Annotated in this window: 69 protein-coding genes, 4 tRNA genes and 1 pseudogene; 54 read left to right on the top strand and 20 right to left on the bottom strand. The window is 39.9% G+C overall.

Annotated elements, in window-relative coordinates; all coding sequences use genetic code 11:
• Window positions 1-441: 441 nt before the first annotated feature.
• The 7 genes from gyrA to dnaA form a co-directional block, all read right to left on the bottom strand.
• Complete coding sequence (gyrA, locus tag PH210_RS16760) at window positions 442-2997, bottom strand: DNA gyrase subunit A (protein ID WP_289987097.1); 2556 nt, start codon at window positions 2995-2997, stop codon at window positions 442-444.
• A 78-nt stretch (window positions 2998-3075) separates the two neighbouring features.
• Entirely contained in the window at window positions 3076-4998 is a 1923-nt protein-coding gene (gyrB, locus tag PH210_RS16755; RefSeq protein ID WP_289987105.1) for a DNA topoisomerase (ATP-hydrolyzing) subunit B, read from the bottom strand.
• A gap of 78 nt (window positions 4999-5076) precedes the next feature.
• Complete coding sequence (gene remB, locus PH210_RS16750) at window positions 5077-5325, bottom strand: extracellular matrix regulator RemB (RefSeq protein WP_289987096.1); 249 nt, start codon at window positions 5323-5325, stop codon at window positions 5077-5079.
• Between the two features lie 8 nt (window positions 5326-5333).
• The gene (gene recF, locus PH210_RS16745) at window positions 5334-6452 is read right to left on the bottom strand and encodes a DNA replication/repair protein RecF (protein ID WP_289987095.1); all 1119 of its coding nucleotides are present in this window, start codon (window positions 6450-6452) and stop codon (window positions 5334-5336) included.
• A 167-nt stretch (window positions 6453-6619) separates the two neighbouring features.
• Complete coding sequence (gene yaaA / locus PH210_RS16740) at window positions 6620-6832, bottom strand: S4 domain-containing protein YaaA (RefSeq protein WP_289987094.1); 213 nt, start codon at window positions 6830-6832, stop codon at window positions 6620-6622.
• A 148-nt stretch (window positions 6833-6980) separates the two neighbouring features.
• Entirely contained in the window at window positions 6981-8117 is a 1137-nt protein-coding gene (dnaN, locus tag PH210_RS16735) for a DNA polymerase III subunit beta (RefSeq protein WP_289987092.1), read from the bottom strand.
• A gap of 184 nt (window positions 8118-8301) precedes the next feature.
• Window positions 8302-9648: a chromosomal replication initiator protein DnaA gene (gene dnaA, locus PH210_RS16730; protein WP_289987090.1), complete on the bottom strand. Its 1347-nt coding sequence runs from the start codon at window positions 9646-9648 to the stop codon at window positions 8302-8304.
• Between the two features lie 692 nt (window positions 9649-10340).
• Here dnaA and rpmH point away from each other — a divergent pair.
• From rpmH to PH210_RS16675, 11 genes are all read left to right on the top strand, one after another.
• Window positions 10341-10475, top strand: a complete 135-nt coding sequence (gene rpmH, locus PH210_RS16725; protein ID WP_223595391.1) for a 50S ribosomal protein L34 — start codon at window positions 10341-10343, stop codon at window positions 10473-10475.
• A gap of 144 nt (window positions 10476-10619) precedes the next feature.
• Complete coding sequence (gene rnpA, locus PH210_RS16720; protein ID WP_289987089.1) at window positions 10620-10967, top strand: ribonuclease P protein component; 348 nt, start codon at window positions 10620-10622, stop codon at window positions 10965-10967.
• A 139-nt stretch (window positions 10968-11106) separates the two neighbouring features.
• A complete protein-coding gene (spoIIIJ, locus tag PH210_RS16715) occupies window positions 11107-11880 on the top strand; it encodes a YidC family membrane integrase SpoIIIJ (protein WP_289987088.1) in 774 nt (257 codons plus the stop codon).
• The gene (gene jag / locus PH210_RS16710; protein ID WP_223595387.1) at window positions 11877-12500 is read left to right on the top strand and encodes an RNA-binding cell elongation regulator Jag/EloR; all 624 of its coding nucleotides are present in this window, start codon (window positions 11877-11879) and stop codon (window positions 12498-12500) included. The genes spoIIIJ and jag overlap by 4 nt, the downstream gene beginning before the upstream one ends.
• 598 nt (window positions 12501-13098) lie before the next feature.
• Window positions 13099-14484 (top strand): tRNA uridine-5-carboxymethylaminomethyl(34) synthesis GTPase MnmE, encoded by a 1386-nt coding sequence (gene mnmE, locus PH210_RS16705; protein WP_289987087.1) that lies wholly within the window; start codon window positions 13099-13101, stop codon window positions 14482-14484.
• 79 nt (window positions 14485-14563) lie between these two features.
• Window positions 14564-16453 carry a tRNA uridine-5-carboxymethylaminomethyl(34) synthesis enzyme MnmG gene (gene mnmG, locus PH210_RS16700; RefSeq protein WP_289987086.1) on the top strand — a complete coding sequence of 630 codons (1890 nt, stop codon included), beginning with the start codon at window positions 14564-14566 and terminating at the stop codon, window positions 16451-16453.
• A 139-nt stretch (window positions 16454-16592) separates the two neighbouring features.
• Window positions 16593-17309, top strand: coding sequence for a 16S rRNA (guanine(527)-N(7))-methyltransferase RsmG (gene rsmG, locus PH210_RS16695; protein ID WP_289987085.1), 717 nt, complete (start codon window positions 16593-16595; stop codon window positions 17307-17309).
• A gap of 101 nt (window positions 17310-17410) precedes the next feature.
• A complete protein-coding gene (gene noc / locus PH210_RS16690) occupies window positions 17411-18292 on the top strand; it encodes a nucleoid occlusion protein (protein ID WP_289987084.1) in 882 nt (293 codons plus the stop codon).
• A 213-nt stretch (window positions 18293-18505) separates the two neighbouring features.
• Window positions 18506-19267, top strand: a complete 762-nt coding sequence (locus tag PH210_RS16685) for a ParA family protein (protein ID WP_289987083.1) — start codon at window positions 18506-18508, stop codon at window positions 19265-19267.
• The gene (locus tag PH210_RS16680; RefSeq protein WP_289987082.1) at window positions 19260-20108 is read left to right on the top strand and encodes a ParB/RepB/Spo0J family partition protein; all 849 of its coding nucleotides are present in this window, start codon (window positions 19260-19262) and stop codon (window positions 20106-20108) included. The genes PH210_RS16685 and PH210_RS16680 overlap by 8 nt, the downstream gene beginning before the upstream one ends.
• A gap of 90 nt (window positions 20109-20198) precedes the next feature.
• Window positions 20199-20915 (top strand): DUF554 domain-containing protein, encoded by a 717-nt coding sequence (locus tag PH210_RS16675; RefSeq protein ID WP_289987081.1) that lies wholly within the window; start codon window positions 20199-20201, stop codon window positions 20913-20915.
• A 34-nt stretch (window positions 20916-20949) separates the two neighbouring features.
• Here the strand turns inward: PH210_RS16675 and yyaC are convergent, their stop codons facing one another.
• Entirely contained in the window at window positions 20950-21564 is a 615-nt protein-coding gene (gene yyaC / locus PH210_RS16670; RefSeq protein WP_289987080.1) for a spore protease YyaC, read from the bottom strand.
• 152 nt (window positions 21565-21716) lie between these two features.
• Between yyaC and PH210_RS16665 the strand changes: the two genes are divergently transcribed.
• The 25 genes from PH210_RS16665 to rlmH all read left to right on the top strand — a co-directional run bounded on the left by PH210_RS16665 (window position 21717) and on the right by rlmH (window position 44991).
• The gene (locus PH210_RS16665) at window positions 21717-22601 is read left to right on the top strand and encodes a mechanosensitive ion channel family protein (RefSeq protein ID WP_289987079.1); all 885 of its coding nucleotides are present in this window, start codon (window positions 21717-21719) and stop codon (window positions 22599-22601) included.
• Between the two features lie 15 nt (window positions 22602-22616).
• Window positions 22617-22814: a DUF951 domain-containing protein gene (locus tag PH210_RS16660; protein ID WP_223595370.1), complete on the top strand. Its 198-nt coding sequence runs from the start codon at window positions 22617-22619 to the stop codon at window positions 22812-22814.
• A gap of 239 nt (window positions 22815-23053) precedes the next feature.
• The gene (locus PH210_RS16655) at window positions 23054-25051 is read left to right on the top strand and encodes a molybdopterin-dependent oxidoreductase (protein WP_289987077.1); all 1998 of its coding nucleotides are present in this window, start codon (window positions 23054-23056) and stop codon (window positions 25049-25051) included.
• A gap of 126 nt (window positions 25052-25177) precedes the next feature.
• Window positions 25178-26278: a redox-regulated ATPase YchF gene (ychF, locus tag PH210_RS16650; protein WP_289987074.1), complete on the top strand. Its 1101-nt coding sequence runs from the start codon at window positions 25178-25180 to the stop codon at window positions 26276-26278.
• 400 nt (window positions 26279-26678) lie between these two features.
• Window positions 26679-26966: a 30S ribosomal protein S6 gene (rpsF, locus tag PH210_RS16645; protein WP_289987072.1), complete on the top strand. Its 288-nt coding sequence runs from the start codon at window positions 26679-26681 to the stop codon at window positions 26964-26966.
• Between the two features lie 71 nt (window positions 26967-27037).
• On the top strand, window positions 27038-27568 hold the full coding sequence (gene ssb / locus PH210_RS16640) for a single-stranded DNA-binding protein (protein WP_289987070.1): 531 nt from the start codon (window positions 27038-27040) through the stop codon (window positions 27566-27568).
• 50 nt (window positions 27569-27618) lie between these two features.
• Window positions 27619-27858 (top strand): 30S ribosomal protein S18, encoded by a 240-nt coding sequence (gene rpsR, locus PH210_RS16635; RefSeq protein ID WP_024030263.1) that lies wholly within the window; start codon window positions 27619-27621, stop codon window positions 27856-27858.
• A gap of 116 nt (window positions 27859-27974) precedes the next feature.
• Window positions 27975-28907, top strand: coding sequence for a YybS family protein (locus PH210_RS16630; protein WP_289987066.1), 933 nt, complete (start codon window positions 27975-27977; stop codon window positions 28905-28907).
• Window positions 28908-28931: 24 nt separating this feature from the next.
• Entirely contained in the window at window positions 28932-30905 is a 1974-nt protein-coding gene (locus tag PH210_RS16625) for a DHH family phosphoesterase (protein WP_289987065.1), read from the top strand.
• Window positions 30902-31351, top strand: a complete 450-nt coding sequence (rplI, locus tag PH210_RS16620) for a 50S ribosomal protein L9 (protein ID WP_289987062.1) — start codon at window positions 30902-30904, stop codon at window positions 31349-31351. The genes PH210_RS16625 and rplI overlap by 4 nt, the downstream gene beginning before the upstream one ends.
• 172 nt (window positions 31352-31523) lie before the next feature.
• A complete protein-coding gene (gene dnaB / locus PH210_RS16615) occupies window positions 31524-32882 on the top strand; it encodes a replicative DNA helicase (protein WP_289987061.1) in 1359 nt (452 codons plus the stop codon).
• 226 nt (window positions 32883-33108) lie between these two features.
• Window positions 33109-34401, top strand: a complete 1293-nt coding sequence (locus PH210_RS16610) for an adenylosuccinate synthase (RefSeq protein ID WP_289987060.1) — start codon at window positions 33109-33111, stop codon at window positions 34399-34401.
• 144 nt (window positions 34402-34545) lie between these two features.
• Window positions 34546-34621, top strand: a tRNA-Lys gene (locus tag PH210_RS16605).
• 38 nt (window positions 34622-34659) lie between these two features.
• Window positions 34660-34731, top strand: a tRNA-Glu gene (locus PH210_RS16600).
• 69 nt (window positions 34732-34800) lie between these two features.
• Window positions 34801-34877: transfer RNA gene (locus tag PH210_RS16595), tRNA-Asp, on the top strand.
• A 6-nt stretch (window positions 34878-34883) separates the two neighbouring features.
• Window positions 34884-34956, top strand: a tRNA-Phe gene (locus PH210_RS16590).
• 654 nt (window positions 34957-35610) lie between these two features.
• Entirely contained in the window at window positions 35611-37056 is a 1446-nt protein-coding gene (locus PH210_RS16585; protein WP_289987058.1) for a peptidoglycan DD-metalloendopeptidase family protein, read from the top strand.
• Window positions 37057-37241: 185 nt separating this feature from the next.
• Window positions 37242-37952, top strand: coding sequence for a response regulator YycF (yycF, locus tag PH210_RS16580; protein ID WP_289987057.1), 711 nt, complete (start codon window positions 37242-37244; stop codon window positions 37950-37952).
• Between the two features lie 7 nt (window positions 37953-37959).
• A complete protein-coding gene (gene walK / locus PH210_RS16575; RefSeq protein WP_289987056.1) occupies window positions 37960-39786 on the top strand; it encodes a cell wall metabolism sensor histidine kinase WalK in 1827 nt (608 codons plus the stop codon).
• Window positions 39783-41105, top strand: a complete 1323-nt coding sequence (locus PH210_RS16570) for a YycH family regulatory protein (RefSeq protein ID WP_289987054.1) — start codon at window positions 39783-39785, stop codon at window positions 41103-41105. Before walK ends, PH210_RS16570 begins: the two co-directional genes overlap by 4 nt.
• Window positions 41092-41889, top strand: a complete 798-nt coding sequence (locus tag PH210_RS16565; protein WP_289987051.1) for a two-component system regulatory protein YycI — start codon at window positions 41092-41094, stop codon at window positions 41887-41889. Before PH210_RS16570 ends, PH210_RS16565 begins: the two co-directional genes overlap by 14 nt.
• A 6-nt stretch (window positions 41890-41895) precedes the next feature.
• Window positions 41896-42690, top strand: coding sequence for an exodeoxyribonuclease YycJ (gene yycJ, locus PH210_RS16560; protein ID WP_289987050.1), 795 nt, complete (start codon window positions 41896-41898; stop codon window positions 42688-42690).
• Window positions 42691-42877: 187 nt separating this feature from the next.
• Window positions 42878-44128 carry a S1C family serine protease gene (locus PH210_RS16555; protein ID WP_289987048.1) on the top strand — a complete coding sequence of 417 codons (1251 nt, stop codon included), beginning with the start codon at window positions 42878-42880 and terminating at the stop codon, window positions 44126-44128.
• A 123-nt stretch (window positions 44129-44251) separates the two neighbouring features.
• The gene (locus tag PH210_RS16550; protein WP_289987047.1) at window positions 44252-44410 is read left to right on the top strand and encodes a CxxH/CxxC protein; all 159 of its coding nucleotides are present in this window, start codon (window positions 44252-44254) and stop codon (window positions 44408-44410) included.
• Between the two features lie 101 nt (window positions 44411-44511).
• Window positions 44512-44991 (top strand): 23S rRNA (pseudouridine(1915)-N(3))-methyltransferase RlmH, encoded by a 480-nt coding sequence (gene rlmH / locus PH210_RS16545; RefSeq protein ID WP_289987045.1) that lies wholly within the window; start codon window positions 44512-44514, stop codon window positions 44989-44991.
• Window positions 44992-45193: 202 nt separating this feature from the next.
• On the opposite strand, the gene rluF is transcribed toward rlmH, so the two are convergent.
• A complete protein-coding gene (gene rluF / locus PH210_RS16540; protein ID WP_289987103.1) occupies window positions 45194-45910 on the bottom strand; it encodes a 23S rRNA pseudouridine(2604) synthase RluF in 717 nt (238 codons plus the stop codon).
• 98 nt (window positions 45911-46008) lie between these two features.
• A complete protein-coding gene (locus PH210_RS16535) occupies window positions 46009-47070 on the bottom strand; it encodes a sensor histidine kinase (RefSeq protein WP_289987044.1) in 1062 nt (353 codons plus the stop codon).
• A 143-nt stretch (window positions 47071-47213) separates the two neighbouring features.
• Between PH210_RS16535 and PH210_RS16530 the strand changes: the two genes are divergently transcribed.
• Complete coding sequence (locus PH210_RS16530) at window positions 47214-48233, top strand: ATP-binding cassette domain-containing protein (RefSeq protein WP_289987042.1); 1020 nt, start codon at window positions 47214-47216, stop codon at window positions 48231-48233.
• Window positions 48230-49033: an ABC transporter permease gene (locus PH210_RS16525; protein ID WP_289987040.1), complete on the top strand. Its 804-nt coding sequence runs from the start codon at window positions 48230-48232 to the stop codon at window positions 49031-49033. Before PH210_RS16530 ends, PH210_RS16525 begins: the two co-directional genes overlap by 4 nt.
• Window positions 49034-49234: 201 nt before the next feature.
• Here the strand turns inward: PH210_RS16525 and PH210_RS16520 are convergent, their stop codons facing one another.
• Window positions 49235-50440, bottom strand: coding sequence for an MFS transporter (locus PH210_RS16520; RefSeq protein WP_289987039.1), 1206 nt, complete (start codon window positions 50438-50440; stop codon window positions 49235-49237).
• Between the two features lie 259 nt (window positions 50441-50699).
• Between PH210_RS16520 and PH210_RS16515 the strand changes: the two are divergent.
• From PH210_RS16515 to PH210_RS16490, 6 genes and pseudogenes are all read left to right on the top strand, one after another.
• Window positions 50700-51886 (top strand): annotated as a pseudogene (locus PH210_RS16515) (amidohydrolase).
• 242 nt (window positions 51887-52128) lie between these two features.
• Entirely contained in the window at window positions 52129-52362 is a 234-nt protein-coding gene (locus tag PH210_RS16510; protein ID WP_289987038.1) for a dTDP-4-dehydrorhamnose 3,5-epimerase family protein, read from the top strand.
• A 127-nt stretch (window positions 52363-52489) separates the two neighbouring features.
• Window positions 52490-53653, top strand: coding sequence for a DegT/DnrJ/EryC1/StrS family aminotransferase (locus PH210_RS16505; RefSeq protein WP_289987037.1), 1164 nt, complete (start codon window positions 52490-52492; stop codon window positions 53651-53653).
• On the top strand, window positions 53653-54579 hold the full coding sequence (locus tag PH210_RS16500) for a GDP-L-fucose synthase family protein (RefSeq protein ID WP_289987101.1): 927 nt from the start codon (window positions 53653-53655) through the stop codon (window positions 54577-54579). Before PH210_RS16505 ends, PH210_RS16500 begins: the two co-directional genes overlap by 1 nt.
• Window positions 54580-54893: 314 nt before the next feature.
• The gene (locus PH210_RS16495) at window positions 54894-55277 is read left to right on the top strand and encodes a hypothetical protein (RefSeq protein ID WP_289987036.1); all 384 of its coding nucleotides are present in this window, start codon (window positions 54894-54896) and stop codon (window positions 55275-55277) included.
• A 62-nt stretch (window positions 55278-55339) separates the two neighbouring features.
• Complete coding sequence (locus PH210_RS16490; protein ID WP_289987035.1) at window positions 55340-55675, top strand: hypothetical protein; 336 nt, start codon at window positions 55340-55342, stop codon at window positions 55673-55675.
• Between the two features lie 212 nt (window positions 55676-55887).
• Here the strand turns inward: PH210_RS16490 and PH210_RS16485 are convergent, their stop codons facing one another.
• The 5 genes from PH210_RS16485 to PH210_RS16465 all read right to left on the bottom strand — a co-directional run bounded on the left by PH210_RS16485 (window position 55888) and on the right by PH210_RS16465 (window position 61501).
• Window positions 55888-57291 carry a sugar phosphate nucleotidyltransferase gene (locus PH210_RS16485; protein ID WP_289987034.1) on the bottom strand — a complete coding sequence of 468 codons (1404 nt, stop codon included), beginning with the start codon at window positions 57289-57291 and terminating at the stop codon, window positions 55888-55890.
• 49 nt (window positions 57292-57340) lie between these two features.
• Window positions 57341-58456: a GDP-mannose 4,6-dehydratase gene (gene gmd, locus PH210_RS16480; RefSeq protein ID WP_289987033.1), complete on the bottom strand. Its 1116-nt coding sequence runs from the start codon at window positions 58454-58456 to the stop codon at window positions 57341-57343.
• A 229-nt stretch (window positions 58457-58685) separates the two neighbouring features.
• Complete coding sequence (locus PH210_RS16475) at window positions 58686-59546, bottom strand: glycosyltransferase family 10 domain-containing protein (protein WP_289987032.1); 861 nt, start codon at window positions 59544-59546, stop codon at window positions 58686-58688.
• 132 nt (window positions 59547-59678) lie between these two features.
• Window positions 59679-60380 (bottom strand): galactosyltransferase-related protein, encoded by a 702-nt coding sequence (locus PH210_RS16470; RefSeq protein ID WP_289987031.1) that lies wholly within the window; start codon window positions 60378-60380, stop codon window positions 59679-59681.
• A 278-nt stretch (window positions 60381-60658) separates the two neighbouring features.
• A complete protein-coding gene (locus PH210_RS16465; protein WP_289987030.1) occupies window positions 60659-61501 on the bottom strand; it encodes an alpha-1,2-fucosyltransferase in 843 nt (280 codons plus the stop codon).
• A gap of 337 nt (window positions 61502-61838) precedes the next feature.
• On the opposite strand from PH210_RS16465, the gene PH210_RS16460 reads away from it, so the two are divergent.
• Window positions 61839-62552: a glycosyltransferase family 2 protein gene (locus PH210_RS16460; protein ID WP_289987027.1), complete on the top strand. Its 714-nt coding sequence runs from the start codon at window positions 61839-61841 to the stop codon at window positions 62550-62552.
• A gap of 190 nt (window positions 62553-62742) precedes the next feature.
• On the opposite strand, the gene PH210_RS16455 is transcribed toward PH210_RS16460, so the two are convergent.
• The gene (locus PH210_RS16455; RefSeq protein WP_289987025.1) at window positions 62743-64194 is read right to left on the bottom strand and encodes an aminotransferase-like domain-containing protein; all 1452 of its coding nucleotides are present in this window, start codon (window positions 64192-64194) and stop codon (window positions 62743-62745) included.
• Window positions 64195-64568: 374 nt separating this feature from the next.
• Between PH210_RS16455 and PH210_RS16450 the strand changes: the two genes are divergently transcribed.
• From PH210_RS16450 to PH210_RS16435, 4 genes are all read left to right on the top strand, one after another.
• On the top strand, window positions 64569-65189 hold the full coding sequence (locus PH210_RS16450; protein WP_289987023.1) for a LysE/ArgO family amino acid transporter: 621 nt from the start codon (window positions 64569-64571) through the stop codon (window positions 65187-65189).
• A gap of 237 nt (window positions 65190-65426) precedes the next feature.
• On the top strand, window positions 65427-66977 hold the full coding sequence (locus tag PH210_RS16445; protein WP_289987021.1) for a flavin monoamine oxidase family protein: 1551 nt from the start codon (window positions 65427-65429) through the stop codon (window positions 66975-66977).
• A 138-nt stretch (window positions 66978-67115) separates the two neighbouring features.
• Window positions 67116-68165 carry an LLM class flavin-dependent oxidoreductase gene (locus PH210_RS16440; protein WP_289987018.1) on the top strand — a complete coding sequence of 350 codons (1050 nt, stop codon included), beginning with the start codon at window positions 67116-67118 and terminating at the stop codon, window positions 68163-68165.
• 153 nt (window positions 68166-68318) lie between these two features.
• On the top strand, window positions 68319-69950 hold the full coding sequence (locus tag PH210_RS16435) for an ATP-binding protein (RefSeq protein WP_289987017.1): 1632 nt from the start codon (window positions 68319-68321) through the stop codon (window positions 69948-69950).
• A gap of 42 nt (window positions 69951-69992) precedes the next feature.
• On the opposite strand, the gene PH210_RS16430 is transcribed toward PH210_RS16435, so the two are convergent.
• A complete protein-coding gene (locus tag PH210_RS16430) occupies window positions 69993-71330 on the bottom strand; it encodes an Ig-like domain-containing protein (protein WP_289987011.1) in 1338 nt (445 codons plus the stop codon).
• A 279-nt stretch (window positions 71331-71609) separates the two neighbouring features.
• On the opposite strand from PH210_RS16430, the gene PH210_RS16425 reads away from it, so the two are divergent.
• The 3 genes from PH210_RS16425 to PH210_RS16415 all read left to right on the top strand — a co-directional run bounded on the left by PH210_RS16425 (window position 71610) and on the right by PH210_RS16415 (window position 77290).
• The gene (locus PH210_RS16425; protein ID WP_289987009.1) at window positions 71610-73364 is read left to right on the top strand and encodes a L,D-transpeptidase family protein; all 1755 of its coding nucleotides are present in this window, start codon (window positions 71610-71612) and stop codon (window positions 73362-73364) included.
• Between the two features lie 2131 nt (window positions 73365-75495).
• The gene (locus tag PH210_RS16420) at window positions 75496-76674 is read left to right on the top strand and encodes a ParM/StbA family protein (RefSeq protein ID WP_289987008.1); all 1179 of its coding nucleotides are present in this window, start codon (window positions 75496-75498) and stop codon (window positions 76672-76674) included.
• A gap of 13 nt (window positions 76675-76687) precedes the next feature.
• Window positions 76688-77290 (top strand): hypothetical protein, encoded by a 603-nt coding sequence (locus PH210_RS16415; RefSeq protein ID WP_289987007.1) that lies wholly within the window; start codon window positions 76688-76690, stop codon window positions 77288-77290.
• A 41-nt stretch (window positions 77291-77331) separates the two neighbouring features.
• Here PH210_RS16415 and PH210_RS16410 read toward each other — a convergent pair whose 3' ends face one another.
• Window positions 77332-77460: a DUF4023 domain-containing protein gene (locus PH210_RS16410; protein ID WP_289987006.1), complete on the bottom strand. Its 129-nt coding sequence runs from the start codon at window positions 77458-77460 to the stop codon at window positions 77332-77334.
• 143 nt (window positions 77461-77603) lie between these two features.
• Here PH210_RS16410 and PH210_RS16405 point away from each other — a divergent pair, with 143 nt between their 5' ends.
• Both PH210_RS16405 and PH210_RS16400 read left to right on the top strand, forming a co-directional pair.
• On the top strand, window positions 77604-79181 hold the full coding sequence (locus PH210_RS16405) for an FMN-binding glutamate synthase family protein (RefSeq protein WP_289987005.1): 1578 nt from the start codon (window positions 77604-77606) through the stop codon (window positions 79179-79181).
• A gap of 88 nt (window positions 79182-79269) precedes the next feature.
• Window positions 79270-80223 carry a phosphotransferase gene (locus PH210_RS16400; RefSeq protein ID WP_289987004.1) on the top strand — a complete coding sequence of 318 codons (954 nt, stop codon included), beginning with the start codon at window positions 79270-79272 and terminating at the stop codon, window positions 80221-80223.
• A gap of 22 nt (window positions 80224-80245) precedes the next feature.
• On the opposite strand, the gene pepT is transcribed toward PH210_RS16400, so the two are convergent.
• Entirely contained in the window at window positions 80246-81478 is a 1233-nt protein-coding gene (pepT, locus tag PH210_RS16395) for a peptidase T (RefSeq protein ID WP_289987003.1), read from the bottom strand.
• Between the last annotated feature and the right edge of the window lie 327 nt (window positions 81479-81805).

The following is an 81805-nucleotide window of genomic DNA, read 5'->3' as shown; positions in this document are numbered from 1 at the left end:
ATTAGGCACGCCGCCAGCGTTCGTCCTGAGCCAGGATCAAACTCTCCAAGAAAGTTGATTAGCTCATAAAATAAAACGTTGGCTTCGTTTCAAATGAAACGAATATTATTGTTTGTTGACGTTTTTGTTTGTTTAGTTTTCAAAGATCAATTTTTTTCAATCGCTCGTAAGCGACTTAATAAATATATCATCTGTAATAATTTAAGTCAACGGTTTTTTAAAACTTTTTATAAAAGGCTATTTTCGCAAAGATTGTTGTTTTACGTATAAGTTCATCAACCCGTATAAAAGGATTCTTCGTGGCAACTTTTCGTAAGAACATTTGCGGATATTGCCTGGAAACTTTGTAAATGACTCTTAATTAATACCAGAGCAACAAAGTTTACGAAAAGAGCCTTATATAAAGAAAGGGAACATACCCTGTATGCTCCCTTTGGCTTCTTATTCTTCATCACCCTCAGGGGCAATTTCTTCAGAAGAGATTGTCTCTTCCTGGCTGTTTTCTTCATTCACAGAAGGGGTTTCTTCACCCTCAGTGCCGCTTTCATTCTCAACAGCTTCTTCCTCTTTCTCTACTTTAGCAACTGTGGCCACAAACTCATTTTCATTTTCTTTTATGCTAATGAGTTTGACACCTTGAGTATTCCGGCCTATTCTTGCAATACCAGCTACATCAATGCGAATAAGGACGCCGCCAGTTGTAATCAACATAAGATCTTCTTCCCCTGTTACGGCTCTCATGGAAACAAGATTTCCATTCTTCTCGGTTACGTGGCAAGTTTTGATACCTTTACCGCCTCGACCTTGAATTCGGTATTCAGCAGCAGGTGTACGTTTTCCGTAACCATTTTGGGTCACGATTAGAACATCATTGTCCTCTTCTAAAACTTCCATTCCGACCACTTCATCGCCTTGATCCAAAGTAATCCCTTTTACTCCGGTGGCAGTCCGCCCCATTGATCGGACATCTGTTTCCGGGAAACGGATTAACATACCGTTCTTTGTACCAATAATCATATCCTTTGATCCATCTGTCATGCGGACAGAGATCAGTTCATCACCTTCACGGAGACTCAATGCAATGAGACCATTGTTACGGATGTGCGCAAACGATGATAATGGTGAACGTTTTGAGATTCCTTCCTTGGTTGTAAAGAACAAGAACCAATCGTCCACGAATTCTTCCACCGGAATAATAGCGTTTACCCATTCTCCTTTTTCAATGCCAAGAAGGTTAATAATCGGAATTCCTTTTGCTGTTCGGCTATATTCTGGGATTTCATATCCCTTTGAGCGATATACTTTACCCTTATTGGTAAAGAACAGAATCGTATCATGGGTGGAAGTGGTGATTAAATGTTCAACGAAATCATCTTCATTCGTGCCCATTCCTTGAATGCCTCGTCCGCCGCGTTTTTGTGCACGGTATGTAGACACCGGCAGACGTTTAACATAACCGTTATGGGTTAGGGTAATGACAATATTTTCACGTGGAATTAAATCCTCATCCTCAATATTTTCAATACCGCCTGCTTGGATTTCTGTTCGGCGCTTATCATTGAAGCGTTCTTTAATTTCCAGTAATTCTTCGCGGATGATTTCAAGAATCTTTTCTTCATCAGCTAAGATTGCTTTTAATTCCGCAATAAGCTTCATAAGGCTTTGATATTCATCTTCAATCTTTTCTCTTTCTAAACCTGTTAAACGCTGTAGACGCATATCAAGGATTGCCTGGGCTTGTTTTTCAGAAAGATTAAATTCCCTCATTAAACCTTCGCGGGCAATATCAGTTGTTTGCGAGTTTCGAATAAGGGTAATCACGGCATCTAAATTGTCCAGCGCAATTCTTAAACCCTCTAAAATATGAGCACGTGCTTCCGCTTTACGAAGTTCAAATTCTGTTCTCCGGCGGATAACTACTCTTTGATGATCTAAGTAATAGACCAAGCATTGTTTTAGACTTAGCACCTTCGGCTGACCGTTCACAAGGGCCAGCGTATTAATTCCGAAGCTAGTTTGCAGGGCCGTCTGCTTATATAAGTTATTTAAGAGGACATTAGCATTAGCATCTTTACGGACCTCAATTACAATTCTCATTCCTCTGCGGTCAGATTCATCTCTAAGGTCAGTTATGCCATCAATTTTTTTATCACGTGCTAATTCCGCAATTTTTTCAATTAATTTTGCTTTATTTACTTGATATGGCAATTCATTTACGATAATGACTTCCTTGCCATTCGATTTTTGTTCAATCTCTACTTTAGCTCGGATAGTTATCGACCCTCGACCTGTTTCGTAGGCCTTACGAATACCACTCCGGCCAAGAATGATTCCTCCAGTCGGGAAATCCGGACCCGGAATTATCTCCATCAACTCTTGAGTAGTAACTTCAGGGTCATGACTGACCGCCAATACACCGTCAATGACTTCACCAAGCTGGTGGGGCGGGATATTGGTAGCCATACCGACCGCAATACCTGTAGTTCCGTTAACTAGCAGGTTTGGAAATCTTGCCGGCAGAACAACAGGTTCTTTTTCTTCACCATCATAGTTATCTTGGTAATCAATTGTGTCCTTGTTGATATCTCTTAATAATTCCATTGAGATTTTGGACATTCTCGATTCGGTATACCGCATCGCTGCTGCGGCATCTCCATCTACGGAACCAAAGTTCCCGTGTCCATCAACAAGCATATAACGATAGTTGAAGTCCTGCGCCATCCGAACCATCGTTTCATAAACGGCGGAATCGCCATGCGGGTGATATTTACCGATAACGTCACCGACGATACGAGCAGATTTTTTATATGGTTTGTCCGCATGGATTCCAAGATCATGCATAGCATATAAAATACGGCGATGTACGGGCTTTAAACCATCCCGAACATCTGGAAGGGCACGTGAAACGATAACACTCATTGCATAGTCAAGAAAGGAAGATTTCATTTCCTGACTGATATTAATCTCTTTTATTTGAGAATTTGGTGTTTCAGCCATATTTGGTACCTCCTATAATGATCACCTGGCCACCCAGGTAAAAGAAAAGGAGGATAGTGGTTAAACCTCTACCCTGATTTATATATCTAAGTTCTTAACATATTGTGCGTTAGCTTCAATGAAGTTCCGGCGTGGTTCTACTTTTTCACCCATAAGCATTTCAAACGTTTCATCTGCTTCGATCGCATCCTCAAGACTAACCTGAAGCATGCTTCGTTTTTCAGGATCCATCGTTGTTTCCCATAATTGTTCAGGATTCATTTCTCCCAAACCTTTATACCGCTGGATATTCGGCTTTGGCTGGCTTGGAAGCTCAGCGAAAATCCGTTCAAGCTCTTTATCGTTATACGCATACTCAATCCGTTTTCCTTGCTGCACTTTATAGAGCGGAGGCTGGGCAATATAAATATAACCTGCTTCTAATATTTTTCTCATGTAGCGATAGAAGAAAGTTAAAATCAGTGTTCGAATGTGAGCACCATCTACATCGGCATCCGTCATAATGACAATTTTATGATAACGCGCCTTCGAAATTTCAAAATCCTCGCCAATTCCTGTTCCAATGGCGGTAATCATTGCTCGAACTTCGTTGTTAGAAAGAATTTTATCTAAACGTGCTTTCTCAACATTAAGGATTTTCCCTTTTAACGGTAGAATCGCTTGGAAATGGCGATCACGGCCTTGTTTTGCAGAGCCGCCCGCAGAATCACCCTCAACGATATACAATTCGCTTTCATAGGGATCCTTAGAAGAACAATCCGCTAATTTACCCGGTAAACTGGAAACCTCTAACGCGCTTTTCCGGCGGGTTAATTCTCTGGCTTTCTTTGCAGCAAGCCTTGCTCTCGCAGCCATTAAGCCTTTATCGATAATTTTCCTGGCAACTGTCGGATTTTCCAGCATGAATTTTTCAAAATGACTAGCAAAGACAGTATCGGTTATCGCTCTTACTTCAGAGTTTCCGAGTTTTGTTTTTGTTTGTCCTTCAAATTGTGGATCAGGGTGTTTGACCGAAACAATAGCAGTTAATCCTTCACGAACATCCTCTCCAGAAAGGTTCGTATCATTTTCTTTAATCAAACCATTTTTTCGGGCGTAGTCATTAATGACCCTAGTTAAGGCTGTTTTAAAGCCTGATTCATGCGTTCCGCCTTCATAGGTATGGATATTATTAGCGAAGGAGTAAATGTTATCAGTATAGCCTTCGTTATATTGAAGAGCGACCTCCACACTAATGCCATCGCGCTCGCCATCAATATAGATTGGTTCTTCATGAATAACTTCCTTTGTACGGTTTAAATGCTCTACATAGGATTTAATACCGCCTTCGTAGTAATATTCATTATGTTTATTTTCAACTCTCTTATCTTCAATCGTGATTTTGATTCCTCGGTTAAGGAAGGCAAGCTCACGAAGACGAGTGGCTAGAATGTCATATTCATATACCAGGGTTTCAGTGAAAATTTCACCATCTGGTTTAAAGTGTGTAATGGTACCTGTTTTATCGGTAGTTCCAATTACCTCAAGTTCTTGGACAACCGCTCCGCGTTCAAATTTAATTAAGTGAATTTTACCTTCGCGGTGGACATAAACCTCAAGATCAGTGGAGAGGGCATTAACAACCGATGCACCAACCCCATGAAGTCCCCCAGAAACCTTGTAGCCTCCGCCGCCAAACTTACCGCCGGCATGGAGAACCGTCATTATGACCTCAACGGCGGGTCTGCCCATTTTCTCTTGAATATCAACCGGAATACCACGGCCGTTATCCTTTACTGTGATGCTATTGTCTTCCTCAATGAAAACATTGATTTCATTACAGAAGCCGGCCAGCGCCTCGTCAATACTGTTATCAACGATTTCCCAAACAAGATGATGGAGGCCTTTGCCGCTTGTTGAACCGATATACATACCAGGCCTTTTTCTTACTGCCTCAAGTCCTTCTAGAACCTGAATCTGTTCCGCACCGTAGGATTGTTCTTCTAAAGCTTTTTGTTCCATAGTCATACCTGTTCACCTGCACCTTCATACAAAAATATAGCTATATTTTCGTTATAAAAACAATAAGAATATGATGTATTAAAATTCCTGGATATTCAATTGGCTGGAACGTTTCTTTAACGTTCCAGAAGCAATTGGGGATAAATAAACTTTGTCATAGGTAATAATAATCGACTTAAAGGGGTTTTTGGATAAATTCATAACTTTCTCTTTATGGCGGCTCAAGAACTCCTCCACGAGCTCCGATTGGTTGGCACTTTCTTTATCCAGGATGGTAATAATATCCTTGGCCCGGATATTGTGGTCTTCCCCGATATGAATATACATGCTCCACCTCAGTTGACTTTCTTTATAGAGCCAGAATCCACAACATATGTGGAGGCTTCCTTCAATGTTTGATGGTCAATCCCCTCTACACTTGTGGTCGTCACAAAGGTTTGAACCTTGCCTTGGATGGTATTGAGCAGATGAGATTGTCTATAATCATCTAACTCTGATAACACATCGTCTAGAAGGAGAATCGGATATTCCCCAATTTCGGCATAGATTAGTTCAATTTCCGCAAGCTTTACAGACAATGCTGTTGTCCGCTGCTGACCTTGTGATCCAAAGGTTTGAACATCTCTTCCATTTACAAAAAACATCAAATCATCGCGATGAGGGCCAAACATGGTTGTTCCGCGTTCAATTTCCCTTGCGCGCACCTTCTCGAACTTTTCTTCAAAGCATGCTACCATTTTCGACAAATCTTGTCCTTCTAATACCTCTACGGAAGGTTTATAGTTTATTTCAAGCGATTCAAGCCCCCGGGATATCCCTTGGTGAATTGGTTTTGCCCAATTCTCAAGCAGCTTTAGGAACTCAAATCTTTTAGTGACAATTTTCACGGCAATTTGAATAAACTGTTCGGTTAAAATTTCAAGCATTGTCTGATCGGTTTGCTTTTTTATCTGCATCATTTTTAAATAATGATTACGCTGCTGGAGTATTTTTTGATATTGACTCATATCATGTAAGTAAATTGGCGAAACTTGCCCAATTTCCATATCAATAAACCGTCTTCGCACCTGCGGACTGCCCTTTACTAAGTTAAGGTCCTCTGGTGCAAACATGACTACATTCAAATTCCCCACATACTGGCTTAATTTTTGTTGTTCAATATGGTTAAGCCTTGCTTTTTTGCCTTTTTTGGAAATAACCAATTGCAGCGGAAGCGAGCTGTGTTGTTTTTGAACCCTGCCTTCTATTTTAGCATAATCTTGATCCCAGCGAATAAGATCTTTATCGTTTGATGTTCGGTGGGATTTAGCCATCGCTAACACATAAATGGATTCCATTACATTGGTTTTACCTTGAGCATTTTCTCCCAAGATTACATTTACTTTATTTTCAAATTCAATAAATAACTCATCATAATTGCGATAGTCTTTTAACGCTAATTTTTCAATATACATGCGCAGGACATCCTTAATAGAAATGCGGAAGCGCCTTGATCAGGGGCGACAAGCATAAGACAAGCCGTCGGGAAGGTTGCTTTTTAACCTTCTCGACGGATTGGCTGTAGACCTGCGAGCCCCTAGGCGCTGTAGCTAGACATTTCTCAAAGATTAACTTAATTTTTTTATTTAATGACAAATTCCCCAACACCGGCAATTTGAACCTTGTCACCTGCCCGAAGCTTTCTTCCTCTTCTTTGGTCTTGTTCACCATTGATAAATACCTCGTGTTCACTTAAAAACCATTTTGCCATTCCGCCAGATTGGATCACATCAGCTGCTTTTAAAAATTGTCCTAATGTAATAAATTCTGTGCTCAGCTTTATTTCTCCAGGCACACAAGTCACCCTCATTCCTAAAATGGTCTCAATACTTTATTTTACTAAATTTTCGCCTTAGATACAAAGGATTCTCAAAAGTTATCTCACAATAGTAAATATAGCCGCCAATGGTGTGGCGGCTATATACACTAGGTTGTATAAATATTTAGTACGTTCTTACAGGTAAAATCAGCTGCAAAATGGTTTCGTCATGAAGGGGACGAATCAGGAACGGGCGCATGGCTCCAGTAAAGCTTACTCTGATATCGGTTCCTTCTAATGCTTTTAGGGCATCCATCATATATTTTGCACTAAAGGAAATTTTTAAATCTTCTCCCTCGATCGCACCGCTTTGAATTTCTTCTACAACCTTACCGATCTCTGGTGTATTTGAAGAAATTTCGATAATTCCATCCTCAATTGTTGAAAATTTAACGACATTGTTTCTTCCTTCACGCGCAAGCAGAGAAGCACGATCAATCGCCTGCAAAAATTCCTTCGTATTGACTGTCACATCTGTTTTACTTTCACCTGGAATTAATCTTGATGTATCCGGATAGTTGCCTTCTAACAATCTTGAGAAAAATAATAAATGCTTGGCTTTAAATAAAATTTGATTTTCCGTAATCACGATATCGATTAATTCATTTGTGTCATCAATAATTTTACTTAATTCATTTAAGCTTTTTCCTGGAATAACGACATTATAGGTTTCGTTATTTGCCGTTTCAATTTTCGCTTTCCTTAATGCAAGTCTGTGGCTATCTGTTGCAATACAGGTTAACTCGCCATTTTCAATTCTCCAGTTTACACCTGTCAAGATTGGACGTGTTTCTGAGGTGGACACAGCAAAATGCGTTTGGCGAATCATCGCTTTTAACAAATCGGTCGCAATATGAAATTTATTATTTTCTTCTACTTGCGGCAGGTGAGGGTACTCTTCTGCATCAAGGCCGTTAAGGTTGAATTCTGATTTTCCGGAGCGGATAACGGTTTGCAGCGATCCAAGTACTTCAATTTCAACGGAATCAGTCGGTAATTTTTTTACGATTTCGCTAAAAAACTTAGCTTGTAAAACAATTGCTCCTGATTGTTTTATCTCTACAATTTCATCCCCAGACTCTTCTTTAGGAATAAAGGATTCAATGGAAACATCAGAATCACTTCCTGTTAAAGTAACTCCATCTGTTGTAGCAGCAATTTTAATTCCCGTAAGAATAGGTATGGTGGTTCTTGTTGTAACAGCCTTCATAACATCTTGAACACTTTGAACAAGACGATCGCGCTGGATAATAAATTTCATAATTAAATCCTCCCTGTAAGCATATTTTTAATGCGTAAGCATATAATATTATTTTTTAAAAAATATAGAAGAAGTACTAGTAGGCCCTGTTAGTATGTGGATAACTAGGAATTTCAATAGAAACACAGCCTATCCACATGTGGACAGACTGTGTGCAAGTCTTAGGGAGTTATTCACAATTAAGTTATATTTTCAACAGCTCATTCAATTCCTTCATTTGCTTCTGCAGCGTTGAATCGGATTGGAGGAGCTTGGATATTTTTTCATGAGCATGGATTACAGTCGTATGATCCCGGCCGCCGAACTCTTCTCCTATTTTAGGCAAAGAGTAATCGGTTAATTCACGTGATAAATACATCGCAATCTGCCGTGGGAAAGCAACAGACTTTGTCCGCTTTTTGGCTTTAAAGTCTTCAAGTTTGACACTATAGTGTTCCCCGACGACCCTTTGAATATCAAGAATCGTGATGACCTTTGGCTTCGAGCTTGGAATGATATCCTTCAATGCTTCCGAAGCTAAATCTGCATTGATATCTTTATTAATTAAAGATGAATAGGCAACGACACGAATTAAGGCACCCTCTAGTTCCCTAATGTTTGTATCGATTTGATTCGCAATATAGAGCATGACTTCGTTTGGTATATCAAGTCCTTCGGCTTTGGCCTTTTTACGAAGGATGGCAATTCTCGTTTCTAAATCAGGCGGAGTAATATCGGTAATTAAACCCCACTCAAAGCGGGAACGCAGGCGATCTTCCAATGTCGGAATTTCCCTTGGGGGTCTGTCACTTGAGATAACGATTTGTTTGCTTTCCTCATGGAGAGCATTAAAGGTATGGAAAAATTCTTCCTGAGTTGATTCTTTTCCAGCCAAAAACTGAATATCATCAATCAGAAGGACATCCACATTTCGATATTTATTGCGGAAGCTTTCCGCTTTATTGTCACGAATCGAGTTAATAAATTCGTTGGTAAATTTTTCAGACGATAAATAAACCACTTTTGCCGAAGGTTTATGATCTAGAACATAATGGCCTATCGCATGCATTAAGTGGGTTTTTCCTAATCCTACACCCCCATAAATAAAGAGAGGATTGTAGGCCTTTGCCGGTGCTTCAGCTACAGCAAGTGAGGCAGCATGGGCAAATCTATTGCCGGAACCAATAACAAACGTATCAAATAAGTACTTTGGATTTAATATGTTTGGAGAAAATTCCGTGTGATCATCATCCTTTTTCGCCTTTTTTGGAGGCGTTGGCAGATCGAGTTCTTCCTCTTTTTGATTTTGCGGAATAATAAACTTGGCCGATAATTCTTCTCCCGTTATTTCATAAAGAATTCCTGCAATTAACTGAGAATAGCGTTCTTCCAGCCAATCGCGGGCAAATTCATTTGGAGCTGTCACGACAAGCAGATTGCCTTGAAGGGAATGAGCCTTTGTCGACTTTAGCCAAGTATCAAAGCTGGGTTTGCTTATTTTCTTTTCTATATTGGCTAGAGCTGCATTCCAAAGATCCGCAATATTTTCCAACTAGTTTCCCTCCTTTTTTCTGATTTTTTATATTTAAATGCATTTCGCTGCTGTCTAACTCCGAAAAAAATTATTTGTATATGGAGTATTCTTTTCTCAACCAGGTATCCTATTCGACAAAGTTTAAGTGAAAATCGTTTGTCAATTTAGGAGTACAATCTATGAATTTAGCAATATACGAAACATTGGTTGTGGAAAACATATAATAAGGAAATAAAGTGGAGTTTCGACAATATCCACCCCTTGTGGACAAGTTTTTACAGAGACCTAGAATAACATGTCCACATGTTATCCACAATTTGTGGATAAGCATTTTTGGGGATGAAGTTATTCAGAGTGAAAACACAAATATAATATCAAATAATAGCAAGGTGTGCAATGGTTTTTCGAAGTTTATCCACAACTGTAACATTGTGTGTATAATAATTGTCCACAAGAATTGATTTTGTGAAAAAGCTGTCAATATCTTGTGTGGATAATGCGAAATGTGTCGATTTTTTATCCACAGGCACGAAAAAACGGATTTGAGATGAAATTTTTTTTCATGCCGTTCTTCTTAACGAAAGTATGTAAAAAAATTTGGAAATAGGAAACAATAGCTGGAGAGTGGTTGACAATTTGGGATGGACATCTTTATAATAATTAAGACTGTCATTTGTAATTGAGAGTTATTCCTCGGGGAGGTGTCATATATGAAAAGAACGTACCAACCAAATACACGTAAACACAGCAAAGTTCACGGATTCCGCAGTCGTATGAGCTCAGCAAACGGACGTAAGGTTCTTGCTCGTCGCCGTCGTAAAGGAAGAAAAGTATTATCAGCTTAGACCACTGAAACGTCTCAGTGGTCTTTTTTCTAATTATAAGCGGAAGCGCCTTGATCAGGGAAAAAGCAGTTCACCTTTCCCTAGGCGCTGGAGCTGGAAAGCTATCAAAGTTCAAAGAACGTTATTAAATGAAGGAGTTTTTTTATGAAAAAAGAATTCCGAATTAAAAAGAATAAAGAATTTCAATCAGCCTTCCAGAAAGGCCGTTCATTTGCGAATCGACAATTTGTTGTCTATGCCTTATCAAAAGAAGAACAGGCTCATTTTCGAATTGGACTATCTGTCAGCAAAAAGATTGGAAATGCTGTTACAAGGAATCGGATTAAAAGATACCTCAGACAATCTGTTTTCGAGCTTAAAGATCAGCTGGCTGTGGGAAATGATTTCGTGATCATTGCAAGAAAGCCTGCAGCTGAAATGGATTTTTTCGAGGTCAAAAAGAGTCTGACCCATGTACTAAAGGTCGGCAAGGTTTTGAAGAAAAACTTTTAGGGCGATAATTGTAAAGCAATGAAGACAATTCATTTAAATAAATGATAAAATACCTATGATATATCCTAATGGAAATATATACATAAAAAGTTTACCTACACACTTTTTCACTATATATGTTGCAAGGAGGAAAAATTGGTTGAAAAAAAGAATATTTCTTTCATTCGGCCTTCTTTCTGTTTTTCTGTTCCTCACAGGGTGCAGTGAAATAAAGAAGCCAATTACTGCCGAAAGTACGGGCTTTTGGAATGAATACATTGTCTATCCTTTGTCCTGGCTGATTAAAGAAGGTGCTCATTTACTTGGGGGCAGCTTTGGTTTATCGCTTATTGTCGTAACGATCTTAATCAGGCTGGCTATCCTGCCGTTAATGATTAAGCAGACAAGAAGCTCAAAAGCGATGCAGGCTTTGCAGCCGGAAATGAAGGCTCTTCGTGAAAAATATAGCTCGAAGGATCAAAAGACACAGCAAAAGCTGCAGCAGGAAACGATGGCGCTTTTTCAAAAGCATGGCGTAAATCCTATGGCTGGATGCTTTCCTTTAATTGTGCAAATGCCAATCCTGATTGGTTTTTATCATGCCATTTCAAGAACAAGGGAAATTGCCCAAGACAGCTTCCTGTGGTTTGACCTTGGTGAAAAGGATCCGTACTACATTTTACCAATCGTTGCAGGTATCACAACATTTATTCAGCAAAAATTGATGATGGCTGGACAGGAGCAGAATCCGCAAATGGCGATGATGCTTTGGATGATGCCGATTATGATTGTCGTTTTTGCTTTTAATTTCCCAGCAGCTCTGTCCTTGTACTGGGTTGTCGGAAATATCTTTATGATTGTTCAAACCTATTTTATTAAAGGGCCGGATCTGAGGGCACAGGCCACCGGCAAAGCGGGAGGAGCAAAAAAGTGAAACAAGTAACTGCTACAGGACAAACAGTCGAAGAAGCAGTAGAATCAGCTTTAGCTCAATTAAAGACAACAAAAGACCGCACAGATGTTGACATTATTGACGAAGGAAAAAAAGGGATTTTCGGTATTTTTGGTTCACGTCCAGCTGTTGTAAAGGTAACCGTCATTATCGATCCGCTAGAGGAAGCGAAGAAATTTTTAACTCAAGTTAGTGAACAAATGGGTGCCCCTGCGGAAATTGAGATTAAGCGGGACGGCAAGCAGGTTCAGTTCATCATGACTGGGGAAAAGATTGCGCTTTTGATTGGAAAAAGGGGCCAAACTTTAAATTCACTTCAATATTTGACGCAATTAGTGATTAACCGCTTCTCCAATCAGTATTTAACTGTTATATTGGACGCTGAAGATTACCGAAACAGACGAAATGAAACCCTTATTCAACTTGCACATCGTCTTGCTGAGAAAGCAGTCAAGACTGGGAAAGATGTTGCATTAGAGCCGATGCCTTCCTATGAGCGTAAAGTTATTCATTCCGCTTTATCTGAAAATAAACGCGTGAAAACTTTTTCCGATGGATCGGAGCCTCATCGATTTATTGTCATATCACCAGTAAGAAGATAAATAATACTAAAGCACCCTATCGAATTTCGATAGGGTGTTTTTTTATAAGCTAAGGGGAAATCCGCTTGCAATGTGCTTGTTAGGGACACGAATTACGGAAAACGACGGTCCGAGTCCGCAATAAGAGCTATTGAGGACATGGGAGTCGAAAAATCAAGGAGCCGAGTCCACTATAAGGGCTATAGAGGACACTGGAGACGAAAAATCAGGGAATCAAGTCTGCAATTAAGCTTATAGAGGAATCGTAATTCAGAATAACAACCGTCCGAGTCCGTAATCCGAAACATTTTTTTTGGGACTCTTTGTTTACACTCTAAACCAATCAATTTCCCCAAAATTTGTTTTTGATTTTTGCAAAAACGTAATTTCTAGGATCTTTATAAAAAAATTTTCAACTTTACAAACAATGTTCCCTTATTTTTGTTTTATTGTTATTCACATGTGGATAAGTTAAAATAATAAATGGACAATACTGTACTGTGGATAATTTTTAACGAAGTGGTTTGCTTTTTTAACAGAAATTGATGTGGTATTCTAGTGTTTTGGATAAAAAAATAATTTTCATATATAAATATGGTTTTTAAGTGAGGTGAAGTAGATGGAGTTTGATACAATTGCAGCGATCTCGACGCCAATGGGTGAGGGAGCCATCGCCATCGTCCGATTGAGCGGGGATGATGCGATAAAAATAACTGATAAGCTTTTTAAAGGGATTGGCGGGAAGAAGCTGTCTGAGCAACCGACCCATACAATTCACTATGGCCATCTAATCGATGCAAAGAGCGACGAAGTGGTTGAAGAGGTAATGGTTTCTGTGATGAAGGGGCCAAAAACCTTTACAAAAGAGGATGTAGTGGAAATTAACTGCCACGGCGGAATCGTGTCAGTTAATCGAGTCCTCCAGCATGTTTTAAAAAACGGAGCAAGATTAGCAGAGCCGGGTGAATTTACAAAACGGGCATTTTTAAATGGACGGATTGATTTATCGCAGGCAGAGGCAGTCATGGATTTAATTAGAGCGAAAACAGACCGGGCCATGAATGTCGCCCTTGGGCAGATGGAAGGGCGCCTATCGAAGCTGATTAAACGACTGCGTCAGGAAATTCTAGAAATCCTGGCCCATATTGAAGTGAATATTGATTATCCGGAATATGACGATGTTGAAGAGATGACTCATACTATGCTGCTGCCAAAAGCTCACATTGTAAGAGAGGAAATTACCAAGCTTTTGCAAACATCTCAGCAAGGAAAAATTTTAAGAGAAGGCCTTTCCACTGTTATTGTTGGCCGGCCGAATGTTGGAAAATCCTCTTTATTAAACAGTCTGGTGCAAGAAAACAAGGCGATTGTCACTGATATACCAGGGACTACCCGCGATGTGATAGAAGAGTATGTCAATGTACGGGGTGTACCGCTTCGACTTTTGGATACAGCGGGAATCAGGGAAACAGAGGATATCGTTGAACGGATTGGTGTCGAGCGTTCGCGACAGGTATTAAAAGAGGCAGATTTAATTTTGCTCGTGTTGAATTACTCGGACAAGCTGACAAAAGAGGATGAAAATCTATTCGAAGCCGTTAAGGGAATGGATGTCATCGTCATTGTCAATAAAACAGATTTGCCGCAGCAAATTGATTTAGACCGGGTGAAAGAATTAGCGAAGGAGTATAAGCTAGTAACGACTTCACTATTAGAAGACCAAGGAGTAGATGAACTGGAAGAGGCGATTTCCTCTTTATTCTTTGCTGGTTCACTTGAAGCTGGTGATATGACCTATGTTTCAAACAGCCGTCATATTGCGTTATTGAATCAAAGTTTGAACTCAATCGAAGAAGCTATTGAAGGTGTAGAATTGGGCACTCCGATTGATATTGTACAAATAGATTTAACAAGAACCTGGGAATTGCTTGGGGAAATCATCGGCGACAGCGTCCATGAAAGCCTCATTGATCAGTTATTCTCACAGTTTTGTTTAGGAAAGTAGAAAAGCAGAAGCGCCTTAGGCGCCGGAGCGAGACAATTAGTAGGTAGGTTTCCGTTTTTAACGGAAAAGGAGGATCAACATGCAATACGAAGCAGGCAGTTACGACGTTATTGTCGTCGGTGCCGGTCATGCTGGCTGTGAGGCAGGCCTCGCGGCGGCAAGACTTGGTGCCAAAACATTAATGATTACTATCAATCTCGATATGGTTGCCTTTATGCCATGTAACCCATCGGTAGGTGGTCCTGCCAAGGGCATTGTCGTACGGGAAATCGATGCATTAGGCGGAGAAATGGGCAAAAACATCGATAAAACCCATATTCAAATGAGAATGCTGAACACAGGCAAAGGGCCAGCTGTACGAGCATTAAGAGCACAGGCGGATAAATTTGCCTATCAGCATGAAATGAAAAAAACAATTGAAGATGAACCGAATATGACGTTAATCCAAGGCATGGTCGAGCGGTTAATTGTCGAAGACGGAAATTGCAAGGGTGTAATTACCAAAACAGGCGCCGTCTATCGTTCAAAAACGGTTGTCATTACGACGGGGACCTTCCTGCGCGGGGAAATCATCCTGGGTGAATTAAAATATTCGAGCGGTCCGAATAATCAGCAGCCATCCATTAAGCTGTCTGAGCACTTAGAAGAGCTTGGATTTGATTTAGTCCGATTTAAAACTGGAACGCCGCCAAGAGTAAACAGCCATACGATTGATTATAGCAAAACGGAAATTCAGCCTGGTGATGAAACGCCAAGGGCCTTTTCCTATGAAACAACGAAATATATTACCGATCAGCTCCCATGCTGGTTAACCTATACCAATGAACATACACATCAGTTAATTGATAATAACCTGCACCGCTCCCCGATGTATTCCGGGATGATTAAAGGAACAGGACCGCGTTACTGCCCATCGATTGAAGATAAAGTCGTACGTTTTAATGATAAGCCGCGCCACCAAATTTTCCTTGAGCCAGAGGGCCGAAATACGCAGGAAGTATATGTTCAAGGTTTATCAACAAGTCTTCCTGAAGACGTGCAGCAGCAAATTCTTAAAACCATTCCAGGTCTTGAAAACGTACAAATGATGCGATCCGGTTATGCAATTGAGTATGATGCGATTGTCCCTACACAATTATGGCCAACCCTTGAAACAAAGGTCGTGCAAAACTTGTATACGGCGGGGCAGATTAATGGTACGTCTGGATACGAGGAAGCGGCAGGACAGGGCTTAATGGCCGGAATTAATGCAGGGCTTAATGCACTTGGTCGGGAACAGTTAGTGTTAAGTCGTTCCGATGCCTATATCGGAGTATTAATCGATGATTTGATTACAAAAGGAACAAATGAGCCTTACCGATTACTAACGTCAAGAGCGGAATACCGCTTGCTGCTGCGTCATGATAATGCCGATTTGCGTTTAACTGAAACCGGTCATGAAATTGGCTTAATTACCGATGAACGCTATCAGAAATTTTTAACCAAAAAAGACGCGATTGAGACAGAAAAGGAACGTTTACTCTCCATTATTTTAAAGCCTTCTGCTGAGGTGCAAGAACTAATAAGAAGCATCGGCGGCAGTGAATTAAAGGATGGAATCCGTGCCTCTGATTTGTTAAAAAGACCAGAAATGACGTATTCATTGCTGGAAACTCTAACTAAATCTGATGCTCCGCTTGATGATGAAACAAAGGAACAGGTGGAAATTCAAATTAAGTATGAGGGATATATTGAAAAATCTCTGCAGCAAGTCGATCGCTTAAAGAAAATGGAGAATAAGAAAATCCCTGAAAACATCGATTATGATGCGATAACAGGACTGGCAACAGAAGCAAGACAAAAACTAAAGCAGATCAAGCCATTATCTCTTGCTCAGGCCTCTAGAATTTCCGGGGTAAACCCTGCGGATATCTCCATTCTTCTTGTATACTTAGAACAAGGCCGGGTTGCGAGAATATCAAATGAATAACCAGAAGAGCGGAAGCGCCTTGATCAGCCCCCGCAAGCATAAGACAAGCCGGTGAGAAGGTTGCCCTTAAACCTTCTTGCCGGATGGGCTTAGACCAAAGAGGGGCTAGGCGCTTGAGCTGGACAGCGAGGATTTTTAAATGAATATTGAACAATTTAAAGAGAGTCTTCAGGAACAGGGCATTACCCTTACGGACAGGCAGCTTAACCAGTTTGAAAAATATTATGAGACTTTGGTTGAATGGAATGAAAAAATGAATTTAACAGCCATCACCGATAAGGATGATGTCTATTTAAAGCACTTTTATGATTCCATTACGGCAGCATTTTATTTTGATTTTACTAAACCTTTTCATCTCTGTGATGTCGGGGCAGGTGCGGGATTTCCGAGCATCCCGCTAAAAATAGTTTTCCCGGAAATAGAAGTAACGATTGTGGATTCATTGAATAAGCGAATTTCCTTTTTAAACCATCTTGCAAACGTTTTGGAATTAGAGAATGTTCATTTTGTCCATGACCGGGCGGAAACCTTTGGGGTAAATCCGGAATATCGCGAAAATTTTGATGTTGTGACAGCAAGGGCCGTTGCAAGGATGTCGGTTCTCAGTGAATTCTGTCTTCCGCTTGTCAAAGTCGGCGGGGACTTTATTGCCATGAAGGCCGCATCAGCCAAAGAAGAATTGGCAGTGGGTCAAAAAGCAATAACCACACTCGGCGGCAAGCTGGATAAAATGTTTACTTTTACATTGCCATTTGAAGAAAGCGAAAGAAGTATTTTAATTATTAATAAGGAAAAACAGACGCCGAAGAAATATCCGCGAAAACCAGGGACACCAGGTAAAGCACCAATCGAGTAACGGAAGGCTCGCAAATTTTGTGAAAATTACCTCGTTAGGCAGGAAGATATTATTCGTTTATAGAATTAGTAATAGGGAGTTTCGTAAAGGTGGTGTTGGGGATGAAAAATTCATTTACACGCTTTTTTGGCTTTGGTGAAAAAGGAGAACAAGAGGCTGCGGTTGGTCTTGAGGAAGAAATAGAAATAGAAATTGAAGTGGAAAGAAATGAAGAAATTAAAAAAATTCCAATTGACCAGATAGTGCCTAACCGTTTTCAGCCGCGAACAGTATTTGATGAAGATAAGATTGAAGAATTATCACGAACGATACACATACATGGTATCATTCAACCGATTGTAGTTAGAGAATTTGCAATTGGCAAATATGAGATCATCGCCGGTGAGCGCCGCTGGCGGGCCATGAAAAAACTAGACTGGACAGAAGTGCCAGCGATTGTAAAAAATTTATCAGATACCGAAACGGCTTCTGTGGCATTGATTGAAAATTTGCAGCGGGAAGAGCTATCGCCGATTGAAGAAGCGATTGCGTACGGAAAACTGCTCGAACTGCACAACCTCACGCAAGAGGCACTAGCACAGCGGCTTGGCAAAGGCCAATCGACTGTCGCCAATAAATTGCGGCTTTTAAAATTACCGCAGCCGGTACAGGAAGCCTTATTAAATAAAATCATTACTGAGCGGCATGCACGTGCCTTGATTCCACTTAAGGATCCAGAAAAACAGGTGGTCCTCATGGCTGAGGTTATTGAAAGGAATTTGAATGTTAAGCAGACCGAGGATCGCGTTGTCAGGATGCTTGAACAAAAAAATGAAAAACCCAAGCCGAAACGCAAAGCATTTAGCAAGGATATGAGAATCGCCGTCAATACCATTCGTCAATCGTTGACAATGGTAACCGACAGCGGGATTAATCTTGACGCTGAGGAAGAAGAATTTGACGAATTTTACCAATTTACAATTCGGATTCCAAAGAAAAAATAATTTACGTTTTAGAAGAACCATACAATCATACTTGTTTGGTTCTATTTTTTTGGAAAAATTAACTGATTGGAATATTTTTAGAAAAAAAACAAAAACCTATCAATTTCATGTTAAAATATAGGAATGAAATTTTACTTTCTTTCTTTTATGGAGGATAATTTTTAATAGATTCCTAGAATAAAATTTTTCAAGATATAAAGGGTAGGTGACATCGTGGGCAAAGTTCTTGCGATCGCGAATCAAAAAGGTGGAGTCGGCAAAACGACTACCTCTGTCAACCTAGGCGCCTGCTTAGCACACATAGGGAAACGTGTCTTATTGGTAGACATTGACCCGCAGGGAAATGCAACAAGCGGGATTGGAATTGAAAAGGCAGAAGTTGAACAGTGTATCTATGATGTTTTAGTAGACGATGTCGAAGTAAATGAAGTTATTAAACCATCATCTGTTGAAAATTTATACGCACTTCCAGCAACCATCCAGCTGGCTGGAGCAGAAATTGAACTCGTTCCGACGATTTCCAGAGAGGTCCGTTTAAAACGCGCCCTCGGAGAGGTTAAGGATCAATTTGACTATATTATTATTGATTGTCCGCCATCCTTAGGTTTATTAACCATCAATGCTTTAACAGCTTCCGATGCCGTTTTAATCCCAGTACAATGTGAATATTATGCGCTTGAAGGACTAAGTCAGCTCTTGAATACCGTAAGACTGGTGCAAAAGCATTTAAATCAAGAATTAAAAATTGAAGGAGTATTACTAACAATGCTTGATGCAAGGACTAATCTTGGCATTCAAGTCATTGAAGAAGTAAAAAAATACTTCCAAGACAAGGTTTATAAAACAATTATTCCTAGAAATGTGCGTCTAAGTGAAGCTCCAAGTCATGGGGAACCGATCATTACCTATGATGCAAAATCCCGCGGAGCAGAAGTCTATTTAGATTTAGCGAAGGAAGTGGTCTCAAATGGCTAAAGGATTAGGAAAAGGCCTTAATGCATTTTTTGCGGATGTCGGCAAAGAAGAAACAGTCCAAGAAATTAAACTTAAGGAGCTGCGGCCGAATCCCTACCAGCCACGTAAAACCTTCCACCAAGATACAATCGATGAATTAAAAGAGTCGATTTTAGAACATGGAATCCTACAGCCGCTCGTTGTTAGAAAAACAATCAAGGGCTATGAAATTGTTGTCGGTGAACGCCGTTTCCGGGCTGCTAAAGAAGCGAAGCTTGAAACAGTCCCAGCGGTCGTTCGCGAGCTTTCTGAACAGCAAATGATGGAATTGGCTGTCCTCGAAAATCTTCAACGGGAAGATTTGAATCCGATTGAAGAGGGACTTGCCTACCAAACATTAATGGAAAAGCTGAAGCTGACACAAGAGGAAGTAGCGAAACGCTTAGGCAAAAGCCGGCCGCATATCGCTAATCATATTAGGCTGCTTTCCCTTCCTCCCCATATTCAAGAGTTAATTTCAGCAGGAAAAATATCAATGGGTCACGGCCGTGCCTTATTAGGACTAAGACAAAAAGCTAAGTTGCCTGTTTTAATCGAAAAAATTATCAATGAAGCGTTAAACGTCCGCCAGTTGGAAAAATTAATTCAACTATTAAATGAAGATGTTTCACGTGAAACAAAAAAGCCTGAGAAGAAAAAGGATGTTTTCATTCAGGAACGTGAGCATTCGTTGCGTGAGCGTTTTGGCACGACAGTGAATATTAAGCAAAATAACAATAAGGGGAAAATAGAAATTGAATTTTTCTCGCAGGAAGATCTGGAACGGATTCTTGAAATGCTTGGCCAGGAAGAGTCATTTTAAAACCATCCAAAGGGATGGTTTATTTTTTTATCTTAATATGATAGTTTAGTAATATTAATTATTTCGAAAGGCTAAATAAGGTGAAACATCATGTTTTTACTAGGAACAATAGTTAACGGACTATTAATAGTGATTGGTACTCTTCTCGGTAAGCTGTTAAACCGAATTCCAGAGGGAATGAAAGTCACGGTCATGTATGCCATTGGCTTGTCCGTTATGGTTTTAGGATTGCAAATGGGCTTCAAAAGCGAAAATTTCCTAATTGTCATTATAAGTCTAGTAGTTGGTGCGGTAGTCGGTGAGCTGTTAAAACTCGAGGATAAATTAAATGATTTGGGCGGCTGGCTGGAAAAAAGGGTCGGTTCCAATGGAAAAGGCAGTATTTCAGAGGGGTTTGTCACGGCCACTTTAATCTTTGTGATTGGTGCCATGGCAATTATCGGAGCCCTTGACAGCGGTATTCGCGGCGATCATGATGTATTGTATACGAAATCTTTGATTGACGGATTCACTGCATTGATTTTAACGACCACACTTGGAATTGGTGTCATTTTTTCAGCGATTCCTGTTGTACTTTATGAAGGTTTGATTGCCTTATTTGCCACACAAATTGACCGTTTTGTCCCCCAAGCCTTGATGGATCAATTCATCGTTGAAATGACAGCAACAGGCGGTATTATGATTTTTGCCATTGGTCTTAATCTTACCGGAATGGTGAAAATAAGGGTCGCAAACCTTCTCCCTGGCATTGTAATCACGGGAATCATTGTCACCGGTATGTATTTTTATCATACTTTCTTACAATAAATGGAATCACAAAAAGAGCACCCCTGTGCTCTTTTTAATTTGTTTTTTCTTCATCTAACCATTTTAAATCGTTCCAGCGCTGCTTTGGATACAAGAGGCTGGCTTCGTAAATTCCGCCGGCGATCGTTTTCGCCATTTTCATCACTAGATTTAACCGTGTATTTTGTAATACAAAGAATTCCATAAACCCGCTGACATTGACAATCCCAGTGATATGGATATCGCCAACAGCTGGAAGCTCCTTGTTTACCCCGGCGCCTGGCTTGACTGGACCATGCCCAAGTTGAATGACACCGACATTTTTCATCCTTCCCAGACAGGCATCGATTCCGATAATAAACGGGTCTACATGCTTAATATGAATTTCCTTTAGCTTTTCTGCTAAATTCACTGCATGGATCGGCTCATCTAATGTTCCATATACATAAAAGGATTTCAGTTCTTTTTCTTCAAGCAATGTTCCGACAAGTGGTCCTAATGAATCTCCGGTGGAGCGGTCTGTACCAATACAAACAAATACGATCGGGCGGCTAGTCACTTTTGGAATGGCGGCCAGCAATTCCTCCGCTAAATTTTCGGATGCCTGATCATCATCATGAATGATGCGAGTCTTGCTCCTCCTGTCAAAAAAGTTCGTTTTTAGATTCATTAATCCCACTCCCTACTCTAAGTTTTATTAGTATACGGAAAATTCAGTAAATCTATACATGAAGTGGATAGAAAATGAAAAAATCATAATGCTACAATGTAAGAAAGAAAATTGTTAAAATAGATGTGGTTTAGATAAAGGAAGGTGGATGTATGAGTCTAACTGAAAAAGGCATGGAAAAATTGATTAATAAATTTCAAAATGAAGATACGTGGTTAAACTTGGGCGAAGGGCTATTAAAGATTATCGCCATTCTTGTCATTGCCAATATATTAATCCGCATTGGAAAATTGGCCATTCATAACATATTTAAAATTAGAAACCTCTCTCCGCTCAGTACTTCCGAACGACGCGAAGAGACCCTCTCAAAACTTTTAGATAATATCCTTTCTTATGTGGTTTATTTTATTGCTTTTATGATGATTCTTTCCGTATTAGGAATCGATGTAAAGGCCCTTCTTGCCGGTGCCGGGATTGTCGGCTTGGCTGTAGGTTTTGGCGCCCAAAGTTTGGTTAAAGATGTGATTACAGGATTTTTTATCATTTTTGAAGACCAATTTTCGGTCGGTGACCATGTCCGCATCGGACAGTTTGAGGGAACGGTTCAGACAATAGGCTTACGGACGACCAAATTAAAAAGCTGGACTGGGGAAGTCCATATTCTTCCAAATGGCAGTATTATGGAAGTAACCAACTTTTCCCTTAATAATAGCATTGCAATAATTGATGTCGGAATTGCTTATGAGGAAGATATTGATAAGGCTGAGACAGTCATTAAAGATTTACTTGAAAAAATGCCGGAACAATATGAGGAATTAGTAAAAGCTCCGGAGTATTTGGGCATTCAAAATTTTGGACCATCAGAAGTAATAATTAGAATTATTGCTGAAACATTGCCAATGAAGCATGCTGCAGTTACGAGGAAAATAAGAAAAGATATCAAAATTGAACTAGATGCCCATGGAATTGAAATTCCATATCCACGCATGGTGATGTTCTCGAAGGATTCAAGTAATGTAAAAGAACCAAGTGTTTAAAGGATGGTGAGTCGGGTGGAGGAAAAAGAGTTTGCTTTAAACGATGTGGTTGAAATGAAGAAACAGCATCCGTGCGGGACGAATCGCTGGAAGATTATCCGCATGGGGATGGATGTCCGCATTAAATGTGAAGGCTGCGGCCATAGTGTTCTCATTCCAAGGAGAGAGTTTTCAAGAAAAATGAAGAAAATTTTGGTTAAGCATGAAGAATAATTTTCATGCTTCTTTTTTTGGGATGCTGTATTATTTTTATTAGATAAGGCTCTTTTCGTAAACTTTGTTACTTTTGGAACTTATTAAGGGTCATTTACAAAGTTTCTAGGCAATTTTCGCAAATGCTCTTACGAAAAGATGGCACGAAGAATCTAAATATTCGGGTTGATGAACTTATACGACAAACAACAATCTTTGCGAAAATAGCCATAGATATAAAAAGATTTGGGGGGAGAGCTGTGGCAAAGATTATACAGTCGGCTTGTCCGTTAAATTGCTGGGATAGCTGCGGTTTAAATGTAACAGTAGAAAATAATAAAGTAATAAAAGTCGACGGCGATCCATCCCATCCGATTACAAAGGGGAAAATTTGCGGCCGAGGCCGTCAATTGGAAACAAGAACAAACTCATCAAAACGGTTATTGCACCCCTTAAAAAAGATAAACGGTCAATTCGAACCAATAACTTGGGATCAGGCCCTTGGTGAAATCGCTGCGAAATTAGTAGAAATTAAAAAACAAAACGGTACAACAGCGGTTCTTCACAGCCACGATTATGCCAATAACGGGATATTAAAAAATTTGGATCAGCGCTTCTTTAATGCCTATGGCGGAGTAACAGAACTGTATGGCTCCCTATGCTGGGGAGCGGGGATTGAAGCGCAGAAATGGGATTTTGGCAGTGCTTACGGCCATGGACCGGATGATATTTTTAATAGCAAAAACATCATTGTTTGGGGAAGAAATGTGGCTAGGACAAATATGCATTTCTACGAAAAGCTATTAGAGGTGAAAAAGCGGGGCGCAAACCTTTATGTTATTGACCCCCTGTTCAATGCAACAGCCAAAATTGCCGATCAGCATATCACGATTAAACCTGGAATGGATGGATTGCTGGCTGCTGGCATTATGAAAGAAATACTCCGCTTAGGTTTAGAGGATCAATCCTTTATTAAACAGCATACACACGGCTATAAAGATTTAGAAGGGCTGTTGGACAGCATTTCCCTTGAAAAAATAAGCGAAATGACAGAGGTGGCGGAAGAAACTATTACGCAGCTGGCTAGGATTTATGCGGATAAACCCACTTCCACTTATATGGGCTTAGGTTTGCAGCGATATCAAAACGGCGGGAATACGATTCGCTTGATTGATGCACTCGTAGCCGTCAGTGGAAATATCGGAATTGCCGGCGGCGGTGCCAATTATGCTAACCTTCAAGTGGGGCAAAGCTTTGCCTTTGAAGAATTAACCCTTGCCGGCCGCAGACAATACCATCGGCAATTTTCAATAATGAAGCAGGCGGAAGAAGTGCTCAAGGCAGCAGACCCGGAAATTCAAATGATTATCGTGACATGCGGGAACCCGTTAACTCAGGTGCCTGACACTCATGTGGTTAAAGAAGCTTTTTCTTCAGTCAAAACGCTGGTTGTTATTGACCAATATATGACCGATACGGCACGAATGGCTGATTATGTATTGCCAACGGCTACCGCATTTGAAGAGGAGGATTTTTACTACTCCTCGATGTACCATCATTATATCAATTATGGCCCAAAGCTTGTCGAAGCGCCGGGCGAAGCAAAATCTGATTTATGGATTTGGACGCAATTAGCGGAAAGACTTGGATTTGGGGAGGAATTTTCCTATTCCAGAGACCAATTCCTTGAGATGACGTTAAAGCCATTGGCGCCTTACGGGATCACACTTCAAAAATTAAAAGAAGCACAAACATTGGAACTGCCAGTTGAGTACATTCCATGGCAGGAAATGAATTTTCAGACACCGAGCGGCAAATTTGAATTTACCTCTTTGCTTAAAGGTGAGGACGGTCTCTTGAAATTAGCCGTACCGGACGAATCGAAATGGACAAATCCTGCTCTGGCAGAAAAATATCCCTATAGCCTGCTGACGATTCACCCAATGCGCTCTAATCATTCACAAAACTATCATCTTTTCGCCTCAAAGCCGCAACTGAAGGTAGAAATTGCTAATAATATTGCAGCTGATTTGTCATTAAACAATGGTGATTATGTACGGGTATGGAACGACCGCGGTGAAGTCAAAGGTTATATTTTTATTTTAGCCAATGCCCACCCTGACACGATTAATATTGATGAAGGGATTTGGCAGGAATTTGGCGGGTCTGTTAATCAGCTGACATCTAGCAGGGAATCTGATAATGGACTGGGAAGTACTTTATACGATTGTTTAGTAAATCTTGAAAAAATAAACTAACTGCCGCCTCTAAAGCGGCAGTTGTCTTTTTTAAGACATATGCCTATAATTGTGAAAGGCTTGTCTTTATAATTTAGGAATTAATTTTTTTAAAATAGATTTATTTTTCTAGAGGAGTGAACATGAATGGCTTTAACAGCTGGTATTGTAGGTTTGCCGAACGTGGGTAAATCTACATTGTTTAATGCAATAACTCAAGCAGGGGCGGAATCGGCAAACTACCCTTTCTGTACGATCGATCCGAATGTTGGAATTGTAGAGGTTCCGGATTACCGTTTACAAAAATTAACTGAGCTTGTCCAGCCGAAAAAGACCGTACCAACGGCTTTTGAATTTACCGACATTGCTGGGATTGTGAAAGGTGCAAGTAAAGGTGAAGGTTTGGGGAACAAATTCCTTTCCCACATTCGCCAAGTAGATGCCATTTGCCAAGTAGTTCGCTGCTTCGCAGATGAAAACATTACCCACGTTTCAGGTAAAGTGGATCCAATCGATGATATTGAAACGATTAATTTAGAATTAATCCTAGCTGATATGGAATCCGTTGAAAAGCGCATCGGCCGTGTAGAGAAATTGGCCAAACAAAAGGATAAAGAAGCAGCGGCTGAATTTGAAGTTCTTGCAATGCTGCGTGATGCGTTTGAAGCGGAAAAACCTGCTCGTACCGTAGACTTTACGGAAGAACAGATGAAGTTGGTCAAAGGGCTGCATCTATTAACGATCAAGCCTGTCCTTTATGTAGCCAATGTGAGCGAAGATGATATTGCTGATGCTTCAGAAAATGAATATGTTCAAAAGGTTCGGGAATTTGCCAAGGCTGATAATGCTGAGGTTATTGTAATTTGTGCCAAAATTGAAGAGGAAATTGCTGAGCTTGAGGGCGAAGAAAAAGCGATGTTCCTTTCTGAGCTTGGCATTGAAGAATCAGGTCTTGACCAGTTAATCCGTGCTGCCTATAGCCTGCTTGGTTTAGCTACTTATTTCACGGCGGGTGTTCAGGAGGTTCGTGCTTGGACATTTAGAAACGGCATGAAAGCACCGCAATGTGCAGGGATTATTCACTCTGATTTCGAGCGCGGCTTTATCCGTGCTGAGACAGTTTCCTTTGATGATCTATTAGCTGCTGGCAGCCATAATGCAGCGAAGGAAGCCGGTAAAGTACGTCTAGAAGGTAAAGATTATATTGTGAAAGATGGAGATGTAATCCACTTCCGCTTTAATGTTTAGGTTAAGTAAAAGCACAATATTAATTTTGCACTTCTGTTGATTGGAGCGGAAGGTGCGAGACTCCTCGAAAATGCTATCGCATTTCCTTCGTGCGTGGGCCAATTCAAGGAAGCAAAATCAATGTCCTGCGGGAGTACGGGACAGGGGAGACCCCGGAGGCGCTTTGCGCCGAGGAGGCTCTCCGAACCGCCCGCGGAAAGTGAAGCACCTGGAGCGGAAATCAACAGACAAGGTAACAACGCACAATATAAAAGCTCTGCAGCTTGCAGAGCTTTTATATTGGCGAAAATGTGAAGGTCGTTGCTTTTCTTTTTTTCTTGTGCTATAATTTCAACTTGTGAGTAATGAATAATTGCTCCTTGCCCATTCGGGCCGTTTAGACCAAAAGGAGGTGACTGTGATGAATAAGTACGAAATCATGTACATCATCCGCCCAAATATTGAAGATGAATCAAAGAAAGCTCTAGTTGAGCGTTTCAACACAATTCTTCTTGATAACGGTGCGGAAACTGCTGAAACAAAGGATTGGGGTAAGCGCCGTCTAGCTTACGAAATCAACGATTTCCGTGACGGATACTACCAAATCGCTAAAACTACATCTTCAGCTGCTGCAGTACAAGAATTTTCTCGTCTTGCAAAGATCAGCGAAGATATCATTCGCCATATCGTAATTAAAGAAGAAGAATAAGATTTATATATATTTCTTGGTAAAAACGTTCCACGTGGAACATATTTCCAAAAGAAAAGGAGTTGATTCTGATGATGAATCGTGTCGTGCTTGTTGGCCGTTTAACAAAAGATCCTGATTTGCGTTATACACCAAATGGGGTTCCTGTTGCTACTTTTACTTTAGCAGTTAATCGACCATTTTCTAGTCAGTCTGGTGATCGTGAAGCAGACTTTATTAATTGTGTTGTTTGGCGTAAACCGGCTGAAAATGTGGCGAACTTCTTGAAAAAAGGAAGCCTGGCAGGTGTCGATGGCCGCATTCAAACCCGCAACTATGAAGGACAAGATGGTAAACGTGTATACGTTACAGAGGTTCAAGCAGAAAGTGTTCAATTTCTAGAGCCTAAATCTTCTTCTGGCGGCGGCGCGGGAAGAGGCAACGATTTATACGGGGCTCCTCCAATGGAACCACAAGGTAATCCATATGGCAGCAGCAATCAGAATCAGCGTCCTAACCAGAATCAAAATCAAAACCAAAACAGAGGTTATACCCGCATGGATGAAGATCCATTTGCAGGAAATGGTCAAATTGACATCTCTGATGACGATCTTCCATTCTAAAATAACCTTACTGAACGATATTATAAAAACTAATGAAGGAGGGAATTTTCATGGCAGGAGGACGTAAAGGCGGTCGCGCAAAGCGTCGTAAAGTGTGCTATTTCACAGCAAATGGCATCTCTCGCATCGATTACAAAGATGTAGATTTACTAAAAAAATTCATCTCTGAGCGTGGAAAGATTTTACCACGTCGTGTAACTGGTACAAGCGCTAAATACCAACGTAAACTAACAGTTGCAATCAAACGTGCACGTCAAATGGCATTATTACCATTCGTTGCAGGTGAATAATAAAGCATAAGGCAGCAGGGGTTCTCCCCTTGCTGCCTTTTTTATAAAGTTGAATACAACCGAATATCTAGCTAAAATAAAGAGATGGATTTCCAGAAAATTTTAGGGGTGAAGTAGTGAAAAATGTACGTAAACTAACAGAAGGTGCCATCCTTTTAGCTGCATTTACGGTGCTTTTATTAATAACCATTTATATTCCGCTCGTTGGTTCTATTATAAATATTGTACTTCCAGCACCTTTTATCATATTTACAGCTAAGAATAATATTAAAAATATCGCTGCCTTTTTTGTAGCCAGCATCATTATTTCATTTATCGCTGCGTCTTTTATGGGATTAGCCATGGTGCTGATTTATGGAACAACTGGTGTAATCATTGGATATATGCTGCAAAAAAATAAAAGCAGGTCTGCGATTTTAATTGCTAGTTCCCTGACTATAATGGCGGGCATGATTATTTTTTATGTAGTAACCTCCGCTTTTATGAAAATGGACATCACTCATGAACTACAGGCAGCTTTAAATCAATCCTTGAAACAGTCAGGGGAAATGCTTAAATCAGTGGGAAAAGAAGGCCAAGTTGAACAGCTGAAAAAACAGGTGGATATGGTCATAACACTTTTACCCAGCGTTCTAATTTTGGGTTCCATAGTTGCTTCCTTTATCATTCAGTGGGTTTGTTTTCCTATCGCTAAGAGATTTGGTGTAAAGGTTGAGCCATGGGGAAGCTTGAGAAATCTATCTTTACCAAGAAGCATGCTGTGGTATCTTTTAATAGCTTTGGGAGCAAATCTACTCGTAAGACCGGAAGAAGGTACTTATTTATTTTCAGTTTTAACAAATGCAATATACATATTGGGGACGTTTATGGTTGTTCAGGGACTCGGATTTTTATTTAATATTTTCCATCAAAAGTCCATTCCTAAGGGAATTCGTGTCCTTGTAGTAATTCTTGCTTTCATGATACCAATTATTCATTATATAATAATGATATTAGGAATAACCGATATAGGATTTGATTTAAGAAAACGTTTTGCTAAAAAAGAGTAAGACTTGCGTTTAGGAGCTGAAATAATGCCTGCATTTTTAGAAAAGCGATCGATCCGTTACCCATTTTATGGGTTAATAGGCGTTACAGTGGTATTGCTTATAATCCTGTCCTTATATAATTGGATATTAAGCCTGGCAGGTCTTTTATTTATGTTCATCCCGCTCTACTATATGTTTGTCATCGAACGGGCTCAAAGAAAGGAAATGTCCGAGTATATCTCAACCCTTTCCTACCGGGTAAAAAAGGTCGGCGAAGAGGCATTAATGGAAATGCCTATTGGGATTATGCTCATAAATGATGAATATTATATTGAATGGACAAATCCATTTCTTACTTCCTGCTTTGATCAAGACACACTAGTGGGAAGATCCCTTTATGATGTGGCTGACACCCTCATTCCACTAATAAAACAGGAAGTAGAGACAGAAATCATTACGCTCCATGAAAGGAAATTTCGCGTTATACATAAACGTGAAGAAAGGCTTCTATACTTTTTTGATGTAACCGAGCAAACGGAAATTGAGAAAAAGTATCAGGATGACCGGACCGTTATTGCCACCATCTTTTTAGATAATTATGATGATCTGACTCAAGGCATGGACGACCAAATGCGCGGGAGCATCAATAACTTGGTCACATCTATATTAAATAAATGGGCCCAAGACAATGGGATGTTCCTGAAGCGGGTTTCCTCTGAACGATTTATCGCTGTTTTCAGTGAAAGAATCCTTCATATTTTGGAAAAGGGGAAATTTTCCATTTTGGATGAAGTTAGAGAAATGACCTCCAAGCAAAATGTCTCCTTTACTTTAAGTATTGGTGTCGGTACCGGTGTATCCTCATTGCCGGAGCTGGGGACGCTTGCCCAATCTAGTCTGGATTTAGCCCTTGGCAGGGGCGGGGATCAGGTAGCGATTAAACTTCCGAATGGAAAGGTGAAATTCTTTGGGGGGAAAACGAATCCAATTGAGAAACGGACAAGGGTAAGAGCCAGGGTTATTTCCCATGCCTTAAAGGATTTAATTACAGCAAGCGACAAAGTCATTGTAATGGGGCATAAAAATCCAGATATGGACTCTATCGGGGCGAGTATCGGAATTTATAAAGTAGCGCAAATGAATCAAAAGGATGCCTATATCGTTTTAAATTCAATGGATATGGACAACGGTGTCGGACGTCTTATGAATGAAATCCGCAACCAGGAGCACTTATTTTCTCATTTTATCGGGTCAGAAGAAGCGCTTGAAATTGCCACTGATAAAACCTTGCTAGTTGTGGTTGATACTCATAAACCATCGCTGGTTATGGAAGAACGGTTGTTGAACAAAATTGATAATGTTGTTATCATTGACCATCATCGCCGCGGTGAGGATTTTATTTCGAATCCGCTGCTTGTTTATATGGAGCCATATGCCTCCTCGACTTCTGAGCTAGTGACGGAATTCCTGGAATACCAGCCAAAGCGCGGGAAAATTGAGATGATTGAAGCGACGGCCCTTTTAGCAGGTATTATTGTCGATACAAAGAGCTTTACACTAAGAACAGGTTCACGGACATTTGATGCAGCCTCCTACCTGCGTGCACATGGTGCCGACACCATCTTGGTCCAGAAGTTTTTGAAAGAAAATGTTGATACATACATCAAAAGGTCTAAGCTGATTGAATCGGTTACCTTCTATCATGAAGGAATTGCGATTGCCAAAGGAAATGAACATGACTTATATGATCAAGTCATTATAGCACAGGCTGCTGATACGTTATTGACGATGGACGGAGTGATGGCGTCGTTCGTCATTTCGAAACGAAACGAAGGCTTAATTGGCATCAGTGCCAGGTCATTAGGAAACATCAATGTCCAAGTCATCATGGAAAGCTTAAAGGGCGGCGGACATCTCACCAATGCTGCTACCCAACTGTCAGGCTTAACCATTGCGGAAACGGAAAGTAAATTAAAGCAGGCGATTGATGACTACTTTGAAGGAGGAAAAAAGGAATGAAGGTAATTTTTTTAAAGGATGTTAAAGGTAAAGGAAAAAAAGGCGAAGTGAAAAATGTAGCCGACGGTTATGCCCATAACTTTTTAATTAAGCAAGGCCTGGCAGTTGAGGCCAATAATGCAAATGTCAGTTCATTAGATGCCCAGAAGAAAAAGCAAGAAAAAGAAGCAGCAGAAGAGCTTGCTGAAGCCAAAAAGCTGAAAGAAACAATCGACCAAATTACGGTTGAATTAACCGCTAAAGCAGGCGAAGGCGGCCGCTTGTTTGGTTCGATTACCACGAAACAAGTTGCCGAAGAGCTGCAAAAGAAGCATGGAATCAAAATTGATAAACGTAAAATGGAATTAAATGATGCCATCCGTACGCTTGGTCATACGAAAGTACCTGTAAAACTTCATCATGAAGTAACGGCGACGTTAACGGTTTCGGTAAAAGAAGTAAAATAGTAGACTGTAAAAAATTTGCCAGTTCAATTTTAAAATAATCATGATAGAATATAAAAAGTAAGCAATGGGACGTGATCGGTTAAAGCTGGTCACTTTTTTTCTGCATTGGAACTCGAATATGATATGATTGATTTGAAATATTTCCTATTCATTAGGAGGTTTGAGAATATATATGAGTAATGAATTATTAGCAGACCGCATGCCCCCGCAAAATATTGAAGCTGAACAAGCTGTATTAGGGGCTATTTTTTTAGAGCCGTCTTCCTTAACTGTGGCCTCTGAAATTCTGATTCCAGAGGATTTCTACCGGGCTGCCCACCAAAAAATCTTTAATGTGATGCTGAATTTAAATGATCAAGGTAAAGCCGTTGACTTAATTACTGTAACCGAGGAATTAGCCGCGGCAAAACTGATAGAGGATATCGGCGGCGTCAGCTATTTGAGCGACCTCTCCGGGGCTGTTCCTACAGCCGCTAATATTGAGTATTATGCTAGAATCGTAGGTGAAAAATCACTTTTAAGAAGATTAATTCGTACGGCTACCAATATTGCTCAAGATGGCTATACCCGCGAGGACGAGGTGGATGCCCTTTTAAGTGAAGCGGAAAAAAATATTATGGAAGTAGCAAATCGGAAAAATGCCGGGGCCTTTCATAATATTAAAGATGTACTCGTTCGAACTTATGATAATATCGAAGTTATGCATAACCGTGTCGGTGATATTACTGGACTTGAAACGGGGTTCGTTGACCTTGACCGGATGACAGCAGGCTTTCAGCGCAATGACTTGATCATTGTTGGCGCTCGTCCTTCCGTGGGTAAAACAGCCTTTGCCTTAAATATTGCGCAAAATGTCGCCAAAAAGACGGGCGAGAATATTGCCATCTTCAGTCTTGAGATGGGCGCTGAGCAGCTAGTCATGCGTCTCCTTTGTGCCGAAGGGAATATCGATGCGCAAAGGCTTCGTACCGGCTCCCTGACAGAGGAAGATTGGGGTAAGCTGACGATGGCAATGGGAAGCTTGTCCAACACGGGGATTTTTATTGATGATACCCCAGGTGTGCGTATCAGTGATATTCGTTCGAAATGCCGCCGCTTAAAGCAAGAGCACGGTATTGGCATGATTTTGATTGACTATTTGCAGCTCATTTTAGGAAGCGGCCGTTCAGGTGAAAACCGTCAGCAGGAAGTATCAGAAATCTCCCGCTCTCTTAAGCAGTTAGCCCGTGAGCTTCAGATCCCTGTTATCGCCCTATCTCAGCTTTCCCGTGGTGTCGAGCAGCGTCAGGATAAGCGTCCGATGATGTCCGATATCCGTGAATCCGGATCGATCGAGCAGGACGCTGATATTGTTGCCTTCCTATATCGTGATGACTATTATGATAAGGAATCTGAGGCGAAGAATATCATTGAAATTATTATTGCGAAACAGCGTAATGGTCCAGTTGGCACTGTTCAGCTGGCGTTTGTTAAAGAATATAATAAGTTTGTCAACATCGAGACGAGGTACGATGCCCCGCCAGGAGCATAAGAAGAGCCAGCCATTTTTTGGGCTGGCTCTTTTTTGCTAGATTGATAGTTTGAGTACCTTTAAGGCGGGCTGGTGAAACTAGAATCCTATTTTAATATTTTACGAACATATTTTAAGAGGTTGATATAAAATGTTCGTGTTTCGTTTGATTTTTGATCGCGTAATTGATAAACTATGATGGTGTGATAATAAATTAATGGACGTTAAAATTTTGGAGGTGCCTTACATGTCATCAGTAGTGGTTGTTGGTACGCAATGGGGAGACGAAGGAAAAGGGAAAATTACGGATTTCCTTTCAGAAAATGCTGAGGTCATTGCACGTTATCAAGGCGGTAATAATGCTGGACACACGATTAAGTTCAACGGAGAAACCTACAAATTGCACTTGATTCCATCAGGAATTTTTAATAAAGAGAAAATTAGTGTCATCGGAAATGGCATGGTTGTCGATCCGAAAGCTTTGGTAACCGAGCTTGCCTATTTACATGAAAAAGGAATTTCAACTGAAAATCTGCGCATCAGCAATCGTGCTCATGTCATCCTTCCTTACCATTTAAAATTAGATGAAGTGGAAGAAGCACGGAAAGGTGCTAATAAAATCGGTACAACGAAAAAGGGTATCGGACCTGCATACATGGATAAGGCAGCCCGCGTTGGTATCCGTATCGCTGATTTACTAGACCGTGAAATTTTTGAAGAAAAATTAGTACAAAATCTTGAAGAAAAGAATCGCTTATTCGAACGCATTTACGAAACGGAAGGCTTTAAGAAGGAAGATATTCTAGATGAGTATTTTGAATATGGCCAGCAAATTGAGAAGTTTGTTTGCGATACCTCCGTTGTTTTAAATGATGCTTTGGATGAGGGCAAGCGCGTATTATTCGAAGGTGCTCAGGGAGTTATGCTTGATATCGATCAAGGTACTTATCCATTCGTAACCTCCTCAAATCCAGTGGCTGGTGGCGTAACGATTGGATCTGGAGTGGGTCCATCTAAAATTACTCATGTTGTCGGCGTTTGTAAAGCCTACACTTCCCGTGTTGGGGATGGTCCATTCCCGACTGAGTTAAATAATGAAACTGGAAATCGCATCCGTGAAGTGGGCCGTGAGTATGGTACGACTACAGGCCGCCCTCGCCGTGTCGGCTGGTTTGACAGCGTCGTTGTCCGCCATGCCCGCCGTGTCAGCGGTTTAACTGATCTATCTTTGAATTCCATTGATGTATTAACTGGAATTGAGACATTAAAAATTTGTACGTCTTATCGTTATAAAGATGAAGTCATTACCGAGTATCCAGCAAACTTAAAGGTTTTATCACAATGTGAACCAATTTACGAAGAGCTACCAGGATGGACGGAAGATATTACGGGCGTAAAATCATTAGATGAACTGCCTGTAAATGCCCGCCACTATGTGGAGCGTGTAACACAGTTGACTGGTATTCCGTTATCGACCTTCTCAGTCGGTCCGGACCGTACTCAAACAAATGTTGTTCGCAGCCCTTGGAGACAGATCTAACTTTGTGTTTAAAAGCCCGCTGTTTGGCGGGCTTTTGCTTTTATTTTTTGAGAAATAAATATTTTTTAAAAAAAGTATTGCATAATTAATGATATCTTGATATTATAAAAAGCGTCGTCACGAACGGCAAACATAATTAAGTACGAGCCATTAGCTCAGTCGGTAGAGCATCTGACTTTTAATCAGAGGGTCGAAGGTTCGAGTCCTTCATGGCTCACCAAAGTTTTTTGCATTAGCAAAATAACTTTCAATATGTATGGCCCCTTGGTCAAGCGGTTAAGACACCGCCCTTTCACGGCGGTAACACGGGTTCGAATCCCGTAGGGGTCATCGGCATTTGGCGGTCGGCAAAAGGCTGGCAAGGACGGTCTCCTTGCTGACTGCCATTAATATAATTTTGGTCTGGTAGTTCAGTTGGTTAGAATGCCTGCCTGTCACGCAGGAGGTCGCGGGTTCGAGTCCCGTCCAGACCGCCACTAGTTGGCTCAGTAGCTCAGTCGGTAGAGCAAAGGACTGAAAATCCTTGTGTCGGCGGTTCGATTCCGTCCTGAGCCATACCAAAAAGAAGCTTGCAAATGCGCAAGCTTCTTTTTTTATCCTAAATAACATTATTGTGATCATAAAGAGGTTGAATAGCAGTAACTTAGTGAAATTGGATATCCTTATTATGTGAATTACTATTACCTTTTTCATAGTGTCCGTAGAATAGAAATATAAACGGTGACGGTCACTCTGGCATTCCCCAACAATGTCCGTGTATTGCATTTTTATCCCATGATAAGAATTATTATTCATAACTAGCGGCCCGTAACAGTTTTGCAGGGTTAATTGAACTAAAATGATCGACCAAGCCGATATAAAACGTTTCCACTGTAACAATACTGCAATATTTGCTCCTGTTTTTATATATCCCCGTTACTAAGTTCATCCCGTTTTGAAATAAACATCACACTACTCCAGTACTACTCAAACCTTTTATTTAGCAGGATTTTATACCTATAAAATTAAAAATTCTCAAAAAAATTCGTGGAAATTTGACTAGGACATTTCAAGTGAATGTCGGAAGGTGTCAGCTATTATACAATTTTGTTACATTATTGAGACTATTAATCTATTTACAAAAAATTATGTTAAAGTTAAGAAGGTTTAAAATTCTGGAAAATTCATTACTAGATTAATAGGGTTTTACCGTGGTTTAGGAGGAAGAAAATGTTTTTGCTAAATACAATTTCCAAAACAAAAAAGTTAATCATAAAGACAACCATTATTACGACTTTAGCAGCCTCTGTCGTGGCTTTAGGCAATAGGCCAATTGCATTAGCAGCATCACCCGAGCTATCAACTGTTTATCATGTATATCTCAATGGTACATACGTTGGAAACGTTACTGATAAAGCTGTAGTAGACAGAGTAATCAATGAAAAGGTCGACGAATTTAAGAATTCCAATACGGATCTAAATCTAGGTTCCCAGGTTGAATACATACCAGAACAGGTTTTCAATTCATCTGCCAATAACCTTGAGACTATCCAAAATTTCAAAAACACATTCCAGCTTCAAGCAGAAGCAGCAGCGATTGTCATCGACGGAAAGCCAGCGGTTTATGTTGCCGATAAAAATACTGCCGAAGAAGTTATTAAAGACCTGAAACTGAAATATGTGACTGAAGATCAATTAAAGGACCTTGAGGATAGAAAAGCACAGGCGGCTACAGATCTCCCGCCATTGAAAGAGAACGAAACACGTTTAATGGATGTTCGCTTATCTAAGAACGTCACGATTCAAGCTGAAAATATTGAGCCAGATCAAATATTGTCAGCTAGTGATGCCGTTACTTTGTTACAAAAAGGAACATTACAGGAAAAGAAATATGCTGTTCAAGATGGCGATACTCTTGAATCAATTGCACATAATTACGGCTTAAAGGTTCCTGAGCTTTTAGCGTTGAATCCAAGTTTAACAGCGGGTTCCCTATTAAAAGTCGGCCAGGAGATTAACGTTACTGTATTAATGCCATATGTAGAAGTAGTCGTAGAAAAGGAAGTCAATCAAAGAGAAGTGATGCCCTATACAAATCAGGTAGTCGAGGACTCCTCTATGCCGAAGGGTGAGACGAAGGAAAAGCAACAGGGGCAAGATGGCTACCGGACAGTCACTTATTTCATTTCAGAACAAAATGGTACATCTGTTAAAAAAACGCAAACAAGCGAACAAATTCTTCAGCAGCCTGTTAATCATATTGTAATTAAGGGAACCAAAGCGATTCCTTCCCGTGGTGAGGGCAGCTTTGCCTGGCCGACAGTGGGCGGCTATGTTTCCAGCCAAATGGGTTATCGCTGGGGCAAGATGCACAAAGGAATTGACATTGCCAGACCTAGCAACAAAACCATTAAAGCTGCCGACAACGGCGTTGTTGTATCTGCCGGATACGATAATGGCGGTTATGGAAATAAAGTAATAATTGACCATAAAAATGGCTTCCGTACCTTATACGGTCACATGTCATCGATCAACGTAAAGGTTGGCCAAACGGTTTCAAAAGGCACTGCTATCGGAATTATGGGGGCTACAGGTGATGCAACAGGTGTCCATCTCCATTTTGAAGTTTTTAAAAACGGCAGCCTGGTAAACCCGCTTAGCTATTTAAGAAGATAACATGGCGAAGTCTCTAGTACCTGCTAGAGACTTTTTTTATTTTTTGCAAGGATTTACCTTGCCAATCTTGACAAATGCTACTAATAGATGAATTTAAACTGAAACAATGGTAAAGTAAAATAGAGTAGGTATGACTTATAGTGATTTTTTATTGAATAGATTACTTTTTAAAAAGGAGAAATGGTATGGAAAAGAAAATTCTCGTTGTTGATGACGAAAAGCCAATTGCAGATATTTTGCAGTTTAATCTCAAAAAAGAAGGTTATGTTGTCTATTGCGCTTATGATGGAAATGAAGCACTTCAATTAGTAGAAGAAATTCAGCCAGACTTAATTCTCTTAGATATTATGCTGCCGCTTCGGGATGGCATGGAGGTCTGTCGTGAGGTCCGAAAAAAATATGAAATGCCGATCATTATGCTGACAGCGAAGGATTCAGAAATCGATAAAGTTCTTGGACTTGAGCTTGGTGCAGACGATTATGTAACAAAGCCGTTTAGCACAAGGGAATTAATTGCCCGTGTGAAGGCGAATTTACGCCGTCATCAGCAAATCTTGACTCAGCCAGATGCTGAAGCGGAAACGAATGAAATTGAAATTGGCTCTCTTGTGATTCATCCTGATGCCTATGTCGTGTCAAAGCGCGGAGAAACGATTGAACTAACCCATCGGGAGTTTGAGCTTCTTTACTATCTGGCGAAGCATATTGGCCAGGTTATGACGAGAGAACATTTATTGCAAACTGTGTGGGGTTACGATTATTACGGAGATGTCCGGACTGTCGATGTAACTGTAAGACGTCTGCGTGAAAAAATTGAGGATAGCCCAAGCCACCCAACATGGATTGTTACGCGCCGCGGTGTTGGCTACTATTTGCGTAATCCTGAACAGGAGTAAGGCCTTGATGAGAAAGGTTGGATTTTTTCGCTCCATACACGTTAAATTTGTCATCATCTATGTCCTCCTTATATTAGTTGCGATGCAAATTATCGGTGTTTATTTTGTCAGGCAGCTGGAAGAAACATTAAGAACGAACTTCCAAACTTCCTTAAAAGAACGCGTTAATTTGCTTGGCTATAATATTGTTCAGGAAATGGGAAAGGAAAGAACTACTGAAGATCCGAGCCTCGAGGATGATATTAAAAAGACCTTAAAAGATTTTGTGACCGGTGATATTTTGGAGGTTCAGGTGATTGAAAACGGATCACTTAAAATTCTTGGTGCCTCTCCCTCCAGCAGTCAAGGTGTGGTCGGCCAAAGGACAACAGAGCTCCGGGTAAAACAATCGATGACCTTGGAAGAGGAACAAAGTGCCATCAAGATTGACCAGAAAAACGGTTATCGGATATGGGTCCTCTCGACCCCCATTAAGTCGGACAAAAAAGTGATTGGCGCCATTTATCTTGTTGCTAAAATTGAAAATGTGTTTGAACAAATGAAAACAATTAATGGCATTTTTGCAACCGGGACAGCCATCGCTTTATCGATTACGGCTGTTTTAGGCATATTACTCGCCCAAACCATCACCAGGCCGATTGCAGATATGAAGAAGCAGGCGTTAGCGATGGCGAAGGGGAATTTTTCGCGGAAGGTTAAAGTGTATGGCTATGATGAAATTGGCACACTCGCCATCGCCTTTAACAATTTAACGAAAAAGCTCCAAGAGGCCCAGGCCATGACGGAAGGAGAACGAAGAAAATTATCCTCCGTCTTATCGTATATGACAGATGGGGTTATTGCTACAGACCGTAAAGGACGGGTTATTTTAATCAATGAACCCGCTGCGGAGATGCTGAATGTTTCACGTGAAACAGTTTTGTCCCAACCGATTGTGGAGTTGTTAGACTTAGATGATACGAATACCTTTGAGGACCTATTAGAAGAAAAGGATTCCTTAATACTGGATTACAGTACGAAGAAAAAACGCTATATTCTCCGCGCTAATTTTTCCGTGATTCAAAAAGAAACGGGTTTTGTAAATGGACTTATTGCCGTCCTGCATGATATCACCGAGCAGGAAAAAATTGATGCTGAACGACGAGAATTTGTTGCCAATGTTTCACATGAACTTAGGACACCTTTGACAACGATGAGGAGTTATTTAGAAGCACTCGCAGATGGTGCATGGCAGGATGCAGAAATTGCTCCTAATTTTCTAGAGGTAACGCGGACGGAGACAGAAAGATTGATCCGCCTGGTTAATGATCTCCTTCAGCTATCAAAAATGGATAGTACCGATTACAAGCTGAAAATAGAATGGGTTAATTTTGTCGATTTCTATGACCGCATTATTGATCGGTTTGAAATGTCCAAGGAGCAAAACGTCACATTTAAACGAAAGCTGCCAAACGAGGCTATCTTTGTTGAGGTTGATGAAGATAAGATGACGCAAGTGTTGTACAATATCATTTCCAATGCCTTGAAGTATTCCCCTGAAGGCGGTCTGGTAACCTTCTCGATTGAAGAAGAGGAAGATCGAATCATTGTTAGTGTATCGGACCAAGGAATGGGAATTCCAAAAGAGAATATCGGAAAGATTTTTGACCGTTTCTATCGTGTTGATAAAGCTAGAACCCGGAAATTGGGCGGTACGGGTCTTGGGCTGGCCATTGCAAAGGAAATGGTGAATGCCCATGGCGGAGCGATTTGGGCAAAAAGTGAAGAAGGGAAAGGTACGATTATCTCTTTTTCCCTGCCGTATGAGCGTTCAGAAGAGGATGAATGGTCATGAGATACGAAGATATTAAATCAGTGATTTTAACGATATTGGTTTTGGTTAGTATTTTGTTAACGTGGAATCTTTGGACCTATCAGCCTAATTACGACAAAATGGAAAAAAGTAATTATGTTGCCGAAGTCACTGTTAGTGAAAAACAAGAGGTTCAAAAAATTGTCAGGCCTGATCAGATTCTTTTCCATATTAAAGGGCAGCATTATGGAATCAATAACACGGGTGAAATTGACAAAGTGGTTAAGGAATTAGGTCAGTGGACCTTTTTTGATGTGAAAAATGTAACGGAAAAAATCGAAAATATTGAGGAACTAAGCCATAATAGCGGCAATACGGAAATCCAGTTTCCAGGAGAAGTTCCCATCGAGCTATATCGCAGTGTCTTGAACATCGAGGGAAAAAGAATACCTGCTTTCAATTTTAATCGCATTATTATTAATGTTGAAGGTTCTGATAAGGATAATGGTATTGTTTATTTTGTTTCAACTGAAAATCAGCAGGTGTATATCAGTCATATTTCCTCTAACAATTTAAACGATTTTAATCAAAGCTTTTATAAAAATGCAGCGAGTCTGCCACGTTACTTTGGATATAAAGCATCTGAAAAACGGACGCTGTTCCTTCCCGAAGGGGATCAGGAAATGATGAGGTATAAATATTTGCCCAAAGACCTTAATTCCGATGAGTTTAAAGAAGCGCTTTTCAGAAATCCAAGCTTCGTCCAAAAAAGCCCGCTGCCTGCAGGTGAAGAATATACCGACGATTCAAGCAAAATGACTGTGAACTTTGATAGCAATATACTCCTCTATGTCAATCCAACCGCAGAGGAACGATATATTGCCAGCTCGTATGATCTAGTGAAACGGAGTATTGATTTTGTTAATGAACACGGCGGCTGGACAGACCCTTACCGCTTCGTTTCCAAAAGTGAATATAACCGCTCTGTTACCTTCAGAATGTACAGCAGGGATGGCTATCCTGTTTTTAATGAAAGAGGACTGTCGGAAATTACAGAGGTTTGGGGCCGGGATGAAATCAACAAATATATTCGTCCAAACATTGCTTTAGAACTCCCATTAACAACTGAAATTCAAAAGGTTACCCGTCCTTCCGGCCATGCTGCCTTGAAGTTTTTACAAAACAAAAGGAACTTTAAGCCAGAGCTTCTGCAAGAAATGGTATTAGGCTATCGGATGGAAAGGGATACTGAAGAAAATATGCTGATCCTTTTAGAACCAGCCTGGTTTTATCGCTATGATAATACGTGGGAAGAGATCACGATGGATGACCTGGGAGGACTGAAGCATGGATTGGAGTAAAATAAAAACAATATTTATTTTAACTTTCTTGATACTGGATGTGTATCTTTTATTTCAATTCATGAAGATCCGAGATGCCAATAAATATGAGGTTTTAACGGAGGCATCGGTTGAAGAGAAATTGAAAGTGGATGAAATCAAATATGTAGAACTGCCGAAGAACCCGATTAAGGCTCAATATCTTAGCGCTAAGCCGAAAACCTTTACCAGAGGGGATATTGAAAAACTAAAGGGTCAGTCTGCTTCTCTTAAAGGACCGGGGACGACACTGCAGTCGACGCTGGAGAAGCCTTTGCAGCTAAGTTCAAAGTTTGAACCAGCAGAGCTCTCGTCTTTTTTAAACGAAAGTGTCCTGTATGGTGATCATTATCTATTTTGGGAGAAAAATGATAAAAAAAATACAATCACCTATTTTCAGCAAAGTAACAATATGCCTTTGTATAACAATATTAACGGGATGATCACCTTCAATTATAATTCCAGTAATCAAATTGTTTCGTATCAGCAAACCTATCTTGAAAGAATTGATAAGCTGGCGGAAAAAGAAGAGATCCTCCGTCCGTTAAAGGCGATTGAAACGCTTCATCAAAAGGGAGTCTTGAAACCGAAGAGTAAAATTACAAAGATCGAGCTCGGCTATTCGACACTTGTTCCGCTGTCGGCCTCTCAATTATTAGCGCCTACCTGGCGCTTTGTGGTCGATGATAAGGAGAGTTTGTTTGTAAATGCCTTTGAAGGTGAGATCATTAATTTTAACAGCGAAGAAAAATTAAGTGTGGAGTGAAACTGTATGTCTTTACAATATAGCATTCTAGCAAGCGGGAGTACGGGGAACGCCCTTTATGTAGAGTCAGACGAACATTCCTTTCTAGTGGATGCCGGTTTTAGCGGCAAACAGATGGAGACGCTTTTTCAACAAATTGACCGCGATATTAGCAAGCTATCCGGCATCTTTGTCACTCATGAGCACAGCGACCATATTAAAGGGATTGGCATTCTCGCACGAAAATATAAATTGCCTGTATACGCGAACGAAAAAACGTGGCAGGCGATGGAAACAAATGTAGGGGCGATTCCTACAGAGCAAAAGTTTGTTTTTAACATGGAAACGGTGAAGACTTTCGGTGCTGTGGATATTGAATCGTTCGGCGTATCCCATGATGCTGCGGAACCGATGTTTTACGTGTTTCATAATGGAGGAAAAAAGCTTGTGCTCATTACAGATACAGGGTATGTCAGCGACCGCATGAAGGGGACAATCTCCAATGCTGACGTGTACATTTTTGAGTCCAATCATGATGTGCAAATGCTTCGTATGGGACGGTATCCGTGGAACATTAAACGAAGAATTCTCAGCGATATCGGCCATGTCTCCAATGAAGATGCGGCCCTGGCAATGAGTGATGTAATAGGCGATCGGACCAAGAGAGTCTACCTCGCCCATCTAAGCCTTGATAATAATATGAAAGACCTGGCGAAAATGTCTGTAACGCAGACATTAGAGAGCCGAGGCCTGATTGTCGGAGAACAATTCGATCTTTACGATACAGACCCGAAAATACCAACCATTTTAACAGCAGTATAGTGTTTTTTCTAAGAGCGAAGAGCAATCTTCACTCTTCTTTTATAAGTATGAAAAATCTATGAACAAAGTCGTAAATTTTATGGAATAATTGTCAAATTTTTTTAAATTTAGGGCCGAGAGAGTATAATTGTTATTATAAGCCAAAATAAAAGATAGCAATCATTTCGAGAGAGAGGAATGGTGTCCAGTGGGTTATTATGATGATCATTCACAGGGGCGTTATCGGGAACAGAAAGGAAATCGGGGCGGATTTTTTATTGCCAGTTTAGTCGGCGCTATCCTTGGAGCGATTATAGTAATCGTTGCTCTTCCAGCCCTGTCTAATCGAGGGGTACTACCTTATAAAATTGAAACCAATCAAAATACGGCTGCCAATACAACAGATAATACAAATCAGCAGAACGTCATTCACCAGCAGGTATCCTATGACGTCAAAACAGATACCACTGATGCCGTTGATAAAACAGCTGCAGCTGTTGTTGGCATCAATAATATCCAGTCAACGGGATTTTGGTCTGACAATGGGAATGGTAATGGCGATAACTCTGAAGAGGCAGCGGGAACAGGCTCCGGTGTTATTTATAAAAAAGACAATAACCGGGCATATGTTGTCACCAACCATCATGTTGTTGAGGGTGCAACCAAACTAGAAGTAAGCCTGACAGATGGAACGAAGATCCCTGCAAAGCTGCTAGGAAGTGATATTTGGACAGATTTAGCAGTCCTTGAAATAGATGCAAGCAAAGTAAAGAAAGTAGCGGTATTTGGTGATTCCGATAGTTTAAAAATGGGTGAACCGGTTATTGCAATTGGAAATCCACTTGGTGCGACTTTTTCAGGCTCAGTTACACAAGGAATCATTTCAGGTCTTAAACGGACCATCCCGGTTGATATCGACCAAAATGGGGTTGTCGATTGGCAGTCAGAGGTTTTGCAAACTGATGCTGCGATTAATCCAGGAAACAGCGGTGGTGCGTTAATCAATATGGCCGGACAGGTGATTGGCATCAACTCCATGAAAATTTCCCAGGAGGCGGTTGAAGGAATAGGATTATCAATTCCAATCAATTCAGCCAAGCCTATCATTGATGATCTAGAGCGTTTTGGCTCTGTCAAACGTCCATATATGGGTGTGGATTTAAAATCAGTATCTGAAATCCCTGCCTACTACCAAGAGGAAGCATTGAAATTGCCGAGAGATGTCAATTACGGTGTAGCATTGAGACAGGTAGTTCCGAATTCCCCAGCAGCACAAGCAGGATTACAAGAGCTGGATGTCATTGTAGAAATGGATGGCCAAAAAATAAATGACGTTATCGACCTGCGCAAGCACTTATACCAGAAAAAGAAAATCGGCGAGAAATTAAAGGTCAAATTTTATCGCGATGGCAAGCTTAAAGAAACGACACTGACACTGTCAGGAGAAAGATTACAATAAGGATGAAGAAAACAGGACGGCGGAGGCTGTCCTGTTTTTATTATGATATGATAGTTGTCGTATGAGAGGTATCTGGAACGTAAACACTAGGATTAAAAGAGTTAGGAAAGGTGAAGATGAAAGATGATTTATAGTTGTGAGGAGCATGTGGATATTGCTTTAGATACGGTTGTGGATGAAACAGAAACTTTTCCGGTTTTATCAAAAATTGGTGTGGATAATTTATCAACAACCTGTGAATATTGTCAAAACCCGGCTGTATATATTGTGGCGAACAAGTGATTCCATACTAAATGTGGATAAAGGTGTGGATAATGTGGATAACTTCTGTGGATATGTTGTTTGTAACCTGTTTGTAATCTAAAAATAAAGGGTTGTGGATTGTGAATATCTCGATTGTGACGGTTGGTAAATTAAAAGAGAAATATTTGAAGCAGGGAATTGAGGAATATTTGAAGAGATTATCGGCCTATGCAAAGGTCGAAGTCATCGAAGTTGCTGATGAAAAGGCACCGGAAGAATTAAGTGATACGGAAATGCAGCAGGTAAAGCAAAAAGAGGGCGAAAGAATTTTAGCAAAGATTAGCCAGGATACATATGTGATTGCCTTAGCGATTCAAGGGAAATTACAATCATCGGAGGAACTTGCAGGTTCAATAGATAAGCTTGCAACATACGGAAAAAGTAAAATTGCCTTTGTTATTGGGGGATCCTTGGGTCTTAGCGATGAGGTTTTGAAGAGGTCGAATGAAAAATTATCCTTCTCAAAGATGACCTTTCCCCATCAGCTGATGAGGTTGATATTGGTCGAACAGATTTATCGGGCGTTTCGGATTAACCGCGGTGAACCTTATCATAAATAGTGGCAGATTTTTTACACTAAATTCCCTATATGAAGTTTAAGAAATTCATAGGAACATTATCCAATTTAGCCATTGTAATTAGTTTTGTTCTATTATGGGCGATTGGAAATCTTTTAATGTGAAAACCATAATACTAAAATTCTAAATAAATATAAAAAGAGTGTGAACCGAAATTGTTTGTAGATTCGGTTCACACTCTTTTTTACCATTCTTTTGGCTCATAATTAAGTTCATTAAATAATTGAGTGCGTTCTTTCTTTGATAAATCTCTCCATTGGCCAATAGGAAGGTTACCTAAATGAATATTCATGATTCGTGTTCGTTGCAGTCGACAAACCTCATATCCCAAGGCAGAACACATACGGCGAATCTGTCGGTTTAAACCCTGTGTTAAAATGATTTGAAAAACATATTTAGAAAGCTGCTCTACTTTACAAGGCAGCGTTTTTGTATTTAGTATTTCTACGCCTCCTGCCATTCCTTTTAAAAACTCTGGAGTGATTGGCTTGTCTACTGTCACGATATATTCCTTCTCATGCTTATTTTCAGCACGCAGAATTTCATTAACAATATCTCCGTCATTAGTCAGGAGGATAAGGCCCTCAGAATCTTTATCCAGTCTTCCTATATGAAATATTCTTAATGGATGGTTGACTAAATCAATAATATTGCCTTTAATATGTCTTTCTGTCGTACTAGTAATGCCAACCGGTTTATTTAAGGCAATATAAACGTAATTTTTATCCACTTTGACCGGATTTCCACCAATCCGAACATCATCTCCTGGTTCGACTTGGCTTCCTAATGTAGCAACTTTTCCGTTAATGGACACTTTTCCTTCACTAATCAACTTATCTGCACCGCGTCTAGATGTTTTTCCAGACTCGGAAATATATTTATTTAATCGCAGGTTAAACACATCCTTAAAAGGAGATTGTGCTTTAAGAATACCCAACCAATCTTATATTTTCAAGCACATTAAACGGTATCCTTATTAAGTGTCCTTCCAGCACGCTATTATTGACCAATATGCAATAACACTTTTATTTCTGTTCCTTCATTTGGCGAACTTGCTAACTGTATTTCTCCTTTGTGCATTTCAATGATTTTCTTAACAATGGATAGTCCTAATCCGCTTCCGCCATTTGTGCGGCTCCTCGAAGGGTCGGCTTTATAGAAACGCTCAAATATATGCATTTGAACCTCATTCGTCATTCCAATTCCTGTATCTTTAATGATCACTTCTACCTTATCTGAATCTTTCTTTATTAATTCAACCATTATTATTCCATTATTAGGTGTAAATTTAATACTGTTATGGATTAAATTGATCCAAACTTGATCCATCAGGTCTTCATCCGCATGGATGGTTATTTCATCTAAGGAAACATCCATTTCAAGGTTTTTATTTCGCCATTGTGGTTCATTCGAAAGGATTACTCTTCGCAATTGCTGGTCCAAACGATAGGTTTTCGTCTCAAATGGCGGATGGTCGGACTCTAAAGACGTCAGCTTTAACAGATTTTCGCTAAGCTTTGAAAGCCGCATGCTCTCCACTTCAATGATTTCCAGGTATTGTTTGCGCTCATCAACAGATAATTGATAAGTTTTTAATGCATGGGCAAAACCTGAAATGGACGTCAGCGGAGACTGGATTTCATGAGAAACGTTGGAAATAAACTCTTGGCGCATTTGTTCCATTTCACCAAGTTGTGCTGCCATATGGGTAATACTCTCTGCTATTTCATTAAAAGGATGATTTCGATTCCTAAACTCATTTTGGTAGAAAGAAAGATCAATATTAAAATTCCCCTGAGCCATCTTTTCCATCGCTTCAATCATTGGCCGCAAAAAGAGACTTTGCTTTTCTTGGAAAAATCTAATTTTGGAAAGGCCATACATGATTAGACCAAAGAAGAACATGCCCAAAAAGGAATTGATGATCTGCCTCAAATAGAGACTTTTGATTGAAAGAACATGGAATAACCCGGGGGTGATGAAAAAAGTGGCTGACCAGCATAGATATAATAGAATTAAAAAAGCTATAACCTCTCCGCTTTTTTTCAAAAACTTTATCATTATTTCACCTCTAAAAAATATTCAAGCTGTTGTTAGCATACTCCTTCTTTATGAACTTAATATGAACAAGAGAGCGAGGAGAAAGTTCATATTCAGTTCACAAATGTTTGTTACTATGTACCCAGTGAAGGGGAGGAATGGAAATGATACACCGAACAATACCGAACAATGGTGATTGGGCCGTTGAAGCCCGCGGCCTCATAAAGAATTTTGGTGAAAATCGTGCCGTTAACGGCGTAAATCTGAATGTGCGCGCTGGCACCATTTATGGCCTGCTTGGACCGAATGGAGCAGGCAAGACCACCACCATCAGAATGCTGGCAACCTTACTCCGGCCGGATGCAGGGTCTGCACATATCTTTGGACATGATGTGATGAAGGAGTCCCAGGTCGTGCGGCAATTAATTGGAGTTACAGGTCAGTATGCCTCTGTCGACGAGTCGCTAAGCGCAACCGAGAATTTGGTCATTTTCTCCCGGCTGCTTGGTCTTTCCAGGGCAGAGTCAAAACGTAAGGCAGCGGAGCTGCTCGAGGAATTTGGCTTAACGGAAGCAGCAAAACGTCCGTTGAAAAATTTTTCCGGCGGCATGCGCCGCAGGCTGGATTTGGCGGCAAGTCTCATTTCCCAGCCACCGCTCATTTTTTTAGATGAACCGACTACGGGGCTTGATCCGCGTACACGAAATCAAATGTGGGATACTATCCGCCGATTAGTGAGTACGGGGTCAACCGTACTGTTAACAACGCAGTATTTACAAGAAGCCGATGAACTGGCAGACAGGATTGCGGTAATCGATCGAGGCATAGTCGTTGCAGAGGGTACCGTGGATGAATTAAAGTCATCCGTTGGCCGATCTTCCTTACATTTAAGAATTGAAAATTCACTGGATATAGGTGTGGCTCGTCATACCGTTGAAAGGGTGTTAAACGTAAAGTCGAATGTATCTTCGGAAGGCGGGAAGATTACTGCACCGATGGCAGATGCCGATCGAGTTGCGGATCTGCTAATCGCCCTTCGTGAGGCGGGAATCCACCTAGCAGAGCTAAGTGTACAGAAACCGACCCTTGATGAAGTCTTTCTGACTATCACTGGACATGGTGTGAATGAGAACGCATCTAGTGCGCCATATGAAATGCCCGAAGTAGAGGAGATAAGAGGATGAAAAGTACTTCACTTAATCGTCAACTGAAAAACAATACGGGCTTAGGTCAGGCGGTACGAAATTCATTGACAATGGCCTATAGAGGTTTACTGAAAATACGGCGTACACCCGAGCAGCTCTTCGACGTCACGCTTCAGCCAATTATCTTTACTCTCATGTTCACCTATATCTTTGGCGGGGCCATCTCAGGTAATGTAAAGAACTATTTGCCGGTCATAATTCCCGGCATCCTTGTGCAGACCGTTATTACGACTTCCATTGTCACGGGAGTTCAACTGCGTGAGGATATGGATAAGGGGGTATTTGACCGGTTTAAGTCCCTTCCGATTGCACGAATTGCTCCGTTAGCGGGAGCACTTTTAGCAGATACAATCCGATATACCATTGCGACTGTGCTTACTTTTACCATGGGGTATATTATGGGCTATCGGCCTGATGGAGGACTTGGTTATGTAGTTATTGCAGCAATTCTCGTCATTGTGTGCTCTTGGTCCATTAGTTGGATTTTTGCTTTCTTTGGTGTGATTGCGCGAACTGCTTCTAGTGTACAGGGGATTTCGATGCTTGCGCTGTTCCCCCTTACGTTTCTTTCTAATGCTTTCGTACCAGTCAACACCATGCCCGACTGGCTGCAGTGGTTTGTAAAGATGAACCCGCTATCACATCTGATTACTGCTGTCCGTGATCTTGTTAACAACACTATCATTGGCTCCGATTTTGTTATTTCCCTCATTGGAGCAGCAGTCATCGTGGCCATTTTTGCACCTATAACGGTCCGTGCCTATATGCGTCGTACGTAAAAAATTTATTCCGGGAAAATAAATAAGCCAAAAATGAACAAGTTTTGAATAAAAAACTTGTTCATTTTGGCTTGTTAAAATTAGTGAGCACGGAACCATATCTTTTCGTTATATTATTAACAAATCTATTTACACTAACGGATCATCAATAAAAATGCAATCCTCCATCTGAAGGTATCGAAACAAAGCAAGCCAAAGCATTCACATATTCTCGCTTATTGCGGGTTTTGTTTGTTTTTGGTCCAAGTGATGGCTCAGAAAAGTTAGAACACTTGCTAGTATTGCAATCAACCCTCCGACTAATGTCACACTCATCAAATCCCCTTGATGGTAAACCACTCCACCTACTGCGGAGCCCAAGGCAATTCCGACATTGCTTGCGACTGGCATCAAAGAAGCAGCAAGTCCTGTCGCTTTTGGTTGATAAATGCCTGCAAGGTCAATCAAATAAAGCTGGGTAGATGTTGTTAAAAGGATGGCCATTAATGACATCAAGCCAATGTTAATCAATCCAGCGAGTAAATTACTTGTCGTCCAATATAAACTGACCAAAACAATTGCTTGCACAATAAAAATAATGCGAAGGCGCCCGATCGCATTGAAGTTGGCAATTTTACCAGCGAGTATGTTGCTGAATATCGAAATAAATCCGTAGCCAAACAATATCAAACTGATTAAATTACTCGGTGCTTCCATTCCATTCAGAATCGGAACAAGGTACGTATAAACGGCATACGTCGCTCCAAATCCTAATGATGGAATGAAAAACGCCATTAAGATTCGCGGGTGTATCAACAAAGAAAATTGATCACGCATGGAACTGCGAAATTGACTGAGCTTATTAGGTAAAATGAAAAAGGCCGCCAAAAATGCAATTCCACCCAGAAATGTCGTTAACAGGAAGGTTGCATTCCAGTTGTACCATTCAGCGATGGCAGTGCCAATTGGTACCCCAACCACGTTTGCAAGAGTAAAGCCACCGAAAACAAATGATATAGCAAGTCCTCGTTTGGCGCTTGGAATGGTCTCACTTGCAACAATCATGGCAAGGGAGATTAAAACTCCTGTTACAATCGCGGTCATCATCCGAAGTACAAGGAGCATGATGTAGCTCGTCGAAATCACACAGAAAGCATTTAGGATGATGAACGACCCTATTAAAAACAACATCCATTTACGCTTAGGAAAATGGCTTGTTGCACTCATCACGAGTGGTGTGGCTATGGCAAACGTAATGGCAAACGCAGAAACGAGTGTGCCTGCTTTTGCATTGGTTATATGGAGACCTGAGGAAATATCAGTTAAGATCCCGACGATAACAAATTCGCTTGTTCCGAGAACAAATGTTAATAAAGAAAGTGTACAGATGAGCAACCAATGTTGCTTGGATAATTCAGTAGAGAACATAATTACCTCCTTTCCTAGATGAATATAAATGTGATTTAAGGTAGAAAACAATTTAATCATCATATCATGGTTTCACGTGGAACAAAAGAGGCATATTTTTTATAAAACTGCTGCTTAAAGAGGTGCGGTGAACCGTATCATAAGTAAATGAGGTTTTAAGTATATCCATAGGTACGAGCCGGGAACTTTATCTTTTGGAGTTGCGATTTCAGGAGTTGAGTTTTATTCATCGGTAAGATGAACTTTGGGAGGAATAAAAATGAGAAAGCAATTAATGGAAATGTTAGAAGCACGGAAAGATGAAATAATCTATATTCGTCGATATTTACATGAAAACCCAGAGTTATCTTTTAAAGAAGAAAAAACAGCTCAATATATTTTAGATTTTTATAAAGGCAAGGATGTTGAAGTTCAATCCAATGTCGGAAATGGACCTGGGATCATCGTGACATTAAGGGAGGAAAGCCGGGAAAAACGATTGCACTTCGGGCTGATTTTGATGCACTTCCGATTTTGGAAGAAACAGGCCTTCCTTTTAAATCAAAGAATGAAGGGGTCATGCATGCGTGCGGGCATGATGGGCATACAGCCTATTTAATGGTTCTAGCAGACTGCCTTATTCAATTAAAAGATGAAATCCCAGGTACCATCAAAATTATTCATCAGCATGCAGAAGAAGTCCCGCCTGGCGGTGCAAAAAGCATTGTTGATTCTGGGGCACTAAATGATGTTGACAATATTTTGGGGATTCATTTACTTCCAATTGCGAAAGCCGGAAATGTAGGCTATCACAGCGGTTATTCATTTGCAGGAAGATCATATTTTAAACTCGGGATTCAAGGTGTCGGCGGTCACGGCTCTTCCCCGCATTTAGCAAATGATGCGATTGTTGCAGGCTCATATTTTGTAACAGCCGTTCAAACCATTATCAGCCGCCGGCTAAATCCAATGGATATGGGAGTTATTACGATCGGTTCCTTTGATGGAAAGGGTACCTTTAATGTGATCAAGGATCGTGTGGAGCTTGAAGGGGATATCCGCTACATGACATTGGAAACAAAGGCGATCATTGAGAAGGAAGTGCGCCGGATTGTCAAAGGGATTGAAGCTGAATTTGGTGTTCAATGTGAGTTAACCTACACTTCTGATTACCCGCCGCTTTATAATAACCCGGATGTGACGGCAATTGTAAAAGAAATCTTAGAGTGTACAAATGACCCGGATATTAAGGAAGTCGTTGAATATCCACAGTTGTCACCATCTGATGACTTTGCCTATTACTTAGAAAAAATCCCGGGCTGTTACTTTTACATTGGCTGTACGCCAAAAGGGGTAGAAAAGCCTTATTTCAACCATAACCCGAAATTTGATATTGACGAGGATGCACTGATCGTTGCTGCAAAATCAGTAGGCTATGTAGTTTGCGGATACTATGGGCTAGAATAAGTGAGTAAAAAAGATACTTTTTTTGAAAAGTATCTTTTTTTGGCTTTTATTTGAATTTTGTTCTACTATTCATCTTCTTATTTTCCCTTTAAAAATTAATCCCCTAAAAAACTCCAAACAATTACATTCAACCATGCAAGCTCTGTTATTAATCATATTATATATCCTGAGTGGCAGTAAGATGCTTGAGTTTACGGTATTTATCCTGTATTAAAGAATTGAGAAAAGAGGTATTTTAGCTGGTGGGTGAGCTTTATGTTCCAAAAAATTTTGGACATGGTTATCTGGTAATTGAACCATCCATAGTTTCATATATATGTGCAGAGAAATTTTATGGAGAATACGATGATGGAATCATTTGGAATGATCCGGATATTGGTATTGAGTGGCCATTAGATCTAGTTGATAAAGAAATAATCTTATCAGAAAAAGATAAGAATCTTCAATGTTTTAAAGAGTTTAGGGATGGTAAATAATACCCTGAGATTAGGAGCTCTTATTCCTTAAGTGGGAACAGAGCTATATCTATTGGCTTCTCATTGAAGGGGAAATACGAAGAATGGCATTGATAAACGGAGTAAATAGGTCAGGGAGGTTATGTATTTGATAGAGTATAAGTTAGCAGATGATACGTGGAATAATGAAGAGATTGAAGCAATAAATCGAGTGATAAAGTCGAATAGGTTTAGCATGGGCAATGAGGTAAAAGAATACGAACAGCAATTTGCAGAAAAAGTAGGTAGTAAGTATGCAGTTATGTCAAATTCAGGTTCATCAGCAAATTTATTGGCTATAGCTGCTTTAGTGTATTCAGGAAAACTAACTCCGGGGGATGAGGTAATTGTCCCAGCTGTTTCATGGAGTACCACGTTTTTTCCTGTTAGCCAACACAATTTAAAATTGAGATTTGTTGACGTAGATCCAAGTACTTTTAATATAGACCCATTCAATTTGGAGATGGCAATTACAAAGAAAACCAGGGTAATATTTGCAGTGAACTTATTAGGGAACCCCTGTGATTACGAAAAAATCTTAGAAATCTGTAAAAAATACGATCTAATTCTTATAGAAGATAATTGTGAAGCTTTAGGTGGCTTATATAAAGGGAAGCAATTAGGAACTATCGGTCTCATGGGAACGTATTCAACTTTTTATTCCCACCATTTATGTACAATGGAGGGAGGGGTAACCGTAACAGATGATGAAGAACTCTATCATTATTTATTAAGTATAAGAGCTCATGGTTGGACCAGGAACTTACCCCCTAAAAGTAAAATTTATACAAAAAACAATGATGATTTTTATGAGAGCTTTAATTTCATAGTTCCAGGCTACAATTTACGCCCTATAGAAATTGAAGGGGCAATCGGAAAAGAACAATTGAAAAAATTTGATAGAATCATTGAACAAAGAAGAGCCAATGCGAAATATTTCATGGAAAGAATTAAAGAAGTAAAAAATATTCGACTTCAAAAGGAAATGGAAGAATCCTCATGGTTTGGATTCGGGTTGATTTTAGAGGATCAATTAGATATCCGTCAACAAGTGATAAAGGCCTTGAAGGATAATAAAATTGAGGTGAGGCCCATTGTTGCGGGGAATTTCACAAAAAATATTGCAGTTAAATACTTGGATTATTCAATATATGGTTCTTTAAATAATGCCGATATTATTCATAATAATGGTTTCTTTGTTGGCAATCATAGTCATGAAAATAGAAACCAAGTTGATCTGTTAATCGATGTTTTGAAAGGATTATTAAATTGATAGATATAAGTGCAAAAATTTTTATCGCTGGACGGAATGGCATGGTTGGGTCTTCATTAGAAAGGGAATTTAGAAAAAGAGGCTATGAAAACATTATTGGTTTAAGTTCAAAAGAATTAGACTTAAAAAACCAATCAGCTGTGGAAGAATTTTTTTCTGGTGAAAAACCAGAATATGTTGTTTTAGCAGCAGCAAGGGTTGGAGGAATCATGGCAAATATAGAGAGCCCAGCAGAATTCTTATATGAAAATTTAGCTATCCAAAACAATGTGATTCATTATTCTTATAGATATGGTGTTAAAAAGTTGTTATTTTTAGCATCTTCTTGTATTTATCCTAGACTTTGTCCACAACCAATGAAAGAAGAGTATTTATTAAATGGAAAATTGGAACCAACAAATGAAGGCTATGCTATCGCAAAGATTGCAGGCTTGAAAATGTGTCAAATGTATAATAAACAATACGATACAGATTTCATCAGTGTTATGCCTTGTAACGTATATGGAATTGGCGATAACTTTGATCCACAGAAATCACATGTTGTAGCAGGATTAATTAGAAAATTTCACCAAGCCAAACAAGAAAATAAAGAATTTGTGGAAGTCTGGGGTACAGGGAATGCAAGAAGAGAGTTAATGTTTAGTGAAGATTTGGCAGATGCATGCATATTTTTATTCGAATCTTACTCAGGAAATGAATTTTTCAATGTAGGAACTGGCAGTGATATATCAATAAAAGAGTTGGCCTATCTGATAAAAAAAGTTGTAGGATTTGATGGTAATATAAAGTTTGATACTACTAAACCAGATGGAATGCCACAAAAATTATTGGATGTTTCAGCTTTAAAAAAAGCTGGATGGGTTTATAAAACAGACCTTGAAGAAGGAATAAGAAAAACTTATGAATGGTTTCTAAAGCTATCATAAAGGGCGAATTTGGAAGAAGGCTTACAGAAGAGGGTAAATTGGTATAAAAAATAGGAGGCTGAATTATGCCTCCTTGTTTTTTCCCAAGCAATGCTCGATCACTTCGTCCCAAGTCATAAACAAACGGGTGATATCTTCTTCCAGTAATTCATCGCCTATTTGGCTGTGAACCTTATTATAAGTAATTGAGTGGTGGATTTATTCTTCCAGATTGTGAATTTGATTATTATCCGAGTTATAAAAAATTTGACAAATTGTCCAAGCCTTTCGAGCTGCTTTTCGTATTCTTATAGAGAAGCAATAGGAGGGATTGTATGAAATATTTGGTGAATTATGCAAATAGGAATTTTTATGGTTCTCAGGCAAGGTTGAATGCTTCTGCCCTAAAGTTTGGAATCGATCAGGTTTTTTCCTATCAAGAAAAAGATATTATTGGAACTGAATTTTTTAAGAAGAACGACGAAATATTAAATCAACCTAGAGGAGCAGGTTATTGGTTATGGAAGCCTTATATTATTTTGGATGTCTTATCTAAGATTAAGGAAAATGATATTGTTGTCTATTCTGATTCAGGAATTGAAATCATTGACCATTTGGATCCTCTTTTGAGCTCTGCCACAAGCAGGGCGGGATCTTACTCTTTCAAATACATGTTCATCTTAACAGAACCTGGACAAAGAGAGACTGTTTTGTATTAATGGGCTGCGATTCATCTGAATATTGGGAAGCTCAACAGTTAATGGGCGGATTTTCAATTTTTATGAAAAATGAAAGAAGCATCAAATTCGTGGAGGAGTGGCTGTATTACTGCTGCAATAAATTTATTATTACCGATATCCCAAATGTTTGTGGTTTGGAGAACTTGCCGGATTTTATCGACCACCGACATGATCAATCAGTTTTATCAATTTTAGGAGTGAAACACAATATTGAAGTCTTTAGGGACCCGAGCCAATGGGGAAATAGTTTTAAATTGGAATCATTCAGGGTTCCAAATGAGTTTACTAATCATGGACAAATCAATGGCTATTCCTCTTTTCCGTATTCTAATTCTCCTTATGGCACCCTGTTAAACCATCATAGGCAAAGACATTAAACAAAATATCATTAAAAAAATAAATGGGCTTGATTGCAGAAAAGCGTTATACAGGTGAAATTATTTGGGATAACAGAAAATCGGATGGTCAACCGAGAAGGTGCCTCGATGTAACCAAGTCAAAGGCGCTATTTGGATTTGAGGCAAGGACGACTTTTGAAGAAGGTTTACAGAAAACGATTGATTGGTATGTAAAAAACAGGAGGCTTTAGTTAAGCCTCCTGTTCCTTTTCCTTCCTTTTTTCCTCGCAATGCTTGATCACTTCGTCCCAGGTCATAAACAAGCGGGTGATATCTTCTTCCACCAGTTCGGTGCCCATTTGTACTTCAATTATTTCTAAGGTGCTGTTGGCTTTAATGCCGTGTTTTGCTCCTTTCGGAATCTTGAGAACATCTCCCTGCTTTACATCGTAAAGCTGATCATCCAGGGCAAACTCTCCTGCCCCCAATAGGATTGTCCAGACCTCGCTTCTTTTCGAATGGCTCTGGTAGCTGATATTTTTTCCTGCATCAATCACGATTTTTTTCGTTAATGCGAAATTGTTGTCCGAAATTTTGGTATAGTTTAGGACTTGATACCAGCCCCATCTTCGTTCCTCATACATTGGCCTTTCTTTCTCGCTTTTCATGATATCCTTTATTTTGTGGCTTGCCGCCTTATCTGAAATTAATATGCCCTGTGGGCTGCTTGCTACGACGATGTCTGATACACCGATGACCACAACAGGAATGTCAAGTTCATTAATGACATGAGTATTCTTCGTGTTCTCACTGATTATTCCTTTTCCTACTTGGTTAGTATCCATTTCTTCGGTTAATGTGTTCCAGGTTCCGAGATCTTTCCACGTCCCATCGTAAGGAACAACGATGACATGTTCGGCTTTTTCAACAACCTCATAATCAAAACTAATTTTAGGAAGTTGATCGTATACTTTTTCGAGTTCAAAATATTCAATGGGAAAGCCCATAGTCTGTAAGAAGGTGAGCATATATTTCAGTTTGAAGGCAAAAACACCCAGGTTCCATAATCCACCTTGCTCAATAAGACTGATAGCCTGGTCTTCCTTAGGCTTCTCAACAAAGTTACGGACTTTCATATAGGATTGTGGATTATGTTTTGTTTCCCCTTTTTCTGGAATGATGTATCCGTATTTCTCGGATGGATAAATAGGGGTTCCACCCATCAGAGCAATATTGGCACCTGATCTCTGAACAAGCTTGTCCAAAACCTTAACTTGTTCAAAGTAGCTCTTGTCAACAAAGGGGTCGACAGGCAGTACACAAACAACTTCATCGGGATCTGTCTTTATACAGGAATATAGATAGATTGAGGCTAATGCAATGGCAGGGAAGGTGTCGCGTCTCTCTTGCTCAATGATAAGGGGAGCATCACTGCCAATCTGACTCAACACCATGTCGACCTGAGCTTTGCAGGTCGCAATGTATGAGGATTGTTGGAGATTGACCGATTTAAGCTGTTTCCAAATTCTTTGTATCATCGATTCTAATTGTTCACTGTCAGTTTTTAAAACCTTCAAAAACTGCTTTGACCTAGAATCATTAGAAAGAGGCCAAAGCCGTTTTCCTGATCCACCGGATAATAAAACAATTTTCAATGTTTCGAAATTCCTCCTTTCTTCAGCCGGCAGTCATCCTTTGCAGCCGTTAATCAAATTGTTCATGACTGCGATAACCACCCTTTTGTAAATACTCTTCCATTTTTGCTTCCTTTAAATCACTATCTACCATCTCTTTAATCAGCTCGTCCAGATTGTATTTAGGGGCCCAGCCTAATTTTTGTTTTGCCTTATGCGGATCTCCTAACAGCAAATCGACTTCGCTGGGTCGGAAATAGCGAGGGTCTACAGACACAATAGGCTTTCCAGTCGGGATTTGAAAATCGGGGTGATGGCATGCTTTAACGAATCCCTTTTCCTCTTCGTTCTCTCCCTTAAATTCCACGTCAATTCCTATTTCCGTGAAAGCCAGCCGAACGAAATCTCTCACCTTTGTAGTCACTCCCGTCGCTATTACAAAGTCTTGTGGTTCGTTCTGCTGAAGCATGAGCCACATGGCTTCCACATAATCTTTGGCATGTCCCCAATCCCTTTGGGCATTTAAATTCCCTAAGTACAGTTGATCCTGAAGTCCCAGAGCGATTCTGGCAACTGCCCGAGTAATCTTACGGGTAACAAAAGTTTCGCCTCGGATCGGGCTTTCATGGTTAAACAGAATACCATTGCACGCATACATTCCATAGGCTTCCCGGTAATTTACGGTAATCCAATATGCATACAGCTTAGCAACGGCATAAGGGCTACGGGGATAAAAGGGTGTTTTTTCCGTTTGCGGTGTTTCCTGTACCAAACCATACAATTCGGACGTGGAAGCTTGATAGATTTTAGTTTTATTTGTGAGTCCGAGAATTCGGACTGCCTCCAAAATTCGAAGGATTCCTAGACCATCTGTATTCGCTGTATATTCCGGTGTATCAAAACTGACATGAACATGGCTCATGGCGCCAAGATTATAAATCTCATCAGGTTGGATGGTTTGAATGAGCCGGATTAAATTAGTAGAGTCGGTCAGATCTCCATAGTGAAGGAAAAACTTGGTGCCTGGCTCGTGAGGGTCTCGGTATAAGTGATTAATTCGATTGGTATTTAGCAGGGAGCTTCTTCGTTGTAAGCCGTGAACCGTATATCCTTTTTCTAGCAGCAATTCGGCAAGATAGGCTCCATCTTGCCCGGTAATTCCCGTTATTAAAGCTACTTTTTCCATAATTACCTCCTGTCGTTTGCTACACTCTATTATATGGAAAAGTCATCAAAGCGTTCCGGAGCTTGTTTAAAATAGGTTGGAGCAGCCGATTATAAAGGAATAACGGAGAGACGATAAGTCCTCGTGACTATTTATCAAAACTTGATTCTGTTTTTTTGGGATATCCTGATAAGCTCGGAGAATTCGGAAATATAAAGAGAGGCCAGGCGAGGCCCAGCCAATACACTTGCTACCTTGGTCTTCTAAACGCTAAATCATAATTAGAATCAAATATTGGAGATAGAAACTTTAGTAATTGTTTTTCTCCAAGTTCATCCTGATTGACGTCATCTAAATAAATGGGCTCTTTTAGAATTTTATAAAAAAGTTCCTTGTCATTATCAATTTCAATGATCCTCTTTATAACATCTTCAAAGGAATCAAAATCATGGCAATTGATAAAGGCATTTGAATTGAATTCTTTAGAAATAGAAGGATTTCCCCAATATATTGGTATGGTTTGTGCTGCAAATGCCTGAATGATCTTTTCAGTTGTATAGCCTTCAGAGGTAGCATTTTCAAAAGCTATACTAAACTTATATTTCCTTTGAAATTGCAGTTTATTTCCGACGCTGTAGCCTAAATTATTTTTAACTCCTCCGCCGGAATCTACTTTTTTATACTTTGATAACAAGTCAAAAAAGAGATTTCGGTGATAGGGGTTAGGGTTTGAATAGATAAAGTTACAAAATGAAACTTTCTCCTCAATTTCCTTTTCAGTTATCAAATGTTTTTTCTTTGCTAAGGTATGGTCTTCAGTGTACATAAGGTAATGTGGGAATCTAAGGTATCTATCACCTAACGATAAATAATCATAACCTAATGCGTAATCACATAAATTAAAATCAGGTTTATACCAATGCTCACCAGTATAGAAGATCCTTACACAATCATAATTTAAAAAATCATTACCAAAACAAGAATAGAAGAGATAATCTGGATTATCACTAATCGAAATATCGTATTTTGTTTCCAATAAATTCGGAAAGAAATAGCTGTTTTTATCAGTTGGCCAAAAATCAGTAAACTTTATTTTAATTTTTGGTTTCATACGTTCATTCCTTTTTTTTAATAGCTTTGACATCTTTTCATAGAATCTTTTAATCAAAATTTAAGATGCCTGAAGTAGACTCCTATAACCGTGCATAGGCAACGAGCCTAGCAAAGTCATCAATATACGCGTTTAATGTTTTCTATTAATACTTCTTTCATTAATGAGGTTAACCATTTGCTCTTTGTTTCCACACGCATGATAATAACGGGTGACTAGGGCGTGATTTTCTCTGCCATGTGGATTTGTATAATAGTTTGAAACAGGGTGCCACATATGATAGATTTCACCCGTAATATTTACAAGTCCCCCACAGAGGGTCTGAACGGCCAGTGAAAAAGCATCATCTTCACCACCCCAACCTATAAAACGTTCGTCAAAACCGCCAACGTTTTCAAAAGTTTCTTTTGAAACTACTATAAGCTTTCCAGCAAATCCATAATAAAAACTTTCCTTGGTACATTCTTCAAATTTAACATCAATAGGCCACGCTGGTTCTGTTTTGAGTAATCTTTCAGTACCAGCTCTTTTTATGTTGTAGACTTCAGTAAAGGGGACTACAAATGCTGCTTCATTAAGTAGTCTGATAGATTTTACAATTATTTCAGGATCATAAATGACATCTGAGTCAGCTATTACCAAAACCTCTTTTGTCGCTTTTTTGGCTGCTAAATTTACAGCCTTAGATTTATTTAATTCCTTACCACTTATTATCCCAAAACATAACTCAGCATCTGGCATAACACGAGAGTAATATTTTTTAATCCATTCAAATTCCTCCGCTCTTATGCCATGATCCGTTTGAAAGGGAATTATGATTGAAACATCTAACATTCTATTTATCTCCTTGCGTTTGCAACTTAAAATTGAATTTCTCTTTTTTTCTATATTCATTTTATGAACAGGAGAAAAAGATTGTGACCCCAATTTCTATGGAAACATTCCCAATGTGGAATGTGGTATGCAATTAACACTCTAATAGACTTCGAAAACTTTTAATCTATGAGGAGACTATGGTAAGAGTATATAAAGAAAGAAGTGGAAGACAGAGCAGCTGAAAGGCAGCTGTCTTTTTGTTGATCAAACAGTATCACAGAGCAGTTTATTCTTGTTTAATAAGGCTCGATAAGATGCCTATTAACAAGAACTTGACTGGACCAAGGGTCATAAGGTATTACTCCATTATGATTAAGGTCAGCCCGAAAAAAACCTTTACAATTTTCATTTAACATGCTTGCAGCAAACGAAAAACTACTATTAGAAATAGCCATAATATCACTCTTGGATAAAATGTAAAAATCTGGGTAAAAATCAGCTGGCGAAAAATAGTCAAATAAATCTTTAGATGTTACTGGATTATACTCTTTGAAATCATCTAATACGTCATACAACTCATCACTGGCAATAAACAATACAGGATTATCCAAAGTAGGCCATATATTCTCAAGCCATTTTTTATACCATGTAGTTGGTGCAACATAAAAGATTTTGTTAAAACTTTCTACACCCCCATAACCTTTATAATCACCTCTTCTGTGATGCATAGCTACTATGGTTTTTCCTTTACTCCTTAAAATAGCTTCTCCCTTTTCCATGATAGCGTTAACGCTATCAACCGGTTTAAATAAGGAACGAAAATAATCTTTATAAGGAGCATATGCATGGGTAGGAAATTGAAAATATCCCCAAAAGTCTACGTTTTCAAACGGTGGTTTCTCATAGGAAAATATATTTTTAAATAGGGGATGATCATACTCGTTGATTGTTTTAAATTGATGAGTTGGTGTTGGGTCATTGTGTCCATACAAATATTGGCCAATCCATTTTGGTGTCATAACCTCTAAATTATATACATTTGCATATATTCTTAGAAAGGCGTATTGAAATAACTGATTCCCAAAACGGCCATTTCCCCCAAGGGTATTCATTGTAACAATGGGTTTCTCACTAATCATAAATGAGTCCTCCTATACACATTGGTTTGTTAAATCGCTAATGCACTAGTAGAAATAACTCAACAAGCTTGGCCCAATTTGGTGGGTCATGAATGTGTATCTCTACTAGAATCTTTATATAAATATGTGAAGAAACGGTATAGTGTTCTAGGTGGTATCCCCCATTTTTCTTGTAAAAGGAACATATTTCTTTGAGGTTGTATATACTATCATAATTGAATGTTAAAAATATTAACTAAGCAATTCTACTAAATAATTCCCAAAAATTTAGTGATTTCTATATAGAATCTAACACGTATGTTCCAATGCAAACAGTATGTTTGGAGGAGAGTTTAATATGATTAGTGTGTTGACCCTGACCTATCAGCGCCATCATTTATTAGAGGAAGCCATTGAATCTTTTCTTCGTCAAGATTTTTCAGGTGAATCAGAAATGGTAATTATTAATGATAGTCCTAAAGTTGATTATGTATTTGAACACCCCAAAATTCGAATCATTAATGTAAAAGAAAGGTTTCCATCAATTGGACACAAACTTACATTTGGATTTTCCAAATGTAAATATAATTATATATACCGCCTTGATGATGATGATTTAATGGCTCCTTGGGCATTGAGTCATACATGGGATGACATTATGGCTCACCCAGGTTATGAAATTTATCGAAGTAATGGACATTATTTTTTTGAAAATAACGAATTTAAAGGAATATCTGGCAATGTTAATAATGGAAATGTCTACACAAAGAAATACTTGTCACGAATTGAAATTCCTGAAGCCAGTTTTGGAGAAGATTACACAATGACATATAATTTTGCAGCAAAAATTTATGAATCTCCCCGTGAACAAAAAACGATGATCTATCGCTGGGGTATGAATACCTATCATATATCTGGAATGGGTAATATTAGTGAAAATGCTAGACATGAATGGACGGATAATATTGTCGAAAATGTTGCAAAGGAAAGGAATGCAAGCGTAGAGGAGGGGGTACTTATGCTCCACCCCCGCTTTCATGAAGAATATTACCAACAAATTTCTTTATGTTAGGTATTTAATTGGTCAAGCCGACATAAACACAAATAACCAGGAATAATCGAATGAACAATTAAACTAAATTGGGATTTTTGTTGAGCACATTTATCGGCAGGAGATTGGGTCATACTAGATAGATAAAGTTGACTAAGACACAAGAGCAGCCGTAATTCCGTTAAGGAATTACGGCTATTTTTTATTAAGTCTATTTTCCATGATGTGAAACAAGCCTTGCTAAAAGGATCAGCCCTTTTTCAAGTTGTTCTATTGAAGCGTAAGAATAGGAAATCCGAAGGTGCTGATAATCAGTTTTTTCATACACGCTTCCTGGATTTAATAAAATCCCTTCTCGAAGGGCTAAATCAAATAGTTTTCGAGTGGAAACTCCTGACTGCAGCTTCAGCCAAATATAAAATCCGCCTTTTGGCTCGCTCCAGGCAGCTACTTTAGAAAAATACTTCTCCAAAATTTGAATAGTGAAATCCCTTCTGAATCTTAATTCAACCCTTAGTTCCGTTAAGAAATCCTCGTACAAACCACTACATAGCCATTTTTCTACAGCATATTGTGAAAGTGAACTTGAGCCGTAATCTGTTTGCATTTTTATATCTGCCAAACGTTCAATGACAGGTTCAGGCCCCACAATCCACCCGATTCGTAAACCAGGGCTCAATGTTTTGGACACACTTCCGATATATAATACATTCCCTTGTGTGTCATGGGCTTTCAAAGGCTTTGGCGGCGGGCTTTCAAACCATAGATCACCATAAACATCGTCCTCAATGATGGGAAGGGACTCTCTTTGACAAACCTTTAGTAATTCCATTCTTCTTCTCTCAGACATTAAAGTGCCTGTTGGATTGTGAAAGTTGGGTATTGTATAAAGCAAAGTCCCATTATGCTGCCGCTTAATACGTCCAATTGAATCACATTTAATCCCCTCATCATCTAAAGGAATCCCAAATAAATTCATACCTGCAGATTGAAATACGTGGACGGAGTTCAAATAGGAAGGTGTTTCATGGAAGATGATCGAACCTCTTTCTAGCAGCCCAATTGATATCAATTGCAGTGCTTGTATCCCTCCAGAAACAATTAAAATTGATTCAGGCGAGGCTTCAATTCCTTTTGATTGTAAATAGTCGCTTACCGTTTTTCGCAAAGATAGACTTCCTTTAGGCTCGATGTATCCAAGTGATAAAGAATGTCCATTTTCAATTTGCAGTATTTTTGTCATCTCTTCGGTTGGTAACAAATCTGGTGAAAGTTCACCCGTTCCAAGCCGAATAAAGTCAGGATTTGCTTCTGCTTTATTGATTTCTTGAATGATCGATATATTGGGCCTATGGATACCTGATTTTACATAACTAATCCAATCTGGCGGGGGTGTTGAGGAAAGCAGGCCCCAGGTATTATTGATCACCCTTGTACCACTTCCGATCTTTGATTCAATGAGTCCATCAGCCGTTAGTTCTTCTAGTGCGATGACAATTGTACTGCGGTTTACTTGAAATAGTTTTGCTAAATTTCTTTGTGGAGGTATTTTAGTCCCTATGGTCCATTCACCGTTCATTATTTTCATTTTCATATAGTTATAGATTTGCAGATGCAATGGAATTGCTGAGTTTTTTTGCGGTTTCCATTCTATTTCAGACATAGGCTATCACCGTTTTTTTCTTTATTAGGCGGTTTTAAACTTGGCTGTTGATTTGCGCTCCAGGCACTTCGCGCACCTTAGGGCGGTCAGGCGAGCCTCCTCGGCGCTTAAGCGCCTGCGGGGTCTCCCCTGCCCCGTCCTCCCGCAGGACATTGATTTACATCCTCGAATCCGCCCACGCACGAAGGAAATGCGATAGCATTTTCGAGGAGTCTTCGTGCCTTCCGCTCCAATCAACAGTTTGAAAAATCAACAATGACCTTTAACACAGCCTATATTTATTATAACCAAATGGTTGGATTAAATCCCATCCAATTGGTTGGAGACATCGAGAACATCCTCCGTTATTCTAAATAGGAATAGGAGGAATTATTGTGGAACCATTCTTTCATGGAATCATATTGGCATTTGGATTAATTTTACCTTTAGGTGTCCAAAATGTATTTGTATTTAATCAAGGAGCGACGCATAAAAAATTCACTAATGCTTTACCTGCCATCTTAACAGCAGGGGTTTGTGATACTATTCTGATTTATATGGCTGTGGCCGGTGTATCCATTATTGTTTTTAGTTTTGAATGGTTAAAGATTTTACTATTTTTAATTGGCTTCCTTTTCTTAGCCTATATGGGATGGGTCATGTGGAAAAGTACATCCAATGTTAGCATTGATCAAGAGCAAAGCCGTTTTTCTGCACGTCATCAGGTTACCTTTGCTGCGTCTGTATCCTTACTTAATCCTCATGCCATAATGGATACTATTGGAGTTATTGGAACTAGCTCAGTGGCTTATACAGGATATGAAAAGTGGATATTTGCTATAGCCTGTATATTGGTGTCTTGGCTTTGGTTCTTCTCCCTAGCAATCATAGGTCGAAAAATGGGCCAAATTGATAGAAATGGGAAGCTCTTAAAACAAATGAATCAAGTTTCCGCCCTGATTATATGGGTTATGGCTATTTATATGTTATTTCAACTGTTCTCCTCCCTGCTGTGAAAAAGGTGCCCTAAGACTAGAGGGCACCTTTGCTATTTCTACACATTGTTTTATTTGATATTTACGGGTTTGTTGCAAAGGTTACTTGTGAACGTTTTTTGTACTAATTTATGAAAAATAAATGAGAAACCAATTTCCTGCCTAAAGCAAATAAAGAAGGTCATGCATATTTTATGGATAGATATTTACTATCGTACGATAGTTTATCGATCAATGTTGCATTGGGAGGGTAGGTTTTTGGCACGAACACCATTAGCAAGTATCCTGCAGAAATCCTTTGCGCTGGCTAGTGCTGAACTGGGAAAACAAACAAGCACTGGACAAGCTATCACATCACAAAAAGCTGCTCCAGAAACACAAAAGAAGCAGGCTATTAAATATAACCATAATGGAAAAAATAATCCGAAAATCGTTATTGTCGGGGCTGGATTGGCGGGCCTCACAGCCGCCTATCGGCTAAAGCAGGAAGGGATCCTATCAACTGTTTATGAAGCAACAGACAGGGTTGGGGGACGATGTTGGACGAGAAGGGGCTTCTTTAAGGACGGGCAAATTGTCGAACGGGGCGGAGAATTAATCGATACGGGTCATAAGGAGATTCAAGAGCTGGCAAAGGAATTTGGCTTGGAATTAGATCATTTAATCAAGTCAGAATCCATGGGCACGAAACCCTTTTACTTCTTTGACCAATCCTCTTATTCTTTTCAAGAAGTTACAAATGACTTTACGAGCATCTTGCCAAAATTGAAAAGGGATCTAGATGAAGTAGGTGAAACGACCCTTTATAATCATTTTACAGAACGTGGATATGAACTGGACCAAATGACAATTGTCGATTATATCAATGAAATTGTCCCTGGCGGAATTGAATCGAAATTTGGGAAATTACTAGAGGTTGCCTATACCCTTGAATTTGGGGCGGATGCTAATTCGCAGAGCGCATTAAATCTTCTATATTTACTAGGATTTTCTCAAAAAGATCAATTTCAAATGTATGGCGACTCTGATGAATGCTTTCATATTAGGGGTGGTAATGATCAGCTCCCCGCAATGCTCGCAAAAAGTTTAGATGATGGGCAAATTCAATTTCATTCCCAGCTGGTAAAGATTGAACAATTTGCTGAAAATGAAATCAAGCTTGTTTTTCGAAATGGCGAAAAGGAATGGGAGGTTGTGGCGGATAAAGTGATTCTAGCTATTCCTTTTAAAATTTTAAAAACAATAGATTTTGAGAATGCCAGTTTTCGAAAGTTAAAAAAACTAGCAATTGACGAGCTTGGAATGGGAGTCAACACGAAGCTCCATGTGCAATTTGTCGAACGGTTCTGGAATGATATCGGCAATAATGGTGAGACTTTTACGGATACTGGCTATCAGCAGACGTTTGAGTCAACCAGGGCACAGCAAGGTAATTCCGGCATATTGGTTAATTTTACAGGCGGTGAAACAGCGGCCAAGCAGTTTGCTTTAACTGAGGCGGAAATAAATGAGACTACGAAGCAATTTTTGGACAAGTTAAACCTTGTTTTGCCGGGAAGTGTCAGCAATTGGAATGGCTTAGCGACTGTTGATCACTGGCTTAGCAATCAATGGACCAAGGGTTCTTATTCGTATTGGAAGGTTGGCCAATATACGAAGTTTGCCGGCATTATAGGGGAACGTGAAGGCAATATATTCTTTGCTGGAGAGCACACATCCATTCATTATGCTGGTTATTTAAACGGAGCAGTTGAGACAGGGGAAAGGGCAGCGCGAGAAGTCATTAGTGATATCTTTAATAAGGAGTAATATAGGGAAGGAGTACCATCCAGATTTAGGGTACTCCTTTTTTATATTTGCGGCGGGTCATTCAAGAAACTTGAATTTAGCGGTGGAAAGTCTCAAAATAAAGATATTATTTTTTGATGGAAATTGGAGGAATATTCAGTGGAGATAGGTATAAGTACCTTTGTAGAAACAACGCCGGATGTAAAGACTGGCGAAGTGATTAGTCATGCTCAGCGAATCCGGGAAGTGGTGGAGGAAATTGTCCTTGCTGATCAGGTAGGGTTGGATGTTTTTGGTGTTGGTGAACACCATCGCGAAGATTTCGCGGCTTCTTCTCCGGCAGTGGTGCTTGCAGGAGCGGCATCACAGACAAAAAGGATTAGGCTGACAAGTGCGGTAACAGTGCTATCTTCGGCAGACCCAGTCCGTGTTTTCCAGGATTTTTCTACTCTGGACGCTATTTCAAACGGCAGGGCAGAAATTATGGCGGGGCGCGGGTCATTTATCGAATCCTTTCCATTGTTTGGTTATGATTTGCAAGATTACGATGAACTGTTTGAAGAGAAGCTGGAGTTATTGTTGAAAATTCAGGAATCTGAAAAAGTAACTTGGAGAGGCGGACACCGCCCGGCGATTAACAATCTGGGAGTGTATCCAAGACCAGTACAAAATCCCCTTCCTGTTTGGATTGGAAGCGGCGGCAATACCCAATCTGTCATTCGGGCAGGAATGCTTGGACTGCCGCTTGTTTTAGCCATTATTGGAGGCAGTCCAATGCAATTTGCACCCCTCGTTAAGCTTTATAAGCGAGCGGCAGCGCAAGCCGGACACGATGTATCTAAGCTGCCGGTTGCGTCACATTCACATGGTTTCGTTGCTGAGGATACCGAAACAGCAGCGGACAAATTTTTCCCTCCTACCCAGCAGGTCATGAACGTGCTTGGACGGGAGCGCGGCTGGGGTCATTACAGCCGTGCAAGCTTTGATGCAGCACGAAGCTTTGAAGGAGCGCTATACGTTGGGGATTCAAAGACAGTGGCAGAGAAAATTATTCACCTACGCAAGAACGTAGGAATTACTCGTTTTATGCTTCACGTACCGGTAGGGTCCATGCCGCATGAAGATGTTATGAAAGCTATTGAGCTTCTTGGGACAGAGGTGGCGCCGCAAGTTCGGGAGGAAATTTCACGTTGGGAAGCGAAACAGTAAGCCCTAGTTGGGCCAGACCATAGTCTTTTCATTGTTCCAACAAACAGGAGTTAATTTATTAAAAATTTGTTTAATGTCAATTGTTAACAAAAGGATTCTCCTTCAGGGCTGTCGAATTTTCACCTTATGAAGCTTCTGAAAGGACTATTATCTATGTGCAAAAAGCATGTGAATGACTTACCATTTTATAGAAAAATTCTATTACTTTCTTTTCTTATCACCTTTGTGGCAGTTGTATCGACGGCGGGGTTTACATTCTTTTATGAATCGAAGCAGCTAACGAATCAGTTAACAGATCGGGCCAGAGGCGTTGCCAGTCTTTGGGGTGTCACGATCCCAGCTGAGGAAGTGGAAAAAGCAATTGACTCCCAAGATCCTAAAGCTCCATCTATACAAAGGTTGAATTACTCAGTCGGCTTGATTCAAACAAGAAACGCTAAATATCTAGAAGGATATATCATGGAAGCAAAGATAGAAAAAGGGAATGAATTGGAATTTTTAGCAGTTTCAAAAGCAGATCAAACCTCTGAGATTAACAGCTTTAGCAAGTATAAAGCAGGCAAAGAATTTCTTATGGCCTTTAAACTTGCCATTTCCGAAAAAAAGGTAACAAGCAGCGGTCATTATCATGATCGTTATGGTGGATGGATTACTGCCTTCCAGCCTATTTTAGATAACGATGGGAAAGTGATTGCAGTATTAGCAGTAGATGTTGATGCTTCGACCATCGACCACTTTAAAAGGAAAATCGGGTTGTATTTATTATCTTCACTGTTAATTATCACAATGTTGATTTATTTTATATTGAGATGGGGGCTAAGCAAAGTTTTGAAGCCCGTACATGAAATCATTTCCGGAATCGATGCAGTGAGTTCAGGTAATTTTGATGTTAAGGTTGGGATATCAAATCAGTCTGACATGGGGAAATTAGGAAAAAACTTTAACCATATGACCGCACAGTTGACGGAACTGTTTGAACGGCTTTCAGATACTTATAGAGAATTTGGCTCAATACCGGAAAATATCGGCAATGTCCATCGTGTAGAAGAAGCCATAAGTGAAATGGAAAAAATTATTGCTAAAACAAAAATCCAAAAGGAATTACAGCGGGCTGAAAAAATGAATGCAATTGGGCAGCTTGCGGCCTCAGTTGCTCATGAAATCCGTAATCCTATGACGGTTGTGAGAGGTTTTTTGCAAATTTTTTTATCACATGAAAAATTGAGTGAAGCTGAATTGTCTTATATTCAATTAATGCTTGATGAGATAAACAGGGCTGAGAAAATTATTAATGAATATTTGTCGCTTGCAAAACCGGATCTCGATCATATTGAGATGGTAAATATAACGGATGTGGTCATAAAAGTATCTGATTTAATGAACACCTTTGCCTTTATGTCGAAAAACATTTCTTTGAAAACCAATTTGGATGAAGCAGTGCTTGTTAGAGGTAATAAAAGTGAATTAAAGCAAGTGGTCATTAATATTGTCAAGAATGGTATTGAAGCCATGCGATCAGGCGGTACCTTATCCATTAACGTTAAGAGTTTTAAAACCTATGGATTGATAGAAATAAAAGATACCGGTATTGGAATGTCAGCTGAGGAAATGGAACGACTAGGGACGGCTTTTTATTCATTAAAGGAAAAAGGAACGGGTATCGGGCTAATGGTTTGTTATCAAATCGTGGAAAGAATGAAAGGCAAAATTGAAGTGGAAAGTGAAAAAGGGGAAGGAACAACCTTTAGGGTATACATTCCATTATGGGTAGAAGGAAATCTATAAAGCAAAGGCTGTCAGTTTCGACAGCCTTTGTTAGTTTATTTATTATTTTCTCCAGGCACCATCCGGTCCTAGTCTGTATTTTCCAATCCATGTATTATAAGCCATTGCCCCGTTTGGATAGAGGTAATACCATTTGCCGCCTGTATAGACCCAGCCCGTTTGCATTACGCCGTTAGCCGCTAAGAAATACCAATTGCTGCCCCATTTCAGCCAGCCCGTTTTCATCGCTCCGCTTCCAGTCAGGTAATACCAGGTATCCCCTAATTTGATCCAGCCTGTTTGCATTTCTCCATTTGAATTGAAATAGTACCATGGGCCATTAATTTTACTCCATCCCGTTACTTTTCCCCCTGAAGGCAGATAATAAGACCATTTCCCATCAACTAAATCCCATCCCAGTTTTACAGTCAGCGTGATTTGATCTTTTGTTGTGGAATTTTGTGCAATGTCTTGGGCAGTGAGAGAAACCGTATAATCGTCTTTTTCTAAATTCGTTAATGGAATTGAGAAATTTCCATCGTCTTTTAAACTAACAGAATTGGAATCGTAGATATTTCCGTTTTTCTTCTTTATGACATAAGACAATTTTAAATATTTATTTACATCATAAGGTACTCCATATTGATTAGCTAAGGACTTATAATCTATAAATTTATCAGTAACTGTACCCGTTAAATTATAGGCTGCGCCTGTGGCAGCATGCTGGCTCTCGATGTTAATGACAGGTTTTGTCCTTTTCACAAAAATTGGGTAGAGATTCACTCCGTTGGCGGAGTCATCGCCCCCATCATCCTTAAGGGACTCGATTCTGAATGCATAAAGTCCATCGGGCAATGTTCGCTTTTCGTAAATATCCGGATGGTAATCAAAATATTGCCCATTAAATACACTTGTATGAATGCCAGCTGGATCAGACCCATCTCCATCTCCATCTTCATCTGAATAATAAACATCCCCGAGCATGCCGAATTCATCGAGGCCAGAAGCAGGATTGGATAAATTAAAAACGTAGATAGTGGTAAAGTTGCGGTCCATTTTATTCTCATACGTTATGACTGCTGTGTCCCCTCTGCCATCACCATCTGGGGAAATGGCACTATTACTGACGGAGAACATTTTAAATACATCATTTTCTTGGATTGGGTCTGTTGGAACAGGAGCGATTGGCAGCGGTCCCCCTATGATAGGCGGAATCAAGGATGTGGTTACTTTTTCTAGACGATGTTTGGCAGATCGTTCTTTAAGGATGGAAGACAGAGGGCGGTTTTCCTTCAGCCCATCAAGCTTAGATGCCGCAGACGCAGCGGGCGCAAATAGAGGGAATACTAATGTCATAGATAAGAAACTACTTAAAACCAAATGGGGTTTTCTCTTTTTCAAAGGACATCCTCCTTTAGCACTAAATAATATGTAACTTTATCATGGTAAAAGATAGGTGTAAATAAATACCATACAACATATTTTTTAACGTAAATAGACATAGTTTGAAGAGTTAGATGGTGACTATTTTTTAAAAGGTATTGTCGAGAGATTAAAAGACTATTATTCTAACTATTTAGAAAAATTACTAAAATATTACAAGTTTCTCACCAAATTGTGACAAAAATCTCTCGTTTGACATGTTATTTTAATAATAATTACATAAATGGGGAGAGAAATATGATAAAAAAACTATCGATTGTTTTTGTGTTCCTACTAAGTATCTTGTTATTTAATGGCCAAGCAGACGCAGCAAGTTCTCAGTTGATCATTATTAACAAAAAGACTAACACTCTAGCATTTTATAATGCTGGCAAGTTAGTCAAAACCTATAGTGTTGCAACAGGGAGATCAAGAGATTTAACTCCTGAGGGCACATTTAGGATTGTAAATAAGATTAAAAATCGTCCCTACTATACAAAAAATATTCCTGGGGGCGACCCGCGCAATCCGTTAGGTGACCGTTGGATGGGGCTAGAGGCAAGGGGAACATATGGTACAACGTATGGGATTCATGGAAATGCTAATGAAAGCTCAATTGGTAAATACGTAAGCTCGGGCTGCGTGCGCATGCATAATACCGAGATCCGTTCGTTGTTTGACCAAGTCCAATTGTACACTCCGGTAATCATTACTTACTCAAGCAGCAGCTTTGACGCAATTGCAAAAGCAAATGGTTTTTCAATGAATACAGATGGCTGGGTGCTATCAGGCGGTAAATGGTACTACTATGTTAAAGGAGTTGCCCAAAAAGGCTGGCAGAACTTAAATAGCAAGTGGTACTATTTTGATGACTCTGGGGTAATGAAGACAGGATGGCTTGCTTATAAGGGCCAGTGGTATTATTTCGATAAATCTGGTGCAATGAAAACCGGATGGGTCAATGATAATGCAAAGTGGTATTATCTAGACAAATCGGGAGCCATGCAAACGGGCTGGCTGACATACGGCGGCAAGAAATATTTCCTTGAACAATCGGGCGCGATGAAAACCGGCTGGCTATTATCCGGTAATGATTGGTATTACTTCATGTCTGATGGTTCAATGAGAACCGGCTGGTTCCAAGTTAAAGGAATTTGGTATTACTTCGAAGTCAGTGGAATCATGAAAACGGGCTGGCTAGACCTTTCTGGACAGAAATACTTCCTCAAGAGTGATGGCGGGATGGTTATAGGCTGGAAGGAAATTGAAGGGAAATGGTATTTCTTCAACAATAAGGGTCTAATGGCTGCCAATACGGTGGTTCAGGGTTATAAACTAGGTGCAGACGGTGCCTGGATCCAAGTTGAGTATGTTGCTTTAGGAGATTCCTTAGCGGCAGGTATGACTCCACAGGGAGTAGATCGACCTGTGGTAGACGGAAAGGATCCGGATTGGGGATATCCAAATTATATTGCAGAAAACTTTGCAAAAGCTTATCAATTGCTTGATTTTAATAACCTTGGTGTTTCAGGATATACAACTGATGATGTGATCGCTCAATTAAGTAATCCAGATGTTCAAAAAGAAATAAAAGAAGCTACACACGTTACAATTGATATTGGCGCGAATGACCTGCTTAAAGCTCTTCCAGGCATTCAGGCAGACCCAACAAAAGCGCCTGCGGCAATTGGAACTGTTGCTGCTAAGATAAACGCCATTCTAGGCACAATTGATCAACTGAATCCAAATGTAAAAGTTTATGTAATGGGCTACTATAACCCATTCCCATATGAAACGGACCCAACTAAAATTGCACAATTAAATCAATTATTAACAGCGTTTAATGGCCAAATACAAGCACAGGCTTCAGCCCATGGCGATACATTCGTCCCAACGGCACAAGTGATAAATGTAGCCAATTTTGCAGAATACATTACAAATCCATTAAACATTCACCTAAGCCTTGCTGGCTATCAAGTGGTGGCTGGGGAGTTTTGGAAAGCAATAGACTAATAGAAAAATAATTTCAATTAACAAGGCACCCTCCACAAAGGGTGTCTTTATTTTATTGTGCTTATCGAAACTAACTGGCGAAATGGCAGTATTAATGGATTATGGTGTCCACTATATTATACTATAGTTTAAAGATTACGACAGGCTGTATTGACTATCAACGCACCAGTGGCAAATAAAGAAGTGATAATTTTAGAACCTGCAAAAGTTAATTGGTATAGTTATTGGGATTTTGTTGGATGAGAGTAGAGAGAATAACGTTCTTTGTTTCCTAATGTAGATGGTGCTTTAGGTTTTTTATTTTTTTGCGTAGACAAATACGTTTACTTGTTTACTTTGTTGTATACATGATGTTTACAAATGTGTAGACAAGTACACAAATCCGTAGACATCTAGTAATGACACTATGTATACAGGTTTGTCCTATTTGTTTACGAATTTGTATACTAAATCATAACGAACGGAAAGGTATATTTTTGGTATCAATTAATTCTACAATGGATTTTTTAAATTTGGTGCAATTAATTAAGTAATCCAGATGTTCAAAAGAAATAAAAGAAGCTACTCACGTTACAATTGATATTGGTGCGAATAACCTGCTTGCAACGTTTCCAGCCATTCAGGCTTACCCAACAAGAGCACCGACAGCAATTGTGGGACTATTGCTGCAAAGATAAACGCAATTCTGGGCACAGTTGATCAGCTGAATCCAAATGTAAAAGTTTATGTAATGGGCTACTATGACCCATTCCTATGTGCCCCACAAGCACTGCAAGATCAATTAGCTCCATTATTAACAGCCTTTTATGGCCAAATTCGAGTAAAGGTGCAGCTCATGGCGATACATTCGTCCCAACTGCACAAGTGATAAATGTAGCTGATATTGCAGTCTATGTACCAAATCCTTCGAACACCCACCTTAGCCTTGCTGGCTATCATGTAGTGGCAGGGGGGTGGGAAAGTGATAGACTAATAGAAAAATAATAATATTAATTAACAAGGCGCCCATGACAACAAGTATATTTATTTTATTGTGCCTATCCAAACTAACTGGCGAAATGGCGGTATTAACGGATTATTGTAATGTAGATGGTACTTTAGGTTTTTACTTTTATTTCGTAAACAAATCCGTTTACTCGTTTACATGGTTGTATACTTGATGTTTACAAATGTGTACACAAGTAAACGTTTTGGTAAACATATTTGCAAACAAGTACACGAATACGTAGACATCTGTAACATTATGTATACAGGTTTGTCATCTATGTTTACGAACCTGTATACTAAATCGTCACGAACGTAAAAGTATTTTATATGGGGAGATTAATACTACCATGACTATTAAAAAATTCGGCGCAAACACAGCCTGGAATATTCATATATAAAGGTTTTAGGAGATCCCTTTTTGGCAGGGACACTTCCAATGGAGAATATAGTAGGAAGTAACTGATGGTACTCAGAAAAAGCAGAACTCAGGGATTATTATAATGAATCAATTTCTTAACTCGTTTTGCTCTTTTCGTAAACTTTTTGCTTTTGGAACTTATTAAAAGCTATTAGCAAAGTCGCTAGACACTTTTTGCAAATGTTCTTATAAAAAGATGCCACGAAGAATCTTGTAAGCGGCGGGTTGATGAACTTATACGAAAATCAACAATCTTTGTGAAAAGAAGCTTTAAGAAAGGATCTATGTTTCTCAATGAACAATCATGAAGTTATACGAATAGTATTTCTTTGTGTCAACTTTAACTGTTGCCAAACAGGAGTTGAACCACTTATATCAAAAGTACTAGTAGTCTAGTTTTTTAAGGCGATTCCTAATGTGTACAAAAATGCATACATGTTTACGTGATTGTTTACAATGGATGTATACGTGTAAACGTAAATGTATACATGTATACGAAAATGAATACTTCCCGTGGTTTAGCGTTGTATACACTATTGTAATCAATGTTTACAAAAATGTTTACATCTCTGCTGGTGTTTACAAAATGTTTACTTCTTTACACTTGTATTTCGTTTCTGTTGGACTATTGAAGAATCTATTAATCTCCTATAATCTATTAGTATGTAATAGTTTTACATATCTTAATTTGAATCTAAATCTATTAAAGAAAAAGGAATGATGTATATGACAAAGTCCAGAATTGCTGCCATTGATGTAGGTAATGACTCCATAAAAGCTATTTTCGGGGAATTAGAGTATGAATTAAATATTCCTAATATTATTGCAAGGGACACTGAGGATCGTCCTGTAATTGGGATCGAAGAACTTGATAACAAAAATCCGTTAGACGGAATCCACGTTAAAATCCACTCCCCTGCCTTAAAAGAAAATAACGTAATCTATCGTGTCGGTAATTTAGCCACTAAAAGTAATAATGCTACCGAATTAGACCCGGGCAGCAGCAAGTCAGAAGAAGACCAAACCTTAATTATGTTATTTACAACATTAGCGTTAGATGCAGTAAAAGATGATGCCACTTTTCTAAAGACAAAGAATATCATTGATGCCAATTATACATTAGGTACTGGTCTCCCCCTTCGCGAAGTAAAGGAAGGAAAAGATGCAGGATATCGTTCGAAATTAATGGGCTCTGTCCATCAAGTTGAATTTTTAGTAACTCCAAAATACCAGGGCTTAAAGGTGAACCTTAAGTTCAATGAAGTAAAGGTCTATCCGGAAGGATTTGCAGCTTACATTAACCTTGTGATGGATAATAACTTAAAAATTATCAATAAGGACTTAATTGATAGACGCATTCTCATTCAAGATATCGGTGGTTTATCAACAGATATTGCTGTCATTAAAAATCGAAATGTTGATGATGATAAAGCACAGGGCTTTAACCTAGGTGTTTCAGAATCATTGGAAGCCATTCGTGAGGAAATCAGAACGAAGCACGGCGTTGAACTGGATAGCCGCCGTGACGTGGTCGAAATCATCACACGAAAGAATGACCGAAACCACATTATGGTAAAAGGAAGCAGAACAAGTGTCCATGATATTACTGATCGAATTCTGCTTGATTTAGCCAAAAAACAGTATCGTTTATTACGAAATGTATGGTCAAAGAACTCACAAACGGAAATCTGCTACTTTGTAGGCGGCGGAGCTCATGTATTGAAGGATTATATTAAAACATTAAATAATAATCTCGACGGATATAATCTGGAATTCTTTGAAGATGATAAAGAAAGTATTTGGATGATGGCAAATGCCTATTATAAACTCATTATGGATTTTGCCAGAAAAACGGAGAAACAAAATATTGTTAAACAACCACAACCACAACCTGTAAAAAGCTAAATAAGGTGATGAAATGAAAAAGGCTGCGACTAATGATATAACAAGGGGCCAGGCAATATCCTTCCGGGTCCCTTCCGATACACCTGACCATATTGTCAAGCATCTTCAAAAATTGAAGGAAACCGAGCGCAGAAATTTTTCAAGTAAAATTGCGGAATTCGTCATGCAGGGAGTCAGCAGTTCGGTTTCACGAGAAAAGGAAACCATTACGATTCCCCTCCCCCAGAGGCTGACGAAAGCACAGCGGGATTGGCTAAAGCATGAGCACTCTGAGGCATTGCTTGGGAGTATCCTTTTTCAACTGATTTCTGACCCAGTTCGTGCAACCTCTCTTTTAGCATCTTTAAATAGTAAATCTTTAGATATAGATGAGGCTTTATACCTTCAGGAGAAAGTATTTCCTGAGGAACTTTCTGCTAGCTATAAAGAGGTGGCTGCCGGGAATGGGGAGGATACTGTCCCTATTGATCTAAATGATTTAGAGGACGATTTAGATGGGTTTGATTGGGATAGGGCGGAAAAAGTGCAGCCGGCCATTACAGAAGTGGTTGACGGTGAAGGAAAAGATGAAGTAGAGGACCTGCTTGGCGGGTTTTTGGCGAATATGAATAAATAAGAAAAACAAGCCATGATATTAAATGTCATGGCTTGTTTCCATTAATGGCTATGGTTCGGCAATTTTTTGGCAGGGCGATTATCCCCTTGATGTTCTTTATTTTTTCTGTCCTTTTCCTGCCTTTCACGCAGATCCTCGACAAATTCATGTGTACTTTTGTTATTATCCATTCCGCAACCCTCCTTAAGTTTAGAACAATGGTTAATGTAACCATTCCACAATAAAAACATACAATTTCCCCCTTCCTTCGCAGATATTGGATTTAAAATTTACTCACCGTACATAAGTATTAAAGAATGGAGGAGGAGTTTGGATGTTAATAACGATTCTGATCATTCTATTGATTGTATTTATTGGCGGCCCGCTTTGCTTTTTCTTCTGGCTGCGCAACTTGGCAAAAAAGCCCCAGCATTCCATTATCAGGGCCTATCCCTATTTTGGCTGGATACGTTATGTTCTCGAAATGATGGGACCGAAGCTGCGGCAATACTGGTTTGACAGTGATAATGGGACGGGACCGTTTTCACGCGCCGATTATTTAGGGATTGTTTTTTCAGCGAAATACCGCAGTGACCTGTTGAGCTTTGGCTCCAAGCGGGATTTTGAGCAGCCCGGTTACTTTATCGCTAACGAGATATTTCCGCTCTTAAATGATGAATTAAAGGTTGATAATCAGGAAAAGGTCCATGCCATGAAATATAAAATAGACCATGAGGGATTGTTCACCCGGCGAGAGCACCTTGAAGAGGATGAAATTACTCGTTGGCTTTTTCATGAGGAGGATACAATTGTCGTCGGCCGGGACCGCAGGGAACCCTGGAGGCTGCGCGGGCCTTTTGGTGCCTCAGCAACCTCTTACGGCTCTGTTGGAGAACACTACATTCTTTCGACGGGCCATGGCAGCAGAATGGCAGGCGGTTCATGGATCAATACCGGTGAAGGAGGAGTGGCGCCGGAGCATCTTGAAAGCGGCGCCGATGTCGTTTCCCAAATTGGTCCCGGTTTATTTGGATATCGTGATGCTGAAGGGCGCTTTTCACTTGCTGAATTCAAGACGAAGGCAGCAGAGCCAATGATTAAAGCTTTTGAGCTGAAGTTCGGCCAAGGGGCAAAAATCCGCGGCGGCCATCTTGAGGGGGCAAAGGTCACAGCAAAGGTTGCTCGAATTAGAAAGGTTCGAGAAGGCCAAACAATCAATTCGCCGAATCGCTTTTCTTTTTTGCGAAATGCAGCGGAAGCATTGCAATTTATCAAAACACTGCAAGAAGAAGGCGGAAAACCCGTTGGAATGAAAATCGTGGTGGGCCATCACTCGAAACTGGATGAATTATTCGAAACGATGAATCGACTGCAGATTTATCCTGATTTTATTACGGTTGATGGCGGTGAGGGCGGTACAGGTGCGACCTTTAAATCGATGGCAGACTCGATGGGCCTCCCCCTTTATCCTGCTTTGATTGCAGTCGTCGATAAAGCTTATGTGTATGGGGTACGCCGTAAGGTCAAGATTTTTGCGTCAGGAAAGTTAATTTCGGCTGATAAAATAGCAATTGCTTTGGGGATCGGTGCTGATGCGGTGAACTCTGCCCGCGGCTTTATGATTGCGAACGGCTGCATTATGGCCCTGCAGTGCCATACCGGTAAATGTCCGGCAGGTGTTACGACGACGGACCCGAAACATCAGGAAGCATTGGTGCCAGAAGAAAAGAAGTGGCGTGTGATGAACTATATTATTAATGTCCGCCAGGGACTGTTTGCTTTAGCGGCTGCCTGCGGCATTGATACACCAAAGAAATTTACCCGTGACCATATAGTTTTTAAAGCTAGTGATGGTCAGGTGAAGAGGCTGTCTGAGTTTTTTCCCCTGCCTGAATCGGAAAACTTGCGATGATTTAGAGTTAGCATTATATTCATAGTGGAAACTTTTTCTATAAAAGTAAATCTATTATCCTACTAATCTAGACTAGGTGGTGGGACCTTTGAGGCTGCCGAATGATATTGTTCTCGAAAACGGTTTGTTAAATGAAAAGTTGATTATGAAAAGGGAAATTCTTTATAAGGGCATGAATGGAAGATTTGTCGAACGATTTTATTTGTCAGAGGCGGAAAGTTATATTTTTAAGCCGCTGACCAATAACGATCAATTAGGTAAGGAAGCGTGGATCCATGAACAGGTGCTCCCCCATTTCCCTGCTATTTTCCCTAAAATACTCTCTTATTCAAAAAGTGATAATCCGGAATTGAGCTGGATGATACTGGAAGATGCCGGCCGGCTTACGCATAAATTTAATGAGGGAACCGTGTTGGGCGTTGTCAAGTGGGTGGCTTGGTGGCATTCCCTCCCTGTGGGAAAGCTGGGGGATCTACCGGTTAAAGGGCTGAAGCCGCAGATTGGTAAAATTGTTGCAGAAATTTGTGATAGGCGGGAGTCGTTTTATCAAATACTGCCCCAATTACAGATTGACGAAAAACTTATACAACATATTTATGCTTTGCTCGGCGAGGTGGAATTTTCAACGCATCAGGTTTTGTCACATGGGGATTTACATGTCGGAAACTACGCCCTCGTGGATAATAAAATGATGATATTGGATTGGGAGCATACGCACCTTAATACGCCATACTGGGATTTGTATCATGTTTTGGATATGTCTCATCCCCTTTTTCCAAGGACGATTACGAGTGAATTTCGCGACCTGATTTTAAAATCGTATCTTAGCCAAGTAGAATTAGAGATTAATGACGATGACTTTATGAAGGAGTACTATTTGTTCGCGGCGGCTTTTTCCATTTGGATGCTCCTGCTGATCCAAAAGGACTTACAGAATAACGGCGGAAAGTGGTCGGTGGAACAGCTGATTACACAGCGGGAAGAGACGGCCTGCAGTCTGCGGCAGTGTGGTGCTGCTCTCTTTTCCACAGAAAAAAGCTAACCATGAGGGTTAGCTTTTTTGATTATGCTTTTTGCTCGGTAAGTTTGATGATTTCAATCACGGTGTTAGTGGCTTTAATCATGTTATCAACGGAAATAAATTCATATTTGCCGTGGAAGTTTTCGCCGCCGGTAAAAATATTCGGCGTTGGCAGTCCCATGTAGGATAATTGGGAGCCATCAGTGCCGCCGCGAATTGGCTTCGTGATCGGTGTAATGTCCAGATTCACCATTGCCTGGTGAGCGATGTCGACAATTTCTTTCACTGGTTCGATTTTCTCTCTCATGTTGTAATATTGGTCTTTTAATTCTAGCTTGATGGAGTCTGTGCCATATTTTGCTTGTAGGTCGGCAACAATTTTTTCCATCGTTGCTTTTCTTTCGTTGAATTTTCCCTTGTCATGATCCCTGATAATATAGTGAAGCTTCGTTTGCTCAACCTCGCCATTAAAAGAGATTAAGTGGTAGAAGCCTTCGTATCCCTCGGTATGCTCAGGGGCTTCTTGTGTAGGAAGTTTACTATGTAATTCCATGGCAATTTTCATGGAGTTGACCATTTTGTCCTTGGCCGAGCCAGGGTGAATATTCGTTCCTTGGACAGTAATTTTAGCGGCAGCTGCATTGAAGCTTTCGAACTCCAGCTCCCCTAGCGGACCTCCGTCAACGGTATAAGCATAGCTGGCATTGAAGGCCGCAACGTCAAACTTATGAGGTCCCCTGCCAATCTCTTCATCTGGTGTGAACGCAACGCGGACCCTGCCGTGCTTGATTTCCGGATGCTTAATTAAGTAAGCCATCGCCGTCATAATTTCGGTGACGCCCGCTTTATTGTCCGCTCCAAGGAGAGTCGTGCCGTCCGTGGTGATTAGGGTGTGGCCCTTATAGTATTGAAGACTTGGGAAATCCTTAGGTGACATGATTACTTTTATTGCTTCATTAAGGACGATTTCTTGGCCGTCATAGTTTTCCACGATTTGCGGTTTTACGTTTTTACCAGTAAAATCAGTTGCGGTATCGACATGGGCAAGGAAGCCGATGGTTGGGACTTGCTTTTCTGTGTTGGATGGCAGGGTCGCCATCAGGTAGCCATTCTCATCAAGCGTGATTTCTTCCATCCCAATTGCTTTTAATTCATCTTCGAGCATGCGAAGCAGTGTCCATTGACCTTCTGTTGATGGACAAGTTTCACTACTTTCATCAGATTGAGTGTCAACTTTTACGTAGGAAGTAAATCTTTCAATTAATTCGTTTTTCACTATTGCTACACTCCCTTTATAGGTTTTTGTACATGAGTATCATATCATTTTGTGGGAACGGTTACACATTTTAAGGGAGGGGCGGAATTTAATTATCGGATAGCGTGCCCCAATCAGCGGATAAGGCGAGTCAATTGGCGGATAACGTCCGCCAATCATCAAAAAGCAAACTCAATTATCGGATAGCGTGCCCCAATCAGCGGATAAGGCGAGTCAATTGGCGGATAACGTCCGCCAATCATCAAAAGGCAAACTCAATTATCGGATAGCGTGCCCCAATCAGCGGATAAGGCGAGTCAATTGGCGGATAACGCCTTCCAATCATCA

The organism is Paenibacillus sp. BSR1-1 (genome assembly GCF_030403775.1).
GTDB lineage: Bacteria > Bacillota > Bacilli > Bacillales > Cytobacillaceae > Neobacillus.
This window is presented reverse-complemented; position numbering and strand designations above follow the sequence as displayed.

Bases quoted from the DNA above. Each gene is read 5' to 3' on its own strand.
- gyrA (WP_289987097.1), bottom strand. From the start codon at position 2,997: ATGGCTGAAACACCAAATTCTCAAATAAAAGAGATTAATATCAGTCAG.
- gyrB (WP_289987105.1), bottom strand. From the start codon at position 4,998: ATGGAACAAAAAGCTTTAGAAGAACAATCCTACGGTGCGGAACAGATT.
- remB (WP_289987096.1), bottom strand. From the start codon at position 5,325: ATGTATATTCATATCGGGGAAGACCACAATATCCGGGCCAAGGATATT.
- recF (WP_289987095.1), bottom strand. From the start codon at position 6,452: ATGTATATTGAAAAATTAGCGTTAAAAGACTATCGCAATTATGATGAG.
- dnaN (WP_289987092.1), bottom strand. From the start codon at position 8,117: ATGAAATTTATTATCCAGCGCGATCGTCTTGTTCAAAGTGTTCAAGAT.
- rpmH (WP_223595391.1), top strand. From the start codon at position 10,341: ATGAAAAGAACGTACCAACCAAATACACGTAAACACAGCAAAGTTCAC.
- rnpA (WP_289987089.1), top strand. From the start codon at position 10,620: ATGAAAAAAGAATTCCGAATTAAAAAGAATAAAGAATTTCAATCAGCC.
- mnmE (WP_289987087.1), top strand. From the start codon at position 13,099: ATGGAGTTTGATACAATTGCAGCGATCTCGACGCCAATGGGTGAGGGA.
- mnmG (WP_289987086.1), top strand. From the start codon at position 14,564: ATGCAATACGAAGCAGGCAGTTACGACGTTATTGTCGTCGGTGCCGGT.
- rsmG (WP_289987085.1), top strand. From the start codon at position 16,593: ATGAATATTGAACAATTTAAAGAGAGTCTTCAGGAACAGGGCATTACC.
- noc (WP_289987084.1), top strand. From the start codon at position 17,411: ATGAAAAATTCATTTACACGCTTTTTTGGCTTTGGTGAAAAAGGAGAA.
- PH210_RS16680 (WP_289987082.1), top strand. From the start codon at position 19,260: ATGGCTAAAGGATTAGGAAAAGGCCTTAATGCATTTTTTGCGGATGTC.
- PH210_RS16675 (WP_289987081.1), top strand. From the start codon at position 20,199: ATGTTTTTACTAGGAACAATAGTTAACGGACTATTAATAGTGATTGGT.
- yyaC (WP_289987080.1), bottom strand. From the start codon at position 21,564: ATGAATCTAAAAACGAACTTTTTTGACAGGAGGAGCAAGACTCGCATC.
- PH210_RS16665 (WP_289987079.1), top strand. From the start codon at position 21,717: ATGAGTCTAACTGAAAAAGGCATGGAAAAATTGATTAATAAATTTCAA.
- ychF (WP_289987074.1), top strand. From the start codon at position 25,178: ATGGCTTTAACAGCTGGTATTGTAGGTTTGCCGAACGTGGGTAAATCT.
- rpsF (WP_289987072.1), top strand. From the start codon at position 26,679: ATGAATAAGTACGAAATCATGTACATCATCCGCCCAAATATTGAAGAT.
- ssb (WP_289987070.1), top strand. From the start codon at position 27,038: ATGATGAATCGTGTCGTGCTTGTTGGCCGTTTAACAAAAGATCCTGAT.
- rpsR (WP_024030263.1), top strand. From the start codon at position 27,619: ATGGCAGGAGGACGTAAAGGCGGTCGCGCAAAGCGTCGTAAAGTGTGC.
- PH210_RS16625 (WP_289987065.1), top strand. From the start codon at position 28,932: ATGCCTGCATTTTTAGAAAAGCGATCGATCCGTTACCCATTTTATGGG.
- rplI (WP_289987062.1), top strand. From the start codon at position 30,902: ATGAAGGTAATTTTTTTAAAGGATGTTAAAGGTAAAGGAAAAAAAGGC.
- dnaB (WP_289987061.1), top strand. From the start codon at position 31,524: ATGAGTAATGAATTATTAGCAGACCGCATGCCCCCGCAAAATATTGAA.
- PH210_RS16610 (WP_289987060.1), top strand. From the start codon at position 33,109: ATGTCATCAGTAGTGGTTGTTGGTACGCAATGGGGAGACGAAGGAAAA.
- PH210_RS16585 (WP_289987058.1), top strand. From the start codon at position 35,611: ATGTTTTTGCTAAATACAATTTCCAAAACAAAAAAGTTAATCATAAAG.
- yycF (WP_289987057.1), top strand. From the start codon at position 37,242: ATGGAAAAGAAAATTCTCGTTGTTGATGACGAAAAGCCAATTGCAGAT.
- walK (WP_289987056.1), top strand. From the start codon at position 37,960: ATGAGAAAGGTTGGATTTTTTCGCTCCATACACGTTAAATTTGTCATC.
- PH210_RS16570 (WP_289987054.1), top strand. From the start codon at position 39,783: ATGAGATACGAAGATATTAAATCAGTGATTTTAACGATATTGGTTTTG.
- PH210_RS16565 (WP_289987051.1), top strand. From the start codon at position 41,092: ATGGATTGGAGTAAAATAAAAACAATATTTATTTTAACTTTCTTGATA.
- yycJ (WP_289987050.1), top strand. From the start codon at position 41,896: ATGTCTTTACAATATAGCATTCTAGCAAGCGGGAGTACGGGGAACGCC.
- PH210_RS16550 (WP_289987047.1), top strand. From the start codon at position 44,252: ATGATTTATAGTTGTGAGGAGCATGTGGATATTGCTTTAGATACGGTT.
- PH210_RS16535 (WP_289987044.1), bottom strand. From the start codon at position 47,070: ATGATAAAGTTTTTGAAAAAAAGCGGAGAGGTTATAGCTTTTTTAATT.
- PH210_RS16530 (WP_289987042.1), top strand. From the start codon at position 47,214: ATGATACACCGAACAATACCGAACAATGGTGATTGGGCCGTTGAAGCC.
- PH210_RS16525 (WP_289987040.1), top strand. From the start codon at position 48,230: ATGAAAAGTACTTCACTTAATCGTCAACTGAAAAACAATACGGGCTTA.
- PH210_RS16520 (WP_289987039.1), bottom strand. From the start codon at position 50,440: ATGTTCTCTACTGAATTATCCAAGCAACATTGGTTGCTCATCTGTACA.
- PH210_RS16495 (WP_289987036.1), top strand. From the start codon at position 54,894: ATGAAATATTTGGTGAATTATGCAAATAGGAATTTTTATGGTTCTCAG.
- PH210_RS16490 (WP_289987035.1), top strand. From the start codon at position 55,340: ATGAAAAATGAAAGAAGCATCAAATTCGTGGAGGAGTGGCTGTATTAC.
- gmd (WP_289987033.1), bottom strand. From the start codon at position 58,456: ATGGAAAAAGTAGCTTTAATAACGGGAATTACCGGGCAAGATGGAGCC.
- PH210_RS16475 (WP_289987032.1), bottom strand. From the start codon at position 59,546: ATGAAACCAAAAATTAAAATAAAGTTTACTGATTTTTGGCCAACTGAT.
- PH210_RS16470 (WP_289987031.1), bottom strand. From the start codon at position 60,380: ATGTTAGATGTTTCAATCATAATTCCCTTTCAAACGGATCATGGCATA.
- PH210_RS16465 (WP_289987030.1), bottom strand. From the start codon at position 61,501: ATGATTAGTGAGAAACCCATTGTTACAATGAATACCCTTGGGGGAAAT.
- PH210_RS16460 (WP_289987027.1), top strand. From the start codon at position 61,839: ATGATTAGTGTGTTGACCCTGACCTATCAGCGCCATCATTTATTAGAG.
- PH210_RS16455 (WP_289987025.1), bottom strand. From the start codon at position 64,194: ATGTCTGAAATAGAATGGAAACCGCAAAAAAACTCAGCAATTCCATTG.
- PH210_RS16435 (WP_289987017.1), top strand. From the start codon at position 68,319: ATGTGCAAAAAGCATGTGAATGACTTACCATTTTATAGAAAAATTCTA.
- PH210_RS16425 (WP_289987009.1), top strand. From the start codon at position 71,610: ATGATAAAAAAACTATCGATTGTTTTTGTGTTCCTACTAAGTATCTTG.
- PH210_RS16420 (WP_289987008.1), top strand. From the start codon at position 75,496: ATGACAAAGTCCAGAATTGCTGCCATTGATGTAGGTAATGACTCCATA.
- PH210_RS16415 (WP_289987007.1), top strand. From the start codon at position 76,688: ATGAAAAAGGCTGCGACTAATGATATAACAAGGGGCCAGGCAATATCC.
- PH210_RS16410 (WP_289987006.1), bottom strand. From the start codon at position 77,460: ATGGATAATAACAAAAGTACACATGAATTTGTCGAGGATCTGCGTGAA.
- PH210_RS16405 (WP_289987005.1), top strand. From the start codon at position 77,604: ATGTTAATAACGATTCTGATCATTCTATTGATTGTATTTATTGGCGGC.